Here is a 115343-nt window from a genome sequence, read left to right on the forward strand (position 1 = left end):
GTTTCACTTTCTGGTAGTTACCAAAAACGTGAATCTGGTAACCAGCAAGCCAATGTTGGTACAGGTTGGCGTTCGTTCCCAGCGGTTGTAAACCAGGACTGGAGTGGCAGTAACGCACAGTGGGGTGGTGTTCCATACGAGAACCAAGTAAACCGTCCTGATCCAGCAAGTGATTCTATTTACTCTGTTCCTCAAACAACGATTTATCGTTTTGAAGAAGAGCAGCGTACACGTATTAACAGCCAGTTAGTCTTGCAATTCCGTCCAATCGAGAACTTTACAGCAACTGTCGATTTTATTTACGCAAGTAAAGAAGTTGATCGTCAAGCGAATGAAGTGTCTGCTTGGTATACGTTTGCACCTTCAGAGAACGTATGGACAGATGGCCCAGTAGCTTCGCCATTGCTATATAGCGAAACTTACGGCAGCAACCAAGATTTATCAATGGCGGCATCAGTTTCAGGTACTAAAGAAACAACATCTGGCGTTGGTTTAAACCTAGAATGGCAAGTTTCTGACAGCTTATCACTAGCGCTTGATCACCACAGCACAACAGCTGAAGGTACGCCAAATAGCCCATGGGGTTCTTCAAATGCGCTTTCTATGGCAGCGTTTGTACGTACTTCTGCAGCGACTGATTTTACAGGTGACTTACCAGTATTAGCCGTAGGTGGTTCTTCTGCTGTAACGCCGCAAGATATGCGCGTAACAGGTTCTTTCTTCCGTAACGAAGAAACAGATACAGAAGTCGATCAAACACAAATTAGCGGTACGCTAGAATTAGACGAATGGGGTAGCATTGATTTTGGTGCATCAACATTAACAACGTCTAACCACTTTAAAGCTGTTCAAGTTCAGCGTAATGACTGGGGTGGTGTAGGTGCAGCGGGCGACTTCGATGATGCCTTCTTCCCTGAAGCAAGCGTATATGACAAATTCGACCACGTGAGTGGTGGTGATTTCTCAAGCTTTGATCAATATCCTCAGTTCGCTGGTCGTAACTGGGAAATTGTTGACCGCTTCTTCATGTGGGATTTCGAATCAGTACGTGCTAGAGCAGAGCAGCTATATACGCCGCCGGGTGTAGTACCAGGTGCTGGTGATTGTGGCACGTTATTCTGTGCTTCAACTGACTACGCGCGCGATACAGACCGCTTCGTTGAAGAGAAAATGACGTCAGTTTACTTCCAGTACAACTATGAAGGTGAAATTGGCGAGATGCCATTTGATGTTCATGTTGGTGTACGTTACGAGAAAACAGATGTTGACGCTACTTCAGCTGTTCCAGCGTACGAAAATTATGGTCGTTGGGAAGGTGCTACAGAAACCGTACTTATCCAAAAACCAAATGAATTCGTGTATGAAACTCAAAGCGGTGACTATGATCACGTATTACCTAGCATAAACTTTAATATCGAACCAATTGAAGACTTTATTGTACGTGCGGCATTTAGCCAAACGATTGGTCGAGCTTGGTATGGTAACTTGCAAGGTGGTACAACAGTAGGTACACAGTACAACCGTGGTGGCGCATCAGGTTCATCAGGTAACCCAGCGTTACTACCATTAGAATCAACTAACTTAGATTTATCTTTTGAATACTATTATGACGAAGGTAGCTATGTATCATTAGCTTGGTTCGATAAGAAAGTTAAGAATGGTATTTCAACCGTTGTTGAGACACGTAACACTCCAGAAATTTATGACCCAATGAATGGTCCTAAAGTTGATGAAGCGCGCGCTGCAACAGGTTCTAACGCCGATGATATCGTTCGTCAGTGGATCTTCGACAATTATGAAGATGGCTCGACGGTATTTATGGAAGATGGAAAAATTATCATCTTAGGTGTACCTAATGTTGATGACATCTTAGATATCAACGTTTCTATCCCAAGTAACTCTTCAGAAGAGCAAGGTTATGACGGTCTAGAGCTAACATTGCAACACTTATTTGGTGATTCAGGTTTTGGTGTAATTGCAAACTACACCATGGTTGACACAGATAACACGTTTGATAATGCAAGCTTAGATCCGCAACAAGCTGAATTAGGTATTTCTGATACAGCTAACTTTGTTGCCTTCTATGATAATCACGGTTTCCAGGCACGTATTGCGTATAACTGGCGTGATGAGTTCTTAGTATCGACAGGTAACGACACAGGTCCTAACCCAAGATATACAGAAGCGTATCAACAAATCGACTTCAACGTAAGTTATGACATCCCGTCTGTTGAAGGCTTAGCGGTATTCGTAGAAGGTATTAATATTACTAACGAATACTCTCGCCAACACGGTCGCAGTGTCACAGAGGTGTTGAATGTAACAGAATATGGTGCACGTTACCTATTAGGTGCGCGTTACACATTCTAAGAAGTACTACCTAAAAAAGGCTGTTAGCCCTAGCTAACAGCCTCTTTTTTAAGTGCTCATTTTAGAGCTTAATATTGGCTAAGCTTGTATTGTTGCATCAAACTCATATATCGCCTCCCCTCAGGTAATTTATGTCTAGCTTGACTGCTTAAATCTCGATATAGTCTTAATTGATATTAAGCTCTCAAATGAGCATTGTCTGAAGGCTGTAATCAGTGGTAAACGAATCTAACTCTATTGTCATCGTAGGCGGCGGAACAGCTGGCTGGATAACTGCGGGCGTAATAGCAGCCCAGCATAAAGGGCAGGTCAGTGTGACCTTAGTAGAGTCTCCTGATATTCCTACTATTGGCGTAGGTGAGGGTACCTGGCCGACGATGCGTAAAACACTTGAGCAGATGGGAATTTCTGAAACAACCTTTGTAAGGCAATGTGACGCTAGTTTCAAACAAGGTTCTCTCTTTAAAGATTGGCACAGTATTGGCCATCAATATTATCACCCCTTTACCTTACCCACCGGATATCAAGAAATTAACTTGGCGCCTTATTGGTTGCCGCACAAACAGCGTATGCCATTTGCTTTTGCAACCTCGCCACAAGCGGCGATATGCGAACAGGGATTAGCACCTAAACAAATAGGCACTAAGGAATATGCATTTTTTAACAATTACGGTTATCACCTTGATGCGGGTAAATTCAGCGAACTGCTAAAACAGCATTGTGTTGAGTCTTTGGCGGTGAAACACGTCTTAGCCAATGTCGCCACCATAACCAATGATGCGAGTGGCGATATTGACCACCTTGTTCTTGATAGCGGAGAGACTATTTCAGGGAAATTGTTTGTCGATTGCACAGGGCAACATAGTTTACTCCTTGGCAAACACTATAATGTTTCCTATCTGGACCAGTCTAAATACTTGTTTAATGACACGGCTATTGCATTGCAGCTGCCGTATAAAACGGAGCAAGAAAACATTGCTTCGGCGACCATTTCAACGGGCCAATCATGTGGCTGGATTTGGGATATAGGCCTGCCTACAAGGCGTGGTACAGGCCTGGTTTATTCATCTGCACATGCTGATGAGCAAACTGCTATGGATGTATTAATGGCTTACGCCAAAGAGCGTGTAACTGAGCAGCAATTTTCGCAGTTAAGTCCACGTAAAATTTCCATCGCTCCTGGTTATAGGAAAGAATTTTGGCATCGAAACTGTGTAGCGGTTGGCATGTCAGCTGGCTTTATAGAACCGCTTGAAGCGTCAGCATTGGCTTTAGTCGAGTTGTCAGCGAAGATGATCAGCGAGCAGTTACCTAAAACGCGTGAGGCAATGACAATTGTTGCTAATCGTTTTAATAAGAAATTCGAACAACGCTGGCAACAGATTATTGATTTTTTAAAACTGCATTATGTTTTGAGCGAGCGCGACGACAGCGCATATTGGCGTGACCATCGCGATCCAGCAGGCATTCCAGAGTCGTTACAAGAACAGCTGATCTTGTGGAAAACGCAATCGCCTTACACCTATGACAGTATGTACACGGAAGAGTTGTTTCCGTCGGCCAGTAACCAATACATACTTTATGGCATGGACTTTACAACAGACATCGATCCAACGTCACTTGCTAATGTTGAACGAGCAGATCGTTTAATTAATGAGAATTTGCAGCGCACCCGTCAAATGATGGCGGCACTGCCAACAAATAGAGAATTGTTACAACAAGTCAAAGCGCAAGGCTTTGCAAAAATATAAATATTGGGGAACAAAAATGGCAACAAATGCTTTATTAAACAGTGTTGATCATAAAAATCTGAAAGTTATTACAGATAGAAGTGCGCAATATGGCGACAACGTATGGTTTGCGATGACATTCCCTGCTGAGTTTCGAAGTGTTCAAAATTACTATCCTATTTTTTTCCAAAAAGACAGTAAAACGGGTCAGTTTTATGCTGTTGCATTGTTTGGATTTGAAGATAAAGAAAACCTATTTTTAACCGAGCAAGGGTGGGAAGCAGGTTACATTCCATTGTCTATTCAGCGCCAGCCTTTCGCTATTGCTGTTCAAGACGTAGACGAAAATGGTGAAGAAAAGCAGCAACGTATGCTGACCATCGATATGGACAATCCGCGCGTAAGTGAAACGCAAGGTGAAGCACTGTTTAAAGAGTATGGCGGCAATACACCGTATCTTGATTACATGGCAGACATGCTAGAAGCCTTACATCATGGTGTAGGTGATAGCGCAGATTTTTTTCATGCACTAACTGAACTAGATTTAATTGAGAGTGTAACTGTAGATTTAGAATTGAATAATAAATCACAACATCAACTAGTAGGCTTTTACACCATTAAAGAAGAGTCACTTGCTACGCTGACTAAAGATCAGCTTGCTGGTATGCATCAAAAAGGATATTTACAAGCGATATATATGGTGATGGCATCACAGGGAAATATACGCCAGCTACTGAGCCGTAAAAACAAACAACTTGGTTTGTAGGTCGTTACAATGCGCCAGGTTGAGCAGGTAGTAGATTGTAAAGCTGATAATATCCTTGAGGATATTAAAAACAGCGCAAAGCCGCTTATTTTGCGCGGCTTTGCATCTCACTGGCCACTTGTAAAGGCTGGTTTAGAAGGTGCTCAGCAAGCAGCGCAGTATCTGCTTAAGTTTTACAATGGTCGACCTGTAAGTGGCTGTTTAGCTCCACCTGAAGCCAAGGGAAGAATCTATTACAACGACGCATTAACCGGATTCAATTTTAACGCCTCGCATGTACCGCTAGCAGTCGTAATGGAAAAACTGTTGCAGCATGTGGGCGATACGCAAGCTCCCGGTATGTATGTAGCATCAACAGATGCTGAGCAATGGTTTCCAGATTTAATCCGTGAAAACTTCGCGGATTTACAGCATGAAAACGCAATAGCTAATGTTTGGATAGGCAATAAAACCCGCATCGCGGCACATTATGACTTTCCTCAAAACATCGCTGTTTCTGCAGTTGGTCGCCGTAGATTTACGCTATTTCCTCCTGAGCAGATTTCCAATTTGTATGTTGGTCCACTCGAATTTGCTCCGGGTGGTCAGGCAATTAGCATGGTGGATATGGCGCAACCAGATTTTGCTAAGCACCCTAGATTTAAAGAGGCATTAGATGCAGCTTTTATAGCGGAGTTAGAACCAGGTGACGCATTGCTCCTGCCAAGTATGTGGTGGCATCACGTCGAGGCTTTGGACGATTTTAACGTGCTGGTCACTCATTGGTGGCGGAATTCACCTGCCTATATGGGTAAACCTGATCACGCACTCTCAGCAGCGTTGTTGGCGTTAAGGGGTTTACCTGAGGCCCAGAAACAAGCGTGGAAAGCGATTTTTGATCATTATATTTTTTCCGATAGTGCGGCGAGCGTAGATCATATTCCTGAACATGTTAGAGCACAATTAAGTGTGCCATTGTCTGAAGAAAAAGCGCTGCAATTACGTGCAGACCTTTTAAACAAATTAAAACAGTAAAGTTGGCTAAGATGAGTACAGATAAACGTATAAGAAAAATTGTCATTGCCGGCGGTGGTACCGCAGGTTGGATGGCGGCCGCTGGGTTGTCAAAATTAATGGGGAAAAATGGCAATTTAGAGGTGAAGCTTGTTGAATCCGATGATATTCCAACTGTCGGTGTTGGTGAAGCTACCATTCCTACCTTACATATTTTTCATCGCTTGTTGGGTATCAATGAACAAGAGTTTATGGCTAAAACGAATGCCACGTTTAAACTAGGGATTTCGTTTGAAAATTGGCGAGATGTCAAAAAAGACTATATTCATTCTTTTGGCTTTTTAGGCAAAGACAGCTGGGCGGCAGGTTTTCAGCATTTCTGGTTAAAAGGGCAGCAACTTGGCATTGCTAAGCCTATTGGTGATTACTGCACAGAGCATCTTGCCAGTCGCGAAGGAAGATTTGCGGTCTTGCCTAAACAAGATTTAAATCATGCGTTTCATTTGGATGCCGCGCTATACGCTAAATTTTTGCAAGAAATAGCTACTAAGCATGGTGTCGAACGAGTTGAAGGTAAAATCGATAAAGTTAACCTTGATGAAGAAACCGGCTATATCCAATCGTTGGATTTAGCCAATGGTAAGCATGTCGAAGGCGATTTGTTTATTGATTGTACTGGTTTTAGAGGGTTATTGATTGAACAAGCCTTACATACAGGTTTTGACGATTGGAGCCATTTACTGCCTTGCGATAGTGCGATTGCGGTACAAACGACATCAAACGATAAGTTTCCTCCATATACAAGATCGATAGCCCACGATGCCGGTTGGCAATGGCGCATTCCTCTGCAAAATAGAACGGGCAATGGGTTAGTATTTTGTAGTAAATATATGACCGATCAACAGGCAATTGATACGCTGCTGGCTAATGTAGAAGGGGAATTATTGAATGAACCTCGCGTTATAAAATACAAAACCGGCACGCGTCGAAAGCATTGGAACAAAAACTGTATCGCCATCGGTTTATCATCAGGTTTTATTGAACCGTTAGAATCAACAAGTATCCATTTGTTTCAGCGCGGTATTATTCGATTAATGCAATTGTTTCCTTATGATGGCATTAACGAAGCAGATGTTGATGAATTTAATCAGCAAACTATGACAGAAATCTATAATGTGCGAGATTTCATCATACTCCATTACCACTTAACTGAACGCACCGATTCAGCCTTTTGGCGTTACTGCAAAAATATGCCAATACCTGAAACGTTGAAACACCGCATGGATTTGTTTGGTAAATCTGGACGCGTGTATAAGAAAGCAGATGAACTGTTTGGCGAGAACTCATGGATACAAGTGATGATGGGGCAGGGATTGATGCCTGAGCGATATCATCCCATTGTAGACATGATGCCGGAAGAAGATTTGAAAGGCTTTTTGCAGAATGTAGAAATGGGTGTCAGAAAGAAAGTAGACAGTTGGCCTAATCATCACGATTTTATTCAACATTATTGTCAGGCGAATATTGATTAATGGAGGCGTTTGTTAAGGTAAATCCTCACATAATGCCTCAGATAGTGCATGTGGGTTCTGAGCAAACGCCGGTGGTCATTATTGATGATTTTGTCGAAGATACCACCAAGATCAAAGAATATGCCTGCACGAAGGCAGAATTTTCAGTTGTTGAAAACTCCTATTATCCAGGTGTTAGAGCGCAGCTACCAAAGCAATATGTGATAGATATGTTGCAGCCGATTTATAAGCAATTGTATCGGCTCTATCAATTGCCCAAGCACTTGAGGCTTCGACCACAGGACATCTTTTTTTCTTTGGTAGCAACACCACAAAATGAATTACATCCACTGCAGTCAATCCCTCATTTTGACACTCCAAGACCGTTTTACTTCGCGTTGATTCACTATTTAGATGACAATGAACATGGCGGCACAGCCTTGTTTAAACATAAAGAAACCGGATTTGAACGTATTTCACCAGAGCGGGTTGAGGACTATCTAAGCTCGGCGAGCGAAGAGCAACAACAGCACGCAGCATCGGGTTACCCTAGGATTGATTCACCTCACTATCAAGCTATTCATCATATTGATTACAAACCTAATCGAATCGTGATCTACCCGGGCAATATTTTACATTCAGGTGTGATTAACCCAGAGAAAGACGTCAGTCATGACCCAATTTCGGGGCGGTTAACCGCCAATATATTTTTTGAATTTAACTAAAAAAGGCCGTCTAAAGACGGCCTTTTGTTTCAACGATAAAAAGAGCCTTACCCTGGGGAAAATCAGTGATGACAGGGTAAGACTACGTAACTTAAGGGCAACTAATCGTTGCTTCGCTCTCAGGAGAAGCCACAATTTCTACGTTAGAGATTGCAACTGTTAATTCATCCGATGTACCAATGACAAACGGTGCATAGACTTTACCCATATCTGCTCCTTGCGCGGCATAACAGGCTAAATCTACCGTTAATGTTTGCCATTGCTCAGATACTGCGTTGAATTTGTCAGTAACGTCTATATTGACTTTACAGTCGCCTTCACAGCGTGCCGACAGCGCAACTTTACCTGTAGCCGCTTTATCTACTCTATAGTCAAAGCTCAGTTGACCATTTGCTTCGGCGTAACCGCGTAGGTCAAATGGGAAGTTATCGTTAATTTCAAACAGCCCTAACTCACCACCAGCGAAACTGATTAAACGAGCGTCTTCTTGAACTACGCGGTCTATGGTGCGATAGCTTACCGGCGCTTCTTCTGCCGTACTACTATAGATTTTGTTGGTACCATTATGACCAAATGCTGGCGTCCAAGGCGTTGACAACATATTTAGGTTGCTCAACATGCTAGCGCCACTTTCTGATACTTCAGATAAATCGTTGGCAAGCGTACTGGCCTCACCGTAGGCTAAGCCAAAGCCGTATGGCAATAGCGGATCATAATCCTCATCACCAACATTAACGGTTGTTTGCATAGCATCTTTTGGCCAAGAGAAAGAAAGCTTACCGGTAATAGGGAAATTTACGCTGCCATCGGCCTTTGCCATTACCACGTCTGCAACACCATTGCCTTCAGAGCCAGGTAGCCATACGGCAACGAATGCATCGGAAGCGTTTAATTCGGCATTTACCCACATTGGGCGGCCACTAATAAAGAGTGCGACAACAGGAATGTTTTGGGCTTTTAGCGACTGTAAAACGGCAAGCGATTTCTTATCGCCGCGTTCAAATTCTAAATTATCCGTATCGCCATTACCTTCGGCATAAGGCTCTTCACCAAAAACAACAACAGCAACATCAGGTTTGGTTGTATAACTGGCATCGCTGCTTAACTCTATTTCACCACCTGCAGCAGTGACAACATCGGCAATACCTTGATAAATCGAGCTACCACCTGGGAAGTCGTCATTATTATTACCTGTCCCTTGCCAAGTGATTGTCCAGCCACCCGATTGTTTGCCAATATTGTCGGCACCATCACCGGTCACTAAGATTTTTTGCTTCGGTGATAAAGGCAAAATGTTGTTGTTGTTTTTTAATAGTACAAGTGATTCACGCACCGCTTGTCGTGCAACTGCGCGATGCTCTTTCGCACCGATCAACTCTAACTTACCAGAGAATGGACGATTTGCTGGGCTTGGTTTAGTGAATATGCCTGCACGGACTTTAACGCGTAAAATACGTGATACCGCGTCGTCGATACGCGCCATGGCAATTTCACCACTTTTAACTTGTGCGATAGTGTTTTCGTATAGAGGTTTCCAATCATCCCCTGGCACCATAAAAATATCTAAACCGGCATTTACAGCCTGAGGGCAAGACTCGTTTTTACAGCCCGCCACTTGTCCGTGACCATTCCAGTCACCGACAACAAAGCCGTCAAAACCCATACGATCTTTTAGTACATCAGTAAGTAAGTACTTATTGCCGTGGTTCTTTTTACCATGCCAACTATTAAAAGAGGCCATGACCGACTGTGAACCAACGGTCAATCCGCCCACATAGCCTTGGGCATGTATATCAAAAAGCTCCTGTTCAGACGCAATATTGTCGCCTTGGTCGTCGCCACCGACCGTTCCGCCGTCGCCAACAAAGTGCTTAACTGTGCTAATTACGCGTTCGTCGCCAAGGAAGTCTTTGTCTGCATGTCCTTGTAGGCCATTAACTATAGCGGCGGAATAATCACGAACGATGCGTGGGTCTTCAGAATAACCTTCATATGTTCTACCCCAGCGGTCATCGCGCACAACAGCTACGGTAGGTGCGAACACCCAATCAATACCGGTAACCATTACTTCTCGAGCTGTAATTTCAGCAATTTTTTCGATTAGCTCAGGGTTGTCTGCTGCGCCAAGACCAATGTTGTGAGGAAACAATGTTGCGCCAATCACGTTATTGTGACCGTGAACAGCGTCCGTACCCCAAATCGTTGGAATAGTACTGCCATCAATAGAGTCATCAATAGACGCTTGGTACATGTCTTCAGCTAATTTTATCCAATCCGACGGTGTTGAATGCTTGTTTTGGTTGGGGAATGAACCACCACCATTTAGATATGAGCCAAAACCATACTTGCGCATATCCTCAACGGTGATATCACGAATTTCAGGTTGAATCATTTGTGCAACCTTTTGCTCTAGGGTCATGCCAGCAAGTATCTCTTGCACTTGCTTTTCTACCTTCGCATCAGGCTTTACGGCGATATCTAACTTAGGCCAAATAGCTTCTAATTGGCTGTTACTTACATTTTCTTCCATAGCATCTGTTGATTGCTGACTCTGCTTATCGCCACATGAGGCGATAGCTAAACTCATACTTGATACAAAAACTAATTTTGCGGTCGTTTGTTTCATGTTCTCTTCTTCCTGCCTTGTTATTACTGCCACAAGGCTTGGTCACCGATCGTTATTTAACGGCCTGCTGGCCATTTTTATTGAAATACTTGAATTTTATTATCATTAACACTAATCTGTGCAATAATGAAAGCGCTTTCATTTGTATAGCATAAATAATTTCAGTAGCAAAAGAAAGCGGATAATAACCAATAAAAATGATTTTATAGCGCCGATAGACAAGTGGCAGCTCTAAAGTGAAAAAAACAGTGTGAAAAATTAAGTCCATGACAATAACTTTACCTAAGCAATCAAAACTATTAAGCAAACAATTTGTATTCGGTGTTGCCACTGCATCTTTTCAAATCGAAGGTGGTGTTGAACACAGGTTACCTTGTATTTGGGATACTTTTTGCGCCACCGAAGGAAAAATTGCCGATCGTTCAAATGGTGATGTAGCTTGCGATCACTATAATAGATGGCAACAAGATATTGATTTGATAGAAAGCTTGGGTGTTGACGCATACCGTTTGTCTATTTCTTGGCCGCGCGTGCTCGACAAGCAAGGCAATATTAATCAAGAAGGTGTTGATTTCTACATTGGGATCTTAGAGAGACTTAATCAGAAAAATATTAAACCGTTTGTCACACTTTATCACTGGGATTTACCGCAGCACCTTGAAGACCAAGGTGGATGGTTAAATCGCCAAACAGCGTATGATTATGCTGAATATGTCGAAAAAGTGGTGCTTGCTTTTGGTGACCGTGTTCATTCGTATGCAACGTTTAATGAACCGTTTTGTTCTGCTTACTTAGGATATGAAGCGGGTATTCACGCGCCTGGACAAACTGGGCAAGCAAAAGGGCGCACAGCTGCTCATCATATATTGCTAGCGCATGGCCTCGGCATGCAAAAATTAGCTGAGCACAGCCCCAACACCAAAAATGGCATCGTGCTTAATTTTACGCCGTGTTATCCAGAAAGTGACAGTAGCGCAGATAAACTAGCGACCGAAAAAGCGGATCAATACATTAATCAGTGGTACATGATGCCAGTGATGGAAGGAAAGTATCCTGAAGTGATTGAAGATTTGCCAGTAGAAAACAGACCGCCAGTCGAAGACGGTGATATGGCCATTATTGCTCATCCGCTAGATTACTTGGGATTAAATTACTATACACGCCTCAAATACCGAGCGAGTGATGACGAGCTATTTGAAGAGATTCAGCCCGATCCATCACAAGTTGAGACAACGGATATTGGATGGGAAGTCTATCCAACAGCATTTTTTGAACTATTGACAGGTTTGCATGCGCGTTATGATTTACCGCCTATTTATATTACAGAAAATGGTGCAGCGACAGATGATCACGTTGTTGCGGGCGAGGTAGTTGATGAACAACGTATTCGCTATTACAACGCGCATCTAAATGCGGTGCACAATGCCATAGAGGCAGGTGTTGATATCCAAGGCTACTTCGCTTGGAGCTTGATGGACAATTTTGAGTGGGCGGAAGGCTACGAAAAACGTTTTGGTATTGTTTATGTAGACTACCAAACACAACAAAGAACAATAAAAAACAGCGGCAAAATCTACCGCGATTTAATAACAACAAGAGTATAAATGACTAAACTGCCACTTTATGAAAAAGTCGGCTATGCCATGGGGGATGCTGCAGCCAATCTAGTTTGGCGAGGAGCATTGGCATATCTGGCGGTGTTTTACACCGATACCTTTGGTATTAGCGCGGCGGCTGCTGCAGTACTATTCCTTATCGTTCGCTTGAGTGATGGCATTACTGACATCATTATGGGCATGATTGCTGATCGCACACAAACTCGCTATGGCAAGTTTAGACCCTGGATTTTATGGTCTACTCCGTTGCTGGGTTTATTCATGGTGCTTTGTTTCACTACGCCAAATTTTGGCGAGCAGGGTAAATTGGTGTGGGCCTACGTTACCTATTTAGGCCTAACGTTGGCATACACACTCAATAATGTACCTTACTCTGCGCTAATGGGCGTGATGACCGCTGATGATAGAGAACGCACAAGCTTGTCTGGTTTTAGGTTTGCAGGCGCGTTTCTTGGTGGTTTATTTGTGATGGGCTTCTTACCAGAATTTGTCGCTTATTTTGGCGAAGGTGATGATGCCATTGGCTATCAATACACCATGTATGTGTTTGCTGCGGCACTTATCGCGCTGATGGTGATAACCTTTGCCACAACTAAAGAACGCGTCACTGTGTCAAACGAAAAGCAACAGCCTTTTAAGCAGGAACTATCAGATTTAGCCAAAAGCTTACCGTTTATTATTTTACCGTTAGCGGCGATTAGTTTGTTTTTCTACTATCGAGATTTGCAAACAGCGCTGTTTTTTGCACTCGTTATGTCGGCGTTATTCTTTGGCATTAGAAAGCTATTGTCGAAACCTCGCGACTCACTCTCGTCAAGCCAGCTCGATTTAGCAGACTTGCTAACCAACAAACCTTGGCTAATTTTGCTTGGCATTGGTTTTATTTCGATGATGTTTAACGGCATAAAATATGGCGTGATTGCATACTACTTCAAATATTACGTCGGCGATGAACTCATGGTTGGGCAATATTTTGTTGCCTTGCTAGTGGTATCGATTCTAGGTGCGTTGGCCACCAGTCAGTTGGCGAAATGGTTTGGTCGAAAAACATTGTTCATCGCTTCACTGTTATTGTCTGGTGTTTTAACTGCTGCCATGTTTTTAATTCCAGTGAGCAATGCGAGTGCAGTATTTGCGTTAGGTTGCGCTGCCGAATTTTTTGCGGCCATATTACCTACTTTGTATTTCTCTATGTTAGGTGACTCTGCGGACTACTCGGAATGGAAGAATCATCGACGAGCGACGGGTTTGGTTTATTCTGCCGGTACCTTTGTCCAGAAAACTGGCGGCGGATTTGCCGGTGCATTGGTGTTACTGGTACTTGCAGGTTACGGTTACGATGGCATGGACCAATCAACTATAGAAGGTGCATTGCCTGGCATACAGCACTTAATGAGCTGGATTCCTGCTTTGTTTGCATTTGCTGGTGCAATACTTATGGCTTTTTATCCAATTACCGATAAAATACAGGCACAAATTTCTCAGGAACTTCAATCACGTAGGGCGTAAATAATAACAATGGCAACGATTTACGAAGTATCAAAACTAGCTAATGTTTCACTTGCGACTGTATCGCGAGTGATGAATGGTAATACCAAAGTCAGCGATAAAACTCGTGAAAAAGTGCTATCAGCCATGCGCGAACTGGGCTATCGACCTAATGCAACTGCCCGATCCTTGGCCTCAAATAGAACTGATACTGTCGGTGTATTAGTGTCTGAATTAAATGGTGCGTTTTTCGGTGAAATGATGGCAGGTATAGAGCAAGAACTGAGACTTGCAGATAAACACGTTATTATTACCACCGGCCACAGTGAAGAAGAAAAAGAAAAAGACGGCATCGAATTTTTATTAAGCCGTAATTGCGATGCGCTTATCCTCCATGTAGAGGGTGTAAGCGACGAATACATGATAGAGCTTTCAAAAGGTAAGGTGCCTGTTTATTTAGTTGGCCGAAATATTGAGCAGATTAGTGAAAACTGTATTAGCTTGGACAATGAATACGGCGGTTATTTAGCTACCACAAGCATCTTGGCACAAGGCCACAAAGAAATCGCCTATATCGCTGGGCAACAATTCAAACCTGATGCAATAGAGCGTTTCGCAGGCCATAAAAAAGCGTTAAGTGAAGCAGGTGTAGAATTGAATCAGTCACTATTTTTCGAAGGGGACTTCAAAGAAACCGGTGGTGCAGCAGGCATTAAAGCATTATTAGCAACGGGCATACCTTTTACTGCACTTGTCTGTGCCAATGACGAAATGGCATCAGGCGCAATGAAATACGCGCGAGAACATGGCATAGACTTACCAAAAGACCTGTCAATTATTGGCTTTGATAATGTGATTTTTGCCAATTACCTTTATCCTAAACTTACCACTGTAGAATATCCCATTTTTGAAATGGGACAAATGGGAGCCAAACTCGCTTTGCGCGAGGTCTATGGCAAACAAGATGTCTACGTGAAGCAAGTTTTTTCTCCTCAATTGAAGATGCGAGACTCTACTTTACCTGTGTAAAGTTTGTGGATGTACATAAAACTGTACTAATGAGCTTCTAGAACCCCATATTTGCACCTATTGCTTGCTTTTTCCCCTAAAACTGCTTTGTTATACTCACGGCAATTAATGTGAATAATAACAAGGCATCCTTATGGCTTTAAACGAAACGCACGACCTGTCATTGACCTCATGGGTGACAAGTGCCAATGATTCAGCAACAGATTTTCCAATCCAAAACCTACCTGTAGCGAGCTTTCGTGTAGCAGGCAGCGAACAATCTTTTCGCGGCGGCGTCGCCATCGGCGACCAAATTGTTGACCTACAGCAACTTGCTGAAAAATCAATTTTTGTAGGTCTTGCTCAAGATGCGCTTTTAGCTTGCAGTCAGGAAGATTTGAATGATTTTATGGCGATGGGAAGCCAAGCTTGGTCTGCGCTAAGGCTAGCACTTTCTAAAGCGCTACGCAGCGACGCACCTGAGCAAGACATTATTGCTAGTTGCCTTGTTGCACAAACAGATGCTGAGTTTAAATTGCCTTGTACAATTGGTGATTACACTGATTTCTATACCTCGATTTATCATGCTACTAGCGTTGGCAAATTATTCCGTCCAGACAACCCATTGTTGCCTAACTACAAATGGGTACCGATTGGTTATCATGGCCGATCTTCATCTATCGATGTGTCGGGGCAAGCATTTCATCGCCCTTGTGGACAAACTAAAGCGCCTGACGCTACAGAGCCAAGTTTTGGTCCATGTAAGCGTTTAGACTATGAATTAGAATTAGGTATCTACTTAGGTGCGGGCAATGCATTGGGCGACGCCATTGCAATTGATGATGCTGATAAACATGTATTTGGTTTCTGTCTATTCAATGACTGGTCAGCACGCGATATGCAAGCTTGGGAATATCAGCCATTAGGCCCCTTTTTGGCAAAGAATTTTGCATCAACCGTATCTCCTTGGATTGTTTCGAATGAAGCATTAGAGCCTTATCGTGTTGCTTGGAGTCGTGATGAAAATGATCCGCAACCTATGGCTTACCTAGAGTCGGAAAAAAACCGCAGTGAAGGCGCTATCGATATTCAATTAGAAGTGTTACTAGAAACAGAAAAAATGCGTAGTGAAGGTGAGCAAGCGGTTCAGCTTTCGCAATCTAGCTTCAAGCATTCTTATTGGACTGTCGCGCAAATGGTGGCCCATCACAGCGTTAATGGCTGTAACTTAAAACCGGGTGATTTCTTTGGTAGTGGTACTCAATCAGGTCCAACTCATGAAGAAGCCGGTTCTTTATTGGAACTTTCCAAGGGTGGTAAAGAAGCTATCTCATTACCAAACGGTGAAACGCGAACATTCCTCAATGATGGTGACAATGTGATCATGCGTGGTTATTGTCATAAAGAAGGCCATGCACGCATTGGTTTTGGTGAAGTCACGTCTTTGGTTTTACCAGCAAAACAATAAAAATAGCGGCCTTGGCCGCTTTTTTTAACCCAAGTAAAACAGGTATAGGTTTTTTATGAAATTGTATGACTACAGTAAATCTTCTGCAGCTTACCGCTTGCGCATTGCGTTAAACCTTAAAGGGCTTGACTACGAAAAGGTTAATGTGAATTTGTTGCATGGCGAACAAAAAGGTGATGATTACAAAGCGTTAAATCCACAAGGATTGGTACCAGCGCTTGAAGATAAGACCTTATATACGCAATCTTTAGCGATACTTGAATATTTAGAAGAGGCTTATCCGCAAACGCCTTTATTGCCGAATAATTTGGCAGACAAAACGCAGGTTAGAGCACTTGCATTGTCGATTGCATGTGATATCCATCCGTTAAATAATTTGCGTGTTTTAAAATACCTAACCGTTGACATGGCTTTGTCTGAAGAACAAAAGATGCAGTGGTATCATCATTGGATTAGTGAAGGGTTTACCGCACTTGAGAAGCAATTGGCTGAAACTGCAGGCACGTTTAGTTTTGGTGATGCACCATCGATAGTCGATGTTTGCTTGGTACCTCAGGTGTTTAATGCCAATAGATTTAAAGTACCGATGGATGCTTTCCCTACAATCAAACGTATCGTTGCCCAATGTGAGACACTAGAAGCGTTTAAACTAGCCCATCCAGACGCATAGATACAAAAAAAGAGTGGTTGAAGCAACCACTCTTTTTCCAGATTTTCAGCACAAACCTCGCCCCATTTAAATCAGCGCTAAGTTCTATACTTTAAGAGCAAAAAGGGGAATAAGGAGATCCCGTATCAAGGTACGGGATGACGCGTTAACCATTAAAAAGCTTGAGCTTTGAGCTACTAGCATTTTTTAAAAGAATACCACGTTCCTTGTACCCAGCAGTTTCACTGCTGATTTGTTTTTACTCGTCCTATTCGAACCCAAGACCTAACTTATCTCTGGGGTTATTCGGCATATCCATCGGGGTTGCCAGACTGCCAACGCCAAGTATCTTCCATCATCGTCGTTAGGTCGCGTTTCGCTGTCCAACCAAGGGCTGTTTTTGCTTTCTCTGCATTAGCCCAAAATGCGGGTAAATCACCTGCGCGACGAGGCGATATTTGATAAGGAATATTAACCTTTGTCGCCTGCTCGAAGGCGTTGACGATAGCGAGTACAGATGTGCCATTACCGGTACCTAAATTAAAAGCTTCAAATCCTGTAAAAGATTGCTCTTTATTGAGCCAATTTAGTGCGGCAACGTGTCCCTCAGCTAAGTCCATTACATGCAAATAGTCGCGCTCACAAGTACCATCTTCGGTAGGGTAATCATCGCCAAAGATACTTAACTTTTCACGTTTTCCTACGGCTACTTGCGCTACAAAGGGTAGTAAATTGTTGGGTATACCTTTTGGATCTTCACCTATCATGCCGCTTTCATGAGCGCCAATGGGATTAAAGTAACGTAACGATACGCCACGAAATTGTGGATTAGCATTAACCACATCCATCATGATTTTCTCTACCATGACTTTACTTGTACCGTATGGACTCGAAGGGTTACCCAACGGCATATCTTCTTTATAAGGCACAGCATTGGCCTCACCATAAACGGTTGCTGACGAACTAAAGATAAAGTTCTTTACTTCATGTTTTTGCATGACTTCAAGCAGGTTGACGGTACCAGCAACATTGTTTTCATAGTAACTTAGTGGAATAACGCTAGATTCCCCTACCGCTTTAAGCGCGGCAAAGTGAATAACAGCAGATACTTGCTGTTGCTCAAAAATTGCATCAAGTGCAATTGTGTCTCTGATATCCGCTTGAATAAATGTTGCAGCCTTGCCTGTAATAGTCGCAACACGACGAAGTGATTCTTCACTGGCGTTACATAGGTTATCTACAACAACGACGTCATATCCTTGTTCTAAAAGACAAAGCACAGTATGTGACCCGATGTATCCTGCGCCACCGGTAACGAGTATTTTCATGATTTTATCCTAGCGATTGGCAAATGCGCCGTTTTTAGCAACGCACACCCAAATATCTTCTTTTATGCCTGTATGAGCGTGGTATTGATCAGCGATTGCTTGTTTGACTTTAGCGACAAGATGCTGAGGCGCCAATGCTACTACACAGCCGCCAAAACCGCCACCTGTCATTCGCGCGCCACCTTGATCGCCTAAAACCGCCATGATGATTTCTACAAGATAATCCAATTGAGGCACGGTAACTTCAAAATCATCTTTGAGCGATTGATGAGACTCAACCATAAGTTGGCCCATCTGCGCCATGTCGTGTGCCGTTAGTGCAGTTAGCGCTTTTTCAGTGCGAGCGCTTTCGGTGATTACATGACGAGCGCGACGGAACAATGCGTCTGGCAATGTATCTTGTTTCGTCATTAGTTGCGCTAATGTGACTTCTCGTAGGGACTTAGCGTTAAAGATTGCTGCAACCTCTTCACATTGCGCTCTGCGCGTATTGTATTCACTATCAACAAGGCCGCGCTTAACATTTGAGTTAACAATTATTACCGCCATATCATCGGGGATGGGAGCATGTGAAATGCTTAGATCGCGACAATCTAGCAGCATTGCATTGCCTTCCGTTCCCATCGCCGAGACAAGTTGATCCATGATGCCGCAATTACAACCAACAAACTCATTTTCTGCTTTTTGGCCCATTAACGCCGCGGTTACACCGTCTAGAGGTAATTCATTTAACTGCGCAAACGTTTTTAGCACCGCTATTTCAAAACTAGCGGATGAACTTAATCCAGCGCCTTGTGGAACATTGCCCGTCACCACTAAATCAGCACCAACTATGTGTGGGAATTTCTCCATTAAAGCCAACAAGGTTCCGGCGATATAATTCACCCACATCTTGTTTTGATCAAACTGTATGTCGTCTAAAGAAAATGACGCAGTTTCATTGTTGCAATCAAGTGCCAATACGTTAATTGTTCTGTCATCGCGTTTGTTAGCCGCGATGCTGGTGCCGAAATTGATAGCGGCAGGTAAAACAAAGCCCTCATTGTAATCGGTATGATCGCCAATTAGATTGACTCTGCCTGGGCCATGAAAAACACCTTGAGGTGTTGTCTTAAACTGTTCAATAAAGGCTGCAGTCGCCTTTGCTGTCATTGTCATTATTATTGTTCCTTGTAATGAATTGGCGATACTTCACGTAATCGCGCCGCGGCTTGTTCGGCGGTAAGGTCGCGTTGTGCTTCTGCCATCATTTCATAGCCAACCATGAATTTTCTCACGGTTGCACTTCTTAAAAGCGGAGGTAGAAAGCTCGCGTGCAAAGTCCACTCAGGATGACTTTCGCCGTCATATGGCGCGCCATGCCAACCCATTGAATAAGGGAATGAGCATTGAAATAAATTGTCATATCGAATGGTAATTTGCTTCAAAATATCGGCCAAGCTCGCTTGTTGATTAGTGCTAAGCTCGGTCATTCGAGAGACAGAAAACTTAGGTAGTAGTAAGGTTTCAAACGGCCATGCCGCCCAATATGGCACAACAACAACCCAATCGTCGTTTTCTACTACAACACGCTCTTGCTTGGTGATTTCTTTTGCTGCGTAGTCGGTGAGCAGATTACGGTTGTAGCTTTCCATGTATGCACGTTGAGCATTGTGCTTTTTCTCTACCAAGGTCGGTAGCTGCTGCTGGGCCCAAATTTGACCATGAGGATGCGGGTTTGAACAACCCATGACAGCACCCTTATTTTCAAAGACTTGCACCCAATTATAGCGAGCGCCTAGGTCGTGACATTGTTCCATCCAAGTAGAAACAACCGCTTCGATTTCTTGCTGACTAAGTTGCGGCAATGTTTTGCTATGATCAGGCGAAAAACAGATAACACGACTTTCGCCCTGTTCGGTCGCCATTTTAAACAAAGGATCGTCTTCTTGGTGGATCGGTGTGTCTTCTTTTAATGCGGCAAAATCATTTTTAAATACGAAGGTTGAAGTGTACTTTTCGTTCACTTCACCATTGATACGTGTGTTACCGGCACAAAGGTAGCAGCTTTCATCATACGCTGGCTTTGGCGTTTCATCGATGGCCTCAACCTGGCCTTGCCAAGGTCTTTTGGCACGATGAGGAGATACCAAAATCCATTCATTAATCAGTGGATTGTAGCGGCGATGCGGATGTTCTGTCGGATCGAATTCTGTTGTCATAACGTCTTTCTCTTATACTTTTCTAGCGAAAGGGTAAACGTTTACATTTAATATTGCAAATAGTTTGATTAATATTAGAACAACTTGGCTATTCTCGCCTAAAAATGTATATTAAGTGCCAGGTAACCCATAAAGTTAAACGTTTACATATGGCGACTATAAAAGACGTTGCAAAACAAGCGAATGTATCAATAGCTACAGTTTCTCGTGTAGTTAATAATGGCCCTAAAGTTGGCAAGGAAACGCGTGAACGTGTACTTAACGTTATGCGTGAAATCGGCTATGTTCCAGACGCCAATGCACGCGCGCTGGTTAAGCAAAAAAGCGATACCATTGGCGTGGTTGTGCCAGACATCAGCGATCCCTTTTTTGCAGCGCTTGCTAGTGGAATAGATAAAGTCGCTAGAAAAAATAATGTTCAAATGTTACTCAGTACAACGGCGGTAGACGCTGAAGCCGAACAAAAAGCAATAGAAATGCTAATAGAACGTCGCTGTGAATCACTTGTAGTGCATAGCAAGAAGCTGTCAGATGAGGCGCTTTTAACGCTAGCGAAACGTGTGCCAGGCATGGTAATTATCGACCGTTACATTGAAGAGATAGCAGAACGTTGCATTTGGCTTGATAACTATCAAGGAGGAAGAATTGCTGCACGTTACTTACATACCCTTGGTCATAAGCACGTAGCCTGCATTACCAGTAGCTATCAAATTGAAGATCCCAAACTCAGGTTGCAGGGGTTTACTGAAGGATTAAGTGACGTCAACGTATCTGTCCGTTGCGTCGAGCAGGGCGAACCTAATCAGCAAGGCGGCGAAAAAGCGGCCCAAGCAATTATTAGTCAACACCCCGAAGTAACAGCTGTATTTGCTTATAATGACGCGATGGCTATTGGCGCTATTTCGACGCTTGAAGACAATGGTTATAAGGTAGGGCAAGACATTTCCGTTATTGGTTTTGACGATGTTTTGATTGCTCGTTATTCAAGACCAAAACTTACAACTTTGAAATACCCAATAGAACTCATGGCTCAACAAGCAGCTGAATTGGCACTCAATATTAATAAAGCGTCAGATAACTCACCTAATATTTCACTTTATAAACACCTTCCTCAGTTGGTCAAACGAGAATCTACCCATTTACTTGGATAATATTTATTCGTTAACCGGTCAATTTTTTACTATATTGAAGATTGTTAACAATTAACCTTTACAACAAAATGGATAATGTGTAAATTGTTAACAATATGCGCAGAAACCAATAAATGAGATAACAACAATATGCCAAATATAATAAAGTCGGCACATGCGGAACTATACCGCATACCTCTAAAAGAGGTTTTGACCGATGCAAAACATGGCGATCATACTCACTTTGAAGTCATTCTCTGTCGTATAACTACGGAAGATGGTCAAGAAGGCGTAGGTTATACCTATACAGGTGGTAAAGGTGGTCAAGCTATTTACACGCTTGTTAATGACGAGATATGCCCAACGTTGGTAGGTCAGGATGCCGATGCTATAGAAGCGATTTGGCATAAAATGCAATGGGATTTCCACTATGTAGGGCGTGGCGGAATTTTAAGCTTTGCTATTTCAGCGGTGGATATCGCTCTGTGGGATATTAAAGGTAAAAGAGAAAATTTACCTTTATGGAAGATGGCAGGTGGCGCCTCTAATCAAACCAAGTGCTACGCTGGTGGTATTGATCTAAATTTCACCAAGGACAAATTGCTAGCCAATATTCAAGGGTACTTGGATAGGGGATTCAACGCCGTAAAAATTAAAGTGGGCAAAGACGATTGCTATGAAGATGTCGATCGAGTTAAAGCCGTGCGTGAGCTTATTGGTCCAGACATTACTTTTATGGTCGATGCAAACTATTCTATGTCAGTAGAGAAAGCCATTAAATTTGGTAAGGCTATCGAACAATACGATATTTCGTGGTTTGAAGAGCCTACGATCCCAGACGATTATCAGGGATTTGCAGAGATATCAACGGCACTTAATATTCCACTCGCCATGGGTGAAAACCTGCACACTATTCATGAATTTATCTATGCTATTGAACAAGCCGAGTTAGGTTTTTTGCAGCCAGATGCGTCGAATATTGGTGGAATAACGGGTTGGCTAATGGTTGCCGAAATGGCAAAACAGGCAAATTTGCCTGTTTGCAGCCATGGTATGCATGAGCTTCATGTCTCGCTAATGTCTTCACAACCTCATGCAGGTTATTTAGAAGTACATTCATTTCCAATCGATGAGTACACCACGCATCCTGTTCGATTAGAGGACGGCTTGGCTGTAGCTCCAGATATTGCCGGCACAGGCGTTGTTTTTGATATGACGCTAATGGCGCCGTATTTAGTTAAATAGAGTAGAGGACTTGTAATGCAAGCAGCTCAGTATATAGGTAATAAATCATTTAAAATCGTTGACGCTGCAACGATTGCGCCACAAGAAGGCGAGGTAAGATTAGACGTAGGCTATGTTGGTATATGTGGTACTGACATGCATATTTATCATGGTGTCATGGATCAACGCGTCAACCCACCTGCAACGATTGGTCATGAAATCTCAGGCGTTGTAGCAGAGCTAGGTAAAGGCGTTGAAGGTTTTAATGTTGGCGACAAAGTGGTTGTAAGACCCTTGGACTATTGCGGTGAATGCCCTACATGTGAAGCAGGTTATTCGCATGTTTGTCAAAATTTGAAATTTATGGGGATAGATACGCCTGGTGCATTTCAAAATTCTTGGACGGTGAAAGCTAGAACACTTCATAAACTTCCTGACAATGTATCGTTAAAACTAGGTGCACTTGTAGAGCCTTTAGCTGTTGCTTGTCATGATATTCGTCGAGCTAATGTTAAAGCGGGCGAAAAAGCCGTTGTTATTGGTGGTGGTCCGATTGGTCAACTCGTTGCCTTAGTTGCTAAATCGGTTGGTGCCGAGGTACTGATTTCAGAAGTTAACGATGCTCGTTTGGATTTCGCTAAGCAGTATGGCGTAAAAACAATTAACCCAATGAAAGAAGACATTGAAGCGTATGTGCAAGAATGGACGGGTACGAAAGGGGCAGAAGTTGTTTTTGAAGTATCAGGTGTACAGCCAGCAATTGATGTCATGACTAAAATCGCGGCAGTGCGCGGTCGTATTTGTATGGTAGCGATTCACGCTAACGCACCACAAGTCGATTTGTTTCAATTCTTCTGGAAAGAACTCGAACTCCTTGGTGCTCGTGTTTATGAGCGTGAAGACTTTGATATGGCGATAGAACTAATATCGTCTGGGAAAGTGTCATTAGAACCATTCATCAGTTCGATTAATAATTTAGATGATATAGGGCAAGCCTTTGCCAATATGGATGGCAACCCATCCGGTATGAAGGCACTTGTTTCTTGTCAGCAGTCATAGAGAATATAAACATGTTAGAGCAATTTGATTTAACTGGAAAAGTGGCTTTGGTAACCGGCTGTAGCCGCGGTATTGGCCTAGCCATGGCAGAAGGTCTAGCGCAAGCAGGTGCTGATGTAATTGGCGTTTCAGCTTCATTAGCTGCAACCGGCAGTGCGCCAGCAAAAGCAGTTGAAGCGGCAGGTAAGCAATTTTATGCGTATCAATGTGACTTTTCGTCTCGCGAAAGTGTTTCAGCATTTTTAAAGCAAGTGATCGCCGATCATCCGCAAATCGATATTTTAGTCAATAACGCAGGCTCTATTCTACGTGATCCGGCGACCATCCACAGTGACGAATACTGGGACAACATTATTGAAATTAACCTAAATTCTCAGTTTATTGTTAGCCGAGAAATAGGCAAAACCATGGTAGAACGTGGTAGTGGTAAAATCATATTTACGGCTTCGCTGTTAACCTTTCAAGGTGGCATTACTGTGCCAGGCTACGCCGCAAGTAAAGGTGCCATTGGTCAACTTACCAAAGCACTAGCAAATGAATGGGCAAGCAAAGGTGTCAATGTTAACGCGATTGCGCCAGGCTATATTGCTACTGATAACACAGAAGCATTGCGAAATGATGAATCACGAGCTAAGTCTATTCTAGAGCGTATTCCTCAAGGTCGCTGGGGTGAACCAGAAGACTTTAAGGGACCAACGGTATTCTTAGCTTCTAAAGCTTCGGATTATATGAATGGCGCTATCGTATTGGTCGATGGCGGCTGGATGGGGCGTTAATATGACCATTTTTAACAATGTAAACTTTATCAATGGCGAATATATTCCTTCTTCGTCAAAAGAAACGATTGATGTATTGAGCCCAAGTACAGGAAAACTTGTTGGTACTATCCCAGCAGGTTCTGTTGAAGACGCGCAGCTTGCGCTAGAAACAGCTAATCAAGCACAAAAACCTTGGGCAGCAAAGACAGCTAGAGAGCGTCAAACCATACTGCGAAAGTTCGCCTGTTTAATTCGAGAAAAGAATGAAGAGCTAGCGACATTATTAGTGCAAGAACAAGGCAAGTTATTGGACGTTGCGCGCATGGAAGCAGAAGTTACTGCAACATTTATTGAATATGCATGCGACAATGCTTTGACGACTGAAGGCGATATACTGCCGTCAGATATCCCTGATGAAAAAATTTATATTCATAAAGTGCCAAGAGGTGTCGTTGTTGCTATAACGGCTTGGAACTTCCCGCTAGCACTTGCTGGTCGTAAAATTGGTCCGGCGCTAATCACGGGTAACACGATTGTTGTAAAACCTACGCAAGAAACACCACTTTCTACCATGATGTTAGGTGAACTGGCTAATCAGGCTGGTATTCCAGCTGGTGTACTTAACATTATTAATGGTACGGGTAGCGTTGTTGGTCAGCATTTGTGTGAAAGTGAAATTACTAAACTTATCACTATGACAGGTAGTACAAGAGCCGGTCAGATTATTCATCAAGCAAGCGGCAAGCACCTTACACCTGTTATGTTGGAACTAGGCGGTAAAGCACCGTTTGTGGTGATGGAAGATGCCGACTTAGATAAAGCTGTTGAAGATGCTGTGACTACTCGTTACGCCAACTGTGGCCAAGTATGTACCTGTGCAGAGCGTATTTATGTGCACGAATCAGTGTACGATGCGTTTGTAGAAAAGTTTGTACCAAAGGTGAAAGCAATTAAAGTTGGCGATCCAATGGACCCAAGCACTGACATGGGACCTAAAGTGAATGCTAATGAAATTAGTCATATACACTCGCTGGTAGAAAAAGGTATTGCGGAAGGTGCCACGCTAGCAACGGGCGGCAAGGTTGCTACAGTTGATGGTTTTGAAGGTGGCAACTGGTATGAACCAACGGTACTAGTCGACGTAGCACAAGACAACACCTTAGTGCATGAAGAAACCTTTGGTCCTATCGTTCCGATTGTAAAATTCAGTACCTTAGACCAAGTGATTACGTACTGTAATGACTCTGAATATGGTTTATCGGCTTATCTATACACATACAACACCCGTTACATTCATCAGGCTATCGCCGAGTTGGAAGTTGGTGAAGTTTATGTAAACCGCGGTATTGGCGAACAACATCAAGGTTTCCACAATGGTTGGAAAATGAGTGGAGCCGGTGGTGAAGATGGCAAATATGGCCTTGAACAGTATTTGGAAAAGAAAACCGTATACCTAAATGAGTCTTATAAGTAACAGACGCATTTAATTAATTACTTTGTTTTGGATCCCCTCCTCATACAATGTTTGGGCAATACCTTGTGGTAATGCCCTTTTTTTTAGGAGCAAAAAATGAAAAGAAGAAATTTCCTAAAAATGGGCACTGCATCATTAGTGGGCGCGAGCGCCTTGAGCAGTACTATTTTTACACGCGCTTTAGCAAATGCAGATAAAGCTGAGTTAACCCCAGCATTTAACATTAGAAACAATGTCACTAGCCACTGGTTAGGTGAGGCGCTTTGGGGCAATAGATTACAAGACTGGCGGGTACACGACGGCCGTATTGAATGTTTGCAAGGTGGAAAATACTTTGAAGTGCGCACAGCATCAATCCTTACTCATCAACTTTCTGACAAAGCAGCGTACGCTCATTTACGTGTAAAATTAGGTACATTAACTACAAACAAAACAGGTTTTGCGGGATTCTTACTCGGCGCAGGTGGTGCAGAGCTTGATTATCGTGGTGCATCGCTCACCCAGCGAGCGGCTGGTGAAAACGGCGGTATTATGGCCGTTGTTAATGAAAAAGGTGAGTTATCTGTTCGCGATTTTTCAAATGCTGATAAGCCGTTTAGCTATCAGCACTTTAACGCAAAGAATCTGACTAAATTAGGACAATTTTCTAAAAAGGCGCTCGCCTTGGATGTTGAAATTGTGCCGAACGGTAAGCACTTTGATCTGGTATTAACGTTGACGGAAGCCGCTTCAGGTAGAGAGATTAACAAGATCGCCGTCACGCAAGTTAAAAAGGAGCTACTCGTAGGCAACATTTTGTTGGTTTCATCACCTGATACCAAAAAAGTGGGCGCTCGTTGGTGGTTTTCTGATGTCGCGATGAGTGGTAGTAAAATTAAGCATGATAAACAGCAAACACTCGGTCCTGTTGTTGGTTGTATGCACAGCGTTAATAAAGATAATTTGCGTCTATCAACCCAGCTTATGCCAGTGGCAGCCACAGAAATCAGTGAACTAACATTACAGGTTAAACAAACAGGTCAATCAACATGGGTAACCGCTCAAACATCTCCAGTGGAAGATGGTTTTGTGACTATATTTGATATAGCAAAGTGGCAGTACCAAGTTGACCACGATTATCGAATTGTGAATCCGAAAGCGCCTAAGCAGACCTTGTATCAAGGCACAGTGTCAAAAGATCCTGGTAACAGTAAAACACTTAAAATTGCGTTACATTCTTGCTTGACAGCGACCGCGAAGAATCTTGATGACGGGGCATATAAGGCACGTATTAAAGAAGAACGTGTGCTGGGTCGCTACTCGAAAGACAATATCCAGTTTCCACACACTGACTTAGTTCAGAATTGCGAAAAGCATCAACCAGATTTGTATTTATTTGTTGGCGATCAGTTTTATGAAGGTACACCAACGCGTATTTGGCGAGGTAAACCAGATAGTAAACTCGATTTACTTTATCGCTGGTATCTCTGGTATTGGACGCATCGAGAGCAATTAAAACATAGACCTGCGATTTTGCTTGCTGATGACCATGACGTTTTGCAAGGTAATTTGTGGGGTGTTGGTGGTCGAGATCCTGTCATTACTGAAACAGGTAAGCGCATGGAAGAAGACGGCGGTTATATGGAGACCAAATCACTGGTACAAATGGCCTATCGCATCCAGCACAGTCATAATCCAGCACCGTATGACCCTACACCGATCGATCATGATATTCCTGTGACTTATGGCGCCTTTGTTTACGGTGGAACCAGCTTTGCGGTGATTGAAGATAGAAAATTTAAATCGCGCCGTAATATCAAAGTAGACCCACGATATGTTCAAGGGGAACTGCTTGGTCAGCGCCAAGAGATCTTTTTGCGTGAATGGAAAGACATGGACAAAGGGCTACCGAAAGTGGTGATTACTGCCAGTATGTATGGTTCTGCACAAACACGTGGTGATTTGATTCCGCTGCTTGACTATGACTCTAATGGTTATCCGCACGATGGTAGAACACGAGCAGTTAAACTGATTAAAGATGCTAAAGCCGTTGTGCTTGCTGGCGACCAACATATTGCGATGCTAGCGAAACAAGGCATTAATGATCATACCGATGGTCCATTGTTTTTTGCGGGTCCTGCCGGCGCTGCATTTTGGCAACGATGGTTTGAAGGTGAAGGTCAATTAGCCAACCAGCGAAACAATGATCCAAACACCGGTGACTTTGAAGATACGTTTGGCAATAAAATGCGTGTACTTGCAGTTGCTAATCCAAAAGTAAGCTATAAAATCTTTAAATCGCAGGTGGGTGATAGTTGGTCTAACTTTTTGTCGGATCGCCGTTTGAAAAGTGAAGGTTACGGTCTAGTTAAGGTTGACCATCAAGCGCAGCAATTTCATTTTGAATGTTGGGAATTTGACGTCGATCCAACAACTGGAAAACAGTTTGATGGATGGCCTTATAGCCACAATTTCGAATAATCACTTTTGTTTAGGCAGCCATTGCTATTAATGGTTGCCTAAACATTAAAGGTTTATTTCAGTATTAACATTTCTCTAGTTTGATCGGCATACTATTACCGGCACGCCATTGGCCGATGTATAGATTGCCGTCATCATCAACCACTATACCGTGAACATGATTAAACAAATCCCATGTGGTTTGTTGCTTTTCCTCGCCATCGACTAATGCGGTTGTACCACCAAGTTGTGCTATGGGATTGAAATTCATATCAAGAATGCTAACAAAACCTGAATCCGTTGCATTAGTGCCGTCGATATCTGACCAGCAAACAGGTACAAACATATGATTGTGAGCAAGGGTTGGTCTACCTACCCAAGCGCCATGCATATCAATTGTATCGATGTATTTCCCTTCTAGCGTAAAACGCTTGTACTGCATGTCCGCGCGTGAACTCACCAGTAAATGAGAGCCGTTTTGTGTGTCGCTTAACAGTTCAATGCCATGGGTGTTCGCTAGGTTATAGTGAGTGTCGCTATTTTCGTGTCCACCCCAATGGCGAACATATTGACCGTGTTTATTGTATTGAATGACAAAGTCGCTGCCATATCCGTCGGTGACATAAAGGTCTGAATTGTCGCCAATGACAATATCTGTAGGTCTAAAAGGCATGTCGGGTGTATAAATACCAATTGTCTGAGGGTGACCGATAATAAATTCAACATGACCGTCTATAGTTAGCTTAGCGATACAACCATTTTGAGGAATAACTTTATTAAACGGTGAATCCCACGCTTCTGTCGATTTTCCATCCCAATGGCGATTGGTTTTCCAACCACTGTCGACGAGATAGATAAATTCTTGATCATCTTCTTGCACGATTCTTATGGCATGAGCGCCAGGAAACTGCGTACAAAACGCGTCGGCTAAGGTGCCATCGGGATTGATCACAATCAGATTATTTTGTGGATGATCTGTCACTAAAAATAACCGGCCTTTGCTGTCAAATGCCATATCATGACAGTTTTCAACAGGCGCTTGCTGCCCCTTAAATTGGCACCATTGTGTGTTAACACGATATTGAAAGGGTTGGCTTCCTATGATTTTTCCATGAGGATTTACGCCAGATTTAGGTAATATATTGTTCATTTAAGATTGTCTTTGAATCTGATCAAAAAACTGCAGTGTTGTTGCTATATGTTTATGCCAATAAGCCCATTCATGTCCGCCATAATGCTTTTCGTAGCTAAACGTTATATTGGCTTGTGTTAGTCGCTTGGCCAGCAGGTTATTGCTTTCAAACAGCTCATCATGTTGGCCGCAATCAAAGCGCATGGGAGTTAATTCTGCTACGTGCTTTTTACACCAGTAAACTATGTTAGATTCTAGTTCGTCATTTTTCTCTTGGTATTGATGAAGAGATACTTCAGTGAAAAATTTCAAATCTTCTAGGCAGGTAACGGAAGAATGCCCTGAGATGCCCTTGAATAAACTGGGGTATTTCGCACCCAACCTTAGTGCGCCATATCCGCCCATTGATAGACCTGTGATATACCAATTGCTCTCTTTAGAGACCGCCGATACCGTCTGTTCTACAGCCAATCTTACATCTTCAACAATCCAACGATCGTAGTCTTCACCGTTAGATAATGGTAAGTAAGCACTTCCTTCTAAAACTCCGCCGTCTGATGGCATCACCAACACGAAGTCTGACAGTCCCTGCTGTTTTAATTGGTCATAAACAGTGTGTACACCACCAAGATTCATCCAAACCCAATGATTGCCATAGACGCCATGCAAAAGCAAAACAACCGGTGCATTCTCTGCAATAAGATGCGCATTGTAGATACTGATATCATGTCTACGGCCAGTATTTGATGAGTATACTGTGACAAACTGTGTATCTTTTGGTGTAAATTCTGGGTTTGATACTTCCAACCTTAATGCGGTCATATCTATTCCTTATGGTTGTTGAATCATCACAACGCCTTTGGCGTTCTTACCAGCTAGCATATCTTCTAGTCCTTGCGTGACAGTCTCTAGGGTGTAGGTTTGTGTGACTAATTCGTCCAGCTTCAATTGACCATTTGCATAGAGCGCTAAAAGTCGAGGGAAGTCACGTTGAGGATTACATTGTCCGTATAAAGGATTAATGTAAATCTTGTCCCATTCAAATAACTCACAATCGAAGTCGATGCGTTGTTCAATACCGCTTACTTGCACGGCCGTACCGGCACTTCGAATCAAAGTTAAAGGTGCGCTACCTAGCGCCGGAATAGCGGTGCATTCAAAGGCATAGTCAGCGCCACGATTATTGGTTAAAGCGTGTACCTCACGTTTAACTTGTACAAAATCTTTATCGTCTTTTTGAGCAATAATGCCATGGGTAGCACCATAGGTTTTCGCTTGATCAATGCGGTCTTGGTTTATATCGATAGCAATGATTGGATAAGCGCCTGATTGGGCTGCGCCTTGAATAGCGTTAAGACCAACTCCACCACATCCTATAACACAGACACTTGCACCGGCCTTAACATTGGCAGCATTGACTACAGAACCCCATCCCGTCATCACGCCACAGCCTACAATTGCGGCAGAAGCAAAGGGAACTGATTTGTCGATTTTTACAACCGCTTGCTCTTTAACTACTGTGTATTCACATAAAGTACCAAGGTGAAACGATCGCTCTAAAGGAGCATCTTCACAAGTTGTAGCTTCTGCGTGTGCATGCCCCGCTAAATCACAGCCACATACAGGCGAATTTACTTCGCAGATATGGACATTGCCTTCGAGGCATTGAAAACACTCGCCACAAGGAATCGCCCAGTTAAGGATGACATGATCTCCAACAGCGATATTAGAAACACCTTCGCCAACTGCCGAAACAATGCCAGCACCTTCATGTCCAACAATAAATGATTTGTTCCAATGTTGGATAGAATCCCAGTCTGTATGGCACAGACCAGCAGCTATAACCTTTACTTGAACTTCACCTAAACCAGGCGCTGCTACTTTAACTGTTTTTAATGACGTGTTGCCTTTGCCGTCTGACACTAATGCTTTTGCATTGATCATTTTTTACCCTTTATTACCATCAGTTTTCCATGATTAATTGAACCAGTTTAAATGCAATAAATCTGACAACTAAGCTGATAAAAATATTAAATATTTGCCTTTTTTATGGCTTGATTTCCCATTTTTATGGTACTTTTACCTAAATAATATTAAATAAATGCGATTATGAGTCAGCAAAGCAAAGTGTTTTGTGAGCCCTATTGCATCGAGCAAGGCTTACAATTCGAGATACATCATGTGGCGTACCAAAAAGATGCGCCGTATTCGTGTTTGATGCATTTTCATGAAGTTCATGAATTTATTGTATTTGAGCACGTCAATGGTCAGTACTTTAATCAACTGGGTGAAACACATATTCGTGACAATGATATTGTCTTTACACCAGCACTCGAAACCCATGATTTCGAACTTAACAATGAGCAGAAAAGTTGGTTTATCATTCAGTTCTTACCAGAGTTATTTCAACAAACTGAATTGCAACATCTAATGCCATTTTTTGAAAAAGGCGTCCACTTAAAAGCATCCAATGACCATGCTCTTCAAGTGCAACAATTAACTCAGTGGTTGCTTGAAAGCTATCAACAAAATCCGATCAGCTATCGCAGTTTGACTTTGCTTAAACTCCTTGTCTTAACGATTGCTGACGTCTATCAACCTGTGGTGCAACAAGATGCGTTGAAAATCCCAATGAATGACGGCTTACAGCGGCTAGCGCCTGTTTTAAATTTGTTTAAAGACGAACAATATATTGATATTTCATTGGAACAAGCGGCTAAGTTATGCTTCCTGTCTCCGTCCTATTTTTCTCGCATGTTTAAAAAGGTATTTCGCTGTAACTTTTCTGAATATTTAGTACGCCACAAGCTTAATATTGCCGCTCGTAGGCTGTCACAAACACAAGATTCAATCACCGATATTAGTTACGATCTTGGTTTTGCAAACCCCTCTCACTTTATTGCGCAATTCAAAAAAACATACGATCAAACACCGCTAAAATATAGAAAGCAGATGATTGATCGTACCATTTAATTGCAACTGTCTTATCGAGATAGCGGCTGGCTAGATGCCAGCACCTGCAGCGCGCTCGATGCGATAAAGCCACCATCGTCAGCAAATGTCACTGAAATTTGGTTGTTTTCTCGCAGTGCACTAATAGGCACCGGAATTTCCAATACTCCATAGAAACCATCTCTGCCTGGGTTTACCTTACCTTGCTTTTGGTCATAGCCTCTAAAATCAGCAGGCACTTCTAAACTAACGCCATTAACCAGAATAGTCGGTGAAAGAGATTTGTTATGAGCACGACCCACACCCAAACGTAGAACCGATTCGCCTTGCGCCGGAACAGCTATATCATTGATAGATAGTGTAATTTCAGAACCTGCGGTAATCGCTTTTTTGTATTCGCCTGCGTAGTACTTAGTTTCTTCAACTTGCTGATCAATTGTGACGGACTCGTTAAAAGTAATCTTAATCACCATTGTAGACTCAGCGCCAAGCGTAATTGTGCTAGGCAGGTCGCTTGTTGTTTCAACATCTAACGTTGAAGCCTGCTCTGCGCCCGGTAATGTCGTTAAGTGCTTTATTTCAACTTCAGTAACACTGTCGCTATTGATGCCAAATGCATTTAAGTCGATATCAGTATCTTCAAATTCAAGTGAATTCAAAATAATGTATGCTGTAGCATCATCAACGTAACCATCCACTTGAATATCCAAATCTGTCGCGTGCGTTTCAATACGTGTCCCTTTAACTTCCGCCCAAAGTTGATAAAACATCACAAGGTCGGAATAGACCCATTGGTCACCAGCGCCGGCTCCATCACGTTCAAACTTTTGGATCATTAAACGAGGACCATAAGGCACGTCGGTTCTACCCCATTCAGCTTTTACAACGAAAAACGGAATAGTTTTAAGCACCATGTCTGGCCTTTCCATAAACTGCATTAACATTGAATTGGCAGCGCGCATTTGCAGCGTATTACGTTCTGGATTCCAGCCTTGATTAAACATGCTGTGGATAGCAGCGCCATACTCCGAGATAACGAGTGGACGGGTGTCACCAAACTTAATTAATGAATATTGCTCTAGCATGTCCATGGTGGCTTCCATATTACTGCCTTTGCGATATTGTTCGCGATTATTCCATGCAGGGAAGTCGTATAAATGTATGGAGTAAAAATCCATATTTTCACCGGCAATATCAATAAAGAGTTTATCTCTTTGTTCCCAGCGCTCGAAGTTATCCCAATCAAAGTTAGGAAACGCTACGGTGTAACCACCAATAAGTACATCATCATTGAGTTTACGAATTTCATCTGCAACCGTATTGTGAAAAGCAAAAATATCAGCAGGCTCTACGTAATTAGCTTGCCCTTCACGAATTGTAGTTAAGTCATACAAAGGTTCGTTCATCACTTCAATTAGCGTTGGTCTTATCTGACCATCAGTGACACTGTCATTGCGATTGCTATCAAAAAACTTGTTGATGAATTGACCCATATAATGGCCAGTTGCCGTCCCCAAGGGTTCATCTACGGTATCGGTTTGAGATAGCGCCCATTTCCCTTGATTGGTCAATGTGCCTTCTGGCCAGAATGGATGCTGCTGGGCGCCAACAATCATATCCAAAGCTCGGTGCTGGTTCTTGCGCACAGCGTCCCAGCGTGAACCTGAATAGTTTAAGTAGCCCCACTTTGCTCCATTTCCGAGGGTGGTAAGGTCATCTTCAGAGGCAAATCCCGGTTTGCTTCCATCTTCGGCAACGCGGCTCAAATTCCAGCTTATGGAACCGGTATTTCGGCCGAAATAGACGTCGTAATCATTAGCAAAGTTGTCTAACAGATTAGGATCTTCATTCGGTGCATTTCTGCTGTGTACATCGTTATCATTCCAGCCGTTTTCTGTCACGTCCGCATGAATAGTAATAAACTTTTGACGATCAAAACTATCGACCCCACCAACACTATGTCGAGTATCAAAATTAAGTGATACCTGAACGTTATCTGGCGTTTTAGGTGCTTCTTTTGTTGTCACGGAAAATGTTGCTTTTACACCACCGATATTGAGCGTAGCGTCAACTTGTTGATTGGCCTCGCTCGACGATTTTAGTTTAAGGCGCACTGTGTCGCCATTTTCAACGCTACTATTGCTGGCAATGTAGGCACCATTATTTATGCTATAAGCGCCATTATTAATGCTTATTGTTGCTGCTGCATCTATACCTGATACGGTAATTTCATTTGATTCAACATCGGTTTCTAGCTCAGCATTTGTATGTGCAGTAAAAGCGAATGCGTCAGGCGTTGTATCTTTTTGCACCGGTGGCGGCGGCGGAGGCGTTTCGGTTGATGAGCTGCCACCACAGGCCACAAGAGTGAGTAGAATAGATGAAGCCAAAAGTTTGGCTGTATTGTTAACGCATTTCATTTAGTTACCTCGTGGCGCAGTTCCCAGCGTAATGCGCCTGTTTGTTGTAATATTGTTTTTTTGAATTGTTTTTCCGTTGCGCCAAGTGACGCTTATCGACTTTATGGTCGACTGCTTACTGACACCAAAATGGACAAGGTTTAGTAAGTTTTGTGAGTGGGAAGCGCTACCAGCACCAACGCGCTGTATAAGCGTTTTATCTGCAAGATCGAGTATCACGACAGCGCCAATAGGATCGATGTTGTTTGGGCCGTATCCGACTTCAACCGTGAGATAGTTGTTTTCGTTTTCAGTGGTATTTTTAAACATTTGCCACTTTCCATTGTCGTCATCGCCGCTCAGAATATCGAGTTTTCCGTCGCCATCGAAATCCAGAGCAGCACCCATATCGCCATGAGCCCGTTGTGGCAATATAGTCGCACCATGTTCGGTGGTTTGTTTAAAGTTTGTGCCAGTATTTTCTAGATAGACATCATGCCAGCGATCAACGAGCCCACCAAAGCGATAAACAAACAAATCTTGGTCACCATCATTGTCAAAATCACCAGCAATTGCGCCTTGATTATTATCTAGGGTATGACTTGGTAGGCGTTTACTTGCATCGATAAAGCCCTGCTCACCTGCGAGTAGTAAAATATCGTTGACGCCCTGGTGTTGAGGTTCCCATGGCGTTTCAACATCAATAACATTGTAAAAAGAGGCTCGAATATCCCAGGCTACATTACTTGCTAAAAACCAGGTTATTTGCCATTGGTTGTCGCTCAAATAACTGATATACCAACCAGTCTTCTCGATATTTTTTGCTATACCAGTTGCATCTGTTGGTGAAATTTCAATACGGTCGAAAGGTGTTTTAACGGGTGTTTTGTGCTCGCCTAAGTAAACGGGAATATGTTCAACCGAGCGATCTCTAGGAAAGTGATAAAAGTCTGCGAGAACAAGTGGCCCCTGTGTCGTTAACTTCATACTATCACGGCTTTTATTTCCTTCATCTCTTAGATGTAAAACGTTCTGTTCCTTATCATGCTCAATAGCATTATTCGCAATTTGATAGAGTGCTTTACCACGCGTTAAATAAAAGTCTTGGCGGCCATCACCATTGAAGTCAGCTTCTGTTATCGTGTTTACATTTGCGGTTTTGTGCAAATGAGTTGGTAGGAGGGTAGTTGTTACATCGCTAAAAGAAAAAGCGCCGTCGTTTTGCCAAAGTGTCATTGGTGTGTAAGGTGAAAACGCCAGCAAATCAGGTTTGAAATCACCATTGAAATCTGTGACATACAAACGCTCTGCATCGATATGTTCAAACATAGCGTTTGCGCGATACTTGAATCTGTCATTGCCAATATTTTCAAACAATAGGTTTCTAGGACCAGTTTCTCCAACAACTTGTGCAGCGTTGATTTGTATAAAGTCCAAATCGCCATCATTGTCTAGGTCTAACCAACGGACACTTCTACCGCGAGCACCTAAATGAGCAAAGCCTGCTTGTTCAGTAATATCGGTAAACCGGCCGTCATTGTTTTTTAATAGCCTAGGCGGTTTTGGTTGTAGACCATTACCACCACCTAAAGCAACGAGAAAGTCTAAATCGCCGTCATTATCGTAATCACCTGCCGCGATACCATGGACATCCCCCTGAGCTATTGGCGTACTATGTTGCTGAAATTGTCCGTTGCCATCTGCCCAGTAGAGGTATGCTGGATACTGGTCATGATTAGTTAATACCAGGTCGTAATGTCCATTATTATTAACATCGGCAACGACGGGCCCACCATATTTCCAAGCATTTGGCTGTTCAATGCCAACATGTTTCGTGACATTGCTAAAGCTCACATCAGATGCGATTGCATAGGCGCATCTTAGCGAGACCAATGAGAGAAGAACAAAAATGGCAACCTGTTTCATGATAATGATTCTATTTTTTGCTTAATGTAAATTGTTAACAAAAATATTTTAGCTATAAAAAAGACGAGCATAACTCGCCTTTTAATCACTACTTAATGTTTGCTTTAAGACACTTTGAAGCTAATGCAACATTTCCTGACTTTAACGCATCGAGTATCGCACGATGCTCATCAACACATTCAGAACTACTTGAAATACGTTTGTAATTCAGGCGCATGCGCATGACGTATGGATACCAAATATTGACGAGCTCATCGCCACCAGCGCAGAAAATAATATATTTGTGGAACGAAATATCTATCTTTGTTACCTCTGTGTAATCTTCAGCATCGAGTGCTTCTTGAAGAGAGGCAAGGATATCTTCCATGTCTTGAATATTTTGCTCAGTTAAAGAATCTTTAATTTGTTCCACCGCGAAGACTTCTATTTCTCTTCGCAATTTTACCATCAGTTTTTGCAACTTAGGCTCAAGCACACTATTGACAGATGCGCCGCAGTTGTTTTTTGAAATCAACAAGCCTTCTTTTGTAAGCTGCAGAATAACATCGCGAATAGGGCCTCTAGATAAGCCAAATCTATTTGCTAACTCTGTTTCATTCAGTTTTGTGTTTGGTGGAAAAATACCTTCGATAATGTCGGATCGTATTTGTTCAGCAATTTGATCTTTTACCGAAAGGATTTTTGTTGCGCGGGCTGTAGCCATAAATCCCCCAAAAAAATTTGTATGATTAGATTGTAACATTATTTATTGTTTACAAAAATGTGCAAGCAAAAAATAAAAATTATTATATTTCAGTTATTTAATAAAACAGCCTAATAAAAATTACTTATTAGGCTGTTTTTACAAACAGAATAACAGCACTTTGTTAACAATATTACTGCGCTTTAAAGCGTCTGTTATACATCGCTTCATTGACTTCGCTAGCCGCTTGAACAATCGGTTTGTACGGCTGATCAGTCACGCTAATAAATCCGACATTGTAGTTCTCGCCATCATAAGCTCGGCCGGTAATAGGTGAGTCCATGTACTGGAACCAATGAGCACCTACAAAATAGTCATTGTCGATAACTGAATGCATGTAGTCTTTATACATTTTGGCGCGGTCTGCTTGATCGGCAGCATGAATTAAGCCAGGGTGGAACAAACCTGAATCGGAAGCACCAATATGCCACTCGCCAACGATGCTTGGCATGTCAATCTCTTTTAAGAAATCCCATTTGCTTTTAATAAGGCCTTCTTTATATACATTGAAGCTAATGACATCGACATGTTTAGCTGATGCTTTAACCACTTCAATTGGCATACCCCAATCTGGAAAACGAGCGCCGAGATACAGATGATTAGGCATGTGCTCCTTCAATGCTTTGTTGACTATGGCGAAGTACTTGTCAGCATAGGTAGTAAGTAGAATTGAAAAGTCAGCTAATTGTCCTTCGCTTTCGACATTACCTTCTACACCTTGATTGAAAGCGTCCCAACTTGCGATGTCGGTACCCCATGCCTTATTTAGCGCGGCGATATCTTGATACTTTTCTTTCATTACGCGCGTAAATTCTGCTTTGGTTGGTACATCTTTACCGTCGCGTGCAAGTGTGTTTAGTACAATACCGTAGTGTGAAGCAACACTGTCTGGACGACCAAAACTCATTTCGTTGTCAATAAAAACACCAACACACCAAGGGTTGTTTTGTACTTCAGCCGCAACTTGTTTTACGGTCACAATGGCGCGCTCTTCAAACAAGGGGTCAAAGACATCTGGCAGAGGCGCCCAAAAATCATTGCCACTTGATACTTTTTTGTAGTTACCAATAATCCAGCCATTTGCAAAATATGGGACTCGGTCGTTTTGATAGAACATAGGATCTGTCCAATTACCGAATGAAGTAAATCCCCAGGTTTGCATTCTGCGAATCGTGACGTCCTTCCATACTTCCATAAAGTCTGGATTGATATCAGCATATTTTCTTTCTAGATTGGCAGAGTAAAAGCTAAATGTTTCACCGTGGCTAAGTGGACCAGAGTGTGCACTGCGACGATAACCATAATGCTTACCCAATGGTTCGTCATAGCTTGGTAACCATGTAAAAAGGTCCTTACGAAGATCTGATGCTACATATCTTGTCTTCGCTGCTTCGTTGCTCACACGATTAAGCTTTTGAGAATCTTCCGGTGTTAAGTCACTCGCCTTACGCTGGTTGATTAGACCCTGATCAAAATCGTACCCTGTCATGGTCGACGTATTAGAAAGGCGGATAATATCTAGCCCAGTGGCAAAATAAGGATATCCTAGTGGATCAACCAAAGACCACTTTCCATTGATTTTTTCTGTTCTAAAATAGCCTGTAGCTTCTTGCCTTGGTCCGTTTTTCCAACCGCCAAACTTAGTTCTTGTCTCGGCGTCATAACCATTTTTCAAAGCTGATAGCTCTTCATCACGAGCCGCTAGCAATTCCTGGTCATTATGGATTTTACCGACAAATTCTTGTTTAGCATTTTGTCCATATTGGTCGACGATGCCGGTAAGGAATGTTTCGTCCATGGCTGGATTTTGTCGAATCTGCACTTTACTAAAGGTGATAGTTTTGTCGTAAAGCGCACTCTGCACGCTAAAGGCAATCCTTTTAATATTTGATACATCTAGGTTCTTCTTACCCCACAATGAAATAAAGTTAACTTCATCTGATTGCCATGTATCAGGATTTGAACGCAAACCGGACATAAAATTTAATTCAACGTCTTCGTCACCGTCTGGTGTTTGCAGGTCATGACCGGCCATTTTGGCGTAATAGGTTTTGGTGGCGCCAACAGGAATGCTTACACTTCGCGTATAGTTGTCACCATTGCCATCAGTTATATCTAAGTATACTTGCGTTGAATGTTCACCTTCGTTAGCAATATCAAACGCTATATTAAAGTCGTTTAAATCGCTCCAATCCCACCCCGCTTCTGAGACAAACGAGATAGAACTGTACGCGTGCTCACTTGTATTAAAGTTTACTTTTAGTGATCTTGTTTCTGCATTATATTCGGTAGACGCATTATATAAGGCGATATTTTGATCGAGTGTTGTTTGTGAAGAAAAATTAACGAGTTCGTCGATTACACCGTTATTATCATTAGACGCTTGTTGGCTGCATCCTAATATTGCTAGGCATGAGATAGCGCTAGCGAACCATAGTTTACTCATTTTATTATGCATAATGTGTCCTCATTGTTATGCTCGAGTATATAGCAGAAATTGTTAATGGTAAATTGTTGACAATATTTTTCTTCATTTACTTTAAATTAACATTAATATTGTTTTTGTAAAAAAGGTTATTATTTATACGTCTTTTTTCTTTATTGTAATCAAGGTCAATTGTATTGGATAAGATATCTAAACAATAATAATCTTATCTAGCTATTGATTTTAAAGAGTTTTGTATAGTTTTTTGATTGCTAATACCACGCCTCTTACACGTCAAAATTAAGTTGATTTACAGGTTATAAGGATTACAAATCGTAACTGTTAATTGAAGATTGTTAACAAAATTGTTGACAATTAACGATCCTAAGATCTAAAGTGGCTAACAATTAGCAAAATTATACGTAATGAAATCGTTGTATTTAGAGCTGATTTACTAAAACAAAAAACTGAAATCTTAGTGGGGAAATAAGATGGTAGATACAGATAAGAAGTTTAAGCTTAGTGCTGTATATGCTGCTGTCCTATCGGTCGTAAGTACAGGTGCAATTGCACAGGAACAACAAGCCGATACACAACAAGCAAACACAGAAGAAGAAATAGAGGTAATTGAGGTTAGAGGCCTCAAGAGTAGCCTCAGAAAATCAATAAATGATAAAAGATTCGCAGATGGTGTTGTAGACACAATTAATGCGGAAGATATAGGTAAAAATACTGACCAAAACATTGCGGATGCGTTAGGCCGCGTAACAGGTGTTTCGGTAGTATCTGGTTCAAACGGTGAAGGTTCACAGATTACTGTTCGTGGTGCATCTGCAAACCAAAACAACATCACTTTGAATGGTCAACAACTTACCTCAACAGACTTCAGCCAAGCGGTTGACTTAAGTTCTTTCTCTGCAGATATTCTTTCTAAATTAGAAGTCGCTAAAACAGCGAGTGCAGACCAAGATGAAGGTTCATTAGGTGCCAACGTTAACCTAGTAACTATCAAGCCGCTTGATCAAACAGACGATATTCGTTCTTTCCAAGTACAAGGTCGTTACAACGATTTTTCAGAAGAAGCTGACTACAAAGTGCAATTGTCTCTATCAGAGAAGTTTCTTGATGAAACCTTTGGTGTTGCATTATCTGTATACGACGAAACTAACACGTATCGTAAAGATCAATATCGTGTAGATAACTTCGTAGCTTCTAAGGTCATTGATATTGCTTCAGACCAAAATGGTGAGATTCTTTCTGGTCCACTTAAAGGTATTCAGCAAAACGCTACGCGTTATGAACTACACCAAAATACCCATGATCGTTCAGGTGCAACGCTTGGCTTACAATGGTTAGCGACTGATACGACAGAAATTACATTTGACGCAACCTATACTAAAGCAGAGCAAACAAACTTGATGGACGCTGTTATCACGCGTTTCCCAGGTAATGAAAACTTTGTTGAAGGTGAAGCACCATTAGGTAGTTTACGTCCAGAAGCACCTTTTACCGATCCGCAAGCAGATTGGTATACATTAGATACAAACACCCATACCTTTACTAAGTTAATTAACCGTTTTGGTGCAGGTGATTTACAAAACGCAACAAATGGTAATGAAAGTACCAACACTAGTGCGCGTATTGAAATTAAACAAGAAATTACTGATAACTTCCGCGGCTCATTAGCAGCAGGTTATTCTTTAAGTGAATCAGACAGCTTGCCAAGTGCATTTGCTGCTATGCAAAACTTCCCGAACGTACCTGCAGTGCTATTGTATGACGCGTTGGAAAACATAGAACCAGTAGGTTATGACTGTACGACAGGCCAATGTCAGTTGGTTCACGGTAGTACATTTGTCGACCTTGGTGATCAAATCGTTGATGCGGTTGACCCAGACACTGGCGCTTTCATTCCAAAATACATCGATAACGTAGCTTACACGGGTTACAACCCGGCAGATATTGCGGTTCAACATTTATCATACTTAAGTGAAACCGACAGATACGTAGAAGATGAACTAGCAAACGTTCAGCTAGATTTTGAATACGACCTAGATGTAGCCGGTATTACGTCAGTTGAATTTGGTGCGAAAATGACGACTCGTACTAAAACAGTCGACGACCAAGTGTATCAATTTGATACAGTGACAGCGTCAGAAGTATTTGAAGATGAATATGGTAACCCGGTTGTAGTACCAGGCGGTTCAATGCTTGATGTACGTGCACCACTTATCGCCCGTGAAGGCGGATTACCTTACAGTGATTTTATGTCGAGCTTAGGCTATGGTCGCAACGAAGCAACAGCAGGTTGGACACCAGTTGATGCTGCATACGCTGCTTCTATTATGCTAGACGCGGAAGACACTGTTCGTACGCCAGACAATACTCGCTCTCGTGAAGCAGATATCGATACGCAAGCAGCTTATTTGAAAGTTAACTTTGAGTACCTTGATGGTCGCTTAACAGGTAACTTAGGTGTTCGTTATGTTAAGACAGATGTTGAAGCTAAAGGCTATGCCGGCGCTAACTTCTGGCAGTTTACCGAAACGTTAGAGCGTGAATTCGACTTAGTTCATTTAAGAGATTTACGTGATACAAGCCTTCCAGCATGTAGAGCACCAGTATTTGCAGACCCAACGCAATCACTTGGTTATGAACAAAAATATCAACGTGTTGACGGTTTAGGTTTTGACACAAGTTCAGGTGCAGATCCTTCTGGTTGGACAGAGATTGCAGCACAAGGTCCATGTCATGATCCTGCATATGCATCTTGGGCAGCATTCCAACAAGACCCAACACAGCCAGATCCAGGCTTCAACGTAAACTGGTTAAACATGTGGCGTTATGCTGACGTATCAACAACACGTGCAAACGGTTGGGGTATGGGTCCAGGTAACGTAACGTGGGATGGTACAACGCCAGCAACAAACAGTGCGAACCAACATCCATTTACTAATGTGACTAACAAAGAACTGCAATCATTTGCAGCGTCTGATAGCCACTCATATGAAAACTTCTTACCTAGTTTAAATGTTAACTATGCCTTTACTGACGAGTTGATTGGTCGTTTTGCAGCGTCTAAGACGATGACACGTCCTGAAATCGACAACTTGCGTCCAGGCTTTAGCTTAAATGAGACAGGTTACTGGGGTACAGGTAACTCACAAGCGGGTAGCCGTTTAGACATGTACAACACTAAGCTTGATCCGCTTGAGTCTAACAACTTAGATATCTCATTAGAGTGGTACTTTAATGAAACAGGTATGTTAAGTGCAGCTGTCTTCCACAAAGACATGAAAAACTTTGAAGACAAGGTGAGTACAGTTTCTTATATCACTGACGTACGTACAGCGACAGAAGCACCAACTGCTGAAGAGTTAATCATGAATCCTATGGATGATGGTACTGATGATTGGGGCTTGAATGGTTGTATGCCACTAAGAGCAACAGCTGACTACGGTTGGTGGGGCACAGATCCAAATCGCTTTAGCAGCGACTTACGCGACTTATGTGCGCAGTACTCTGTGACACAAGTTGCTAACGGTGACGGTGCAACAATTACTGGTTTAGAACTTGGCTACATCCAAACTTATGACTTCTTACCAGGATTCTTAAGCGGCTTAGGTGTATCAGCTAACTACACTTATCAAGATAGTGCTTATGATGCACAGGTATCACCATTTGACCCAACGAAGAGCTTACCAGAGTATCCTGTGGCAGATACGCCAGAGCATAGCTATAACGGTACTTTGTTCTGGGAACAAAATGGTCATCAGGTACGCTTAAGCTATCGTGGTACATCTGATTCTCTTGTAGGAACAGATTACAACACTGGCTTAAAAGGTCGTACATGGAACCAAGGTTCAATCTGGAATGAAGGTCGTGGAACGTTAGATTTCTCCGCGAGCTATCAATTAAATGAAAACGTAATGTTTACTTTCCAAGCAATTAACTTAACGGATGCAGAGCACAGAACGTACTTTACTAGCCGTGAAATTGCCGTCGATAGAGTATGGAACGCTGACAACGCAGCATACGAATTCCTAGCTTTAGATGAAGGTAACCCATTAGACGGAGACGCAACTAAGTCACGTACTTACACGCGCTTCAAAGTGGGTACAACTTTCCGTTTAGGCGTAAGAGTGAACTTTTAAGATTAATTGAAGCGGTGCAGCTTAGGTTGCACCCCTTAAAAATAAATGGTGTTTGATTATGAAAACATTCCAAAATAAAAAATTATTAGCAGCACTTGCAATGTCATCTACGCTAGTAGCTTGTGGTTCTGACTCGGATTCATCGGGTGAAGAAGCAATGAATAATGCACCAGTGCATGGCGGCAACATTGTGCGCACATTCCACGAGAAAGATGCGTTCGAGATGCTTTATTTATTAGGTACACCTGAAGGTAAAGAATCGGGTGAAGGTATCGCTTACGATCCAGACGGTGATTTAATGTCTGTACGCAAATTTGAAGCAGATACAGATGACCTAACTGGGTTCGATGTGCAAGGTACACGCATTGGTGTGCGTCCTGCAGAAATCGCTCCATTCTTAGATAGCGGTGAGTCCAAAACAGTTACTTTCAGCTATAAAATTAATGATGGTAAGTCAACGACAGCACGTAAAATGACGGTGACTATCACTGGTGAAGATGCTGCTCCTGAGTTTAGTGATTTAGAAGTTACATTCACTAAGTTCGATGGCCTTGTTGATATTGACCTTCTTGAAGGCGTTGTTGATGCTGATGGTGAGCCGTTAACGATCAGCGACTTCGCAGCAGACCCTTCAAACACGGTTGATGCGCATACATTATTAGAAAACATTAAATCATTAGATATTGATAGTTTTTCTGATTTAGTTGCAATCGGCGAAGAGCTAGTGCTGAAGTACTCGTACAAAGTGAACGATCACAATAATAGCTTAGTGCGTAACCTTACTGTAAAAATTCGCGGTGTACGTAAAGAGCCGTTACCGCCAGAAATCGTAAGTACATATGCGGGTACTTTTACTACTAATGACAATGTTGAAGTAGTGGACCTAGCACATTCAGACTACACAGTTGAATGGAATGGCGACCCAGTTTTAGTTGATGTTGCTTCTATTACGCCAACCAATGGTGGCCCAGCACTGAAATTCAACAAATCTATGGGCAGCGTACTAGTTGTCGACCCAGTTGATTTTGGTCGTTACATCGAAAATGTCGGTGATACAGAAACTTTTGAGTATGCATTTAAAATTACGGATGGTACTGAAGGTGACACCGCAGGTCATGTAGTTGATACAAGCTTTAGCGTTACTGTAACCAAAGAAGCTCCAGCAAACTTAATTCTTAACGGTAGTTTTGAAGATGGCTTAAACGACTGGACAGCTGACGGTAGCATGGTAAGCGTTGCAGACTCTGCGACAGCATGGGATGGCGCTAAAGAGCTATCGGCATCTGGTTGGAGTGAGCTAGTATCTTCATCTTTTGAAGTAACTGCTGGCGGTGCATATCACGTATCATACGCAGAACAAATGGGTGACTGGGGTCGCTACAACTTGCACATTGCAAATGGCGCTGACAACTTAATCACTCGTAGTTTCGGCTTGCACCCTACGTTTGCCGGTCCTTGGGTAGACTATGCAATTAGATCGCTTTCTTTTGAAATGCCAATTGATGCTGCAGCATCTACGCGTGAAGTGAAGATCGAAACTGCATTGAACAAAGTTGATGACGTTCAAGTGACTCGTTATTCAACTGATAATTCACATAACCTGTTATGGGTGAATGCAGGCAGTGCATCAGTAGATTTCGAAGATGGTACTCAAGCAGCTTGGGGTGGCGACAACATCGCAATGTCAGCTATACCAGATGAAGTTGTATCAGGTGACCACAGTTTGGTTATTTCTGGTCCAGCATGGGTCGCGTTGCCAGCAGGTACAGTGCAAGATGCTAAGAAATACCTACTTAAACTTGAAATCAAACAGTTAGAGTTCAACCAATCATTCGGTAACATTGTTCAATTTCAAATTCGTGACGCTTCTGACTGGACTGCATTCTATGCTAATCCATTAGAGCATCCTCGTTCGATTGACTTACTTGCTACGCCGATTGGTGAAGTAACGACATTCCAACAAGTGATTGATCCTTCAAGAGTAGGTCAATTATCTGGCTGGGATACTCGCAACATTGTTATTGAAATTAACCCAACGATTTGGGGAGCTCCTGGTAAGGTAGCTATCGATAACATCCAACTGATTGAACTAGATTAATTCTCTCCCGTGTAAAAAGGCCCTATGCATGTCATAGGGCTTTTTTTTCTCTAACGAGAGATTTAGTATCTATTTATGCAAAAAAGAATTAATCATGTCGTTATCCTTGGTGGTGGCAGCGCCGGTTGGTTAACCGCTGGAATACTTGCGGCTGAACATCAAGCGAAAATAAAGCTCGGTGAATTATCTATCTCATTGATAGAGTCTCCCAACATTCCTACTGTCGGTGTTGGTGAAGGCACATGGCCGACCATGCCACAAACCCTCAAAAAAATTGGCATTAGTGAACTCACGTTTTTATCTACTTGTCATGCAACCTTCAAGCAAGGTTCAAAGTTCATTAATTGGCATCACAGTAACAAAGCCTCTAGTTATACCCACCCGTTTGAAGTTGTACCGGGCGCTGTAGAAGGTGAACAAGCGAAGTTCTGGTTTAACCAAGACCGCGGCACATCTTATGCGCAAGCAACCTCATTACAGCATAGTATGATTGAAGCAGGTTTAGCCCCTAAAACCAATAGATTGGGGGAATATGACGCCTATTTTAACTATGGCTATCATCTCGACGCGGGTAAATTTGCGACCTTGCTACAACAGCATTGCACAACCAAGTTAGGGGTACAGCATGTGCTAGCTGAAGTCGCTAGTATAAAGCTCGAGGAATCTGGTGACATTTCACGTTTGGTGCTAGCAAACAATGCCGAGGTGGCGGCTGATTTGTTTGTTGATTGTTCGGGCTTTAAAGGATTGTTAATTGGTGAATGTTTAGGTGTAGGAAAGATAAGTGCTGATGATGCGCTGTTTGCTAATCGCGCGGTTACGGTCCAAGTACCTTATGCCGATGCCAACCAAAAAATTCCTTCTTGTACTTTAAGTACTGCGCAAGAGAGTGGATGGATTTGGGATATTGGCTTAACCAATAGACGCGGTGTTGGATACGTATTTTCAGATAACCACTCTAATGTAGATCAAGCCCATCAAGCGCTAGAAGCTTATTTAAAGACTGACTTTAGCTCACAGCTCGTTGTAAACGATATCAAGTTTACTTCAGGCTACCGAGAAAAGTTTTGGCATAAAAACTGTGTAGCCATTGGCTTGTCTGCTGGTTTCATCGAACCGCTCGAAGCAAGTGCACTTGTGTTAGTCGAACTGTCAGCGACATTTTTAGCAGAGCATTTAGACCAAGCAAGCCAAAACATGGGGGCTGTTGAGGCACAATTTAATCAAGTGTTTAGTTACAGATGGCAACGAGTCATTGAATTTTTAAAGCTTCATTATTTGCTCAGTGAACGTACAGAAGCATTTTGGCAGGATAATAAAGCGGCGCAAACAATCCCTGACCGTTTGCAGCATTTGCTCAACGAATGGCAAACAAGACCGCCAACGACTAGCGATTTCCCACAAGCAGGAGAAGTGTTTCAGGCAGCTAGTTACCAGTATGTTCTATATGGTAGCGGTTTTATACCTAAGATGATGCCAAAGCAACTTCCGCAATATGAACAACATATTCGCGCGCAAAAGCAAAACATTGCTCACAACAAGCAACAATTGTTGCAAGGCTTACCAAGCAATAGGGCATTAATTACGTCGTTGATACAATAGTACGCTGATGTTAGGCAGTGGCTAACAAGACGTTAAAAGTAAAAAATAACAGGAAAATTAAAATGATAAAAAAGATGTTAGTTATTTCAACTCTAATGCTGTCTTTGTTTACGTTTTCATTGGTGGCGCAGCAGTCTAACCCAACGACAGATTATTACCTTGCAGGTAAGCCACAGGGTAGCTGGGAGTTCGGTTTACAGTTTAATCAAGTAAAAATGGACAACAATACTGCCAAAACAACCAAAGGCAGCTTAAAAGCAACGCCTGCTAATCGTAACAGCGAGGGCGATGCTGTGCGTTTGGTTTGGAAACCAAGAGGTGTGAAAGATGAATGGGGAGGCGTAAACAAAAATGTTTTGACGGCTAACATTCTAAACACCTATACCGTTGCCAATCTACTACCTTATAAAGATAAAGGCGTGTTACTGTTAGAGATGAAGGTAAATAAAGCGCCACGTGAAAACGTAGAATTATCGATGGAAAGCAATTGGGACTGGCAAACTCGAAGCACATTTGCATTAAAAAATGCGTTAAAAAGAATGCCAAAAGGAGAGTGGGCTATGCTTCCTATCCCTCTGTCTTGCTTTAATAAAAGTGATTTTGATTTTGCGAAAGTAACATCTCCATTTATCTTGTATACCAGTGGCAAAATGGATATCGAAATTTCGTCTATTCGTGTCGTTCAAACGGACAACGTATTAACGTGCTAGTTACAGCTAGCTGCAGGAATACCAAGGGCAAAACCGCCAAGATCACACTATCGCGCATTTAATGTAAATATTTAATTGTTAACAATATGAGTTTGCGTTACTATCAGTTAATACGATAAGTCGCTATAAATTCACAACAGCAATTAAGCTTACAATAACCGAAGGCGACAGGATTTTGGGGAAATATATGAAACCAGTTAGCCATAGTGTTTATTACTGCGCCATGGTGGTGGCATTCGGCGCGTTTATTCTTGGCTTGGATGCCGCGCTAATCTCAGGCACCATTAAATTTGTCTCTCAAGAGTTTGCACTAACCGACATGCAGGTGGGTGCAATGGTCAGCGCGCCAGGACTAGCGGTCTTGTTTGCGCTAATGATTACCGGATACATTTGTGATCGCATTGGTCGAAAAAAGACCTTGATTGGTATTTCCTTTATCTACATCTTTTCCGCGATAGCCTCTACTTTTGCACCGAATTATGAAACTCTGATCATTGCACGTTTCATTGGTGGGCTTGCTTTTACGTCACTTTCTGTTGCCGCCATGTATATCGGCGAAATAGCGCCATCAAAGATACGTGGTAAGTTGGTAACCATTGTGCAGGTTAGTATTGTTGTTGGCTTTTCAGCAGCTTACTTTATCAACTATGGCGTATTGTTATTGTCGCAGTCTGATATGGCGTGGGTATCGGCAATTGCATTAGATACACAAACCTGGCGATGGATGTTAGGGGTTGAAATAGTACCGGCGATCGTTTGGTTTGCATTGCTGTTTACCATTCCAAAAAGCCCGCGTTGGCTAATTATGAAAGGCCAAGAAGAGGAAGCAAAAGATATTATTGCGCAGTTTGATCATGATTTGTCTCCAGAAGAGGAAGTTGCGCAAGTTAAAACAAGCTTGAAAGTCGATCCTGCGAGTAACTCTTTTTTCGCTTCCTTCAAAGCCTTATTTTCAACTAAACTGAGAAAAGCTGTTATTGTCGCGCTTACTATTGCTATTGTTCAGCAAGCGACTGGTATCAATGCAATTTTATTCTATGCGCCTACCGTCTTTGAACAAATCGGTGTCGGCACTGATGCCGCATTTCTCAATGCCGTAGTTGTTGGTGTTGTCGGTGTAGCATTCACCATTGTTGCTATCTTTCTGATTGATAAAGTCGGTCGCAGACCATTGCTTATGTCAGGGTTGATCCTGGCTAGCGTCAGCTTGTTTATCTGTCATATCGGTTTCAAACAAGCGTCTTATCAATTGTCAGCTGAGCAAATCAGTGAAATTAGCCAAAGCCATGATATTTCGGGTATTGAACATCTTGCGGATAAAACGTTTGATACTGATATCGCCTTTAAAGCAGCATTAAAACAAACTATGTCAGAGGCAGAATTAAGAGCAGCGGAAAGTGTGTTGTTGCAAAACGCGATAAGTATCGATGTCGTTGTCGTAATGACAGGTATCATGCTATTTATCGTCGCATTTCATTATTCACTAGGGCCGATTTTGTGGGTGCTATTCTCCGAAATTTTCCCAACGGGTGTGCGCGGTGTTGCCATTCCGGTTTTCGCCTTTATCAGCTCGATGGTAAGTTATTTTGTGCAACAATTTTTCCCATGGCTGTTAAACAATATTGGCGCAGCGGACGTATTTATGTTTTATGCCATTAGCGGTGTGGTTGGTTTCGTCTTCCTGTATAAATTATTGCCAGAAACCAAGCATAAAACCATTGAACAAATTGAAGCAGAGTTGGTGGCGAGCTAATGACAAAAAGGCTGATAGCGATTGGCGAGTGTATGCTCGAATTGCAACCTAAAGATGAGGCACTCTTGTCAGTTGCTTATGCCGGCGACACATATAATGCGGTAGTTTACGGGAAGCGTTTATTGCCGGAGTTAGATTGTTGTTTCTTTAGTGCGGTTGGGCAAGATCAATTAAGTGACGCCATGCTGGCGCGCTGGCATAGCGAAGGTATTAGCGAGCGGTTAGTGCAACGAAAGCACGATAAAACCATCGGTATTTATGCCATATCAACGGATGAAGACGGCGAGCGCTCGTTTAGCTATTGGCGCAAAGACTCTGCTGCCACACAAATGCTTTCATCGTTTACTAGTGAGCAGTTAGCTAATCATTTGGACGAAGCAGATACACTTTTTTTCAGCGGCATTAGTTTAGGTATTCTGTCTGATGCAGACAAAGAGCTATTGCTAGATGCATTAGCAATACTCGACAAAAGAGGAAAATGTATCGCTTTCGACCCTAACTACCGTCCTGCTATGTGGCGAGATGTCGCGCATACGCAAGACTTCATCGAAAAAGCTTATAAAGTAGCGTCGATTGCTCTACCAGGCGTGGACGAACACACACTGATTTTTGGCCATCAAACAAAACAAGCGGTAGTCGATTATTGCGCCGCGCTTGGTTGCAATGAAATAGTCGTTAAAGATGGTGATAATGGTACATGGGTGAGCAGTGCCAATGGCGAGGTTCATGTACCCTTTAATCCAGCGCCAGTGCAAGTTGATACAACTGCCGCGGGCGATTCATTTGCGGGTACCTATTTAGCGGCCCGCACTGGAAACCAAACAATTGAACAAGCGCTTTCGCAAGCATGTTTTGTTGCTAGAGAAGTGGTGCAAGTGAAAGGTGCCATTATGCCTGCGCAAGAGTATCAATCGCGCGTTAGTGCAAATATTGAGTAATTATTGGATTTATTATGTCAGAGAAAAAGCTCAGTTTAGCGAGCAAAAGAGCCATCGAGCGAGGCTACGACGAGAAAGGCCCAGAGTGGTTAACCGAATTCGATATAACGCCTTTGAAAGGTGATTTTGCTTTTGAAGAGGGTGTGATAAGACGCGACCCAACGTCAGTCATTAAAGTGGATGGTTTGTACCATTGTTGGTATACCAAAGGTAGCGGTGAAACAGTTGGCTTTGGTGGAAACCCAGAAGATAAAGTATTTCCTTGGGATTTAACTGAAGTTTGGCATGCAACTTCTGAAGATGCTGAAACTTGGACAGAGCAAAGCGTAGCTATTTCACGCGGTGAGCCGGGCAGCTTTGACGACCGAGCAGTGTTTACACCGGAGATATTGGCACATAACGGTAAATACTATTTGGTCTATCAAACGGTGCAATACCCTTATACAAATCGTCAATATGAAGAAATAGCGCTTGCAACCGCCGACACGCCGTTTGGGCCATGGGAAAAATCCAAAGCACCGATTTTAAGCCCATCGAAAGATGGTCAGTGGAAAGGGGATGAAGACAATCGCTTTCATGTTTATGAAAAAGGTAGCTTTGATAGCCATAAAGTTCATGACCCTTGTTTGCTTGTATTTAACGACAAGTTTTATCTTTACTACAAAGGTGAAACGATGGGCGAAAGTATGAATTTCGGTGGTCGAGAAATAAAGCATGGTGTTGCCATTGCAGACAACATCGAAGGTCCTTATGTTAAATCTGAGTACAACCCTATTTCAAACAGTGGCCACGAGGTGGTTGTTTGGAATTATCAAGGTGGCGTGGCTACGCTGCTTACCACCGATGGCCCAGAAAAAAATACCATTCAGTTTGCCCCCGACGGTATAAATTTTGACATTAAAGCGCATGTTAAAGGCGGGCCAGAAGCAATGGGCTTGTATCGACCAGAGCAAGAGCTGCCTGAGCCAGGCTTAAGCTGGGGCTTATGTCACAAGTACGATCCTAGCTGGAATTGGAATTACATCTGTAAGTTTACCCCACGTAAACAAGTGTTGGACGCAGGTACATTCCAAAATACAGCGTAATTTATGTATTACCGTTTCAACATATTTACAGCGCTAATTACCAAGCTGCTGTTTAATGTTTGAAGCGGTTAGTTGCAGTTCTTCAAGCAGCGCAGTTTGTTCGATAGTTTTACCGGTAACATGCTTTAAACAAGGTATTGTTAGCGCTGCGATGATCTTTCCTTCAATTTCTCCAACGATACAACTAATGTCGAAGATACCATCGACTAATGTGTTGTCTGCCATGATAAAGCCATTGTCTGCGATCGTTGCCAAGGTTTGGTGCAATTCAGTCTTAGCCTTTTCTTTTAGTAACTGATAAGGTTTGTCGCGCTCAAGTATCATGGCTTTAACTTGTTCGTTACTGTGTGCTAATAGCACCAGGCCAGCGCTACTTTGCGACGCAGAAAACAAACTACCTTCATTAACACTTAATGCGACAGGACTGTAACTATTGGCACTTATTAGCACCATAGTTTGGCTTTGATAAAGAATGCTTAAATAGCAAGAAACACCAAGCTTTACGGCAAGGTCTTCCATTTGTGGTAATGCCACTTGCCTTATCTGCGCTATCGGTGACACACTGTGCGAAAGGTTGTACAACTTCAGCGACAATTTATAGCGACTATTTTTTTCATCTCTTATTAAATAACCTCTCGTTTCCAAATTGACGAGGATTCTATAAATTTCATTTGGACTCCTTGCCAACCCTTGTGCAATTTCAGCTTGCGTTAAGCCTTTTGTTTGAATAGCTAAAAATTCTATAATTTCCAATGCTTTATCAAGGGCTGGTACAGCATACTTTATCGGTTTTTCTAATAGCTCTCTCATCGTTTCTATTGATCTGATTACCTTAAATATCATTTATATATAAATATATCATTTAAATTTGAATGATTAAATTCTGTTTATTAGAGTGAAGAAAAATCACATTGAGTAACGAACATGAAAAAACTACTAACAGATGAACAAGTCAATGCGTTCCACAGAGATGGCTATGTAATAGCGAGAGGTTTCTATAGCCCTGAAGAAATTGCTCGTCTTCAGGACAAAGCATTTAATGACCCTAATTTGTATGCCAATGCTTGGGACAAAAAAGATGCCAGTGGCACAGTAAGCAAAGTCAGTTTGTGGCAAGATTTAGGTGATGACCTTTACAGTATGTTCTCTAGAGGACGGCGCTTAGCCGATTCTGTTGAAAAGCTGCTTGGTGAAGAGGTCTTTCATACAACCACTAAGATCATGATGAAAGAGCCACGTGTTGGCGGCGCATGGGAATGGCATCAAGATTACGGCTATTGGGCTACGGACAATTATCATTTATATCCTAAATTGGTTAGTTGTATGATCGCAATAAATCAAGCGACGGTAGAAAATGGCTGCTTGGAAGTACTCAAAGGGTCACATCATATTGGTCGTATTAATCACAATGCAACGGGTGATCAAAAAGGCGCAGATATGCAATTTGTTAATGAAGCGCTTAAGCATCATGAATTGGTTAAAGTAGAACTTGAGCCCGGTGACACTTTGTTTTTTCATTGTAATTTATTGCACAAATCTAATCAGAATAAATCAGACGCTCCTAGGTGGGCCATGATTCCCGCTTATTGCGCCCATAGCGCCAAGCCTTTTAAGGAAAACTCGCTAATCTACCGACCGTTGGAGAAAGTAGACGACGACGCCATATTAGCTTGGCAACCCTAATTGCTCTTAAGGTTTGTTAAATTGATATTGGCGATGACATATATTTAATATTTTTAACGTTTAATTGTGTATTTTTGTGATATTTAACGCAATATTATGTTGTTTACATTGAGTATTGAAGATAGCAAAGAGACTTCGTTATGAGCAAAAGCGCGCTACCCGACCCATTTCAGGACGCTCGAAATACTAAAGGTTTTGGCACGGTAAATGATCAAGATGACCCAGTAACTATGGTGCTGGGTTTAAAAGATGTACGTAAGTGCGCCCATAACTGGAAAACGTTTCAAAGTGGCGGAGAAGAAGTCGGTCGAATTGTTGTGCCTTCAGAACAAGCTATTCGTGATACTCGCCAAATACCCTTTGAAGTAGATCCTCCTCAGCACGGAGACTACAGAGCGCTCGTTGAACCTTGGTTTAAACGACCGTTAGAAGACGAATATAAAGCGCGCCTTGCCACGATTATCGATGAATTGTTAGATGAAGTACTTGCTATGGATAGCGTTGAAGTCGTCGAAGAGTTCTCATTAAAATTACAGTCTCGTGCGCTAACCTTGCTGTTGAACATTCCTTATCAAGAAGCTGAAGTTTGGATTGGTTGGGGCACTCATGTGTTTAGAAGTGACGATACTGCGCTTGATGCAGGAAAAGCGAACATCTTATACGACTATATCGATCAGCAGATTGAAAAGGCGTCCAATCAGCCGGGTGATGATCTATATTCAGTACTATTGGCGAGTGAAATCAACGGTAAAAAATTAACCAAGGAAGAGGTTAAAGGCGTGATGATTTTAACGTTTGCTGGTGGTCGCGATACGGTAATAAATGCGGTAACCAATACTATCGCTTATTTTGCCGAGCACCCTCAGTCACTGGCAAGAATAAAAGCAGAACCAGAAATTACAGGCAAGGCGGTTGAAGAGCTTGTCAGGTATTTTTCTCCACTAACACATATGGGCAGAGTAGTTACTGAGGATACGCAGGTTTGCGAACATGCTCAAAAAGCCCAATCTCGTATCTCATTATGCTGGGCCTCAGCAAACCGAGATGAACGTGTTTTTGAGAATGCTAATGAAGTAGTTATTGATAGAAAGATCAATCCACATGTAGCGTTTGGCTTTGCTACCCACAATTGTTTGGGCGCGACGCATGCTAGGCAAATCCTTCATATTTTGCTTACTGCGTTAGCGGACAAAGTGACTGCAATTGAAATACTCGACCATACCGACAATATTGAAGACTGGGATGAGTTCAAGCGCAAAGTTGGCTTTGACGCGTTAACAGTAAAATTTAACTAATAAAAGAGAAACAACATGGCGAAAATTACATTTATTACCACTGACAATGAACACATTGTCGTTGAAGGCGAGTCTGGTTCAGCAATGGAGCTGGCCGTACAAAACGGTGTGCAAGGGATTGACGGCGATTGTGGTGGCGTTTGTTCATGTGCTACCTGCCATGTTCATGTTGCAGAAGGGGATGTTGCGAAAGTTGGCCCTGCAAGTGAAATCGAGCAAGATATGCTAGAACTTGATGACAACGTAACTGAGCGCAGTCGACTGTGTTGTCAAATCGATGTATCTGACGAGCTTGATGGCATCGTTTTACACGTAGCAGGTTAATTTCAGATGGCAGCTGTTGAGCAAGTGTGCGTTATCATTGGTGCCAGCCATGCCGGCGTAAATCTAGCGTTTTCCCTCAGAAGAGAGGGGTGGCAGGGTAGCATAGTACTGATAGACTCTGACCCTTATCTGCCGTATCACCGACCACCGTTATCAAAAGCGTTCTTAACTAAAGATGATGGCATTGAAAAGAATATGCTCAAACCATCAAGCAGTTATGAAAAAGAAAATATTACCTTAACATTGGGTGTGACAGTTGTTGCTGTCGATGGCGAGCAGCAACAGTTAACTTTGTCTGATGGTAGCAAGTTGCACTTCGACAAACTCGTTTTAGCGACTGGGGCTCGCGCCTTCATTCCTCCCATTGAAGGATTACATGACGCAAACAACATGTTTGCTTTGCGCAGTGCTTCTGATGTTATGGGCATTAAATCAAGCTTCAAAGCAGGTGCTAAACGTGTGGTGGTTATCGGCGGCGGATACATTGGTTTAGAAACGGCTGCATCACTTAAAAAGATGGGCGCACAGGTAACTGTGTTAGAACGTGAGGAGCGTGCTTTAGCGCGAGTGACTTCTTCGCAAATGTCAGCGTTTTTCACCCAATTACATCAAAAACATGATGTTGATGTCTTGACAGAAAAAGACGTGATTAAGGTTGCCACTTCAGGTGGCGTCAATACCATTGTGTGCGCTGATGGCAGTGAATACATTGCAGATATGATTATTGTGGGTGTTGGCATTCGAGTTAACACTGAACTTGCTGAGCAGCTAAACCTAACTATTGAAAACGGCATTAAAGTGAATAGTCGCTGCCAAACATCAAATCCAGATGTTTATGCAATTGGCGATAATAGTTTTCATTTTAATCCCATTTACCAGCGATATATTCGCTTAGAGTCTGTGCAAAATGCAGTGGACCAAGCAAAAGTAGCAGCTGCGGCCATTGCTGGAAAAGACGTTGAATATGATGCTTTGCCATGGTTTTGGTCAGATCAGTATGATGTGAAATTACAAATGGTTGGGCTCTCTCAAGGTTACAATAACATTGTGCTAAGAGAAGAAAGTGAGGAAACTGCCAAGTTTTCAACATGGTATTTTAAAGACGACACCTTATTAGCGGTCGACGCTGTTAATAACGGTAAGGCTTATGTTTTCGCAACCAAACTAATGAAGCAGAAATTACCTGTTGATAAAGTTAAATTGGCGGATAGCACCGTCGATTGGAAAGCGTTGCTTTAACTAACACATTATTCAATTAAAAAAGCCCGCATATTTGCGGGCTTTTTTATTATACGTCGTACGTGGTTGACGCGGTATCTCCGCCTCGACCTGTCCAATTGGTATGGAAAAACTCACCCCGTGCTTTGTCTTTTCGCTCATAGGTATGAGCGCCAAAGTAGTCGCGTTGAGCTTGCAGTAAGTTAGCCGGTAGGTTTTCTGTGCGATAACCATCAAAATAACTTAATGCCGAAGATAGACATGGCGCCGAGATACCACTTAGCGCTGCTGCCGCCACAACTTTACGCCAGCCTGCTTGCGCAGCTTCAACCGTTTTGTTGAAGTAGTCATCCATCAGCAAGTTCTTGATTTCAGGATTGTTGTCATAGGCAGATTTTATGTCATCTAAAAATACGCTGCGAATAATGCAGCCACCACGCCACATAAGCGCAATTGCGCCATAATTTAAGTCCCAATCATAATCTTCGGAAGCTTGTTTCATCAACGCAAAGCCTTGTGCATAAGACACCATTTTTGATGCTAGCAACGCATCTTTAAGTGCTGCGATAAACTCAGCTTTGTCGCCGTTGAACACGGTTGTAACGCCATTAATTTTGCTTGAAGCTTCAACACGCTCTTCTTTAATTGCTGATAAACAGCGAGCAAATACCGCTTCGCCAATAAGTGTTAGCGGGGTACCTAAATGTAACGCTGTAACACCTGTCCACTTACCTGTACCTTTTTGACCAGCCGTATCTAAAATCTTTTCAACCAGTGGTTGGCCGTCTTCTTTATAGGCCAAAATATCAGCGGTAATCTCGATTAAGTAACTACCTAGTTCAGTTTGATTCCAATCGGCAAAGACTTGCTGCATTTCATCGGTCGACATGCCTAGCATATCGCGCATCAATAAATATGCTTCGCAAATCAGCTGCATATCGCCGTATTCAATACCGTTGTGTACCATTTTTACGAAATGACCAGCACCGCCTTTACCTACCCAGTCACAGCAAGGTACATCACCATTTACTTTGGCTGAAATGCCTTGAAAAATTGGTTTAATTGCAGGCCATGCGTCTGGGCTACCACCTGGCATGATAGATGGGCCAAGTAAGGCACCTTCTTCACCACCCGATACACCGCTCCCTACATACAACAATCCTTTTTCAGATAAATACTGCGTACGTCTATCTGAATCTTCAAACTGCGAATTGCCACCATCAATTATGATGTCACCTTTGTCTAGCAAAGGAATAAGTTGCTCTATTGTTGCATCAACCGCTTGACCCGCTTTTACCATCAACATAACTTTGCGAGGAGAAGCGAGTGAATTGACAAACTCTTCTAATGAAAAGCAGCCCTTGATGGTTTTGTCCTTGGCTCGAGAGCTAACAAATCGCTCTACTTTTTCTGTCGAACGGTTAAATGCGCTAACCGTAAATCCTTTGCTAGCCATATTTAAGATGAGGTTTTCTCCCATCACGGCTAAACCAATTACACCAATATCTGATTTATCTTTCATTGTGGTTCACTTCGTTGTTTTTATGTCTTGGCAGCTTGTCAGCGAATAAAGCTGCTTGTATATGCCTAAAGGCGATCGATGGATTAATTTTAGCCAGTATTACGCTGCAAAGCGAATGTAAATGGCAAAATTTTCAATGATTTGGTGTAAAGATTTATAACTTTTTGCGCTTTGGTATAAACGCGGTGAAGATGGGGGATTTAAAGGGGCGCAATTTAGCGAATAAAGCAAACTAAATTGCGCTACTGGGGATTGATTTACCTAAGCGCTATAGGTTTTGCTACACGTGAATTAAGTAGTTCTAGTTGCCACGGATGTAACACTTTTTTTCCCTGAATGCAGGCTTCTACAAAAGATGCCTGAAGGCTTAACACTTTCGCAATTGATGCACTACATAATCGATTGCGTTTAAGAATTAGTTTTAGTTGACGGGTTGTTTTTTTCAATCTATCACCTCTCTTGTTGTGCAATGTGGAAGTTTAGATATTAGATTACAAAACAAGTTCCAAGAGATCATGCGAAAAATTGTAACAACAGAGCAAGTAACTGAATACTAAAGTGTTATAAATTATTCTTTGCGTGTCGCTGTTTCAGAATAAAATCTTAGGCGTGGCCCACCCTGCAGGAGTCGAACCTGCGGCCTCGCCCTCCGGAGGGGCGCGCTCTATCCAGCTGAGCTAAGGGTGGTCAGTGATTCCGCGCCATACTAACGAGTCCGCCTATCATTGTCTAGAGGCACAAGGCAAAATTGCACAACTGAGCCTGCTAGTTACAAGCACAGATATAAATAATAACCATAACTTAGAAACAACAGCGCAGACCAATAACGATTCAGTTTATTGCGTTTGTTGAACCAAAATACACAGCAAAGCACCAGCGACAAAATCAAGTAGAAAAGTACGACCTTATTAAGCGCTAGATCAAACGGTATTGGCGAAATAATGGCGGTTAAACCCAATGTTAAAAACACATTGAACATGTTTGACCCGATAATGTTGCCAATAATCATGTCGGTGTTTTTCTTTCGTAGGGCAGATATACATGCAATCAGCTCAGGCAATGAAGTACCTGGACCAATAATCAATAAACCTACCGTTTTGTCGGATAGCCCCATATCTAAGGCAATGTTTTTTGCGCTTTCAACAATAAGTTCACCGCCAACAACCAAGCCAATTAAACCTAATACGATAAAAATTATGATTTTAAATAGACTCAACGATTCAGGTGTTTCAATCGCTTTGTGGTGTTTGTGATGCAATTGCTGCTTATGAGGCGATTTGTTAAATACCTCAAACAAGGTGTAATACATATAAATAGCGAAAAAACAAAGCAAAATAATACCGTGACTTGGCATCAACTGATGAAATTGTATGCCATCCAAATAAAGCTGGTTACCGCAAACTGCTATCGCGATTACAGCGATTAGGTGCATAGGTACATCTTTTACTTTTGAATCTTTCGCGATAGCAATAGGGCTGATCAAACTTATAAGACCCAAACTAATACATAGGTTAAATAAGTTACTACCTAAAATATTACCAATGGCTAAACCTGTCTCTTGTTTGAGCGCTGCACTAATATTGACCGAAAATTCAGGCAGCGAGCTACCAAAGCCGATTACAACGGCGCCTATGATATAGGCGGGAATGTTAAAGCGTTGCCCAAGCGCGATACTGCCCTTGATCAAATAGTCAGAGGAGAACACAGCAAGTAAGATTGAAAATGCCAGCAACATCTCGTACATCACGTTTCCTTTCTTTATTCTTGGTATAAGGCTTTGATAGCATTATAGATTGATAAAAATTCCATCGCCAAATGCGAAAAACGACAATTGTAAGTTAGCTTTACCCTGTTTCTAACGCAAATATAGGACAAATGAGCCTATTGCGTGCATAAAAGGTGTACATTATTTAGTCAGGGTAATAAAGTAACAGTAGCCTAGTTGAACATTGCAGTACAAACAACGAGTTAGGTTCATTTTTAAAATAATAATGTGAAGGTGTTTGCTGTTAAATGGAAGTTATTGGCCTTTTTGGTTATGGCGTTGCGGCGTTTGGTTTTTTTATTTTAAGTATTTTAATTTTATCGGCAAGAAGTCAGGTATTGCAGGTAAGGTTAATGCTTTATGCCGCGCTGTGCGCAACACTTGGCTTTGCGTCTGCCGCTTTTCAATCTAATCAATTACTCCCCTTGCCCGTTGCCATCATGGTAGATACGCTCCGTATTATTAGTTGGAGTCTACTGCTATACGCGTTTAGCATGGAATGCCATTCACTTCGTCAGTTATTGCGCGCTAAACGCACGATTACTTACTTAGCCTTATCCTTTGGCGGCTTCTTCTTCATAGTGGCCGGCGTTGCTTTCGATCAACTGCACAATACTTATTTTTATCTACTCTACGTTGGTTTAAATCTTTGGTTGTTGGTACTTCTAGAGCAACTCTTTAGAAACTCGGATGGCGCTAGTCGCTGGTCACTCTGGCCGTTAATTATTGGCCTTGGTGCCTTGACTGTTTTTGATTTTGTTATGTATGCACAGGCGTCGATGGTGAGTAGTGTCGATTTTGCGTTTTGGTATGCACGCGGATTAATCGCGATAGCGTCATTGCCACTTTTACTGATTAGCTTGCGTCGTGTTAAGCGCGGTGAAATCAGAATCTTTGTGTCCCGTCAGGTTGTCTTTTACAGTTCAATGCTGCTGATCGCTGGGCTTTACCTGTTGCTCATGGCTTTTTCGGGTTACCTGATCAATTACTTTGGTGGAGAATGGGGCGATTTAATTAGCATCTCATTCTTGGCATTGGGCGCCATGGTATTGGCTGTTTTACTTGTCACAGAGTCGTTTCGAAGACGTATAAAGGTGCTTATCGCTAAGCACTTTTTTGCGAACAAATACGAGTATCGAGAAGAGTGGTTAGCACTTATTGCCGAACTCGAAAAGGCGACGGGACAATCTTACTACCAAGTTGCCACTGATTTTATTAAGCAAAAACTAAACCTAAGTGGTGGCTGCTTGCTACTGGTAAGTGGCAACGAGTACAAAGTGGTTTATAGCAGTAATTTAAACTGTGAAGCGACTCTCGTTGATAATTTTGAGGCAATAGGGCGCTTTTGTCAGCAAACACATTGGCTAGTAGATATTGACGAATATGAAATCAATCCCAGCCATTACCAACAACTGAGCATAGATGTAGACCTAATGAAGCTTCATAGCGTAAAGGCTGTGTTACCGATTTTTTCAGAGTCTACCATGATAGGTTTATTTGTTGCTTCAGGAAAAGAAAGCAGAGAAGTATTAAATTGGGAAGATAGAGACTTTCTTAATGCAGTGACAAAACAACTAGGGCAGTTTATTTCGCTTAACCTGGCCAACGAGCAATTAGCTCAGGGCAAGCAGTTTGAAGCCTTTAACCAAATGTCTGCGTTTTTAGTGCATGATTTGAAAAACATCCAAGCGCAATTGTCGTTGATTTCGGCCAACAAAGAGAAACATGGCACCAACCCTGAGTTTATTGAAGATGTATTCGACACAATAGACGCTGCATCGCTTAGGTTAGGTAAGGTGCTAGGGCAGCTTCGTAATCGCCGCCAACACAATGCGGGCGCTAAGTGGGTAGACGTGTCGGCGATACTTAGCAAGGTTGCCGCTCGGCGCAGCGTTAATAAGCCAGAAATCATATACAGCGCAACTGCTTCAATAGGTATGGAGCTTGATGAAGAGCAATTTGATGCCGTGATTAATCACTTGGTACAAAATGCGCAGGAAGCAAGTAGCGAAAACGATAAAGTCTATCTAGAGTTAAAAGTAGATAATAAAAAAGTACAGATTCAAATTAAAGACTCAGGCACTGGAATGTCCCAGCAATTTATAGATACGCGGCTATTTAAACCCTTCGACACGACTAAGGGGAATGCAGGCATGGGCATTGGTGTTTTTGAGGCGAAACAATTTGTTGAAAGTCTAAATGGGAAGATTCACGTAGATAGCCAAGAAGGTGTAGGTACAACATTTACTGTGATCTTTGAACAACTTGAGGTGAAGGAAGCCTAATGGAAACGTTATTAATCGTGGACGATGACAAGGGTATTCAGAAGCAACTTAAATGGAGTTTTGCTGACTACAAAGTGGTTCTTGCAGATGATCGCAATAGCGCTATTGCGGCGGTGCGGCGTCATGAGCCTGCTGTCGTTACTTTAGATTTGGGATTACCACCTGATGAGGCAAACGCCTCAGAAGGACTGCTGGCGCTCGAAGAAATTTTGAGAATATCGCCAAGCACAAAGGTGATTGTGGTAACCGGTTCAGACGACAAAACCCATGCCCTGCAAGCCATTGCAAAAGGGGCCTATGATTTTTATCAAAAACCGATTGATTCTGACGTTATCAATGTCATTGTCTCACGCGCATTTACATTGGCGCAACTAGAGCGAGAGAATCAGCGATTGGTCGATATTGCCGGTTTAGATAGCGGAATTATTGGCTCGAGTGAAACAATTGATAACTTGCGAAGCATGATTGAACGCATCGCTCCAACTGAGATTACGGCGTTGTTGTTGGGAGAAAGCGGTACAGGGAAAGAAGTAGCTGCTAACGCGATTCACAAGTTGAGTGACCGCAAGAACAAACCATTTATCGCGATAAACTGTGCATCGATTCCCGATACTTTGCTAGAGAGTGAGTTGTTTGGCTTTGAAAAAGGCGCGTTTACCGGCGCACATAAAACCACAAAGGGAAAAATTGAGTGCGCTGAGGGTGGCACCTTATTTCTCGATGAAATTGGCGATATGCCGTTTAATTTGCAAGCTAAATTGTTACGCTTTTTGCAGGAAAAGAAAATAGAACGTCTCGGTGGTAGGCAAGAAATTCAAGTTGATGTTCGTGTTGTTTGTGCAACCAATCAAGACTTATCAAGCATGGTTGCTGAAAAAACCTTTAGGGAGGACTTGTATTATCGTGTCAGCGAAATTCCGATCATGATACCGCCATTAAGAGATCGCGGTGAGGATGTTGTAATTCTCGCTCAATATTTTTTAACGCGTTACTCTCAACAGTACAAGAGTCAAGCGAAGTCGTTTTCACAGGAAGCAAAGTCGGCGTTAAAACAATATAAATGGCCAGGTAACATCAGGGAACTGCAGAATAAAGTTAAAAGTAGCGTTGTGCTTGCTACCACAAGCCAAGTTTCTCCGATTGATCTCGGGCTATTGTATCGTGTAGATGACAGCATAGAAGAAATGCCATTGAACTTACGTGAAGTGCGTGAAAAAGCTGAAAGCAGTGCAATATACAGAGCCTATGCATTGGCACAAGGTAATATGTCGAAAACCGCGGAGCTACTGGGTATTACTCGACCAACCTTATATTCGTTGATTGAAAAATACGAGTTAGTGATTAATGAAGAGTCGGTGAATTAAATCACCGTAAACAAAATGCCGACTTAACCGTCGGCATTTTTAGCTAAATTGATATTGGCTTCTGCAAGCTCCCGATTTTTTTGTTTCAGCAATTTATCGACGTACCTAAGCGTTTGCGTCTTTTCTGCAATGGTATCGTCGAGCAAAGATTCAAGCTCTTGTAAAATTTGTGCACTACTTGCGTGATGAGCTACCGCATTGTTATCGTCAATGGTTTGATGCTGGTTTATAGAACCTGTAAGCTCTACGTCCATTTCTTGCGCCACCGTTTCCACTTGCTCAGTGTCTATAGTGGTGAGCTCTTCGAGAAAGGTAAACAACAATAATCTATCAACAAAAATATTGATTTTACGCGGCACACCGCCTGTTTTTTCATGAACAATACGCAATGCATCATCGGTAAATAGTTGTTCAAACTTGCAACCTGCATGTGCAAGACGATGATTTACATATTGTTTCACATCATCTTCTGACAAAGGTTTCAAATGGGCAGAAGCAATTATGCGTTGCCTAAATTGCTCCATGTTAGGCTTTTGAATAATGTCTTTTAATTCTTCTTGTCCAAGCAGAAAGCTTTGTAGTAATGGCTTAGCTTCTTTTTGAAAGTTTGACAGCATACGCAGTTCTTCAATGGTTTCAGCGGGCAAGTTTTGTGCTTCGTCGACAATTAAGAGCGCGCGTTTACCTTGGCTATGTAAGGTCGACAAAAAGTCTTCTATACCTTTGAGAATATCTGCTTTGTTGTCGCTCGAGAAAAAAGCGCCTAATTCAGAAGCAATCAGTTTTAACAGTGCTTCTGGTGTTAAGTTTGAGGTAACAATTTGAATAGCGACGATATTGTCGTCTTCGATATTTTGTAGCAAGCTTTTCGCAATTGTGGTCTTCCCTGTGCCAATTGGCCCTGTGATCACAATAAAGCCTTCACCTTGATCTAATCCGTATTGCAGGTAGCTGAGTGCTCGCTTGTGATGATTTGATGCAAAGAAAAACTTCGGATCAGGGCTTAACTGAAACGGTTTTTCTTTAAGGCCAAAATAACTCTGATACATTTAAAATTCCTTGTTTAGCCTAAAAAATATACGATTTTCCTGGTAAATATACAACTCGTCGGTTGAAAGTCGATTGAGGTGATTAGCGCCAATGGTAATGTTTAGTTCTTCAGCTAAGTCCTTTTCATAGGCTAATTCAGAGCGAAAATAACGGTTACTTGTCTCAGATTCTGTTTGATAAGCAAGGTATTGCAAATTAGCACTTCCCGTTAGTCTGATGCGGGTATCTTCCGACAAGTCGCGTGAAATTGACAGCGATATACTGCCATAGACGTCTTCTTGCCCGGAGGCAAGGGCTTCTCGATCATTAGCTTGTGCTGTGAGTGTAATACGTGTGCGGCGTAGCGCTAACTCTGAGGTAGCTGTTAAGCGCCTATTGAGTGAGTATTGATAGTCCACTACAGGCTCATAATTGTTTAGTTGAGTAAGGGTGTAGTTTTCTGGATTAATGGTTTCATCTTCTTGTAGGTAGCAGTCGGCAGGTTCGACTGTATCTTGCGGACACCAATAAAATCCGCTTGCTGTTACAACATAGTTATCTCGAGTGAACGCTTCAATTTGCTCTGTGTAAGAAATACTATTAGTTAAACGTTTGTTGCGGTGCCTAATCGATAAGCCATATGCTTTACCATAAAAGCGTTGTGAGTAACTGGCTTCCATTTCGGTGCGTCTTGTCGGTTGCCATGCTGTGCTGATATCCCAAAAATCATCTTGCTGTGGATCATCTGCGTTTAGTGGCGTGTTGTAACTCGCATCTATGTACCAGCGTGGTGTTACCAACCAGCGCAGACCAGCGCCCGCCGCCTGGCTTCCTAATGCCAATCCATTATTAATATTACCTTTTGAGTCTTCGTCAAAATAACGCACGAACGGCACTAAATCTATATTTGTAATTAAGCCTACTTTGGCTTCAACAACATAATATTCACCGTCTCGGTCACCATCTTGTTGGGTATTGAATGAGCCGTTAACCTGCCAAAATAACATACGCGCGCCGCTGCCATTTTGTGTGGATAGGTCGACCTGCACACGCTCGCTGTTGCCGATATCATCTTCATATTCTGTGTTTGAATAAATAGCCGATAGAGTGGTTTCTGTATGGCGATTAAAAATATCGTAGGAGGCGCCACCTGAATAAGACACGCGCTGAACTAAATCGCCACTTACTAAATCTGCCAATGCATTTCTAAACTGGTTACGAGATTGAAAGGACACGCTGGCATCACCAAATAAACGAATCCCTTGTGGCCAAAGCAAAATGCTGCCATCGACATTGCCGGTATGATAATCGTCATTTAAATCACTGTCGTGACTATAGGTGGCATAGATACTGTGAGAATTAAAGTTAAACTCAATATCCTGACTTTGATAGGTTTCTTGTAAAGTAACACCGTATTGGCCCACTAAACTTTGGGTACGATTGTAGCGCGTGAGCTCAACATTGTCGGTCCACGTTTCGTCTAACGTAACTCCCGGTGTGAATCGCCATTCTTGCCCTAAGGTGCTGCAGCTAAAAACACTAGAAATTATTATTATTATTTTTAAAAGGTATTTATTTGTAATAGCCGTACCCATAATAGCCGTATTTATCCTTGTGCGACCTTACCGATTTATTGATAACGAACCCTATAGCTAACTCTTCACTTAACTGTTCAGTAGCTTCCGTAATGTTGGCGAGTTGAGTTTTAGACTCTTCAACGACAATAATTGCTTGCCCCACGTGTTCAGATAGCACAACCGTTTCTGTGATACCAACAATAGGTGGACAATCAAAGATAACGAGTCTATCCGGATATCGCTTTGCTAGCTCTTTGGCTAACGATTTCATGCGTTCACTAGCCAATAACTCATTGGACAGGTGATGCACCTTACCCGAAGGTATGAGCTTAAAATTATCTATATTGGTGTTGTATATTACCTCACCGATATCATTTTTTTCGTGCAGCAAGTACTCCATCAACCCTTCTGTATCTGGTACACCTAATTCTCTATTGATACTTGGTCGCAACACGTCAGCGTCAACTAGTAAAACTGTTTTATCCTGCTCTAATGCGATACTTAGTGCCAAATTAATAGATACAAAGGTTTTCCCCTCATTAGGCTTACTGCTAGACACCATCACTAAGTTACTGTTGTCGAGCGTTTGCCCAATGCGACCAAAGGCATTGTTTAAAACTTTGCGTTTTATTTGTCTAAATTCTTCTTTAATGTTTTTGCGATTACCTTCGTCAATCAAGTAACCACGCTCATTCATCGATTCCGTGTCAACACACACAGTTAGATTGCCGCTGGCGGTCGCCGCTTCTTCTATCGGCTGCGTTGTTGCAACAGGTGTTGACGCTGCAGGTGCTTCTTGCTCTGTAACTTGCGGCTGCTCTGCAGTAGCTTTCGCTTGTGCCGCTTTCTGTTTCGCTAGCGCTTTTTCAATTGTACTCATGTAAATCTCTTTTCGTTACGACAATAAGCCAGGAATGCTAAACACTGTTAAAAAGCCAATCAGCAGGATAAACAACAGCACGTTGGAAATAACAAATCCCCAGGTTCTTCTTCTGTGACTTTTAATCAGCCCAAGACTTTCTGTAGCAGACACAGAACCAAACACTGGTATACCAGTATTTGCGGTTAATTGATGGGCAGAGGTCACCACTGGGTTGATTTGTGATACCAACAAGGCTAAACCAATCCCTGTACCAAAACCAAAGATAAGTACGCCAGTGGCAAACAATATTCTTTTAGGGCCTGCAGGTTTGTTTGGTTTTCTAGGTGGGTCAATTACCCTAAATTCAATTTTACTGGTTGATTGGTCTGCTTGTTTTGCAATTTGCGCCGTCTCTTTTCGTGACAACAGCTCTTCATACTTGCCTTTGGTGATTTCATAACCGCGGTTAAGCGCTGTTAGCTCAGCTTCAATTTCCGGCAAAATATGAATTTTTTCCTCAAGGTCATCGACTTGTCCTTGGTATTCATCTCGCCTTACTCTTATCGATGCTACCTGGCTTTCTAACTGATTAACTTGTATTTGCAAACTTTGAATGACAGGGTTTTGCGAAAGCTTAGAACGAGCGTCTGTGCCACCACTATTTACATCTAAATAGGCTTGTATTTCTTGGTCACGCAGTCTGTTTAAATCAGCGAGTCTGCGTTTTACCTCTTTCACGTCAGGGTGACGATCGGTGTAACGTAACAACAACGCGTCTAGATTCGCTTCTAGTTCAGCAATACGGTCATCGTAGGTAGTAGCAATGGCATTTTGATGTTTTATCTTACTTTGACCGCTTTTGATTTCATCTGGCGCAGCATAAAGTTGTGCTTTAGCATTCTCCAACTGCGACTCAGTTTCTCTTAAATTCAGATTAATTGCTTTGAGTTGTTCTTTAGCAATATTGAGTTTGTCATAGTAGCCACCGTATTGATTTGGCAAGACATCGGCATTCTTCTGTTTGAAATCTGTTAAACGTGCTTCTGCAGCAACTAGGCGTTGTTCGTACTCTTTAATTTGCGCGTTAAGAAACTTCTGAGCTTCATCAGAATCAGAACGATTCTCTCCTAAGGTGTTCTCTATAAATACGCTGAGTGCACTTTGGACAACATTTTTGGCTATATCTGGATCTTTATGTCGGTAGGTCACAGTAAAAATGTTTTCGTTACGACCGCCCACTTTTTGGATTTCGATATCATCTTTAAGATCATCAATCAGTTGATCAAATTGTTGTTCCGACGTGGTTTGAATATCGAGGTCAGTCATGCGAGCAATTCGCTCTAGATTTGGCCTACTTTTTAACGTTCGAATCATTAACCTGATTTGTGAATCGGTATCTGTTTGTACGGTAATACCTTTAAGCAAAGGTCCCAGAATACTTTGTGTATCTACATAGATACGTGCTTCTGATTCATATACGTCATCAAGATTAGCAATAAATGCCCAACCGATAGGACAAATGAGCCATGTCGCTATAATGATATAGCGCCTTTTGATCCAAAGTCCCTTTGAGTAATCAACAAGCTGTTGAATTAGTTCCTGCATTACGACCTCTAACTACCGTTTAAAACCAAGTTTCAGGAATAACAATGATATCGCCAGGCAGAACATCTACATTGGCGGTGATATCTCCATTTCGAATTAGGTCATCAATAAACACGTCATACTGCACTTGATTGCCGTCTTCTATGCGCACAAGCACTGCATCATTGCCGTCGGCAAATTCCGTTAATCCACCGACCTGAATCATAACATCGAGTAAGGTCATGTTCTTTTTGTAGTTAACAAAGCGTGGGTTGGTTGCTTCACCTATCACTCTGATCTGTTCGCTAAATGGTCCAACAAAGTTATTTACCGTAACAGTGACAACTGGGTCACGAAGATAAGTAGCTAAGATACCTTCTATCGAACGTGCTAGTTCTGTAGGTGTTTTTCCTGATGCAGGAATGTCCTCAACCAATGAGGTTGTTATCATGCCATCTGGACGCACCACGAATGTGCCTGATACTTCAGGGTTACGCCATACAAAAATATTGACGACATCTCCCGCGCCAATGAGGTATTTGTATGATGTTATTTCTTTGGTGTCAGAAGGGTGCAGTGTGGCAGTTGGAAGCGGATTTGAGCTACACCCCAACAACATAAATGAGACAAAACTCACTACAGACAACACTTTAGTCAGTGCTTTATTATCCATGGCATTACCTTTTTTATACATTTTTTGAACAACTCTTATTCAAATCTATATTTATTTCGCAAAAATTTCAAAAAACTTGCACTTATTTTAAACACTTATAGTATTTTATTTATACAGGTTAGTTAACGATCTGTTAAATTATTTTTATAAAAAGGGATAAAAGGATGCAAGAAAAGAAGTTTAAGGATTTATCCACAGCGAGTAGATCACTGTTATTAGTCGAATTTTTCATACTTATCGGTGCCTTAGCTCTTGCCTTGTTTCTTAACGACCAATTCAATTTTGTTGATCAAAAACAGTTACTTTTGAGCCAACTTTTTGTTCACGCATTGATTTTTGGCTTTTGTCACCTACTTACCGCCCTGTCATTAGGTCTGTACAACTCAAAGATTAGAGATAATTTTGTCCGATTAGTGCAAAGAGAAGTTATTTCTTTTGCGATCGGCTTTTCAATATTGTTTTCCTTTGCCTTATTGTTTAGTTGGTATCAAATAGCCATAGAGCTTATTGCGCTCGCGTCCTTTTTAGCGTTTCTCGGCATTTTAGTACTGCGTTATATTGCGCAGAAGACCGCACTCTTTGGTTTTCAAAAGCGCCGTGTGGTTGTGCTTGGGGCGGGTGAACGAGCGTCAATTATTGAAAAACGTATGCGCCGCAAAGTCGATAGACAAGGTTTCAGCCTACTCGGTTTTGTACCCATGGAAGGTGATATGGACGGCGGTATCGTAAATGAACACAAACTATCAAGTGATCTATCTATCGTGCATTATGCGCTCGAAAATGAAATCAATGAGATTGTCATCGCTAGCGATGAACGCAGAAACAACCTCCCGATAGAAGAGCTTTTTGCTTGTAAAGTTCGTGGCATTGAAATTACCGATATCCTCGACTTTATTGAAAGAGAAACCGGACAAATAGCGGTCAATTTGATTTATCCAAGTTGGGTGATTTACTCGTCAGGGTTTGCCTCGCCCAACTATCTACGAAATGCCCTAGATTGGGTCTTTAATGCCAGCATGGCCTTCGTCTTGTTGTTATTTACTTGGCCGTTCATGTTACTCACGGTGCTGGCGATAAAACTGGAAGAAGGCCCCTCGGCATCCGTGTTTTATCATCAAGTTAGGGTGGGGCTAAATGGCAAACTATTTAAAATAGTGAAGTTTCGCAGCATGCGTGAAGACGCGGAGAAAGATGGTGTGAAATGGGCTAAAACTGATGATGACCGCACCACCAAAGTGGGTGCGTTTATTCGAAAATATCGTGTTGATGAATTACCACAAATCTACAATGTTATGCGCGGTGATATGGGCTTTGTCGGCCCTCGACCAGAACGCCCTGAATTCGTTGAAACGTTAGTCGATGAAATTCCATATTACAATGAGCGACACAATGTAAAACCGGGTCTAACCGGTTGGGCACAGCTAAAATACCCGTATGGTGCAACTACTGAAGATGCCATGGAAAAATTAAAATTTGATTTGTATTACATTAAGCATCGCAGTTTTACGCTAGATTTACTGATATTAATCCGCACTGCTGAAGTGGTTGTATTTGGTAAAGGGCGCTAAGCTAAAAAGAGCGCAATAGATGCTTCTAATACACGTTTTTTAAGTGCCGTGGTTGAGCAATTACCGTCTACTGAAAAGCGTCTAAGCTGAAAGACATCGCAGTCGTTTTTATTAATGCCCCCCATAAAACTGAAGGCAAAAGGATAGCCATGGTGCTGTAACAGGGAAATTGTGTCCTGATTAAAACTGTCTTTACCACCTACCGGGTAAGCAAAGAATCGTTGATTCACAGGTAAGTGAGCATCTATTTCTGCTAATGCGTGTGAAATTTCTTCAGATTGCTCTGATTTATCTAACTGCGCCAAAATACGATGAGTGCGAGTTTGTGAGCCGATTTCCATACCAGCTGTTTGCATCTCAGCCAACATAGTCCAATCCATAAACAGTGGTGCTTGTTTGACTTGTTCTAGGCTATTAGCACTGTTAACCGCGTTTCGCAGGGTCTCTAGAACGTTTTCTAAAGTAGTGGAATCGTCATGCTTAACACTGTTTAGTACTTGTTTGATACACAAGGAGGGGTCGTCAATGACTAAGGACGAGATCTTAAGTAGCGACGACAAATCGATACTATTTGCAAGGCAAGCTTTCACTAAATACGCAATTTCGTCCCACCAAGGTACAGTATTTTGAGCGATAAAATCAGTTGCTACGAAGAAACTTGCTGGTATACCACGTGCGTTTAATAATGGAAAAGCGGATTGATAATTGTCAATGTAGCCGTCGTCAAAGGTGATACAGGCATATCTATCATCTTCTAGCGATTGGGTTTGCAACTTCTGCTGCAACTGCTCTAACGTTAGTAAGGTAAAGTGTTTCTCATAAAAACTAAGGTGTTTATCAAACGTTTCAACATCGCAACTAAACACATTTGGGTCAAAAGGTGTGCTTGATGGATCACCGATGCGATGATAATTAAACACATATAGTCCTTTTGGCCGACAAGCCCACAAAAAAGGCGTTTTTGCTAATAGTTTAATCGCTTTGCTCATTGTCTTCCTTGTACTTATAGGTCGGCGCTGCAACGACATAATCCCTGTACAGATGAGGGTTACCCTGTTCATTTGCTTCGGCAGCTTTTGCGATGTTATACATTTCTCTTGCAGAGACATAATGCAACAAATAGTCTTTGCCGTCATTGTACTTGTCATCTAAATATTGGCACATGTCCGCAAATGGTTGCCCTAACAATGTTGGCATATCAACTTCTTGTGTTCCATGTGTGTGCACTTTGATGAAAATCCACTCTTCTTTACCGGCCACGCTAATACCGCTATTCACCCAAAGATCAATCCTATCTTTGGTCGGTGGCATACTGGTGCGTACATCACTATTTTCTATTTGTGGAAAAACACCTTTCTTACGACGTTTCCAATTTAATCCTAAGGGACCTGTGATCAACATTAAATCGCCAGATGCAGGTTTACCTGCTTTTACTGAAACGCCTTTATCATGTGATTTTGGCTGTCCTGGAGTATCTGTCGCATAGTATATTTCGTTGGCAAAAGCCGGCTGTGTATCGCTCGGCGCGGACGGAAATGTCATATCGACAAAACATCCTGTATTTTTTAACACAATTAGTTCATCATCAACGCCACACATACGCCCATCAGGTCGACTGTTGTTGAGGCACCAATTGCCATGGATAAACGCATATTGAAGCTTGTTTGTTTCTTCATGGCGCACGAAAGCACCATGTTTTTCGTGCAATAGTTCGGTAAAACTATTTAGGGTGTTGGTAAGGTTTTCATGGGTGTCGTTGTCATGATGCAAATGCACTTCTATCTCGCCAAATCCTTGCTGACAAAGGTGCGCAATTTTATTTAAATGCTCTTCTCTGTACTCTTCTTCTGGATAGAAAAATGAGTGCTTGGGATAACATCCGTCGCTATCTTTAAATTGGCCAGCAACTTTAGGGTATAGCTGGTGCCATTGATCTACTCTAAAACGTTCTTGTTCCAGCGAAATATCTTTACCCCATTGCGGCTCATAGTGGTCAACAAAACAAAAAAGGACATGTTTGGTGGTGTTGTTAGGTACCTTTTTCTTGAACAGTTTGCGTTTTAGGTAATGTGATAGCCACAAATGAATGTGTTTTTTACGAATAATGAACACGACCAAGCCAAGTAATAACAAACACCCTAAAATAAGCACACTGATCATCGTACTGTCCTTTGCCATGCGCCACTGCTCTTTGTTGTAAAATATTGAATAAAGCCCTTGAGCAACGATACATTCATCGCGGTGAAAAAGGCGATTATTTTTATGATTGGTTGCTTAGCTATGCTGTGTGTCGGCAGATTGATACCGATAAACGCAAGCACATAAAACAGCACTTGTAGCGCTAACAGCGCAACGTAAAAAGGCGTTGTAGCGAGCAATACGTTTGTGACAATTGCAATAAGCATTAAATGTGGTGCAAACCAGCGCAGCACCTTATGACTGACATAGCTGAAAAAAAGAAAACCATTTGCAGGGTTGAGTAACCAGGGCATACGAAAAAACGCTTGGTAGTTACCACGCCCAATACGCACTCTGCGTTGTCCTTCCGCACTCAAATCTGGCGCAATTTCTTCAAAGGCTAAGGCTCGTTGTTGATAAACGACAACTTGTTTTTGTTTGCGAACGTGCAGGGCGATTTGAAAATCATCAACAATGGTGTCGTGGGCAAGCGGCACGTAAAGCGCTTTTCTAAAAGCATAGATTGCGCCATTGGCTCCAAGTAGCGCATTCAAATTAGATTCGTGTTTCTTTAAAAAGCGCTCGTATTGCCAATACTTGTCATCTTGGTTGCGTTCACAGCCAGCGTTATATAGTACAAGCTCTCCACAAACTGCACCGATATTTTCATCAACAAAAGGTTGTGTCAATTCTATTAACGCATCTTCAGCAAACTCAGTATTAGCGTCGCTCATGACCACTATATCGGTAGTGGCTTTAGCAATGAGATCATTGAGTACGCTCATCTTCCCTCTGTTTTGAGAGAACAATTCGACCTGTAAATTTTCAGTGGTTTTGGCAAGCGCTAGTAATATTTCATTGGTATCATCTGTGCTGCCATCGGAGCCGACAAGCAGTTTAATTTTATGCTGTGGGTAGTCTATGTGATTTAGATTTTTGATTCTGTCTGCTATGCAAGATTGTTCATTGAATGCAGAAATAATGACGGTAATATCAGGCAAATGTTGTGCGTTTTTACACCATGTTTTGCTCTTGTTAAAGAGCTTACTGCAAACCAATAATACAAACGGATATAGTAAGTAACTGTATACCAGTAAACCAATGGACAGCCACAAAAGCGTTTCCATTACTGTTTATCCTTTAACTTGGCTACTGCAGGAATACCTAGCATAACACTGCGAGCTGGTGCATCTTTGGTAACGACAGCGTTTGCACCAATATCAACATTGTTTTCTATAATAACTTCACCGATTATTTTGGCGCCAGAGCCGACAAAAACATTATCCTGTAATGTGGGTGAGCGACCTCTGTTGTCGCCAATAACGACACCGCTTTCAAGCGTAACATTTTTACCGCCTTGTACCTTTGAATTAATGATAACGCCATTAGGATGCATAATGACGAAGCCTTCGTCGAAATGAGCATTTATGCCAATGACGCAGCCATTTAAAAACTTGTTTAGCCAAGCAACTAAGTAAGCAACTGGCGATAATTTGATTTGTTTAAAAAACCGCATCGTTCGATATAAACACATCGCTGATGTACCGTCTGACATAAATATTCGCAACATACTGGCGTTTGAACCGTCTGCCATGTAAATAGCTTGTTTGCGTTTTAAATCTGTCCAAATCATTCATTTTGCTCCAATAAAGCTAAAGCATCTTCTACATTATTAGTCCATTGGCGCTGTTCTTCTATGTATTGACGCGCTTGTTTACCTACTTTGACTATACTCGCTTTGTCTTCCATCAATGACAATGTTTTCTCAACGCAAGCGTCTTTGTCATTGGCCTTGAACAGCCAACCCGTTTCACCATCAGCAACTACCTCTTTGATGGGACCAAAATCAGGTACTACCATTGCTTTTTCCATTGCCATAAATTCAAACAATTTCATGGGAGACCCATAGTCGTTTGAATCAGGCAAAATTCCAAAGTCCATAGCGGCTATATATCGAGGCACGTCGTCATGCGCTAAGCGCCCCGTTAAAATAATTTGTTCACTCGCCTCAGCTTGCTCAATTCGAGCTTTAATGGCGTTAAAACAAACACCGTCACCAATGAGCAATAATACTAAGTTAGGAAAGTCTTTTACTTTGTCCGCAACTTTATCGATAAACCAGTCAATTCCATGCCAATGTACAAAAGCTCCGACATATCCAAGGACGATCTTGTCGTCTATATTAAGTTGTTCTCGCACCGACTTTGCTTCTTCAGGCATTAAACTAAATTGCGACAAATCGGCAGCGTTGGGCGACACCACAGAATTGGCAATATCGCCATATTGAGCAATCGCCAGCTCTTTAAAGTGTGTCGATATAAAAATTAGTCCGGAAGCATTTTGAAAACACCATTTTTCTAATTTTCTTGCGAGCGACTTAAACGTTAGCTTACGCACTCTTTGTACTAAACAGGAATCGTTTATCTCCAGTAAGATCGGGATACCCTTTCTTTTGGCATACCAAATACTGGCAAACATAAAAAGAGAATAGCGCTCATAGACCAATTCACTTTCTGTATCTTTTAACGCCTTTCTAACGCGCAACAGTGCCAAAAGGTTATAAGCCAATTCAAATACTTCAAATAAAAATTCTGGGAAATACTTAGTAATCGACGTAAGCGAACCAACGATTGAACGTTTGTTGTTGCTTGGCTGGGTTGTCTTCACTGTTTTGGTTTGTTCTGGTTCAGCACCGGGCATAGAAAGCACTTGCACGTCATGGCCAAGTTTTTCAAACCCTTTGACTATCCCTTTTATATGCACACCCTCTGCGCCGCGACCACGAGTTCTATGGTGATAAAGCACCTTCATACATAGCCCTCTATTGCAGCGAAACGAAAGCCTTGTTTCTGCCAATGAGGCAGTAATGTTTTTAACATATTGATACTTTTTTCACTGTCGTCATGAAACAACAAAATTTCACCATTCTTCATTTCAGCATCAATTAACGAACGTGTTAATTTTTCAAAAGAGGTCGTTTTGAAATCATTTGAATCTTTTGACCAATGTATCCCTGTCAAGGCATGTTGTTTTAGCAAAGAAATCAAAGAAAAGGTCCATTTTCCCTGAGGCGCCCTAAAGTATTTACAGGGTGATTGACATAAACCCGATAAGGTTGTTTGGGATTGCAACACATCGTTAGCTTGTTCTGCACGGCTAAGCGTTTGAAAGTTTTCATGTTGTAATGAATGGTTTCCTAAGGTGTGGCCTGCGGCTATAATTTTAGCAATAACCTCTGGGTGACGAGTAGCCTCCTTGGCTATAACAAAAAACGTTGCTTTCGCGTCGAATTGTTCGAGCAAGTCTAACAATGTGTCGGTAACCTGAGGCGTTGGCCCATCATCAAAGGTCAAAAAAAGCACGCGTTCAGACGTCCTGATGTGCGACACCATATTGGGATGAAGGCGACAAACTTTCCCTATAACTCTATTTACTATAGAGGACATCTTAACCATTAATACATCTTTATTGTTTGATTTTTATACTTTCAGTTTAACAAAATATTAACGCATGCAAAGCGATTTATACCAATCTAGCCAAATATTTAGCGAGTGCTTATCAATTCCTGCAATTGCTTGGCGTTAGATTGCCAACAAAACTTTTCAGCATGTTTTCTAATCGCTTCTTGGTTCCATTCTATCGATAGTGCCTGGTCAAGGGCAGCAAGGAGTTGCACGCTATTTTGCGGTTTAATCAGTAACCCTGTTTCATTTTGTAGGACAACTTCTGGAATGCCGCCAACCAACGTTGATATTACAGGGGTTCCAATTGCCATACTCTCGAGTAGTACATTTGGCACACCCTCATGGTAGCTCGGTAAGCAAAGGCATTTTGCATGTTGCACCCACGGCGCAATTTGGTGATGTTCAAGCGAGCCAAGTATATGAAACCTATCGCGATGTTGTAGAGTGTCGACAAACCTTCTCAGTTCTCCCGCGTCAGGTCCATCGCCAATCACTACACAATGCAACTGAGCGTTGGATGCTGCAAACTGATCAAATGCGGTGGCATATTCGATAATACCTTTGTCGTGTTTCAAGTTGCCGACAAAGATGATGTACTCAAAATCACAAGGGCGCTGATATTTGGGCTGGAATAGCGCATGATTTACGCCATTGTACAACACGCTTATTTTATTCGCTTCTACGCCTAGTTCTGCTAGTGATTGTTTAAGTTCATTGGACACAGACACGATTCCTGACGCTTTATTAGCTGCCTGCTTGATTTGAGCGGAGCGACTGGGGTGCAGACCATGAATATGTATGTCAGAGCCGTGAATCTTTAAGAAATAATTAAGCTTAAAATGATGTGCTAACTTTTGTCCTGCGACGCCATCAGGATATGCCCAACAGGCTAGCAAGGTGTCTGCTTGCGAAGCTTTAATCCATCTTCCACTATGAAACAAAAGAGATAACGTCATAAAAATGCCGTTAAATCGACGCCCTGTGCCAGGGACATAAAAAAACGGTGCATAACGCAAATGCGTGGTTTGCTTGATTTGTTTGCGCTTTTTAAACCACTGCAGAAAAGGCACAGGCACTAAATAGTGCAATTCTTTATACTGAGATAAGGCGTCAAACTGTTGTTTGTTAAACGTCGCTCTGTTGGGCTCCCACGGCGACGGATACAAATTAGTTAGAATAATGACTTTGTTATTAGACTTCACAAATGGTTACTCTATGTTTGCCGCTTGGCGTTAATGGAATATCTTCAACAAACACGAGGTTTAATTCTAGTTCGTCGTTACTATAACGATTGATTTCACGTTTTATTACGTCAGCTTCTTCGGCCTTAAATTGCTTATTAGTTACAAGCAGTATATCGATATAATTTAATGAAGTTTGTTTAACTTGGAATTTAACAATGCCACTAAATTCCTTAAAAAGGTGTGGAAATAATTCGCCTGGTATCGTTTTACCCGAGCGAGTTTTGATGACATCTAATTGACGACCATCGACACTTTCCATAATAGGGAATGGATTGCCACACTCGCACTGTTTATTCGATAGTGTTGCACAATCACCGTTTTTATAGCGAATTAGCGGCATACCATAGTTGAACAAATCGGTGATAACGAGATCGCCCGACTGTCCCGAGATAGGTTGACCTGAGTTATCGACGGTTTCTACAACCAAATGGTCGCTATTTATGTGCAGGCTTTTGTGGCTGTTGCACTCTGAGGCAATGAGCATAAATTCTCTGCAGCCAAAGGTATTGTAAGTATTGCACCCAAATGCTTTTTCTATTGTATCCCGCTGAAAATCGTGCAGTGCTTCAGCGCCGGTAAGTACTGCAAGGGGTCGATGGATGCGGATATCGTGTTGCAAAATATAGCGAGCCAGCAAATAAGTGGGCTGGACATAACCTACAATTGCACTTGGCTTATATTGGTTAATCTGATTAATAAATTCATCTGCATTTTGCTCGCTCAAAGTAAAAGTATTTAACATTTTGCGATGATAAAAGCGGTGGTAAAGGATTTCTTTTAGTTGTCGCGCTTTGGATACCTCGCCAATGTTTGCTCCCCATAAGAACAAGGTTTTTTCTCCTAAGCCCGCGCCTAGTTGTTGGTACCCACGCCACATCACCGCTTCGCGCCTTAGGTTGCTTTCGACATCTAATTCAAACTTAAATGGAATACCCGTGGATCCTCCGGTTGCTTTGACGATGTTGTCTTTAAATCCATGTGCTCTTACTTGCTCATAATGCGCGCTGATATCTTCTTTCGAGATAATAGGCAGCGAGGTGAAAGCATTAAAGTCGGTGATATCTTTAGCCGATTCGACGCCTGCTTTCTGCCAAAGGCTTCTATAAAAAGTACTGTGGGTAAAAGCGTGTTCAAGCAATAACGACAGATACTGCCATTGGTGGGCTTTAATTTGTTCTGGTGACCAAGTTAAATGACTATTGTACTCCGCTACCATTTTAGGCAAGGGTTTACCGCGCAACTTCGCGTAGGTGGGGAGTAATACATGTTTAAACAAACCAGAGTATATTGCAGCCATCTTAGTCCAATTATTTTTTTGATTGTCGCTATGGTGAATAGTTAAACACTATGAGTACATTATTTAATCATTGATAAGTTTCTGCAATAGCATTATAAGTATTTCTATATTAATAATTTATTAACACTTCACTAAGGTTGTTGTTAGGTATGAAGGAAGCAAAGGTTTCAGTGATCATTCCGGTGTATAACGGTGAGCAATACATTGAGAATACGCTGGACAGCATATTGCAACAAAGTTACACCAACATTGAAGTGATTTTGGTCAACGATGGTTCCAAAGATGCAAGCTTAGCGTTATTGCATCGCCTTGCTCAGCGTGACGATAGAATAGTTGTGTTAGACAAAGCAAACGGTGGCGTCGCCGATGCACGAAACTATGGGATCACGCATTGTACTGGCGCCTATGTTGCTTTTTGCGACCAAGACGATCTCTGGTATCAAGACAAACTAACACAGCAAATGCCCTTGTTTTCGAAGGCATCCATAGGACTTGTTCACGGTGGTAGCGAAAATTTTTATACCGCGACAAATAAAACCTACCAGCCTAATTTTAAGCGTAAACATCGCGGTAAAATTTTTAGTTCTCTTATTGAAGAAAATCAAATTAGTTGTTGCAGCGCTGTGGCGCGCACAGATTTAATCAAACAAGTAGGAATGTTTGACCCAGATCCCGCTTTAATGGGAGTGGATGATTGGCATTTGTGGCTTAAACTAGCCTTAGTCAGTGAAGTTGATTTTGTTGAGACAGTGGTAGCAAAACATATTTTTCATGGCGACAACTACTCAATGCTTGATGAAAAAATGCATCATGCAGAGATCGTATGTTTGGAAAAAATAAAAGCCGAATTTGCTCTGCACACAGCTAATGTAGCATGGCCACAAATAATGGCCTCAATTCATACTCGCTATGCACGGTCTTACATCAACACATCACAATTTTCGTTGGCGGGTGATACCTTGCTCAAAGCACATCGCCAACAACCTTCATTTTCCTCACTAAGCAAAGGCCTAATGTATCGATATATCCCCGATATTTTTTGGCAAACTGTACAACGCTTATTTCGTTATGCCAAAGCTAACAAGAAGAGCAGCTTTGCGTGACACAAGATAATCTTAAACAACAGGTCTTACATTCAATAAAGTGGGTAGCGCTAGGTAAAGCTGCAACACAGTTGATCCGTTGGATTATTACGTTTTGGGTTATTCGCTTATTAACACCAGAAGATTATGGCGAAGTTGCCATGGCAGATGTGCTATTTGGCTTCTTCACCTTGATGCTAGGTTCGTTTATAACGCCAAGTATTATTCAAGCTAAAGAACTGTCCACGCATACACTAAAGAAACTCTTTGGCGCAATAATTCTCGTCTACTGTACCTTTTTCATTGTGCAGTTGTCTTTGGCCGACGCCGTTGGGAGATACTATCAATCTAGCAATGTCGCCGATATTCTCTCACTCAATGCTTGGTGTTTTTTGATTCTTATATTTCAAGTCATTCCTGCAGCATTAATGTACCGAGAGATGGATTTTAAAAAGCTTGCCATCATTACCGCTATCGCCACAGTGTTTGCGACGTTGGTGACTCTTGCATTGGCATTGATGGGGTACGGATTTTGGTCAATCATCTGGGGTGAAATCGTCCTGGTTGTTGTAAAAACCGTATTGGTGTTTGCAGTAAAACCACTATGGTTGCTACCTGATTTTAAGCTAAAGCCAATTCTACCCATGATTAAATTTGGCGGTTTACTAACGCTTAATGCCATTTTGTTTTATGTGTTTTTACACATGGATATCATGATTGCAGGTCGCATTTTATCACCCATGGAAGTTGGGCTTTTTGCCGTTGGCTTGCAATTTGCGCTGATGCCACAGAAAAAGATATTACCGCTACTTCGACAAGTGGCGTTTCCTGCCTTTTCAAAAATTCAAGACAACAAAGCCCGCGTAAACCATTACATATTAAAAGCGCAGCGTTTAAGCTTTTTGGCAACCGTTCCTATTTTTTGGGGACTTGCTTCGGTTGTTGATGTGGTGATTCCGCTTATCCTTGGTGAAAAGTGGGTAGGTGCCGTAATGCCAGCTATGATAGTTCTTTTTATTATGCCACTACGATTCAGTGATGAACTATTTAACCCTGCGATAAAAGGTATTGGAAATGCGAGACATATGCTTATTAACGCATTGATTTCAATTCCCATTTTATTTGTTGGCATTGTCGCGTTTTCTGATATGGGCGCAATAGGTATCGCGATTGCCTGGGCAGTAAGTTACCCATTGATATATGTTGTGGTGGTAGGTAGAAATTGCGGGCTATTCAATATAACAATTAAGCAATTTCTAAAGAGTATGTTGCCGCCTATTTCTGCCGGAATTCTCATGCTTGTTTTTGTGTTTGCTGCAAAACAGGCTTTTACTGGTATCAACATAACAAGTTTGATTGTGCAGGTCGCAGCAGGGGGCATAGTATATGTACTTACCTTATTTTTTGTGCACAAAGCGTCTATAAAAGAATTAAAGTCTTTGCTTAAAACAACGTAGGGAGAAAGCGTGTCAAAAGCGATAATTGTGGTAGGAATGCATCGGAGTGGAACCTCGGCGATATCTGGATTGTTGGATAGGCTAGGTATATTTATGGGTAAGCATTTATATGGCCCACAAAAAGGTGTTAATGAAAAAGGCTTTTTTGAAAATGCTAAAATCGTTGAGTTTAATGATGTGCTGTTTGATGCAAAGGTACAAGCATGGGATGACCCTTATGCCATTGAGCAAAGTGAATCAATTGACCCCGTTTATGCTTCTTATGAAAACGTAGCAAGTGACTTATTGCGCAGTGAATATCAAGGTCATGATTTATGGGGAATGAAAGATCCGCGTACTTCGTTACATCTAGCTTTTTGGCATAACATTTTTTCAAACAATGCCATCACCCCGCATTACCTACTAATGCTGAGAAACCCAATGGAAGTGGCAATGTCATTAGAGAAACGCGATGGTTTTCTGATAGAGCATAGCTTGAGGCTTTGGATTAACTATACCTTGAGTAGTATTTTAACTATAAGGTCAGCAAAGCATATTGTTGTGGATTTCAATCAGTTAATAGCGAATCCAGAACAAGTGCTGGCCGATATTACAAAAGCGTTTGATTTATCAGGGTCTGCTGGCGCGTCAGACTTTATTGAAAAGTCTCTTCGTCATAATAGTAGCCTAGTAGAGAGCGATACTGAGATAGGTAAAATTGCTACGGCCCTGTACCAGACACTTTTGCAAGATGTCATCGATTTTCAACAGGTAACTAATATCGCAGCGCAATATAGCGCCATCATAGAGCACGAAAACGTGTTAATGCGAGCCCATTGCCATAGATTAAAGCAAGAAGAAATTTATTACAGGCAGTGCTTTCTAGAAGCCTATGAAAGTGTTTGGTGGAAAATCACCTGGCCGCTTAGAGCACTTGAAAAGCGACTGAGAAAAAACAAACCTTAAACTTATAATGGCTTTTCATTAACCTTATATATGACGATTTATAATCCTATTTTAAGCGCAATATAAACCATTATGATGGCAACCCAACTATACATCGCGCAGTATGCAAATTGCTTAAAGCTCATCAAATAGCTGAGCTCGGGAGATAATTTGACAATACGGTAATTGCTCGCTGTCTGCATACCAAGAAAAATGAACATCAACAGGGTAAATTGCCGGCTTAGGAAAAAGGCGGTGATCATAAACCCTACCATGCTAAAAAAGAGTGTTTTATTAATACCTAATTCTTGTGTGGATATGTCGCTTTGTTCATCTTGCCCACGTTTTTCGAACTTTTTGATCAGCACATAACCGGCAATCATATTAAGCATCAATGCGCCGCCCCAAATTGAATAGCCAATAATTCCTAATTCGGCGGCGACGTGAATGTATGAGTTATGCGCAACTTTACCGTGTAAGTCCATAAAATTGCTCATACCGACACCTAATATCGGGTTGCCTAAAAGCATATGAATGCCGTCATACCACGCATCCAATCGACCCATTGCTGAAGAATCAGCAGACGTCAGCCCACCAAAACTAGCTAATAACGTTGCTACCAATGGCGCCATTATTACGCTAAAAAGTACAAATTTTGCGCCGGCATTATTGACCAGAAAATAGATGGCACAGAGTCCAAATATGCCAAGCAAAGTGCCCCGAGACCCAGTCATATAGATGCCGTAGACTAGTGCTGCTAATACGCCAATAAAAAACAACTTTGAAAAGGCATTGCCGCGTTTTAAAAAATAGAATGCTATGGGGACATTCATCACTAAAAACATACCTAAGTCATTAGGGTCTCCAAAAAAACCCAAATAGGTAATTCGCATTTCTTCACCTGCAACTGTTAGCGAACCACCTATCCCATAACCAAACCTTCCATCAAACGATTGTTGCTGATTATGACCATTCAGCACCATAATCAAAGCCGCGCTAATGCAGACGTAAAACAAAATGTGCTGGCGGTTTGCTGTGCGAGTTAAGTTACTAAATAGAAAGAAAGGGATAAGCGACGAGATAAAAAATCGTTCTGCCTGATCTATGCCACCCATACCCCATCCATTTAGGAATCCAGAGACAATAATCAAAACGGGAAAAACCAAAAAGTATATATGCTGGCTGCCCAATTGAATCGGTCGGAGCGACACTAGAGCAAGTAAAAAAGAAAGAATTGCAAAGACTTTTATAAAGATATAGTTAGATGTTTCTATACTAAATTCGTGCGGTCGTATAAGCACAGAGATGGTATACAGCACCAAGAAAAAAAACGCTAATGTTGCGTCTCGTTCCTTAGGCACCGCTATTGGTCTTCTTCTTATTTCTTCCATGGTCGCCGAAAAAATACCCGTTAATCGTCAAAACTATAAAGTAACAGTTAATTTACGGTTTTTGTACATAAAACACACAAAACAATAAGGCTTTTATAGTGAATAATTAAAACTACGTGCCAGTTTTTTTAAATGATATTTTAGAATCGCTTTGTCTAGCCAGTTGATACGCCTTTGGGTAGTTGGGGTTTTATTGGCTTCAATTTTCTTTTTAAAGGCGTCATTGTTGATGTTAAGTTCCAGTTTTTCGCCTAACTGTGTTAGCGCTGGACTGCCTTGGTATAAGTCTTCATATTTGATAATGGTTGCATCGAGTTGCTCACAATGGTCGGAAAAAGAATTTGCTAGTCGCGCCCAATGTTTAGCGAACGCACGAGCAGTAAAAACAGGGCGTTCAGGTCTGGTGATATACCATGATTTAAACTGACTATAAGAGCTAAATGCGTCAATAGGATTTCGCACCAAAAATACGATTTTCGCTTCAGGGAACAGCCATTTAAAGAATTGCGCAAATTGCGCATCGAGTCTTATCTCTTTTATACCGAATTCGGTGTACCCTTGACTCTCAGCAGGTGCCTGGAATAACGCCTCAAAGTAGGCGGTATAGGCATTTTTCAAGTCGTCTACTTGAGGATAGAGATTGGCAATCCATTGTTGCGATAATGGTTGTTGCTTATCTATATTGCCGATTAAATGACTTTTACGTGGAAACTCTTCATTGAACTTTGTTAACGGTAGAGTAAGTGATTCCAATAGGCCAAAGTCGCCATAGGGCTCACCCCAAATTAAATAATCATCACCTGAAGTTAACGCACGTTGAAGCAAGGTACTGCCAGAACGCCAACCGGCGGACAAGATAAGTAAAGGTTTATGAGTGGATTTGTGAATGTCTATGGAAGCATTAGCTTGAAATGCGTTTAGTGCACTAAACAAATCATTTGGTAAATATTTATATCTTTTATGTTTTTGCCAGATATGTGCATGACCAAATAAAGAATGAACGATGCTTTTCATGCCAATCTACCTCTTTAAGACAACTAGTCTATCTGTTCAATGTTAATACGATAAATTCGTTTAATGAGCGAACCCATTAAGTAATACAATTTATTCTCAGGCGTCGAGGCTCTGCCGCCAGCCGACATAAAGGTTTTGTACAAAAAAATATGTTTTTGTGATTTATGTTGATTGTATAAATCACTATGTTTCTTCAGTAAGTATAGGTGCCCTTTGATTAATTTATGCGGATTAGATGACAAATTACCTTGTTGCTCTCTTCTAAGGCAAGACAGCGCGTCTTTCAAAAATCCGATGTTATGACCTCGCTTGATAAGTTTGATGCAAAGGTCATGGTCTTCAGAGCATTTGATATTCTCATCAAAAAAGCCGACATCAATAAGGGCCTGTTTATGCACGATTAATGACGTAGGTGTTACGTGGCTAGTCGTTAGCAAGTCTTGTGTTGTGAGATCGTATGGCTTGTCGGTAAATTGATTAACAACTTCATTGTTTTCAAATACCTCTATGCCAGTATGACAAGCGGCAAAACGAGGATTTTCAATTAAAAATTGCGCTTGTTTCGCTAATTTTTCGCGATGCCATTTATCGTCAGCATCTAAAAATGCAATGTAATCACCTTGAGCACATTTTATCCCCTGATTACGAGCATAAGACACACCTTTATTTTGGGGTAAAGACAACAAGGTAACGCCGTCAAATTGCTTGATAAATTCATCTGCAGCATTTCCACAACCATCGTTAACAACAATTATCTCTACAGGTTGTTTAGTTTGTGCGCGCACTGACAAGTAGGCTTGTTCAAAATATCGCTCTGCATGATAAAACGGAATGACGACACTGATCGAAAAGCTCATTAAAGGTCCTTCTAAGAACTTTTATTGAATGATTGGCTAGCTAAAGAATAGGCAGGGAAGTGCGTATGCGCAAATAAATAACGGAATGTTAAATAACAATTTCTTGCTCAATTTATGAACAATGGTTAAAGTTTTTATATAGATCTTTTCGAAGCTTAGGAGAAGCGTAGTGAAAGTTGGCACATTAACGGTTGAGAATAGGGACAATGCCAAAGTCATTTCTGGTTATGTCGGTAATTTTCCCCTGTGGTATCGCATGCCAAAGGACATAGAAGTTGATCAACATGATGGCACATTTCTTATTATTTCAGCCATATTCCCAGCCATGTTGTTACAACAAGATATTTACCTTGATGAAACGCTTTATATGTCACAGTGCGTTTACGAAAAGCTTGATCAAATTCAGCGCACCTTTACTTACTTCAATCCAGCATTTAAACCCATAAAAGTACATGCAAAAACACAAGCCACGTCTGCAGCATCGCTAGGCAGAACAGCTTTCTTTTCTGGGGGAGTCGATGGGGCTTATACTGCGGCGAAATACCGAGACAGTTTGGAAAATTTGGTGCTTATAAACGGATTTGATTTCAATATGGATGATGAGCAGTGGCAACAAATGGCGGCTAGGGCACAGAAAAGCGCTGACACCCTAAACATGCGATTGATCTGTATTGAAACCAATATGAAGGAGTTTACTTCTTGGGTCGGAATCACCCGATTTGTTAATTTTGGCGCAATGCTTGCCTCTGTTGGTGGTTTGTTGAAAGCGTCAGAAATCATAATTAGTGGAGCGGTTACCTTCGATCGCATTTTTGAAAGTGGTAGTCATCCGTTACTGGACACCCTATGGTCGACAGAAACAACCTATGTTAACCATGATGGTTTAGAGGCCGACCGCACAAGAAAATTGGCGTATTTGAAACAATATCCAGCGCTACTTGAAAACCTTTGGGTATGCTGGAAAACACCCACTAGTAATTGCGGCAAATGTTCTAAATGCGTCAGAACTTTTATCTCTACCTATTTAAATGAAATCGAGAACATTCCTTTCGAAACTCAACCGCAATTGTCAGATATTAAGAAACTGCATATTAAATCTGAAGAAGAGTTTTATTTCTTTGAAGTGTTTTTAAATGATGCCATCAAAAACAACATGCCGGAGTTGCAAAAGAAGTTGGTTTGGTTGCGACTGAAATACAATCTAAGAAAGAGTCTTGTTGAAATCGATGAGGTTTACTTTGGTCGCGCATTCCATAAATTCAAGCGAAGACGTTTGTCGTTAGCGAGCGACATTACCGACTTGCACATAAAAGCGCGTTATACCGATAAGTATAAAATTGAAGATTTAGAAAAGAAGCAAAATATCAAAGAAAGCCTACCTTCGGTTGTCGAGATAGGCACGATATATGGATAATTTGGTCTTAACTTAGTTGTTTAAGCAAGCCCTTGATATGGTGTTTCACATAGTAATGACGACTAATCTTCTTTAGTGCTTTAACCATGACTTTATCCTGTTTTTCAACGGCTAACGCCAGGTTTTCTTGCAGAAAGTCGACGTCATGAACACTATAAAGTCTGAGCTTGCTGACCTTATTTTTGACGAGTTCATCGGTTAACGGTGGAAAATTGGGTGTTGATAGACCAAGTAAGCGCAGGTTAGTCATGGTTCGTAGGCATTTTTCACACTGACCACAATTGTATCCCTTGTCTTGCCAGCATACTCTAATTAAAGCGATTGCCGTTGGTTCGGTCGCTAGAAACGCTATTTTCTCTAAACGGTTGGCTTCCGCACCATCGTGCACGATATGCGTTGTACCATTACTCCACAAAGGGTCTGTTATATAGTTGGAACCCTCTTGAATCGTCTTACCATAAGTAAAACCACTTGCGATATAACAGGTTTTGACTGATGCTGCTAAGGCTATGCTTGCAAGCCCACCGCCAAAACATTGCGTCCATTTTAACCCTAAGGAGTGACCAAAAAAGCGCACATTAGTCGCAATTGGTACGAGGGGTTTTTCAAAGGCATCTAGAAACACCTTATTTTTTTCAAATGCATGCTCGAATTGTTCGACGTTGTCGAGCTGCATATCGATACCTTTTGAAAACAGCAATAAATCTATGTCGTCCTTGTTTTTTAGAAAAGTGTAGGTGCCATCAACACCACCAGAAAAGAACGAGATAACATGATCATTGACAGGAAGCGCCTCAACGCGCTGACCCCCAAGAATATCTATTTTGTGCAATTTAACACCCAGCTGTGCTTCCCAACGACTAAAAATATCCTGCAGTTTTGACAGGTTACTTAATAATTGAGCAGATACAGGAATGTCGTCAGCAAGCTCAATATTTTGTTTTGTCGCCATGGCTGGAATTAAAGAAGCGGCGACGAAGGCATCTGCTTTAAGCGTAATATCCATAGATAATGGAAACTCATACCACAACAAAAAATCACCACAATAGCCGCTCAAGCGTTGACATTCCTTTTCTTGAACAAGCTTGATTTCCGTTATTTTCATTCCGTAGAGCTCCTGTTAAATGGCGATTTTATTATCTGCCAATATTTGCTAAATGCTGATTTCCATAATGTGTTGAAGTGGCGCATTGTCACCATTGTTTCAGTATGATTTGCCCATGTTTCTTTATAACTATTGCGAACCGAGCCCATCATAAAATCATAATGTTTTTCATCGGCATGGAGAATGCTCCAAGAGTGTAAAAACGTCCCTAAAGAGTATTGAGCATACCTGCTCTGATCCCAACCACTTTGATAAAAGTGCAAGGTGTCATGGCTTCGCAAGTAATAATGAACGGCGACAATGTCGTTCTTGATCACAATTGCACTCATAGCGACGTTTTCTGGGGCATGTTCATAAAAGGCTTGATGAAATTGTGAAAAACTCGCTTCACAAAAAGCACCAGGTTGCCCTTTTGCTTGCCAACGTTGTTGATGTAAAGCGCGCAGTGCATGCCAATAGGTTTTAAATTGTGCAGGGGTTACCCAAAAAATCTTGGCTTCTATCTCTGCTAATTGCTTGGCGCTTTTTTTATAACGCGCTCGTTGGTTTTTACTTAGTTTATCAATTGACCAATTTGAGCAGTCCGTTTGGTAGCGCGTATAGTGCAGTGTTCTAACATGGCCATTAAGCTGTGCAATCAACGCGACGACATTTGAAGAAGATAGGGCATTTTGCGCATATAAAATATCATAAGGTGACTGACTAACTAGTTTGCACAATGCCTTCAATACTTGCTCCTTGTAAAAAGGCGCAATGAGAATGTCTAGGTATTCAGAGGCTACAGACATATTGGTTTGTTCGCCTTGGCCTAATAGGAAAAGTGACTTGGTATATGGAAATCGATTTTGTGATTGCAAGTAAAATGGTGCAATTGCTACGACATTACCTTTGTCGTAAAAAACATATACCTGTAGCTGCCAAGCCGACTGCCAGAAGGTACTAAACCAGGCTCTTAACCAGTGGCTACTATTGAAAATAGATGAGCGCTGTTCGCCAGTAAAAGACGCGTACAGTTCAAACACATAACCCATGTTTGTTATATCATCGAGCTTTTTTATAGTTAACTCGTTAGCATCTAATTCCGACAAGGCCAGTTCGACTCGTTTAGTAAAATTCATTATTAACTACAGTTGACCACTCACTTCAAAGAAATTTTTAGACTGTGCCACTGGATTCTTTAATGGATCCCATACTGGTTTTATTGAGGTTTTAATTTTCGCTAAAACACGAGTAATAGTATTGGCTAGTGATATTGGGAGGTGCAACCAGCGACAAAACAAGAATATTTTGCGCCTAAATACCCAGTGATACATCGCCTGCTCAGCGTAAAAATTGTATCCCCAACGCTCTTCAAACAATCGTGAACTTTTCCATGTGAGTTTGGGGTTCCAACGAAAGAAAAAGAATTTCATGTCGAAATACTGCATACGCGTACCCAAGTTATCAAAAATCACGACAGATTCAGGTTGAGTTAGTATCTTTCGGCCCATTTTTTTGGCTTGAATGCCAATATCAATATGCTCTCGAATAACCATTTGCGGCAATTCAATATCATGTAAAAATTGCGTTTCAAAAAGTACGCCATGCAGTTCAAACATTTCAGACGGAGCAATTTCTTGCGGTATTTCTTGTGGCAAGGCTCGTCTAAAGTGCTTATCTTCAATTAGGTAATCGCTACCTTCTACATTTACGATACGAATTTCATTGGTATATAGGTGATTGCGTAAACTGGCACCCTCGTCTACACCTTCTTTTTCTAGGGTTAAAGGATTAACAATGGCAGCGCGCTCTTGCTCTGCTACAGACAACAATGGTGGTAGCCAATTTTCGGTGACGTTTGAATCGTTGTCTAAGAACATCACGTAAGGCGTATCAATTTTAGGGCGAATGCGACGCATTGCCTCCATCGGAATGATCAGCCCATAATTCACAATCTCAGCATTATCTTTATCTTCTAGCAGTGCATTAATTTGTTTTTTTAAATGCTTAGGGTAAGCCAGATCTAACACGATAAGCTTGAACGGTTGTTTGGTCACACGATATAGATTTTCAATGCACTCAACGATACCGGAGTATCGATCTCGAGGTGTAATGACGACGGTGACTTTCGTTTCTTCCAATTCCATGGTGTTACCTTAAGTGAGTTGTGTCTTAAATAAATGAATGTATTTGTCTAACATATGTTCTATAGAAAATTCTTTTTGTATGCGATTAAAAGCCGTTAACCCTATAGAGGTTCTAGTTTTTTCAATTCGCAATGTATCAATAGCCTTAGCAATAGCCTCTGGGTTGTGTGTAGGCACTAACAAACCTGTTTGTTGGTTGATCACAATGTCGGGTATACCGCCCACCTGTGTTGCGATTACCGGCCTCGCATTGGCTCCTGCTTCAATAAATACCAAACCAAAAGCTTCCTCTAATGAGGGTTGTACAAATATGTCGCATGCTTCAAACCAGGTTTTTATATCGCTTTTTTGACCAACAAAGGTGACGTTCCTATCGACATTGGCTTGTTGGCAGGCTTTCTTCAGCTTAGCCAATTCCATATCACTACCAGTACCAGCGATATACAAATGTACATCTTGTTGATGATTAGTAAGTTCGGCTAGCGCTTGAATTGTGTCCTGGTGCCCTTTGATTTCACCTAAATGCCCAACGCTCAATAACATCAGTTGTTCTTTGGGAATAGCTAAAGACGCTCTCGCGTTTAGTTTAACGTTTTCGTCGGGCGGGCTGGCAGGTACAGCGGTACCACCATGGATAATTGTCGTTTTAGTTTGCGCAAAATGCAGTTGCTTTATCATTCTGTCGGCACGTTCACTGGATACTGCGACATATGCATTAAGAAGGTATTTAATTAGTCGGTTACCCATCGATTTATTGTAGCGATTAAGTTCACTGCGATGGAAAGTGCCGATAATAGGAATTCTCAAAAGACTTGCTGCTATTCCAGCGTAAAGGTGCGAAAACTCGCAATGGGCATGAATGATGGTTATTTGATGCTTGCGACAAAACCGCATAATTGACCAGACGAGTGCAGGGCTAACGCCTTGCGTGCGAGGAATAATATGTACTGGTTCAAACTCAATGCCGAATTCGGGTTGTTCAAATGTAAGCAAAACGGTCGGAATACTACGCGCTATTAACCCATTTGCTGTATCGCAAATGCGTTTTGTTCGCCCTCCCTTGTTTAAACTTTGTACAACTTCAAGTACTCTAATATTATCCATTAACCACTGCCACCCAATGCTGCTTAACTCATTGAGGTGTTTATTTTTTAACCTCTGTAAGTTTAATAGTTAATGAAGAAAGCAAAGATGTCAAAAATAAAAATAGTTCATCTAGTCAGTAGTTTAAATATTGGTGGTGCCGAGCGATTCGTTATCGATCTATCCACACTGCAGCAGAAGCAAGATAAAGACGTTCAAATTATATCAACGGGCGCACCAAATGATATTTTAGTCAATAGCTGTAAACAGGCTAATATCCCAGTGACGGTGTTAACGGGAAGCAAGTTTGCAAAGCTTTTGACGATGTTTTTGCGCATGCGAACGAGTGATGTTGTGCATGTGCATTCTCCCGCTGTGATGCGTGTGATGTCGAAAATCATACGATTTTTGCCTGGCAATATAGTTTATACACGACATGGCGCTGCGCCTTTAGCAGCTCAGCACTGGGTAAACTTACACAAAAAGGTGATGCGCTATATCAAATATATTACGTTTGTCTCGCCAGAGGGGCAGCAAGCATTTCATCGCACTCATGGCTGGAAAGATACACCGAGCAAAGTTATCGCAAACGGTGTGTTATTAAGCGACGTAGTTGCTAAGCCAGTGGCATTGCCGATACGCTTTGGTTCAGTAGGGCGCATGGTGCCTCTAAAAAATCAAATAAGCCTACTGAAGGCAGCAGCCAAGTTGACCAAAGAGCAACAACAAGGCATGCGCATTGCTTTTTTTGGTAGCGGAGAATGTGAGTCCGATTTAAAAGATTATGTCAGTGAGCATTTAGCTGAGGAATTGGTCACATTTTATGGCAACGTCAGTGAGCGCGAACACATTTATCAGCAATTTGATGTGTTAGTTGTAACGTCTGAAACAGAAGGCTTGTCGATGGCGATACTGGAAACTATGGCATCGAGAAAAGCCACTATAGCAACCCGTGTAGGGGGCAATCCGCTGCTTGTTCAGGATACAAAGACAGGTTGGTTAATCGATTATGACAAAGAGGCGATGCTGGCGGAGCGACTAGTCGATATTATCAACAATCCAAGTATGTTAACGGAAACAGGAGAGAACGCGTATCAACTGGTGAAGCATGACTATTCGTTGGACGCAACATTAGCCGCTTATGATCAAATCTATTTTAGCGAATAAAACAGCATTACTTGCTTATCTGATTGTTTCTATCAGTTTATTGATAATTTGCCTTGCGTCGCCTTTTTGGCCAGATTGGCAATGGCTTATCCCCATTAAATATGCTTTGCTTTTTGGCCCGCGCTGGCTGTTATACGTGCTGCTTTTACCAGCATTATTAGCGTTCTTTCAGCGGCAAACATTACATAAAGGATTAGCACTAAGTTTATTTTTACTAACACTAGGTTTTAATGGCTTATCGGTATCTGCGCCGCAGCCCCTCTCGGCAGAGCAAGGCGATATCGTGATTATGTCCGCCAACTTAGGCGGCAGTGTCAATGTTGATAGAATTCCTGAGCTGTTTGAAAAATATGATATTGATGTGGCTGTATTTCAAGAGGCGGCCAAGTTTAATGGTAAAGATCTGTTGCCCAATATTTATCAAGATTGCGCGGGGAGCTTATGCCTGTTTAGCCGATTCCCTTTTACCTCAATTGAACACTTTGGTCGCAAAACATTTGGCGGCTGGGGAAACTTTGCCAATCAGTATGAAATAGCCATAGGGCATAAGACGATCACCCTGTTCAATATCCACTTGGAAACCCCTAGGCCCGTGATTCAATCGTTACTGGGACTTTCTATCGATATCGAGGAAGCCCAGCAGGTAGATGATAATCGCCGTTTAGAAGCATCTATTATTGCCAGTGCTGCACAACAAAGTGAAAATGTCGTACTTTTAGGCGACTTTAACATGCCAATTGATGAGAATATTTATCAACAATATTTTTCTTCTTATAGCAATGCGTTACGAGACACAAACTATTGGCTTCAGCCGACAAAACGCACCAAGTGGCATAGCGTAACGATTGATCATTTACTGCACTCACCGCAGCTTGAAAGTATTGAGGCATTTTCTGTGGACGAATTGCATGGTGACCATAACCAGCTCATTGTGACTATCGCATTTGCCCAATCGGATTAAGGTGCCTTATTCGCAAAAAGACGTTTTTTATGCTTAAACATAGATATGGTTTAATGCAAAATTCGATTAACGTGAAAATATTCACCTCGTTTTGTCTCCTGTTTTGCTCCGTTGCGAGCTTTTTTGGTGTTGCAAATACACAACTAGAACTTCAGCTTCCCGCATCCGATCGTGGCTATGTGCTGCCTGTACCGCAAAACACCATATACAAAGCCGATAAATTGTCTCTAAAACATCTGGGTAAAAAAATAGAGGCGGATGTTCAGGTATTGATGTTGTACCCCTTGTCCAAACAATCAACAAAACAAGCAATTCGCCTACTTTACATCAAACCGTTGCCGCGCCTATCTAATAACACTTTAGTTACGCTCGTAACTTCTCAAAATGGCAAAGAGAGTATCATTGCACTTGGCGCTAATAAAAAGGGCGCGCTTCTGATATACCCTTCCTTTGATTGGCTTAGACAAGCCATTTTATTACATCCACCTGGGGTAGATGTAAATGCCCAATGGTATATTCAACCACAGATCAGATATGCCCGCTTTATTGCCGATAAACCGCTAATGCTTAAGCATAAGTATCCGCCAGAAAAAGCAGCTCAATGGTTATACGATAGGCCGCAATCTTTTTTCCAACTTTACTTGTTTACCCAAGACAATCAGTGGTTAGAGCAGGGTTTTAGTGAAGCAAATTTCTACGCGAGCAAAGTAGATGACAAAGGTCGGTTTGTACTAAAAACGAAACCTGATGTGAAGTATGCCAACAGCAAAGGCATGGTTACGGCGTATATGTTAAGTGGCGATGCGCTGTATCTAGATGTTGTGAAAAGGCTTTATAACTTAACGAAAACGTGGGACGAGGTTTATACATTAGGCCGCGGTTTTTGGACAGAAAGACATCAAGCAGCCGCACTAAATTCCGCGCTCTCTTTGTGGGAAGTCTATTTAAAAGCTGACACCCATAAACGCGTACAGGAAATAATAACTGCCACGGAATCGATGACTTTTAACCCGCCTAACGACTGGCCGTTTAAAAGTTGCCCCTTACATACGGTAAAATCGCATGAAGGTAAGGGCGATAACACGCCGGTATGTTCCCCCTGGATGATGGCATTGTTAGGTGATGCAATATGGCGTTATCAATTGTTGTTACAAGATAATGCTCATCAGCAACTATTGGTCGCATTCGCAACGTTCGTTGCTAAATCTGGCACCTATCCTGGCGCAAAAAGACATGCCCATATCACCATGATACCCAAATATTTTGTATCCTTTGGTCCGCGCCAATTTGAAGAAGACAATATGTGGACAGATCCCCAACATACTTGTGATGTTGCAGGCCTTGTTGCTAAAGGCTATTACATGCTAGCCCTGCAAGGTAAAAAAAATGAGGCAATTGCGCAGGCGTTTGGAAAGTTAACGCAATACTGCGCGAACACCGCGAATAAGCTAAAACGTAAACATGCAAAAAATAAGGTTTGGCGCGTGCGCCCACCGCGAAAATTTGGCTGGATGTACTCTACAACGAGCGATTTGCCGTGGATTGCAAAACGCTATCTAGATGTTACTGACATAGCTGAGTAAGCCACAACGGTTCACCTTCACCACAATACGCTATGCCCCATTGCAAAATAGGTGCTTGCCTTGGGTTGAAACCATTCGCCAGCCTAAGTTTTTTGTATCCAGAGGGGGTAGAGCGCGTTTCTATCCCAAGTTTGTATTGATAAGCGATTACTGCAGTTTTGTTATTGTAAACCACCTTACTTACCTGCCAACCTTGCATCCGTTCAGAAGCTAGTAATCGGCTGTTTGCGGGCTCATATTTATTGGCATAGTTTGTCGGTTTAGCGTCAAGGTCGCTCGGGTTAAATGTAATTTCGTAAACCACAGCAAATCCTTGCATGCTAGGCGCCAATGCTTTCGCGTTAGCAATGCCATAAATTGATTCTGGAAACGGCACTTCTGTCGCTAAATTCTGTTGTTCCATAGTGGCAAATTGTTTGGTTACTGAAGACGTCGCGACGACGATAAGTAACAACATTAAATGATGATATCGTAATGTTAAAGGTTGAGCACTGTGCTCCTTATTTTCGTCGTCAAGGAAGTCATGATCAGACAACCTGTTTCCAATGTAGAAAAGGGCAATGATAAACGGAATAAAAATATACCAACCAAAATTATTGTGGTCTCGAATAATATCGCTTTCCATATTGGTGTAATGGCCAATCAATATTAACGCGGTGATTCGAATCCAATTGGTTAAAAAGGCAAACAACAGCGCTGTGCTAAAAAATATCACCATATTTTTCGGGCGCTTTATATACAAAAAGCAATAAAGCGCGCTAATGGCTGTGGCTACTATTAAATAACGCAAACCGCTGCAACCATGTGCAATTTCAAATGCACCGCCAGGCACTTCAACGTAGGGCGGGTCAATGTATGCAGGTACCGAAGTAAACGACAGCATAATGCTAACGGCTTCTACAGATATCGTTTGCAGTATGGGAAGCAACGCTCCATAAAATGGAAAAATAAAGATCAACAAAGCGCCGGCAAACAATACCCGAGCATTAAAACTGAAAACGACAAACACTAACAAATTGGTCGTTAGTAAAAAACCAAACCAATAACCCAAAGTAATCTGTGCGTTTATGGAGATAAACAACAAAAGTTGTGACATCACAACAAACGCTGAAACTAAATAATTAGGTTGCGACCTAAATTGCAAAAATCCTTTTTGCGCCAATTTGATATAAAGGAAAATCGATATGAAAGGCACTAAGTAAGCGTGTGAATAGGTACCATCGTCAAAACTGTGGCGCCAAAGCGTGTTTAATATAGGTAGGTTAATTAAAGCGAAAACAGTCAGAATGGCCATCAAAACGATAAATTGACGACGTCCATTTCCTTTGCGAATTGCTAGCGCTTCCATCATGTTAAACAAACTATTCTACTTATTATTGCTATGATATTGGTTCTATAGATAGCAATTAATCCTTTGTTAAGCAAATAAAAACTCATCAAATGCTAGCTATAGCCTGCTTATTTGTTACACTAATTCTGTATAAGTAATGAGCAGCATCAATTAAGGAAGAATCGATGAAAAATAAATGTATATCGCTTGTTCTCATCTCCTGTTTGTTTGTTCTTGGCTGCAGTCAACAAGAAGACGCCCAAGAATTATTGATATCAGCACAAGCCTCTATCGAAGCGGGTGATCATAAAACAGCTGAAATTCAGTTAAAGAACGTCATTCAACAAGAGCCGGAAAATGCCAAGGCAAGGTTCATGTTAGGTGAACTGTATTTAAATCGAGGCTTTGCCAGTGGCGCTGAAAAAGAGCTAGAAAGAGCGTATCGCTTGTCCTACCAAGCAGAGAAAACGATTCCTTTATTGGCTAGAGCCTACGCCCTTACAGAAGCCCAGCAAGATCTGCTCGCGTTAGCCGATAAAGCCAATACCTTGAGCGCACAAGCACACACACGTGTATTAGCTTACAAAACGTTAATATTGGTTCAACAAGCAAAACTAGATGAAGCAAAATCAACCATAGAGGCGGCTAAATCACTTGGTGACGGTCAATCTTGGGTGCTTTTATCAGAAGCTTATGTAGCTTTGGCAGAAGAACAGTTCGAACAAGCGATGGCGATGGTTAACAAAGCGCTAGCCGCGATGCCCGAGCAACCAGATGCGATCTTTTTAAAAAGTAAAATAGCGCTCGCAAATGGCGATAACAAACTGGCGATAGAAAATTTCGAGCTATTTTTGCGTCTACAACCAGACTACGCAATAACACATGTGCTGCTTGCTGATGCTTACTTAAAAGATGAACAATATGATAATGCCGAAAAGCAGGCTGATATCATATTATCTTTTGCAGAAACACAAGCCTTTGCAAATTATATCAAAGCGGCGACGGTGTTTCGCAGGCAAGCCTACGGAGAAAGCTTACGCTATGCTGAAACAGCGTTGCAATCAGGTATGAAAACACCACAATTGTGGCTCATTGCCGGCGCGAGCGCTTTTTACGAAAAGAATTTTCAACGCTGTTATGACTACTTAGAAAACGTTGTTAACTACTTACCAGCAGATCATGCAGGTCGCAAAATGTTTGCTTATAGTCAGGTGCAATTAGGTAGCACTGAAAATTTAGAGCAAATCCTTAATCCAGATGGGACAGTGATAGACGGCAATAGCGAATTTGTGTCATTGATTACTTATGACATTTTAGAGCTCGGCGATTTAGATAAAGCTAGAAAGATAGCTGCAAATATCAATGTATCAGCAACAGACGCAGGTTCGCAAACACGTGCCGGTGTTTTAAAGCTGATGATAAATGACCCAACCGGTATTCAGAATTTAGAAAATGCCATCGCCATTAATCCAGAGATGAAAGAGGCTCAGTTGGCTTTAGCATATGCGTCGATTAATACTGGCAATTTTGAGCAAGCGATTGCAATTGCGAGACAATGGCAAACTGAGAGTCCAGATGCGCATGATGGCTACACGCTAGAAGGGATGACGCTAAAAGCGCAGCAAGATTATGCACAAGCAGAACAATTGTTGAAAACAGCGATTGCTAAGGACGCTGAGACAGCCTTACCAAAAGTTGAATTAACAGGGGTATTAAGAGCACAAGGCAAAATAGAAGAAGCGACTGCAAATGTCGATGCTTTGTATCGTGATTACCCAAACAACGCTAAGGTTTTACGACAATATTATATGACCTACAGGAACGATATAGGCGTAAAAGCTGTCAAACAGGCGCTAGACAAGAATCGTACTGATGTTGCATTGACGGTGTTGTATGCGGAAGCGTTAATTGATCAAAGAGAATATGAAAAAGCTATTCTAGCGCTTAATGAAAAAGAGAGAAATGTGCATACCAGCAAACGTATATGGCAGCTATTGATCATTAGTTATGCGCAGCTTGATGATAGGTCAATGGTGGAGTCTACTCTGTTAGATTGGATTCGAAAAAATCCATATCAAGTAGAGCCTGTATTGTTATTGTCAAATCACTATACCGCGCAAGAACAAATAGAAGACGCTATTTCTGCGCTTAAGAAAGGGCTTGATCAAAATGAAGATAACATTGTTTTGCAACTAGCCTTACTTCGTACCTATTTGCTTAGTGATAATGCCTACCAAGCAAACAAAGTCTATCGCTCTATTAAGCCAGATAAATTAACGCCTTCATTGATGGCTGAAATAGAAGGTAAGATAGCCTACAGAGAAGGCAAATTGGCACTAGCGGCGAGCAAGTTCGAGCAGGCATACCAACATAATCAATCATCAAACAACGCGCGACTTGTTGCTGTTAGTTATGACAGATTACAACAGCAAAATAAATCAATCGCGTTTTTTGAGAAGCATTTAGCCGAGCATGCGACGGATTCAGATGTACGCATTTTGCTTGCGAACTATTATCTTTCTTCAAATCGAGATAAAGCGATTAATGAATATGAAAAAGTGGTCGATTTAGGCGAAAAGAACCCAGTTGTTTTAAACAATCTGGCGTTTTTATACTTAGAGAAAAACGACGCCAATAAAGCTCTCCCGCTTGCGCAAAGTGCTTATGAACTTGCACCTTCTATTCCTGATGTTGTTGATACTTATGCATTATGTCTTTATAAGTCGGGCAACATTGCAGAGGCACAAACTAAGTCTGCACAGGCCTATAAGCTGGCAAAAGGAAAAAGCGCTGATATTGCGTTGAATTACGCAGAAATTTTAGTTGCTGCACAGCAGGGCGCACAAGCTCAACAGGTGCTTGACAGCTTACCTCAACTGAACAGTGAACAGTCAAAACGAGCGGATAGTTTAAGAAGTAGAATTTAGCTAGTAAAAAAGCCCGGGATAAGCCGCAATGCTGTTCACTTTAGTGGAGCAGCATTGCGATTAATTGGATAACGGGTCTTTGATATCTTTACCGCCCTAGGTCTTGATGGCCTAGGGCGGTTTTCTTTGAAGAGCATGGTCAAGTCACCTCGAAGCTGAGCTAATCGTTTTGGTGTATTACCAGGTGATAGCGCTTTTGCCATCACTTTCAATTGACTGGCGATGAACTGGCAAGCATATTTGAAACTAATTTCGTTAGGAGCTCTTTGATGAGAAACGGCCGCTTGACTAGCTTCTCTTCGAACAAGGTTGTAACCCAGCACAAGTCCCCATAACTCTTGATATACAAGATCAACTGTTTTGCTTCTAAGGGTGATCGCATTGTGTTGCATTGATGATTTGATGTCTCGGTAACCTAGCTCAATTTCCCAACGCTCATGGTATAACTCGGCAACATCTTGAGCGTTGTATTTATCACGAGGTAATGATGTGAATACCGTTTTTACTTTGCCAGCAACTTCATACGTTACAGCCCTAACTTTCCAAGTTTCCGGTAAGTCAGGATTCTTCTTTCTTGCCTGAGGGGAGACCTTCATCTCGACCAATTGGTCATTACTTTCTTGCTTGTCGAGCAGCGTGTACTTTAAACCTTTTCTTGCGGGAATAAGCCAATGACTGTTGTCTCCCAGTTTGTTTATACCCAGAAGTAGCTCTGCGCTATAGAAACCTTTGTCTAGTAGGGTAACTGAGTTATCTGGCAACTTATCCATGAACCCCTTTGCGAGAGGAATTTCACCTTTTCGATAAGGGCTTATATCGCCATCAACAATCACATGAGAGCGAACATTCATTAGCGTCACGAGCCTTAACATAGGAAATGGCGTTTGCCGATTTGTGCTCGTATTTCCAGAGCCGAAATGCTCACGTAATTCAGGCGTATCATTTGTGCGAAATAAAGCCCCATCAACAGCAAAAACCTGAAGGCCGTGCCAAGTGTCACCTGGGTAACGCTCTAATCCCCATTGGTTGCTGCATTGCCTAAATAGCCATGCCATCGATTCAGAGCCAAGACGTTTTCTCGCTTCGGTTAATGCACTTTTAGCTAAAAGTTTTTCATCAGCTAAGCCTTCAGCACATATGTTCATACGCCTTGCTACTTCAGCAATCGGTTCGTTTCTAAAAAATGCCATACCAACTACCAACCAAAGCACCATATCACTGGGCAAACGCCGTCTTCGGATTGTAGCTTTGGCTGACAACCCTGTCGCTTGATAAACCCAATCGTCAGGAATGTGCTCACAAAAGGTGGTTAACTTGGCAATATCTACTGGGGATTCTTCGATAAAATCGTGAAACTGGGTGAAGGCAGGCATAAAAAAATCCGTAATCAGAAAACTGACTACGGATTTTGCACGATCATTTGGATCGGTCAACTGATCACATTCTTAATAGATCAGCATTGCGGGATAAGCCGGGCTTTTTTCTTTCAAAGATTATTTAAACAACCGCCTTTTTCCTACTAAGGCTAATAAGCCCATTGCGAAGATTAACAGCGTACTAGGCTCTGGCACTGGCCTAAATGACCCCGCTCTAGCAAAAGATGTTTGGATCGCGAAATTTGATTCAACATGATGTCTTTCGGCAAAAAAGAAATCAAAGCTGAACACTTCCCCTGCTTCTAGTTGAAACGGATTACCATCAATGGCTGCTAGTTCGCTTAACTTAATTGTTTGAGAAGCTTTTGCATGTATACCACCAAGATCGATAGCTAACTTACCATTAATGTATACCCATACGTCATCGTCGCCACTAAATGTGAAGAATTCGTCAGGAATGAGATCTGGGTCGTAAAGTAAATCGTCAAAATGCATTTGTGCGGTAAAAAAGTAGTTATAGTTTCTACCATTAGCTGGATCCCATTGTGACTCAGGGACTAGGTCTGGATCGCTAAGAGGAAAAAAGGTGTTCCCCGTATCTATTGAGATAATATCGTCGACTCTATTAGCTGTGATAAACGAGTCATACTCACCGATACAGGTTGCTTCCGGCGTGTCTGCATTGCAGTCGCCATAGAACCAGCTGGTCACGTCTTGGGTTTCAATCTGTCCCTGTACGCTGTCTGGTGCATAATTCGGCATCCAAACACCTGGTGCAACTTCAACAAGCATATCTTCAACTAAGCCTGTAACTACGCCGCTGACCCCGTTGCTGTTAAAGTCGGGATGCGTCATCCTGAAGTCTCGGTAAGTAATTGGAATTTCTATTTCTTCAGCATTAGTAGGTAAGCTAATACTTACTACAATCAGTGTAATAAGGATTTTTAGAATATTATTTTTCATTTTTGCTGCCTTACATCAATTACATCAAACGGTAAGTAGCAAAAATGATGCCTAAAAATAAAATGATAAAAATCAGAAAGATAAAAGAGGAATCTAAAGTAAACCATTACAAGTGTAAAAAAAACCGACAGTTGTAAAAAGGTGATTTTTCTTCAATATAGAAGAACAAAATAATGAGGTGCCAATGAAAATTCTTATATCACTAGTATTGCTTTTGAGCGCATTTAGCGGGGCAGCAAATGACCTACCAGCAACGATTAAGCAGGTGAAGCCAAGTATTGTCGGGATAGGCGTACATACGCCATTGGGCAAACCCAAAGATATGTTGCTTGGTTCTGGTTTTGCTATTAGCAATGGCCAATACATTGTGACAAATTTTCATGTTGTACCTAGAAAGCTTAATCAGGAGCAAAATCAGAAACTTGCGGTATTTACCGGGAGTGGTAAAAACGCTAAGGTCCGTTTTGCAACGCTTGTAGCGCAATCGCAAGAATATGATTTGGCGATACTTAAACTTCAAGGAGAGGGCATCAAACCCATGGTGCTGGCCAATGGGGAGTTTATCGATGAAGGTACTAATATTGCCTTTACTGGATTTCCGATAGGGGCAGTACTTGGTCTATATCCGGTAACGCACCGTGGCATAATCGCGAGCATCACACCAACCATTACGCCGGTTGATGATAGTCAACAAATTAGCGTAAAAATGCTAAAACGCATGAGAAATCCGTATTTAGTTTATCAACTCGATGCAACCGCTTATCCCGGCAATAGTGGCAGTGCTATGTACGACAGGAAAACGGGTGAAGTCATTGGTATTATTAATAAAGTTTTTGTACAAAGTACAAAAGAGGCTGTCATCAGTAAGCCCAGCGGCATTACCTATGCTATTCCGGTTAAATACTTGTTGGAATTAATGGCGAGCGCCGATATCCCCACAACTAAGTAGTCGTTACTGAGGCGCCGATACGCCGCTTGTTTCTTCTACTCCCGGTGTTGGGCTACTTGCAATCACTGGTTCATTAATCAGTAATTTTGATAAAGGCACTAAATGAATATCGTGTTGTTCTAGCGTAGGAATTAGCTTGGTGAGCACCTCGACAGTTTTAGGGTGTGGATGCCCGATCGCAATAACATGTTTACGCTTTTGTGCAGCTTCAATGACGAGCTGAAATTGGCCCGCAATATATTCTTCAGTGAGATTGTTGTCTAAGAATATGTGACGACTTAATGTTGGAACACCATGTGCTTTCGCCGCAGACAACGCTTTGCTCTCGTTAGTGGTTACACTATCAAGAAAAAAGGCATTACGCTCGCGTAAGTATTTCATTGTCGACATCATAGGTTCATGAAGCGTCGTTAAGTAGCTTCCCATATGATTGTTAATACCCTTAGCGAATGGGATTTCTTCAAAGGAATGCTCAAGGCTGGCATGAATCTCGGCCTCGCTCATATCTGAGGTTAAGGCGCCAGGTCCTAACTTCTTACCTAACGCAGATTCCATCGGGATATGCAAAATAACGTCTTTATGCTCCGCATGCGCTCTTTGTGCTAATCTTTTACCTAACGGTGTGTGCGGTAGAATGGCAAACGTCACTTTGCCGGGAAGATCCATGGCATGCACGTCTGATTGGCGATAACCAATATCGTCTATGACAATAGCGACCTGATGTGAGTCGGCTAATATACTTGTGGAAATGAGTAATAAACAGCTAAATATTATACGCATTCTTTATTATTATCTAAGCGATAGTGCATAACTTAAACTAGTGGTAAAGATAACAGCTTATTTACATAAAAGCATAATATTTTTGAAATTTTATTAAAGCGATATGAGTCAGCGGTCTCACAGGCTTTGCTTTATATGGGCAAAAGGTTAACGACAATATATTTTAGGATTCACCGCTTTGCCATTATGTCTTATCTCAAAATACACTCCAGATTGCTGTTGGCCTCCGGATTGGCCCACCAATGCAATAGGTTCGCCCGTTTCTACGCGATCGCCGACATTCTTGAGTAATGTTTGATTATGTCCATAAAGGCTCATGTAACCTTTGCCGTGATCGACAACCGTGACAAAACCATACCCTTTTAACCAGTCGGCAAATAGCACGGTACCGGCATGTATGGTTCTTACCTCTTGGCCTTGTCGGGCATTAATAATAACCCCTTTCCATTTTAAGTAACCTTGCTTTTTACTGCCAAAGGTACGACTTATTCTGCCTTTTACCGGCCAATACAATTGGCGTTTAAGTTTAGATAAACCGCTTGCTTGCACAGCGTTTCGCGCGATCTCTGCGAGCTTTCTCAATGCAGCGACTAAATTCGTTTCTTCTGCTTCAAGTTGCGCTAATCTTTGTTGATTCGATTGTAGTTCTTGCTCTAGCGAGCGATAGGTTTTTTGGCGGGAAATTTTTGCATCTTGAAGTTTGATTCTTTGTTGCCCTTGTGATTTTTTTAAGGCAACAAGTTCACTTTCTTGTTCGATAACTTCTGTAGTGACTTTGAGCAAATCTGCAATAGTTTGTTGGAATGCTGTAATTTCGTTTACTCGCGCTTCATTGAGATATTGATAGTAGCTCATGGTGCGCGCTATTTCGCTAGGCTTTTCTTGATTAAATAACAGTTTTAAATAGTCGTGATCGCCGTTGCTGTAGGCGCTGCGTAATTGCGAGGCAAGCAGAGATTCCTGCGCCGATTTTTGTTCGTTAAGTTCGCGCTTTTCACTATTAAGCTCGGTTAACTTAGACTGGACTTTAGTCAGCTCTTTAGCCGTTTCGTTTATCGCTCGTGCCGATTTAGCTATGGCTATATCGTCGGCTTTTAGTGTTTCTTCCAAGGCTAAACGCTGTTTAGATACATCAGAAATAACCACTTTCTGCTGTGCAATTTGTTTTTGCACCTCAGTTAACTTCTTTGTGGTTTCCGCTCTATTTGCTTGTTGCGCTTGCAAAGGTTGGGCGATTAACCCAACCAAAGCGGCAAGTGATATTATTATTGTTTTATTCAGCATATTTAAAGCTAAAGACAGTAACTTGTTGATAACCTCAGGTTATTTAACTGTCATTAGTGGCGTTCCGGTCATTTCAGCTGGTTGCTCCATGCCCATAATATGCAACAAGGTTGGCGAAATGTCACTAAGTGCGCCAGATTCCTTAACTTGAGCATCGCGACCAACATAAATTAGTGGTACAGGCTCACAGGTATGTGCGGTATGTGCTTGCCCTGATTGCGGGTTCACCATCTGTTCTGCATTACCGTGGTCAGCTGTTATCAAACATTCACCGTTTACTTTTTCCAGTGAAGCTAATACGCGTGCAATAGATTTATCTACTGCTTCACACGCTTTTACGGCAGCCTCAAATTTGCCAGTGTGACCAACCATGTCACCATTAGGGTAGTTACATACAATAAAGTCATATTGCTGTGACTCGATGGCTTCACATAACTTGTCTGTTAATAAAGTTGAATTCATTTCTGGTTGCAAATCGTATGTCGCAACTTGAGGTGAAGGCACTAAAATGCGCTCTTCTCCTGCAAAGGTATCTTCTCTACCACCACTGAAAAAGAAGGTAACATGTGCATATTTTTCAGTTTCTGAAATACGTAGCTGCGTTTTGTTGTGCTTTTCTAACCACTCACCCATCACATTGTGCAAATCTTCTGGCGGGAAAGCACAAGGCGCATCAATATCTGCAGCATATTCTGTCAACATAACAAAATCAGCAATTGCAGGCACACGATTGCGTTCAAAGCCGTCAAAGTCTGATTGTGTGAAGCAACGAGTAAACTGGCGTGCTCGGTCTGCTCTAAAATTCATGAAAATAAGCGCATCGCCGTCTTCAATGGTAATCGCATTGCCTTCGCTATCAACGATGTTAGATGCCGAGACAAACTCATCATTTTCATCTCTTGCGTAAGCTGCTGCTAGTGCTTCTGTCGCAGAAGAGTACTGATGTTGTCCTTGACCATCTACTACTAAGTTATAGGCTTGCTCGACACGGTCCCAACGTTGATCTCGGTCCATGGCGTAATAACGCCCTATAATTGAAGCAACTTGGCCTTTACCAAGCTGCGCAAACAAGTTTTGTGCTTTTTCAAGCGAGTCGTGTGCGCTGCGAGGCGGCGTGTCACGACCATCTAAAAAGCCATGTAAATAGATTTTTTCTACGCCTTTTTCAGCGGCAAGTTTTATCATCGCAAAGATATGGTCTTCGTGACTGTGCACGCCACCTGGCGACATCAAACCAAACAAATGGACCGCTTTACCTGTGCTAGAGGCTTTATCTAAGGTCGCAGTAAGCGTTTCATTTTGTGAAAAGGTACCGTCTTCAATCGCTTTGGTGATGCGTGTAAAGTCTTGGTAAACAATTCGGCCTGCGCCTAGGTTTACGTGACCAACTTCAGAGTTACCCATTTGCCCATCTGGCAAACCAACTGCCATGCCTGATGTTTGGATAAGCATATGCGGCTTTTCTGACATGAGCTTGTCCATTGTTGGCGTATTAGCATGATAGATCGCATTTGATTCAGGGTTTTCTCTGTAACCCCAACCATCAAGAATAATCAGTACAGTAGGTTGTTTGTTAGCCATGGTATTGCCTTGTAAATATGCTATCGAAAGGAAAAATTGTTTAATTGACTTAATTTTAACAAGTTTTAAAACTGTATGCCTAATGAAAATATTTCATAACCAATATCGGTATATTCGATTATTTTTACAGCGATGTTTTATCTTCTGCCGTAACGCCTGTATACTGTGCCTCAATTTTAAATCCCCTAGATATTCGTAGTGGTTAAATATGAATGAATTAATGATATTTGCTGGTAATCATCCCATTTTAAGTACCGTTTGGGTTGTATTAGTGTTGATGATTATTGTGACGTCTGTGCAAATTAAAATGTCACCTGTTAAGCAATATAGCCCGCAGGAGTTGACCTTTGCTGTTAACAAAGAAGATGCGGTCGTTGTTGATATTCGCAGTGAAAACGAATTTAACAAGGGTCGAATCATCGACGCTAAACACTTGGGTACAGACAAAGCGAATAAAAATGAATTTGCTAGCCTTGAAAAATTTAAGGATAGACCCATTATTGTTGTATGTAATGCTGGCATCTCAGCTCAAAAAGTTGCAGCGCAACTATTCAAAGCTGGGTTTACCAAAGCAGGTTTATTAAAAGGTGGTATGAATGCATGGTTAAATGCGTCGCTGCCAGTAACAAAGAAGTAACATAATCTCATGGCTAAAATCGATATTTACACTAAAATGACTTGTTTTTTCTGTCATAGAGCGAAGGCTTTATTACAGCAAAAAGGTGTTCGTTATAACGAAATTAAGATTGATGCCAACCCCGCAAAACGCCCAGAAATGATCGAACGCAGTGGAGGCGGATATACCGTTCCGCAAATCTTTATTGGTGATGTTCATGTTGGCGGTTGCGACGACCTATTTGCGCTTGAGGCAAAAGGTAAACTGGATAAATTATTAGAAAAGGCGTAAGCCACAATACAGGAATTAAGTCAGATGGCTGAAGAAAATCAAGTAAATGCACCAGAAGCAGGTGCAGCTGCAAACCCACAATTTGCTATTCAACGTGTTTATACAAAAGATATTTCATTTGAAACGCCAAATTCACCAGAAATTTTTCAAGTCGAATGGAAACCAGAAGTTAAACTTGATTTAGATACGCGTTCAAACAAATTAGCTGACGATACCTATGAAGTTGTTCTAGCAGTAACAGTAACTGTTGAAATCGAAGGTAAAACTGCGTTTTTAGCTGAAGTACAACAAGCAGGTATTTTCACTATTGGTAACATGCCTGAACCGCAAGTAGCGCACACGATTGGCGCTTTCTGTCCAAACACATTGTTCCCATATGCACGTGAAACTGTTGCAGCACTTGTTAACCGTGGTTCTTTCCCACAATTAAATCTAGCGCCAGTTAACTTCGATGCATTGTTCGCTTCTTACGTAAAACAAAAAGCTGAACAACAAACAGGCGAAGCGACGCACTAGTATATGACAACGTCAGCAGACATAAGCATCATAGGCGCTGGGTCATACGGCTCAGCACTTGCTATATGTTTTGCCCGAAACGGCAATAAAACCCTTCTTTGGGGCCGAAACAAGGCGCATGTCAACACCATGGCAAGCACTAGGTCAAACGAAAAGTATTTGCCTGGTAGCCGCTTTCCGGAATCGTTAACGGTATCTAATGATCTCGCTGAAGTTGTTTCAGCAAGTAAGAATATATTAGTAGTTGTGCCAAGCCATGTGTTTGGTGAAATGTTGGTGCAACTAAAACCGTTATTAAGGAAAGATGCACGCATTGCTTGGGCAACTAAAGGGTTAGATCCACAGTCTGGTCGTTTACTGCAAGATGTTGCAACCGAAGTCCTAGGCAATGATATTTCATTGGCTGTGCTATCGGGACCGACATTTGCTAAAGAAATGGCGGCGGGATTACCGACTGCTATATCGCTTTCGTCTACCGACGACACATTTGTTGAAGATCTTTCAAACCTACTTCATTGTGAAAAAACATTCCGCGTGTATTCCAACAATGATTTTATTGGTGTGCAACTTGGTGGTGCAGTAAAAAACGTGGTTGCTATCGCCGCTGGTATGGCGGATGGCATTGGCTTTGGAGCGAATGCACGTACAGCGCTTATTACTCGTGGTTTAGCTGAAATGTCTCGCCTTGGTCACGCACTCAATGCTAACCCTAAAACGTTTATGGGTATGGCAGGACTGGGTGATTTAGTGCTTACCTGTACTGACAATCAATCGCGCAACCGTCGTTTTGGTTTGGCACTTGGTCAAGGTAGTGAAGTAGAGCAAGCGATGGCTGACATTGGACAAGTGGTGGAAGGCTATAGAAATACCAAAGAAGTACACATGTTGTCGCAAAGACTTGGCGTTGAGATGCCTATCGTAGAACAAGTTTACGAAGTGCTTTATCAAGGCAAATCGGCAAAAGCGGCGGCCGCTGATTTACTCTCTAGAGAGAAAAAATACGAATAAAAAAGCAGCTTAGCTGCTTTTTTTATACCCCATTTTCAAAGCCTAACTGGCGCCATGCTTCAAAAATTAAAACAGCTGCTGAATTTGATAAATTCATTGAGCGGCTGTCTTTCAACATAGGTATCCTGATCTTATCTTGGTCAGGAATTTGATCTCTTACCGAGTCGGGTAAGCCTGACGTCTCAGAACCAAACAACAAATAGTCACCTGCTTCAAAGGCAACGTTTTGGTAGTAATTTGTTGCCTTTGTGGTGATCGCATAAACACGTTTTGGCTGTTCGCTAGCAATAAAGTCTTCATACGAAGCATGCTTTTTTAACGCCGCAAATTCGTGATAATCAAGACCAGCTCGTTTTAACTTTTTATCATCTAAGTCAAAACCCAGTGGCTCGATAAGGTGCAAGCGAAATCCTGTGTTTGCACACAGCCGAATAATATTACCTGTATTAGGCGGAATCTGAGGTTGAAAAAGTACAACGTCTAACATGTGATAATCCGTGTTAAATTGATGCGGTATTATAATGCACTATGATATAAGGTGTCTCTAGTTTAGACAAAAGGATGACATGTGACGCAACACTCGCGAGCAGAAAATCAATATCAGTTTTGGGTTAAACTTGCCGCAAGAGCGGCAGTTGTCATCGCTCTGCTTTTTGTAGTGATCAAGTTGTGGGCGTTTTATCGGACAAATTCTGGCGCTATGCTCGCATCAGCCACCGATTCAGTACTTGATTTGTTTGCCTCTGCCGTTAACTTGATTGTCTTGCGCATTGCCTTGTCTCCCGCTGACGATAATCATCGCTTTGGTCATGGCAAAGCAGAAAGTTTAGCGGGACTTCTACAGTCCGCTTTCGTGTTAGGTAGTGCGTTTTTGCTTGTTATCTCCGGCATCGAACGCTTATTAAACCCTGCTGCAATCGCAAATAGTGGTATAGGCATTGGTGTTACGCTTTTTACCATTGTGATGACACTCGCACTCGTGGTGTTGCAAAAATTGGTGATTAACAAAACTCAAAGTGTCGCAATTAGCGCCGATTCATTGCACTATCAATCCGACTTATTGCTCAATCTAGGTGTGCTCGTTTCATTGTACTTAAGCGCAGGTATATGGCTTTATGCGGACGGCATTTTTACTTGTTTTGTTGGGCTGCTACTGGCGTTTAATGCATTTAATATTATTCGATTGTCAGTTAATAATTTGATGGATAAAGAGTTAGCAGAAGGCGATAGGAATAGAATTAACGACATAGCGAATCAGCATGATTCAACTATAGGCATACATGAACTTAGAACGCGCCAATCCGGTGAAATATGCTTTATTCAATTTCATTTAGAGCTGCCGGACTCGTTGAGCTTGTCTGATGCGCATTCTATTTCTGTTGAAATAGAACAGATGATTAAAGCTGAATTTCACCCCTGTGAGGTGCTGATACATCAGGACCCGACATCTGTCGTTGCTAAAGAGCTAGCTGACAACGAGCGTGCTACTTAATTGCTGTGTTGCTTATACCATGCAATCGTTTTTTCAAAAGCCTTCGCTCTTATCTCATTCTTTTCGATGAAGATTTCATGTCTTGCACCTTCAAAAACAATCGCTTTTCCGTCAGGGCAGGATTGTGTATGCAGGGCGTGTAATTGTTGGCAGAACTCGTCTTGCGCCTCGTTGTCCACAATCACATCTGCGCCTGATTGCAGCAGCAATACCGGTACATCGATGTCATTAAGGTGGGCGAAAATATCTTCATTTGCTTGAATTGCCTGTTGCAACCAATAAGCAGTAACACCACCTAATTGCATTGTCGGGTTAGCGAGATACTTTTGTTGCATGGCTTTGTAGCGCTCGGCATCTTGACTTAAATCATTGCCATCGAAGGGTTTTAATTTATAGTCATTTTGACCAATAAAATACCAAGGCTCATCTGAAAACCAGTCATTAAAGGTGGCATAGGTTGCTACCATTGAATGCGCAAACCAATTTGGCATAGCGCCAGCGTTTATCGCTATCATCGGCGACGATAATACAACCGACTTAACTTTGCTTGGGTATAGTTGTAAATATCGCACAGCAATTGTCCCACCCATTGAGTGCGATAAAATATGCGGTATGTGATTTGACGTTTTCACTACGATTTCATCGATAAACTGATTGAGATCTTCACTGTAGTCGTCAAAGTATTTGACGTAACCTTTATGAGGGTTGTTAAGCAAACGCTGCGATATACCCTGACCACGGTGGTCGATCACAAATACGTTGTATCCTTGCTGATACAAATCAAACACTAACTCGTCATATTTGAGATAGCCTTCTGTTCTGCCAGGGGAAAACACGATCGTATCTTGATGATCTTCGCTGAAGAACTGGGCATACGCTATGCTAATGTTTGCTTTTCCCTGAAATGTCGAAAATTCGCCTGTTTGCCAAAAGGCGTCAATTGATTGTTGTTTTTCTTTGGTTAGCGCCTGGGTATAACTATCCGCGTTCACAATTGGACTCAATATGATTAAAAAAACTAAGCTTAAGAATAACTTATTTGCTAGCGCCATCGCTACTCCAAAGAATCAAAAGGTACAGACCATAGACATTTTAGTGTAAAGGTAGAACGATTGTTACCTCAAGGCCAGCCTCGGGCTTATTTTTAGCAGTAATTTTTCCTTTGTGTGCTACCACGGCTTGTTTTGCGATAGCGAGCCCTAAGCCTGTGCCGCCTGTTTTACGTTCTCGCGCTTCACTTATGCGGTAAAACGGCTCAAACATAATGGCAAGTAAATGTTCGCTTACACCAGGACCTTGATCACTGACAGTGATCGATAACGCTTTACCACTGACGACGCTAGACACCTTAATAGCACTGTTATCTGGACTATATTTGATCGCATTGCTGAGGACGTTTGATAAGGCGCTGCTGAGTAAAGCATAATCGGCATTAATCGTTGCCACATCATTATTAGCAATCTCGACATCTATATGTTTTGGTTGAGCTAATAAACTTGCATCATCGACATGATTTTCAATAAAATTCACCGTGCTTAACGCTTCCTTGTTAAGTTCAGTGACAGTATTTTCCAATTTAGACAATGTCAGTATATCGTTGAGCATGCTGTCTATGCGGGCTATTTCGTCCTTGCAACGCTCTATGTAGTCATTGCTTTTGTTGTGCTCATTTTGCTGCTGGACGATACTTAATGCGATCTCTAGTCGCGTTAGTGGCGTTCTTAATTCATGAGACACGTCGGCAAGCAACCGTTGCTGCGCGGCGCTATTATGAGATAGCTTCTCTGCCATGGTATTAAAGGTTTTGCTCAACTCGCCAATTTCATCTTTACGATTGTCCAAGCCCGTCACTCTTGAAGTCAAATCTCCCTCACCAATCTGCTTGGTAGCATGTTGCATTGACCTAAGCGGCTTGGTTAGAGAGCGCGCAAGTAGCCAACATAAAACAAAACTGATAGACGCCGGTACTAATAATCGTGCCCACATAGGCAGGGTAAACAGCTTTTCTGCAAATGTTTGTGGTCGCGTTTTCTTTACAAGATATAACTTAAACGTTCGCTTTGGTGTTTTGGCAACGACAGGCCCGGTTAGGCGATGATGAAAGAACTGGTAAGAATTTGTTGTATCAAGCACTCTATCTTCGATGAATTCTATGATCTTATCGACGCGTTCATTACCGAAAACTCGAAACTGTCCACTTGTGTCGTCTTCTAAAATAACGGTAGTCGGTGCTCTCGGATTCAAGCGTTTCATTAGTGCTTTGGGCGGCATGCGGCCATCTCTGACAAAGCGCTTTTTATATTGCTCTAACAATTCTATATCTTGCTGGTTAGCTTGTAAGTAGACGACATCATCAACGAAATTCGTCATTATAAAACGCGTTGCTACGACGGACACAATTGTGATTAACCAAAACCACAAAAAGAGTTTTACATTGATACGTTGTAAATATGTCAACAAGTTACGCACTAGCCGTTCTCTCCTGACAAAAAGATATAGCCAGCACCGCGCACAGTTTTAAATTTGTCTGAATCAGAGGTTTCATGGAGCTTACGTCTAATATTGCTGACATGCATATCGATGCTGCGGTCAAACGGGGTAATTTTTCTTCCTAACACTTGCTGCGATATTTCATCTTTACTAACAATGGTGCCGGTTCGTTCCAAAAAATAAGCCAATATTTCATATTCTGTTCCGGTAAGTTCAACCGGTTTTTCGTTACAAAAGACTTCTCTAGTCGCTGGCTTCATCACTACCTGGTTGATACTCGTTTCATTCAGGTTTGTTTGACTGTTCTTGGTAATATCGATACGGCGTAAAATGGCTTTAATACGCGCTAACAATTCACTAGATTGAAAAGGTTTCGCTAAATAGTCATCGGCGCCAAGTTCAAGCCCTAGCACTTTGTCGGCAGCGTCACCTTTGGCGGTAAGCATTAATATAGGGATAGAGTAACTGCCACCTAAAGCTTGTAATACCTCAAAGCCATTGAGGCCAGGCATCATGACATCAAGTAGTATCAGGTCGGCGTTTCCTTCCTTAGCAGCAGCCAGCCCACGGACGCCGTCATTACATACAGAAATCGTATAGCCTTCACTACTTAAGAAAGTAGAAAGCAGTTCTGTAATTTCAATGTCGTCATCAATAATCAGTATATGCTGGCTCATACGCGTACCTTTGTTGTTACTCGACGTTATTTTATGCACTTTTGCTAAACTTTCTCAGGAATTTACGCAACTTTACAATTGCTTTGCGTTTCTTTGCGCTTAATTGATTACTATATCATCGAAATTTATGAAAACAGGAAGATTGTTATGAGAATGAAGAAACTAATCGCTGCAGGTATCATCTCAGGTGTGGCTTTAAGCGGCGTTGCGCTAGCTAAAGACGATATGAAACGTGAATTTGGTGGCAAACAAGTCATGGTTAAGCAAATGAAGCGCATGGCAAAAATGCTTGATTTAACAGACGACCAAAAGACCGAAATAAAGGCGTTAATGGCCGCTCAAAAAGAAACAATGGCGAGCTACAAAGAGCAAATGAAAACGTTTAAAGGTAAGGAACGTGAGTTGATTCAAAGTGACAACTTTAATGAAGCCGCGTTTTTAGCGTTGCAAAATGAATATCAAATTACGTTGAACCAAGCGGCGTTAGAACGAGCGCGTATGAAACACAAAATCTGGAATGTGTTAAATCAAGAGCAACGTGAAAAATGGAAAAATGTTAGCGAAAAGCGCGCTGAGTTTAGCAGAGGGTAATGCTCGCGGTTAAGCCAAATTGAAAGCAAAGACCTTGCTCATTTGACTTTCAATGGCTTTACCATTTTCAGTGGCAGGTTCAAACTGCCACTTTTTCAATGCCTTCTTGATACTTGATTTAAAGTATCTGACCTTTGGTTTGTCTTCGATTTGAATGTTTCGAATTTGCCCCATCTCGTCAATGGTGAAGTCGACTTTGACATTCATTTCTATGCCACGTCGCTGCGCTAAATAAGGATACTGAGGCTGTTTTTGTTTAAGCAGTATCGCCTGTTGTAACTGTGGTGCAACTGGCATTGGCAAGCGCACAATCTTTTTGCGCATTTGTCGTTGTTTGTTTTGCTCAAGCTGCTCTTGCCTTAAACGTTGTAACTCAATGCGTCTCGCTTCAGCAGCGCTTTTGATCAACAAAATATTGTCTTCATCAGTGCGGGCAAATGGCACTGGTGCTTGATAAAGTGGCAGCATGCCGATTAGATTAGTTGCAACTTTATCTAGCGTGCCATTTTTGAAACTCGTCATGGTTTCAAAATTTAATTGGGAGAAACGAATCTCTAATAAGTTGTCGGTTTTCGCCGCTAAACTTGGGATCATTTTTTTGTCTTCTGCAGCCACCAATAACGCGGTTAACGTGATGGTTAGTGCTGAAGTGAAAAGTGCTAGGCGTTTGGCAACTCGACTCTGGGCGCTGTAGTGCTGTGGATGAACTAGTCTTACAACACGTTTTTTTAACTCACCACCGGAAGCCGCAATAGCTAGCGAGCGCGTTTGGTTGTCGTTATCAGCTAAACAAACACTCGCGGTGTCTGCTAAAGTGCGCGCATAATCTAGCGGCTTACCACAGCAACTTACGGCTAAATCGTCGGTACAACATTCTCTTTCATTGCGAATCTGATA

The 115343-nt window shown here is 41.9% G+C and carries 92 protein-coding genes and 1 tRNA gene (2 of these 93 only partly in view); 47 read left to right on the forward strand and 46 right to left on the reverse strand.

The window, feature by feature from the left end; translation table 11 throughout:
• From QUD85_RS00820 to QUD85_RS00845, 6 genes are all read left to right on the forward strand, one after another.
• Nucleotides 1-2370, forward strand: partial view of a TonB-dependent receptor gene (locus QUD85_RS00820; protein WP_093329225.1) — the 3' portion only. Its footprint begins 648 nt before the window's first position; only the last 2370 of its 3018 coding nucleotides appear in the window; its start codon lies off the left edge, out of view; it ends in the stop codon at nt 2368-2370.
• Between the two features lie 215 nt (nt 2371-2585).
• Nucleotides 2586-4121 (forward strand): tryptophan halogenase family protein, encoded by a 1536-nt coding sequence (locus QUD85_RS00825; RefSeq protein ID WP_093329224.1) that lies wholly within the window; start codon nt 2586-2588, stop codon nt 4119-4121.
• Nucleotides 4122-4137: 16 nt separating this feature from the next.
• On the forward strand, nt 4138-4866 hold the full coding sequence (locus tag QUD85_RS00830) for a SapC family protein (RefSeq protein WP_093329222.1): 729 nt from the start codon (nt 4138-4140) through the stop codon (nt 4864-4866).
• Between the two features lie 9 nt (nt 4867-4875).
• Nucleotides 4876-5880 carry a cupin-like domain-containing protein gene (locus QUD85_RS00835; RefSeq protein ID WP_093329221.1) on the forward strand — a complete coding sequence of 335 codons (1005 nt, stop codon included), beginning with the start codon at nt 4876-4878 and terminating at the stop codon, nt 5878-5880.
• An 11-nt stretch (nt 5881-5891) separates the two neighbouring features.
• A complete protein-coding gene (locus QUD85_RS00840; protein ID WP_093329219.1) occupies nt 5892-7391 on the forward strand; it encodes a tryptophan halogenase family protein in 1500 nt (499 codons plus the stop codon).
• Nucleotides 7391-8095 (forward strand): DUF6445 family protein, encoded by a 705-nt coding sequence (locus QUD85_RS00845; protein ID WP_093329218.1) that lies wholly within the window; start codon nt 7391-7393, stop codon nt 8093-8095. Before QUD85_RS00840 ends, QUD85_RS00845 begins: the two co-directional genes overlap by 1 nt.
• Nucleotides 8096-8186: 91 nt before the next feature.
• Here the strand turns inward: QUD85_RS00845 and QUD85_RS00850 are convergent, their stop codons facing one another.
• Complete coding sequence (locus tag QUD85_RS00850) at nt 8187-10721, reverse strand: glycoside hydrolase family 3 protein (protein WP_093329216.1); 2535 nt, start codon at nt 10719-10721, stop codon at nt 8187-8189.
• Nucleotides 10722-10987: 266 nt separating this feature from the next.
• On the opposite strand from QUD85_RS00850, the gene QUD85_RS00855 reads away from it, so the two are divergent.
• From QUD85_RS00855 to maiA, 5 genes are all read left to right on the forward strand, one after another.
• Entirely contained in the window at nt 10988-12325 is a 1338-nt protein-coding gene (locus tag QUD85_RS00855; RefSeq protein WP_093329213.1) for a GH1 family beta-glucosidase, read from the forward strand.
• Entirely contained in the window at nt 12326-13846 is a 1521-nt protein-coding gene (locus QUD85_RS00860; RefSeq protein WP_093329212.1) for an MFS transporter, read from the forward strand.
• 9 nt (nt 13847-13855) lie between these two features.
• Nucleotides 13856-14854, forward strand: coding sequence for a LacI family DNA-binding transcriptional regulator (locus QUD85_RS00865; RefSeq protein ID WP_093329205.1), 999 nt, complete (start codon nt 13856-13858; stop codon nt 14852-14854).
• A 133-nt stretch (nt 14855-14987) separates the two neighbouring features.
• Nucleotides 14988-16301: a fumarylacetoacetase gene (gene fahA / locus QUD85_RS00870; RefSeq protein ID WP_093329204.1), complete on the forward strand. Its 1314-nt coding sequence runs from the start codon at nt 14988-14990 to the stop codon at nt 16299-16301.
• A gap of 55 nt (nt 16302-16356) precedes the next feature.
• Nucleotides 16357-16971, forward strand: a complete 615-nt coding sequence (maiA, locus tag QUD85_RS00875) for a maleylacetoacetate isomerase (RefSeq protein ID WP_093329202.1) — start codon at nt 16357-16359, stop codon at nt 16969-16971.
• 281 nt (nt 16972-17252) lie between these two features.
• Here maiA and galE read toward each other — a convergent pair whose 3' ends face one another.
• Genes galE through QUD85_RS00890 form a run of 3 tightly spaced genes read right to left on the reverse strand, consistent with a single transcriptional unit; the run spans nt 17253 to nt 20479 of the window.
• Nucleotides 17253-18278, reverse strand: a complete 1026-nt coding sequence (gene galE, locus QUD85_RS00880) for a UDP-glucose 4-epimerase GalE (protein ID WP_093329201.1) — start codon at nt 18276-18278, stop codon at nt 17253-17255.
• Nucleotides 18279-18287: 9 nt separating this feature from the next.
• A complete protein-coding gene (gene galK / locus QUD85_RS00885) occupies nt 18288-19436 on the reverse strand; it encodes a galactokinase (RefSeq protein WP_407705083.1) in 1149 nt (382 codons plus the stop codon).
• Nucleotides 19437-19438: 2 nt separating this feature from the next.
• Nucleotides 19439-20479 (reverse strand): UDP-glucose--hexose-1-phosphate uridylyltransferase, encoded by a 1041-nt coding sequence (locus QUD85_RS00890; RefSeq protein ID WP_093329199.1) that lies wholly within the window; start codon nt 20477-20479, stop codon nt 19439-19441.
• A gap of 149 nt (nt 20480-20628) precedes the next feature.
• Here QUD85_RS00890 and QUD85_RS00895 point away from each other — a divergent pair, with 149 nt between their 5' ends.
• From QUD85_RS00895 to QUD85_RS00920, 6 genes are all read left to right on the forward strand, one after another.
• Nucleotides 20629-21630 (forward strand): LacI family DNA-binding transcriptional regulator, encoded by a 1002-nt coding sequence (locus tag QUD85_RS00895; protein WP_093329197.1) that lies wholly within the window; start codon nt 20629-20631, stop codon nt 21628-21630.
• 129 nt (nt 21631-21759) lie between these two features.
• On the forward strand, nt 21760-22854 hold the full coding sequence (locus QUD85_RS00900; RefSeq protein WP_093329196.1) for a mandelate racemase/muconate lactonizing enzyme family protein: 1095 nt from the start codon (nt 21760-21762) through the stop codon (nt 22852-22854).
• A 15-nt stretch (nt 22855-22869) separates the two neighbouring features.
• Complete coding sequence (locus QUD85_RS00905; RefSeq protein WP_093329194.1) at nt 22870-23892, forward strand: zinc-dependent alcohol dehydrogenase; 1023 nt, start codon at nt 22870-22872, stop codon at nt 23890-23892.
• 11 nt (nt 23893-23903) lie between these two features.
• On the forward strand, nt 23904-24668 hold the full coding sequence (locus tag QUD85_RS00910) for an SDR family NAD(P)-dependent oxidoreductase (protein ID WP_093329192.1): 765 nt from the start codon (nt 23904-23906) through the stop codon (nt 24666-24668).
• A 1-nt stretch (nt 24669) separates the two neighbouring features.
• A complete protein-coding gene (gene aldA, locus QUD85_RS00915; RefSeq protein ID WP_093329191.1) occupies nt 24670-26124 on the forward strand; it encodes an aldehyde dehydrogenase in 1455 nt (484 codons plus the stop codon).
• Nucleotides 26125-26220: 96 nt separating this feature from the next.
• Entirely contained in the window at nt 26221-28584 is a 2364-nt protein-coding gene (locus QUD85_RS00920; protein ID WP_093329189.1) for an alkaline phosphatase D family protein, read from the forward strand.
• Nucleotides 28585-28648: 64 nt separating this feature from the next.
• On the opposite strand, the gene QUD85_RS00925 is transcribed toward QUD85_RS00920, so the two are convergent.
• From QUD85_RS00925 to QUD85_RS00935, 3 genes are read right to left on the reverse strand one after another with little or no spacing between them, the layout of a single operon-like run.
• Nucleotides 28649-29713: an NHL repeat-containing protein gene (locus QUD85_RS00925; RefSeq protein WP_093329188.1), complete on the reverse strand. Its 1065-nt coding sequence runs from the start codon at nt 29711-29713 to the stop codon at nt 28649-28651.
• Nucleotides 29714-30517 carry an alpha/beta hydrolase gene (locus tag QUD85_RS00930; RefSeq protein WP_093329186.1) on the reverse strand — a complete coding sequence of 268 codons (804 nt, stop codon included), beginning with the start codon at nt 30515-30517 and terminating at the stop codon, nt 29714-29716.
• 9 nt (nt 30518-30526) lie between these two features.
• A complete protein-coding gene (locus QUD85_RS00935; RefSeq protein ID WP_093329185.1) occupies nt 30527-31639 on the reverse strand; it encodes a Zn-dependent alcohol dehydrogenase in 1113 nt (370 codons plus the stop codon).
• Between the two features lie 237 nt (nt 31640-31876).
• Between QUD85_RS00935 and QUD85_RS00940 the strand changes: the two genes are divergently transcribed.
• Nucleotides 31877-32668: a helix-turn-helix transcriptional regulator gene (locus QUD85_RS00940; RefSeq protein WP_245732108.1), complete on the forward strand. Its 792-nt coding sequence runs from the start codon at nt 31877-31879 to the stop codon at nt 32666-32668.
• 11 nt (nt 32669-32679) lie between these two features.
• Here QUD85_RS00940 and QUD85_RS00945 read toward each other — a convergent pair whose 3' ends face one another.
• The 4 genes from QUD85_RS00945 to QUD85_RS00960 all read right to left on the reverse strand — a co-directional run bounded on the left by QUD85_RS00945 (nt 32680) and on the right by QUD85_RS00960 (nt 40172).
• Nucleotides 32680-35067 (reverse strand): agarase, encoded by a 2388-nt coding sequence (locus QUD85_RS00945; RefSeq protein WP_093329181.1) that lies wholly within the window; start codon nt 35065-35067, stop codon nt 32680-32682.
• Nucleotides 35068-36972: a CRTAC1 family protein gene (locus QUD85_RS00950; RefSeq protein WP_093329179.1), complete on the reverse strand. Its 1905-nt coding sequence runs from the start codon at nt 36970-36972 to the stop codon at nt 35068-35070.
• Between the two features lie 88 nt (nt 36973-37060).
• A complete protein-coding gene (locus QUD85_RS00955; RefSeq protein ID WP_093329177.1) occupies nt 37061-37675 on the reverse strand; it encodes a GntR family transcriptional regulator in 615 nt (204 codons plus the stop codon).
• Between the two features lie 172 nt (nt 37676-37847).
• Nucleotides 37848-40172, reverse strand: a complete 2325-nt coding sequence (locus tag QUD85_RS00960; protein WP_286219617.1) for a beta-galactosidase — start codon at nt 40170-40172, stop codon at nt 37848-37850.
• Between the two features lie 458 nt (nt 40173-40630).
• Here QUD85_RS00960 and QUD85_RS00965 point away from each other — a divergent pair, with 458 nt between their 5' ends.
• The 7 genes from QUD85_RS00965 (at nt 40631) to QUD85_RS00995 (ending at nt 52479) form a co-directional block, all read left to right on the forward strand.
• On the forward strand, nt 40631-44293 hold the full coding sequence (locus QUD85_RS00965; RefSeq protein WP_093329175.1) for a TonB-dependent receptor: 3663 nt from the start codon (nt 40631-40633) through the stop codon (nt 44291-44293).
• 58 nt (nt 44294-44351) lie between these two features.
• On the forward strand, nt 44352-46391 hold the full coding sequence (locus tag QUD85_RS00970) for a hypothetical protein (protein ID WP_093329173.1): 2040 nt from the start codon (nt 44352-44354) through the stop codon (nt 46389-46391).
• 75 nt (nt 46392-46466) lie between these two features.
• A complete protein-coding gene (locus QUD85_RS00975) occupies nt 46467-47993 on the forward strand; it encodes a tryptophan halogenase family protein (protein WP_093329171.1) in 1527 nt (508 codons plus the stop codon).
• Nucleotides 47994-48055: 62 nt separating this feature from the next.
• Nucleotides 48056-48703, forward strand: a complete 648-nt coding sequence (locus tag QUD85_RS00980; RefSeq protein ID WP_093329169.1) for a putative glycoside hydrolase — start codon at nt 48056-48058, stop codon at nt 48701-48703.
• A 175-nt stretch (nt 48704-48878) separates the two neighbouring features.
• Nucleotides 48879-50456: a sugar porter family MFS transporter gene (locus QUD85_RS00985; protein WP_281241758.1), complete on the forward strand. Its 1578-nt coding sequence runs from the start codon at nt 48879-48881 to the stop codon at nt 50454-50456.
• Nucleotides 50456-51394, forward strand: coding sequence for a sugar kinase (locus tag QUD85_RS00990; protein ID WP_093329166.1), 939 nt, complete (start codon nt 50456-50458; stop codon nt 51392-51394). The genes QUD85_RS00985 and QUD85_RS00990 overlap by 1 nt, the downstream gene beginning before the upstream one ends.
• Before the next feature lie 14 nt (nt 51395-51408).
• Nucleotides 51409-52479 carry a glycoside hydrolase family 117 protein gene (locus QUD85_RS00995; protein ID WP_093329165.1) on the forward strand — a complete coding sequence of 357 codons (1071 nt, stop codon included), beginning with the start codon at nt 51409-51411 and terminating at the stop codon, nt 52477-52479.
• Nucleotides 52480-52512: 33 nt separating this feature from the next.
• Here QUD85_RS00995 and QUD85_RS01000 read toward each other — a convergent pair whose 3' ends face one another.
• Entirely contained in the window at nt 52513-53289 is a 777-nt protein-coding gene (locus QUD85_RS01000; protein WP_093329163.1) for an IclR family transcriptional regulator, read from the reverse strand.
• A 114-nt stretch (nt 53290-53403) separates the two neighbouring features.
• Between QUD85_RS01000 and QUD85_RS01005 the strand changes: the two genes are divergently transcribed.
• From QUD85_RS01005 to QUD85_RS01020, 4 genes are all read left to right on the forward strand, one after another.
• Complete coding sequence (locus QUD85_RS01005) at nt 53404-54162, forward strand: phytanoyl-CoA dioxygenase family protein (RefSeq protein WP_093329162.1); 759 nt, start codon at nt 53404-53406, stop codon at nt 54160-54162.
• Between the two features lie 140 nt (nt 54163-54302).
• Complete coding sequence (locus QUD85_RS01010) at nt 54303-55457, forward strand: cytochrome P450 (protein ID WP_093329160.1); 1155 nt, start codon at nt 54303-54305, stop codon at nt 55455-55457.
• 15 nt (nt 55458-55472) lie between these two features.
• Nucleotides 55473-55781 (forward strand): 2Fe-2S iron-sulfur cluster-binding protein, encoded by a 309-nt coding sequence (locus QUD85_RS01015; RefSeq protein WP_093329159.1) that lies wholly within the window; start codon nt 55473-55475, stop codon nt 55779-55781.
• A gap of 6 nt (nt 55782-55787) precedes the next feature.
• Nucleotides 55788-57020: an NAD(P)/FAD-dependent oxidoreductase gene (locus QUD85_RS01020; RefSeq protein ID WP_093329157.1), complete on the forward strand. Its 1233-nt coding sequence runs from the start codon at nt 55788-55790 to the stop codon at nt 57018-57020.
• A 49-nt stretch (nt 57021-57069) separates the two neighbouring features.
• On the opposite strand, the gene gnd is transcribed toward QUD85_RS01020, so the two are convergent.
• From gnd to QUD85_RS01035, 3 genes are all read right to left on the reverse strand, one after another.
• The gene (gnd, locus tag QUD85_RS01025; protein WP_093329156.1) at nt 57070-58521 is read right to left on the reverse strand and encodes a decarboxylating NADP(+)-dependent phosphogluconate dehydrogenase; all 1452 of its coding nucleotides are present in this window, start codon (nt 58519-58521) and stop codon (nt 57070-57072) included.
• A gap of 610 nt (nt 58522-59131) precedes the next feature.
• Nucleotides 59132-59208, reverse strand: a tRNA-Arg gene (locus tag QUD85_RS01030).
• Nucleotides 59209-59290: 82 nt separating this feature from the next.
• Complete coding sequence (locus tag QUD85_RS01035) at nt 59291-60265, reverse strand: calcium/sodium antiporter (RefSeq protein WP_093329154.1); 975 nt, start codon at nt 60263-60265, stop codon at nt 59291-59293.
• Between the two features lie 269 nt (nt 60266-60534).
• Here QUD85_RS01035 and prsK point away from each other — a divergent pair, with 269 nt between their 5' ends.
• Nucleotides 60535-62571 carry an XrtA/PEP-CTERM system histidine kinase PrsK gene (prsK, locus tag QUD85_RS01040; protein ID WP_093329153.1) on the forward strand — a complete coding sequence of 679 codons (2037 nt, stop codon included), beginning with the start codon at nt 60535-60537 and terminating at the stop codon, nt 62569-62571.
• On the forward strand, nt 62571-63935 hold the full coding sequence (prsR, locus tag QUD85_RS01045) for a PEP-CTERM-box response regulator transcription factor (protein WP_093329151.1): 1365 nt from the start codon (nt 62571-62573) through the stop codon (nt 63933-63935). The genes prsK and prsR overlap by 1 nt, the downstream gene beginning before the upstream one ends.
• A gap of 23 nt (nt 63936-63958) precedes the next feature.
• Here prsR and QUD85_RS01050 read toward each other — a convergent pair whose 3' ends face one another.
• From QUD85_RS01050 to QUD85_RS01070, 5 genes are read right to left on the reverse strand one after another with little or no spacing between them, the layout of a single operon-like run.
• Nucleotides 63959-64984, reverse strand: coding sequence for an XrtA/PEP-CTERM system-associated ATPase (locus QUD85_RS01050; RefSeq protein WP_093329150.1), 1026 nt, complete (start codon nt 64982-64984; stop codon nt 63959-63961).
• The gene (locus tag QUD85_RS01055) at nt 64985-66559 is read right to left on the reverse strand and encodes a TIGR03016 family PEP-CTERM system-associated outer membrane protein (RefSeq protein WP_093329148.1); all 1575 of its coding nucleotides are present in this window, start codon (nt 66557-66559) and stop codon (nt 64985-64987) included.
• The gene (locus tag QUD85_RS01060; RefSeq protein ID WP_093329147.1) at nt 66537-67421 is read right to left on the reverse strand and encodes an XrtA-associated tyrosine autokinase; all 885 of its coding nucleotides are present in this window, start codon (nt 67419-67421) and stop codon (nt 66537-66539) included. Before QUD85_RS01060 ends, QUD85_RS01055 begins: the two co-directional genes overlap by 23 nt.
• Before the next feature lie 15 nt (nt 67422-67436).
• The gene (locus QUD85_RS01065) at nt 67437-69008 is read right to left on the reverse strand and encodes an XrtA system polysaccharide chain length determinant (RefSeq protein WP_093329145.1); all 1572 of its coding nucleotides are present in this window, start codon (nt 69006-69008) and stop codon (nt 67437-67439) included.
• Between the two features lie 19 nt (nt 69009-69027).
• Nucleotides 69028-69660 (reverse strand): XrtA/PEP-CTERM system exopolysaccharide export protein, encoded by a 633-nt coding sequence (locus QUD85_RS01070; protein WP_093329436.1) that lies wholly within the window; start codon nt 69658-69660, stop codon nt 69028-69030.
• A 164-nt stretch (nt 69661-69824) separates the two neighbouring features.
• Here QUD85_RS01070 and QUD85_RS01075 point away from each other — a divergent pair, with 164 nt between their 5' ends.
• Nucleotides 69825-71228, forward strand: coding sequence for a TIGR03013 family XrtA/PEP-CTERM system glycosyltransferase (locus QUD85_RS01075; protein WP_093329144.1), 1404 nt, complete (start codon nt 69825-69827; stop codon nt 71226-71228).
• Here the strand turns inward: QUD85_RS01075 and QUD85_RS01080 are convergent.
• From QUD85_RS01080 to QUD85_RS01115, 8 genes are all read right to left on the reverse strand, one after another.
• Nucleotides 71225-72217 carry a polysaccharide deacetylase family protein gene (locus tag QUD85_RS01080; protein WP_177168882.1) on the reverse strand — a complete coding sequence of 331 codons (993 nt, stop codon included), beginning with the start codon at nt 72215-72217 and terminating at the stop codon, nt 71225-71227. The two genes, QUD85_RS01075 and QUD85_RS01080, sit on opposite strands and share 4 nt — an antisense overlap.
• Nucleotides 72201-73406, reverse strand: a complete 1206-nt coding sequence (locus QUD85_RS01085) for a hypothetical protein (protein ID WP_245732107.1) — start codon at nt 73404-73406, stop codon at nt 72201-72203. Before QUD85_RS01085 ends, QUD85_RS01080 begins: the two co-directional genes overlap by 17 nt.
• Nucleotides 73385-74533, reverse strand: coding sequence for a glycosyltransferase family 2 protein (locus QUD85_RS01090; protein WP_093329141.1), 1149 nt, complete (start codon nt 74531-74533; stop codon nt 73385-73387). Before QUD85_RS01090 ends, QUD85_RS01085 begins: the two co-directional genes overlap by 22 nt.
• The gene (locus QUD85_RS01095) at nt 74533-75039 is read right to left on the reverse strand and encodes a serine O-acetyltransferase (RefSeq protein ID WP_245732106.1); all 507 of its coding nucleotides are present in this window, start codon (nt 75037-75039) and stop codon (nt 74533-74535) included. The genes QUD85_RS01090 and QUD85_RS01095 overlap by 1 nt, the downstream gene beginning before the upstream one ends.
• Nucleotides 75036-76217 carry a glycosyltransferase family 4 protein gene (locus tag QUD85_RS01100; protein ID WP_093329139.1) on the reverse strand — a complete coding sequence of 394 codons (1182 nt, stop codon included), beginning with the start codon at nt 76215-76217 and terminating at the stop codon, nt 75036-75038. Before QUD85_RS01100 ends, QUD85_RS01095 begins: the two co-directional genes overlap by 4 nt.
• Complete coding sequence (locus QUD85_RS01105) at nt 76214-76861, reverse strand: polysaccharide deacetylase family protein (RefSeq protein ID WP_093329138.1); 648 nt, start codon at nt 76859-76861, stop codon at nt 76214-76216. The genes QUD85_RS01100 and QUD85_RS01105 overlap by 4 nt, the downstream gene beginning before the upstream one ends.
• 89 nt (nt 76862-76950) lie before the next feature.
• Complete coding sequence (locus QUD85_RS01110) at nt 76951-78072, reverse strand: glycosyltransferase (protein ID WP_093329136.1); 1122 nt, start codon at nt 78070-78072, stop codon at nt 76951-76953.
• Nucleotides 78062-79411, reverse strand: a complete 1350-nt coding sequence (locus QUD85_RS01115) for a phenylacetate--CoA ligase family protein (RefSeq protein ID WP_245732105.1) — start codon at nt 79409-79411, stop codon at nt 78062-78064. Before QUD85_RS01115 ends, QUD85_RS01110 begins: the two co-directional genes overlap by 11 nt.
• Nucleotides 79412-79560: 149 nt before the next feature.
• On the opposite strand from QUD85_RS01115, the gene QUD85_RS01120 reads away from it, so the two are divergent.
• From QUD85_RS01120 to QUD85_RS01130, 3 genes are read left to right on the forward strand one after another with little or no spacing between them, the layout of a single operon-like run.
• Complete coding sequence (locus QUD85_RS01120) at nt 79561-80514, forward strand: glycosyltransferase family 2 protein (protein WP_093329134.1); 954 nt, start codon at nt 79561-79563, stop codon at nt 80512-80514.
• Nucleotides 80511-81950: a lipopolysaccharide biosynthesis protein gene (locus QUD85_RS01125; RefSeq protein WP_093329133.1), complete on the forward strand. Its 1440-nt coding sequence runs from the start codon at nt 80511-80513 to the stop codon at nt 81948-81950. Before QUD85_RS01120 ends, QUD85_RS01125 begins: the two co-directional genes overlap by 4 nt.
• 27 nt (nt 81951-81977) lie before the next feature.
• Nucleotides 81978-82895, forward strand: a complete 918-nt coding sequence (locus QUD85_RS01130) for a sulfotransferase family protein (RefSeq protein ID WP_281241759.1) — start codon at nt 81978-81980, stop codon at nt 82893-82895.
• Between the two features lie 38 nt (nt 82896-82933).
• On the opposite strand, the gene QUD85_RS01135 is transcribed toward QUD85_RS01130, so the two are convergent.
• The 3 genes from QUD85_RS01135 to QUD85_RS01145 all read right to left on the reverse strand — a co-directional run bounded on the left by QUD85_RS01135 (nt 82934) and on the right by QUD85_RS01145 (nt 86136).
• The gene (locus QUD85_RS01135) at nt 82934-84265 is read right to left on the reverse strand and encodes an O-antigen ligase family protein (RefSeq protein WP_093329130.1); all 1332 of its coding nucleotides are present in this window, start codon (nt 84263-84265) and stop codon (nt 82934-82936) included.
• Between the two features lie 93 nt (nt 84266-84358).
• Entirely contained in the window at nt 84359-85279 is a 921-nt protein-coding gene (locus QUD85_RS01140; protein ID WP_093329128.1) for a sulfotransferase family protein, read from the reverse strand.
• 23 nt (nt 85280-85302) lie between these two features.
• Nucleotides 85303-86136: a glycosyltransferase family 2 protein gene (locus QUD85_RS01145; protein WP_093329127.1), complete on the reverse strand. Its 834-nt coding sequence runs from the start codon at nt 86134-86136 to the stop codon at nt 85303-85305.
• 169 nt (nt 86137-86305) lie between these two features.
• Between QUD85_RS01145 and QUD85_RS01150 the strand changes: the two genes are divergently transcribed.
• Nucleotides 86306-87550 (forward strand): hypothetical protein, encoded by a 1245-nt coding sequence (locus tag QUD85_RS01150; protein WP_093329125.1) that lies wholly within the window; start codon nt 86306-86308, stop codon nt 87548-87550.
• Nucleotides 87551-87557: 7 nt separating this feature from the next.
• On the opposite strand, the gene QUD85_RS01155 is transcribed toward QUD85_RS01150, so the two are convergent.
• Genes QUD85_RS01155 through QUD85_RS01170 form a run of 4 tightly spaced genes read right to left on the reverse strand, consistent with a single transcriptional unit; the run spans nt 87558 to nt 91885 of the window.
• Nucleotides 87558-88655: a hypothetical protein gene (locus QUD85_RS01155; protein WP_093329124.1), complete on the reverse strand. Its 1098-nt coding sequence runs from the start codon at nt 88653-88655 to the stop codon at nt 87558-87560.
• Nucleotides 88652-89773: a GNAT family N-acetyltransferase gene (locus tag QUD85_RS01160; RefSeq protein WP_093329122.1), complete on the reverse strand. Its 1122-nt coding sequence runs from the start codon at nt 89771-89773 to the stop codon at nt 88652-88654. The genes QUD85_RS01155 and QUD85_RS01160 overlap by 4 nt, the downstream gene beginning before the upstream one ends.
• 6 nt (nt 89774-89779) lie before the next feature.
• The gene (locus QUD85_RS01165) at nt 89780-90781 is read right to left on the reverse strand and encodes a glycosyltransferase (RefSeq protein WP_093329121.1); all 1002 of its coding nucleotides are present in this window, start codon (nt 90779-90781) and stop codon (nt 89780-89782) included.
• A 9-nt stretch (nt 90782-90790) separates the two neighbouring features.
• Entirely contained in the window at nt 90791-91885 is a 1095-nt protein-coding gene (locus tag QUD85_RS01170) for a glycosyltransferase family 4 protein (protein ID WP_093329119.1), read from the reverse strand.
• An 87-nt stretch (nt 91886-91972) separates the two neighbouring features.
• Between QUD85_RS01170 and QUD85_RS01175 the strand changes: the two genes are divergently transcribed.
• Genes QUD85_RS01175 through QUD85_RS01185 form a run of 3 tightly spaced genes read left to right on the forward strand, consistent with a single transcriptional unit; the run spans nt 91973 to nt 95575 of the window.
• The gene (locus tag QUD85_RS01175) at nt 91973-93031 is read left to right on the forward strand and encodes a glycosyltransferase family 4 protein (protein WP_177168880.1); all 1059 of its coding nucleotides are present in this window, start codon (nt 91973-91975) and stop codon (nt 93029-93031) included.
• Nucleotides 93006-93992 (forward strand): endonuclease/exonuclease/phosphatase family protein, encoded by a 987-nt coding sequence (locus tag QUD85_RS01180; protein WP_093329116.1) that lies wholly within the window; start codon nt 93006-93008, stop codon nt 93990-93992. Before QUD85_RS01175 ends, QUD85_RS01180 begins: the two co-directional genes overlap by 26 nt.
• Before the next feature lie 29 nt (nt 93993-94021).
• Nucleotides 94022-95575, forward strand: coding sequence for a hypothetical protein (locus QUD85_RS01185; RefSeq protein ID WP_093329114.1), 1554 nt, complete (start codon nt 94022-94024; stop codon nt 95573-95575).
• Here the strand turns inward: QUD85_RS01185 and xrt are convergent.
• Complete coding sequence (xrt, locus tag QUD85_RS01190; protein WP_093329113.1) at nt 95556-96926, reverse strand: exosortase; 1371 nt, start codon at nt 96924-96926, stop codon at nt 95556-95558. The two genes, QUD85_RS01185 and xrt, sit on opposite strands and share 20 nt — an antisense overlap.
• Before the next feature lie 164 nt (nt 96927-97090).
• Between xrt and prsT the strand changes: the two genes are divergently transcribed.
• The gene (gene prsT, locus QUD85_RS01195) at nt 97091-99832 is read left to right on the forward strand and encodes an XrtA/PEP-CTERM system TPR-repeat protein PrsT (RefSeq protein ID WP_093329111.1); all 2742 of its coding nucleotides are present in this window, start codon (nt 97091-97093) and stop codon (nt 99830-99832) included.
• Between the two features lie 35 nt (nt 99833-99867).
• Here prsT and QUD85_RS01200 read toward each other — a convergent pair whose 3' ends face one another.
• Entirely contained in the window at nt 99868-101205 is a 1338-nt protein-coding gene (locus tag QUD85_RS01200) for an IS4 family transposase (protein ID WP_093332494.1), read from the reverse strand.
• Between the two features lie 120 nt (nt 101206-101325).
• A complete protein-coding gene (locus QUD85_RS01205) occupies nt 101326-102171 on the reverse strand; it encodes a fibro-slime domain-containing protein (RefSeq protein WP_093332069.1) in 846 nt (281 codons plus the stop codon).
• Between the two features lie 184 nt (nt 102172-102355).
• Here QUD85_RS01205 and QUD85_RS01210 point away from each other — a divergent pair, with 184 nt between their 5' ends.
• Entirely contained in the window at nt 102356-103120 is a 765-nt protein-coding gene (locus tag QUD85_RS01210) for a S1 family peptidase (protein WP_093332067.1), read from the forward strand.
• 3 nt (nt 103121-103123) lie between these two features.
• On the opposite strand, the gene QUD85_RS01215 is transcribed toward QUD85_RS01210, so the two are convergent.
• The 3 genes from QUD85_RS01215 to gpmM all read right to left on the reverse strand — a co-directional run bounded on the left by QUD85_RS01215 (nt 103124) and on the right by gpmM (nt 106765).
• Complete coding sequence (locus tag QUD85_RS01215; protein ID WP_093332064.1) at nt 103124-103900, reverse strand: divergent polysaccharide deacetylase family protein; 777 nt, start codon at nt 103898-103900, stop codon at nt 103124-103126.
• Nucleotides 103901-104047: 147 nt separating this feature from the next.
• A complete protein-coding gene (locus tag QUD85_RS01220) occupies nt 104048-105184 on the reverse strand; it encodes a murein hydrolase activator EnvC family protein (protein ID WP_245732150.1) in 1137 nt (378 codons plus the stop codon).
• Between the two features lie 39 nt (nt 105185-105223).
• A complete protein-coding gene (gene gpmM, locus QUD85_RS01225) occupies nt 105224-106765 on the reverse strand; it encodes a 2,3-bisphosphoglycerate-independent phosphoglycerate mutase (RefSeq protein ID WP_093332059.1) in 1542 nt (513 codons plus the stop codon).
• Between the two features lie 208 nt (nt 106766-106973).
• Here gpmM and QUD85_RS01230 point away from each other — a divergent pair, with 208 nt between their 5' ends.
• Genes QUD85_RS01230 through gpsA form a run of 4 tightly spaced genes read left to right on the forward strand, consistent with a single transcriptional unit; the run spans nt 106974 to nt 109196 of the window.
• Nucleotides 106974-107402 (forward strand): rhodanese-like domain-containing protein, encoded by a 429-nt coding sequence (locus QUD85_RS01230; protein WP_093332056.1) that lies wholly within the window; start codon nt 106974-106976, stop codon nt 107400-107402.
• Nucleotides 107403-107411: 9 nt separating this feature from the next.
• A complete protein-coding gene (grxC, locus tag QUD85_RS01235; RefSeq protein WP_093332054.1) occupies nt 107412-107672 on the forward strand; it encodes a glutaredoxin 3 in 261 nt (86 codons plus the stop codon).
• 24 nt (nt 107673-107696) lie between these two features.
• On the forward strand, nt 107697-108188 hold the full coding sequence (secB, locus tag QUD85_RS01240; protein ID WP_093332051.1) for a protein-export chaperone SecB: 492 nt from the start codon (nt 107697-107699) through the stop codon (nt 108186-108188).
• A 3-nt stretch (nt 108189-108191) separates the two neighbouring features.
• The gene (gene gpsA / locus QUD85_RS01245; RefSeq protein WP_093332049.1) at nt 108192-109196 is read left to right on the forward strand and encodes an NAD(P)H-dependent glycerol-3-phosphate dehydrogenase; all 1005 of its coding nucleotides are present in this window, start codon (nt 108192-108194) and stop codon (nt 109194-109196) included.
• A 22-nt stretch (nt 109197-109218) separates the two neighbouring features.
• Here gpsA and trmL read toward each other — a convergent pair whose 3' ends face one another.
• Nucleotides 109219-109683, reverse strand: a complete 465-nt coding sequence (gene trmL / locus QUD85_RS01250; protein ID WP_093332046.1) for a tRNA (uridine(34)/cytosine(34)/5-carboxymethylaminomethyluridine(34)-2'-O)-methyltransferase TrmL — start codon at nt 109681-109683, stop codon at nt 109219-109221.
• Between the two features lie 81 nt (nt 109684-109764).
• On the opposite strand from trmL, the gene QUD85_RS01255 reads away from it, so the two are divergent.
• A complete protein-coding gene (locus tag QUD85_RS01255; protein WP_093332044.1) occupies nt 109765-110688 on the forward strand; it encodes a cation diffusion facilitator family transporter in 924 nt (307 codons plus the stop codon).
• On the opposite strand, the gene QUD85_RS01260 is transcribed toward QUD85_RS01255, so the two are convergent.
• From QUD85_RS01260 to QUD85_RS01270, 3 genes are all read right to left on the reverse strand, one after another.
• Nucleotides 110685-111740, reverse strand: a complete 1056-nt coding sequence (locus QUD85_RS01260) for an alpha/beta fold hydrolase (RefSeq protein WP_093332041.1) — start codon at nt 111738-111740, stop codon at nt 110685-110687. The two genes, QUD85_RS01255 and QUD85_RS01260, sit on opposite strands and share 4 nt — an antisense overlap.
• A 40-nt stretch (nt 111741-111780) precedes the next feature.
• Nucleotides 111781-113058 (reverse strand): ATP-binding protein, encoded by a 1278-nt coding sequence (locus QUD85_RS01265; protein WP_143047976.1) that lies wholly within the window; start codon nt 113056-113058, stop codon nt 111781-111783.
• A gap of 98 nt (nt 113059-113156) precedes the next feature.
• Entirely contained in the window at nt 113157-113855 is a 699-nt protein-coding gene (locus tag QUD85_RS01270; RefSeq protein ID WP_093332036.1) for a response regulator transcription factor, read from the reverse strand.
• A gap of 153 nt (nt 113856-114008) precedes the next feature.
• Between QUD85_RS01270 and QUD85_RS01275 the strand changes: the two genes are divergently transcribed.
• Nucleotides 114009-114446 carry a Spy/CpxP family protein refolding chaperone gene (locus QUD85_RS01275; protein ID WP_177168936.1) on the forward strand — a complete coding sequence of 146 codons (438 nt, stop codon included), beginning with the start codon at nt 114009-114011 and terminating at the stop codon, nt 114444-114446.
• Between the two features lie 9 nt (nt 114447-114455).
• Here QUD85_RS01275 and QUD85_RS01280 read toward each other — a convergent pair whose 3' ends face one another.
• A protein-coding gene (locus QUD85_RS01280) for a M56 family metallopeptidase (RefSeq protein ID WP_093332031.1) crosses the window boundary here: on the reverse strand, nt 114456-115343 show its 3' portion. Its footprint extends 705 nt past the window's final position; only the last 888 of its 1593 coding nucleotides appear in the window; its start codon lies off the right edge, out of view; the stop codon is at nt 114456-114458.

Origin of the sequence: Thalassotalea agarivorans, from assembly GCF_030295955.1 — a bacterium.
In the GTDB taxonomy this organism is placed as follows: Bacteria; Pseudomonadota; Gammaproteobacteria; order Enterobacterales; family Alteromonadaceae; genus Thalassotalea_D; species Thalassotalea_D agarivorans.

Bases quoted from the DNA above. Each gene is read 5' to 3' on its own strand.
- QUD85_RS00830 (WP_093329222.1), top strand. From the start codon at position 4,138: ATGGCAACAAATGCTTTATTAAACAGTGTTGATCATAAAAATCTGAAA.
- QUD85_RS00835 (WP_093329221.1), top strand. From the start codon at position 4,876: ATGCGCCAGGTTGAGCAGGTAGTAGATTGTAAAGCTGATAATATCCTT.
- QUD85_RS00840 (WP_093329219.1), top strand. From the start codon at position 5,892: ATGAGTACAGATAAACGTATAAGAAAAATTGTCATTGCCGGCGGTGGT.
- QUD85_RS00845 (WP_093329218.1), top strand. From the start codon at position 7,391: ATGGAGGCGTTTGTTAAGGTAAATCCTCACATAATGCCTCAGATAGTG.
- QUD85_RS00850 (WP_093329216.1), bottom strand. From the start codon at position 10,721: ATGAAACAAACGACCGCAAAATTAGTTTTTGTATCAAGTATGAGTTTA.
- QUD85_RS00855 (WP_093329213.1), top strand. From the start codon at position 10,988: ATGACAATAACTTTACCTAAGCAATCAAAACTATTAAGCAAACAATTT.
- QUD85_RS00860 (WP_093329212.1), top strand. From the start codon at position 12,326: ATGACTAAACTGCCACTTTATGAAAAAGTCGGCTATGCCATGGGGGAT.
- QUD85_RS00865 (WP_093329205.1), top strand. From the start codon at position 13,856: ATGGCAACGATTTACGAAGTATCAAAACTAGCTAATGTTTCACTTGCG.
- fahA (WP_093329204.1), top strand. From the start codon at position 14,988: ATGGCTTTAAACGAAACGCACGACCTGTCATTGACCTCATGGGTGACA.
- maiA (WP_093329202.1), top strand. From the start codon at position 16,357: ATGAAATTGTATGACTACAGTAAATCTTCTGCAGCTTACCGCTTGCGC.
- galE (WP_093329201.1), bottom strand. From the start codon at position 18,278: ATGAAAATACTCGTTACCGGTGGCGCAGGATACATCGGGTCACATACT.
- galK (WP_407705083.1), bottom strand. From the start codon at position 19,436: ATGACAATGACAGCAAAGGCGACTGCAGCCTTTATTGAACAGTTTAAG.
- QUD85_RS00890 (WP_093329199.1), bottom strand. From the start codon at position 20,479: ATGACAACAGAATTCGATCCGACAGAACATCCGCATCGCCGCTACAAT.
- QUD85_RS00895 (WP_093329197.1), top strand. From the start codon at position 20,629: ATGGCGACTATAAAAGACGTTGCAAAACAAGCGAATGTATCAATAGCT.
- QUD85_RS00900 (WP_093329196.1), top strand. From the start codon at position 21,760: ATGCCAAATATAATAAAGTCGGCACATGCGGAACTATACCGCATACCT.
- QUD85_RS00905 (WP_093329194.1), top strand. From the start codon at position 22,870: ATGCAAGCAGCTCAGTATATAGGTAATAAATCATTTAAAATCGTTGAC.
- QUD85_RS00910 (WP_093329192.1), top strand. From the start codon at position 23,904: ATGTTAGAGCAATTTGATTTAACTGGAAAAGTGGCTTTGGTAACCGGC.
- aldA (WP_093329191.1), top strand. From the start codon at position 24,670: ATGACCATTTTTAACAATGTAAACTTTATCAATGGCGAATATATTCCT.
- QUD85_RS00920 (WP_093329189.1), top strand. From the start codon at position 26,221: ATGAAAAGAAGAAATTTCCTAAAAATGGGCACTGCATCATTAGTGGGC.
- QUD85_RS00925 (WP_093329188.1), bottom strand. From the start codon at position 29,713: ATGAACAATATATTACCTAAATCTGGCGTAAATCCTCATGGAAAAATC.
- QUD85_RS00930 (WP_093329186.1), bottom strand. From the start codon at position 30,517: ATGACCGCATTAAGGTTGGAAGTATCAAACCCAGAATTTACACCAAAA.
- QUD85_RS00935 (WP_093329185.1), bottom strand. From the start codon at position 31,639: ATGATCAATGCAAAAGCATTAGTGTCAGACGGCAAAGGCAACACGTCA.
- QUD85_RS00945 (WP_093329181.1), bottom strand. From the start codon at position 35,067: ATGAAATGCGTTAACAATACAGCCAAACTTTTGGCTTCATCTATTCTA.
- QUD85_RS00950 (WP_093329179.1), bottom strand. From the start codon at position 36,972: ATGAAACAGGTTGCCATTTTTGTTCTTCTCTCATTGGTCTCGCTAAGA.
- QUD85_RS00955 (WP_093329177.1), bottom strand. From the start codon at position 37,675: ATGGCTACAGCCCGCGCAACAAAAATCCTTTCGGTAAAAGATCAAATT.
- QUD85_RS00960 (WP_286219617.1), bottom strand. From the start codon at position 40,172: ATGCATAATAAAATGAGTAAACTATGGTTCGCTAGCGCTATCTCATGC.
- QUD85_RS00965 (WP_093329175.1), top strand. From the start codon at position 40,631: ATGGTAGATACAGATAAGAAGTTTAAGCTTAGTGCTGTATATGCTGCT.
- QUD85_RS00970 (WP_093329173.1), top strand. From the start codon at position 44,352: ATGAAAACATTCCAAAATAAAAAATTATTAGCAGCACTTGCAATGTCA.
- QUD85_RS00975 (WP_093329171.1), top strand. From the start codon at position 46,467: ATGCAAAAAAGAATTAATCATGTCGTTATCCTTGGTGGTGGCAGCGCC.
- QUD85_RS00980 (WP_093329169.1), top strand. From the start codon at position 48,056: ATGATAAAAAAGATGTTAGTTATTTCAACTCTAATGCTGTCTTTGTTT.
- QUD85_RS00990 (WP_093329166.1), top strand. From the start codon at position 50,456: ATGACAAAAAGGCTGATAGCGATTGGCGAGTGTATGCTCGAATTGCAA.
- QUD85_RS00995 (WP_093329165.1), top strand. From the start codon at position 51,409: ATGTCAGAGAAAAAGCTCAGTTTAGCGAGCAAAAGAGCCATCGAGCGA.
- QUD85_RS01000 (WP_093329163.1), bottom strand. From the start codon at position 53,289: ATGAGAGAGCTATTAGAAAAACCGATAAAGTATGCTGTACCAGCCCTT.
- QUD85_RS01005 (WP_093329162.1), top strand. From the start codon at position 53,404: ATGAAAAAACTACTAACAGATGAACAAGTCAATGCGTTCCACAGAGAT.
- QUD85_RS01010 (WP_093329160.1), top strand. From the start codon at position 54,303: ATGAGCAAAAGCGCGCTACCCGACCCATTTCAGGACGCTCGAAATACT.
- QUD85_RS01015 (WP_093329159.1), top strand. From the start codon at position 55,473: ATGGCGAAAATTACATTTATTACCACTGACAATGAACACATTGTCGTT.
- QUD85_RS01020 (WP_093329157.1), top strand. From the start codon at position 55,788: ATGGCAGCTGTTGAGCAAGTGTGCGTTATCATTGGTGCCAGCCATGCC.
- gnd (WP_093329156.1), bottom strand. From the start codon at position 58,521: ATGAAAGATAAATCAGATATTGGTGTAATTGGTTTAGCCGTGATGGGA.
- QUD85_RS01035 (WP_093329154.1), bottom strand. From the start codon at position 60,265: ATGTACGAGATGTTGCTGGCATTTTCAATCTTACTTGCTGTGTTCTCC.
- prsK (WP_093329153.1), top strand. From the start codon at position 60,535: ATGGAAGTTATTGGCCTTTTTGGTTATGGCGTTGCGGCGTTTGGTTTT.
- prsR (WP_093329151.1), top strand. From the start codon at position 62,571: ATGGAAACGTTATTAATCGTGGACGATGACAAGGGTATTCAGAAGCAA.
- QUD85_RS01050 (WP_093329150.1), bottom strand. From the start codon at position 64,984: ATGTATCAGAGTTATTTTGGCCTTAAAGAAAAACCGTTTCAGTTAAGC.
- QUD85_RS01055 (WP_093329148.1), bottom strand. From the start codon at position 66,559: ATGGGTACGGCTATTACAAATAAATACCTTTTAAAAATAATAATAATA.
- QUD85_RS01060 (WP_093329147.1), bottom strand. From the start codon at position 67,421: ATGAGTACAATTGAAAAAGCGCTAGCGAAACAGAAAGCGGCACAAGCG.
- QUD85_RS01065 (WP_093329145.1), bottom strand. From the start codon at position 69,008: ATGCAGGAACTAATTCAACAGCTTGTTGATTACTCAAAGGGACTTTGG.
- QUD85_RS01070 (WP_093329436.1), bottom strand. From the start codon at position 69,660: ATGGATAATAAAGCACTGACTAAAGTGTTGTCTGTAGTGAGTTTTGTC.
- QUD85_RS01075 (WP_093329144.1), top strand. From the start codon at position 69,825: ATGCAAGAAAAGAAGTTTAAGGATTTATCCACAGCGAGTAGATCACTG.
- QUD85_RS01080 (WP_177168882.1), bottom strand. From the start codon at position 72,217: ATGAGCAAAGCGATTAAACTATTAGCAAAAACGCCTTTTTTGTGGGCT.
- QUD85_RS01085 (WP_245732107.1), bottom strand. From the start codon at position 73,406: ATGGCAAAGGACAGTACGATGATCAGTGTGCTTATTTTAGGGTGTTTG.
- QUD85_RS01090 (WP_093329141.1), bottom strand. From the start codon at position 74,533: ATGGAAACGCTTTTGTGGCTGTCCATTGGTTTACTGGTATACAGTTAC.
- QUD85_RS01095 (WP_245732106.1), bottom strand. From the start codon at position 75,039: ATGATTTGGACAGATTTAAAACGCAAACAAGCTATTTACATGGCAGAC.
- QUD85_RS01100 (WP_093329139.1), bottom strand. From the start codon at position 76,217: ATGAAGGTGCTTTATCACCATAGAACTCGTGGTCGCGGCGCAGAGGGT.
- QUD85_RS01105 (WP_093329138.1), bottom strand. From the start codon at position 76,861: ATGGTTAAGATGTCCTCTATAGTAAATAGAGTTATAGGGAAAGTTTGT.
- QUD85_RS01115 (WP_245732105.1), bottom strand. From the start codon at position 79,411: ATGGCTGCAATATACTCTGGTTTGTTTAAACATGTATTACTCCCCACC.
- QUD85_RS01120 (WP_093329134.1), top strand. From the start codon at position 79,561: ATGAAGGAAGCAAAGGTTTCAGTGATCATTCCGGTGTATAACGGTGAG.
- QUD85_RS01135 (WP_093329130.1), bottom strand. From the start codon at position 84,265: ATGGAAGAAATAAGAAGAAGACCAATAGCGGTGCCTAAGGAACGAGAC.
- QUD85_RS01140 (WP_093329128.1), bottom strand. From the start codon at position 85,279: ATGAAAAGCATCGTTCATTCTTTATTTGGTCATGCACATATCTGGCAA.
- QUD85_RS01145 (WP_093329127.1), bottom strand. From the start codon at position 86,136: ATGAGCTTTTCGATCAGTGTCGTCATTCCGTTTTATCATGCAGAGCGA.
- QUD85_RS01155 (WP_093329124.1), bottom strand. From the start codon at position 88,655: ATGAAAATAACGGAAATCAAGCTTGTTCAAGAAAAGGAATGTCAACGC.
- QUD85_RS01160 (WP_093329122.1), bottom strand. From the start codon at position 89,773: ATGAATTTTACTAAACGAGTCGAACTGGCCTTGTCGGAATTAGATGCT.
- QUD85_RS01165 (WP_093329121.1), bottom strand. From the start codon at position 90,781: ATGGAATTGGAAGAAACGAAAGTCACCGTCGTCATTACACCTCGAGAT.
- QUD85_RS01170 (WP_093329119.1), bottom strand. From the start codon at position 91,885: ATGGATAATATTAGAGTACTTGAAGTTGTACAAAGTTTAAACAAGGGA.
- QUD85_RS01175 (WP_177168880.1), top strand. From the start codon at position 91,973: ATGTCAAAAATAAAAATAGTTCATCTAGTCAGTAGTTTAAATATTGGT.
- QUD85_RS01180 (WP_093329116.1), top strand. From the start codon at position 93,006: ATGATCAAATCTATTTTAGCGAATAAAACAGCATTACTTGCTTATCTG.
- QUD85_RS01185 (WP_093329114.1), top strand. From the start codon at position 94,022: ATGCTTAAACATAGATATGGTTTAATGCAAAATTCGATTAACGTGAAA.
- xrt (WP_093329113.1), bottom strand. From the start codon at position 96,926: ATGATGGAAGCGCTAGCAATTCGCAAAGGAAATGGACGTCGTCAATTT.
- prsT (WP_093329111.1), top strand. From the start codon at position 97,091: ATGAAAAATAAATGTATATCGCTTGTTCTCATCTCCTGTTTGTTTGTT.
- QUD85_RS01200 (WP_093332494.1), bottom strand. From the start codon at position 101,205: ATGCCTGCCTTCACCCAGTTTCACGATTTTATCGAAGAATCCCCAGTA.
- QUD85_RS01205 (WP_093332069.1), bottom strand. From the start codon at position 102,171: ATGAAAAATAATATTCTAAAAATCCTTATTACACTGATTGTAGTAAGT.
- QUD85_RS01210 (WP_093332067.1), top strand. From the start codon at position 102,356: ATGAAAATTCTTATATCACTAGTATTGCTTTTGAGCGCATTTAGCGGG.
- QUD85_RS01215 (WP_093332064.1), bottom strand. From the start codon at position 103,900: ATGCGTATAATATTTAGCTGTTTATTACTCATTTCCACAAGTATATTA.
- QUD85_RS01220 (WP_245732150.1), bottom strand. From the start codon at position 105,184: ATGCTGAATAAAACAATAATAATATCACTTGCCGCTTTGGTTGGGTTA.
- gpmM (WP_093332059.1), bottom strand. From the start codon at position 106,765: ATGGCTAACAAACAACCTACTGTACTGATTATTCTTGATGGTTGGGGT.
- QUD85_RS01230 (WP_093332056.1), top strand. From the start codon at position 106,974: ATGAATGAATTAATGATATTTGCTGGTAATCATCCCATTTTAAGTACC.
- grxC (WP_093332054.1), top strand. From the start codon at position 107,412: ATGGCTAAAATCGATATTTACACTAAAATGACTTGTTTTTTCTGTCAT.
- secB (WP_093332051.1), top strand. From the start codon at position 107,697: ATGGCTGAAGAAAATCAAGTAAATGCACCAGAAGCAGGTGCAGCTGCA.
- gpsA (WP_093332049.1), top strand. From the start codon at position 108,192: ATGACAACGTCAGCAGACATAAGCATCATAGGCGCTGGGTCATACGGC.
- trmL (WP_093332046.1), bottom strand. From the start codon at position 109,683: ATGTTAGACGTTGTACTTTTTCAACCTCAGATTCCGCCTAATACAGGT.
- QUD85_RS01260 (WP_093332041.1), bottom strand. From the start codon at position 111,740: ATGGCGCTAGCAAATAAGTTATTCTTAAGCTTAGTTTTTTTAATCATA.
- QUD85_RS01265 (WP_143047976.1), bottom strand. From the start codon at position 113,058: ATGACGAATTTCGTTGATGATGTCGTCTACTTACAAGCTAACCAGCAA.
- QUD85_RS01270 (WP_093332036.1), bottom strand. From the start codon at position 113,855: ATGAGCCAGCATATACTGATTATTGATGACGACATTGAAATTACAGAA.
- QUD85_RS01275 (WP_177168936.1), top strand. From the start codon at position 114,009: ATGAAGAAACTAATCGCTGCAGGTATCATCTCAGGTGTGGCTTTAAGC.